Below are 115,343 nucleotides of genomic sequence, written 5' to 3'. Positions count from 1 at the left end.
TATTTTTTATCTATTTTAAGCTTTTACTTTTTTGATGTTTTCTATAAATTGATCAAATAAGTATTCTGCATCGTGTGGACCTGGACTTGCTTCCGGGTGATATTGTACCGAAAATACATTTTTAGACTTCATTCTAATACCTGCTACTGTATTATCATTTAAATGTACATGTGTAATTTCCACATCAGGATGCACTTCTGTTTCTTCTCTATTGATAGCGAAACCATGGTTTTGAGAAGTGATTTCTCCTTTTCCTGTCAATAAGTTTTTTACCGGATGGTTTATCCCTCTATGGCCATTGTGCATTTTATACGTAGAGATTCCGTTGGCTAATGCAATTACTTGATGTCCTAGACAGATTCCAAACAATGGTAAATCTTTTTCGATTATTTCCTTTGCTGTCTTTTGAGCTTCTTCTAAAGGTTCAGGGTCACCAGGGCCGTTAGAAATAAAATATCCATCTGGATTAAAATCGCTCATTTGCTCAAAACTTGCATTGTATGGATATACTTTAATGTATGCTCCTCTTTTTGCTAAATTTCGTAAGATATTTTTCTTAATACCTATATCTAGGGCTGATATTTTAATTGGAGCATTTTCATCACCTACAAAATAAGGTTCTTTAGTTGATACCTTAGAAGCTAATTCTAATCCTTCCATATTAGGAATCTCAGCTAGTTGCTTCTTTAATTCGTCTATTTTATCTACTTCAGTTGAAATAATAGCATTCATAGCTCCATTTTCTCTAATGTAAGATACTAACGCACGTGTATCAACATCTGAAATGGCTACTAAATTATGCTTTTCAAACCAGTCAAATAAATTTCCGTCAGAATCTACACGAGAGTGTGTAAAACTAAAGTTACGACAAATTAAACCTGAAATTTTTATTCCGTCTGATTCTACTTCTTCATTATTAACTCCATAATTACCAATATGAGCATTGGTTGCTACCATTAATTGTCCGAAGTAAGAAGGGTCTGTAAAAATTTCTTGGTATCCTGTCATACCGGTATTAAAACAAATTTCTCCTGTTGCGGTTCCCTCTATCCCAATAGATTTACCGTAGAAAATAGTTCCGTCTGCTAATAAAACTAATGCTTTTTTACGTGTTTGATATTTCATTTAGTGGTGTTGTGTAATTTGTTTGCAAAAATATATAAAAAAAGGATAAACAATACTTTGTTTACCCTTTTGTTATTTTATAATGAATTATAATAATTTAAAATTTTTTTTACGTCTTTCTCTTTTCTAAAAGAGAAATTATTTTTTTGAGCATAAGACTCTACATCTTTTTTTAGATTTTTATCTATATGCTTCAAGATCGACTTTTTCTTTATTTTTTTTAAGTTTAAAACTTTTCCTTTGATTTTATCTTTTATTAAGTATTCTTTTTTTATTTTAAAATGTGCTGGCCTTATAACTTTTCCATTTAACTTGTCTATAACTTCTTCTTTCTTATAAGAAAAAAAACGTAAGTTTAAGTTTAATCTTTTTCCTTTTACTAAAGTTTCATAAATATTATTATTATCTCTTATAAACTCTTTTCTACCTATTATCGCCTTATCTATAGTTGAGAAAACAAAAAGACTGTCATTATTAATTCTAGAAACGAAACAATTATCAATTAAATCAATATTAAAATTATTTATTACGTACTTTTTTTTATTTGCATCAAAAATTATAGCCTTATTAGAAAAATCTTTATAGTAATATTCCCTTTTGATTTTCTGTTTAGTTTCTGTCATTCTGTAAAACCCTGACGATGTTTTTGTAAAGCTTGATTTTGGACTACTATCAACAACCCTGAAAGAGGACTGTGAATACATTAAAGAACCTAACATAAAAAATAAAATCATAGCTAAAAATTGAATCTTTTTCATCTTTATATAAAAATTTAAGTTAATATCCCTCTAATCTATAACATTTTTATTTAAAAAAAGGGACAAACATTAAATGTTTATCCCTTTTATATAATTTATAAAAATTTTCATTTTTATTCTTCTTCTTGTGAAGTTTGAGTTTCAACAGCTGCAGCTTCAGTTTTCTTCGCTCCACCACGACGGCTACGACGAGTACTCTTTTTAGCTTTGTTTCCTTTTGGATTGTATAACTCGTTGTAATCAACTAATTCTACCATTGCCATAGGAGCGTTATCTCCTTGACGGTTTCCTAACTTGATAATACGAACATATCCTCCTGGTCTGTCTGCTACTTTTACAGAAATTTCTTTGAATAATTCTGTAACAGCTTCCTTACTACGTAAGTAACTAAATACTACACGACGGTTGTGAGTTGTATCGTCTTTAGATTTTGTAATTAAAGGCTCTACAAACTTACGTAAAGCTTTCGCTTTAGCTTCAGTAGTATTAATTCGCTTGTGCTCGATTAAAGAACAAGCCATGTTAGATAACATCGCTTTTCTATGCGCTGTTTTTCTTCCTAAATGATTAAATTTCTTTCCGTGTCTCATGACATTTGGTTTTAGCTCTCATCTTGCTACTACTCTATTTTAGAGGAGCAAACTATGAAAGGTTAATCTTTATCTAATTTGTATTTGCTTAAATCCATTCCGAAACTTAAACCTTTGTTAGCCACTAACTCATCTAATTCAGTTAATGATTTTTTACCAAAGTTTCTGAACTTCATTAAATCGCTTTTGTTGAATGATACTAAGTCTCCTAAAGTATCTACTTCTGCAGCTTTTAAACAGTTTAAAGCACGAACAGATAAATCCATATCAACTAATTTCGTCTTTAATAACTGACGCATGTGTAATGATTCTTCATCATATGTTTCAGTTTGTGCGATTTCATCAGCCTCTAAAGTGATACGCTCATCAGAGAATAACATAAAGTGGTGGATTAAAATCTTAGCTGCTTCAGTTAAGGCATCTTTAGGATTGATAGATCCATCAGTATCGATATCGAAAACTAATTTTTCGTAATCGGTCTTTTGCTCTACACGGAAATTTTCAACAGCATATTTTACATTCTTTATAGGAGTGTAAATAGAATCTGTAAAAATTGTTCCTAAAGGAGCACCAGCTCTTTTGTTTTCTTCTGCTGGTACAAAACCTCTACCTTTTTCAATGGTAATTTCAGCATTTAACGTTACCGATTTATCCATGTTACAAATTACTAAATCTGGATTTAGTACTTGGAAACCTGAAATGAACTTTTGTAAGTCACCAGCTGTTAATTGCTCTTGTCCTGATATTGCTATAGAAACTGTTTCTCTATCTGATTCTTCAATCTGCTTCTTAAAACGTACTTGTTTTAAGTTTAAGATAATCTCAGTTACATCTTCTACAACACCTTGAATTGTTGAAAACTCATGATCAACTCCGTCAATACGTAATGATGTAATGGCAAATCCTTCAAGAGAAGATAATAATACTCTTCTTAAAGCGTTACCAACTGTTAATCCAAAACCTGGTTCAAGAGGTCTGAACTCGAATCTTCCTGAAAAATCAGTAGATTCAATCATTATTACTTTATCAGGCTTTTGAAAATTTAAAATTGCCATATTTTTTTCTTCGTTTTAATTGTTATTCAGTTGCGCGGTTTATAAGTGTGAAGAAATACGAATAAACCCTTTGGCTGAATACCAATATTATTAATTTATTACTTAGAGTATAATTCTACGATTAACTGCTCTTTGATATTCTCAGGAATTTGTAATCTTTCTGGTACTTTTACAAATGTTCCAGATTTTTGATCAGCGTTCCAAGTTAACCATTCGTAAACATTGCTATTAGCAGCTAAAGCATTTTCAATAGCTTCTAACGACTTAGATTTTTCTCTTACTGCTACTACATCTCCCTCTTTTAATCTATAAGATGGAATGTTAACGATATCTCCGTTAACTGTAATGTGACGGTGAGATACTAACTGACGTGCAGCTCTACGTGAATTAGCAACACCTAAACGGTATACTACGTTATCTAAACGAGATTCACATAATTGTAATAAGATTTCACCTGTTACTCCTTGAGAAGCTGATGCTTTTTTGAAAAGGTTACGGAACTGACGCTCTAAAATACCATAAGTATATTTAGCTTTTTGCTTCTCCATTAACTGGATTGCATATTCAGATTTTTTACCTCTTCTTTTACCTACTCCATGTTGTCCTGGAGGGTAGTTTCTTTTTTCGAAGTTCTTGTCGTCTCCGAAAATTGCCTCGCCAAACTTACGAGCAATCTTAGTTTTTGGTCCTGTATATCTTGCCATTTCTAATAAAAATTAGTAGGGATTATGAATTAAGGCTTACTCCTTCGATAATCTTTAAATCCTACTGTGTTAAAATACTTGTTTTTTGCGCACGAAAGTACGCTAAATAAAGTATAAGTTGAATTAATTCAACTTATACTCTTCTTCTTTTAGGTGGACGACATCCGTTGTGAGGAATTGGAGTAACATCAATGATTTCTGTTACCTCGATACCTGAATTGTGGATAGATCTGATTGCAGATTCTCTACCGTTACCTGGTCCTTTAACGTACACTTTTACTTTACGTAAACCTGCTTCTTTAGCAACGTTTGCACAATCTTCTGCCGCTAACTGAGCTGCATAAGGAGTGTTCTTTTTAGAACCTCTGAAGCCCATTTTCCCTGCAGATGACCAAGAAATAACGTCACCTTTTTTGTTTGTTAAAGAAATAATAATATTGTTGAAAGATGCAGTTACGTGTGCTTCACCAACTGACTCTATTACAACTTTACGTTTTTTTGTTACTTTAGACTTTGCCATAATTCTTTACTATTAGTAAAAAATAATCAATGATTATTTTTTCTTGTTAGCTACAGTTTTTCTCTTACCTTTTCTTGTACGAGAGTTATTCTTTGTTCTTTGTCCACGTAATGGTAAACCAAGTCTGTGACGAATACCTCTTTGACATCCGATGTCCATTAAACGTTTAATGCTTAATTGAACTTCAGAACGTAACTCACCTTCAATAGTGTAAGTTCCAACTTGCTCACGAATTGCTGCAATTTGATCATCAGTCCAGTCTTGAACTTTGATACTTTCATCTATATTGGCAGCAGCTAAAACTTCTTTAGCTCTGCTTCTTCCTATACCAAAGATGTAAGTTAAAGCGATAACACCTCTTTTATTCTTTGGAATATCTATACCTGCGATTCTTGCCATAACTACCCTTGTCTTTGTTTAAATCTAGGATTCTTTTTGTTAATTACATATAATCTGCCTTTTCTGCGTACAATTTTGCAGTCGGCACTTCTTTTCTTTAATGATGCTCTTACTTTCATCAGTGTGTGTTTTTAATATCTGTAAGTAATTCTTGCCTTTGATAAATCATACGGACTCATTTCTAACTTTACCTTATCTCCTGGTAATAGTTTGATATAATGCATACGCATTTTTCCTGAAATGTGAGCCGTAACAATATGTCCGTTCTCTAATTCTACTCGAAACATTGCATTTGATAATGCTTCTGTAATGGTTCCGTCTTGTTGAATTGCTGGTTGTTTAGCCATATTATTTTAATGATTTTCTGTTACTGTTACCTGTTTTCATTAAACCATCATAACGACTGTTTAATAAATACGAGTTTATTTGCTGAATAGTGTCTATTGCAACTCCTACCATAATGATTAATGATGTTCCTCCATAAAACATTGCCCAGTTTTGTGTAACTCCAAACTTTACAATGATTGCAGGTAAAATAGATAAAGCTGCTAAGAAAATAGATCCTGGTAATGTAATTTTCGACAATACTGAATCTAAGAAATTAGCTGTTTCTTCACCTGGCTTATAACCTGGAACAAAACCATTACTTCTCTTTAAATCTTCCGCCATTTTATTTGTTGGAATAGTAATAGCTGTATAAAAGTAACTAAAGACAATAATTAATAAAGCAAATATAACGTTATACCATAAACCGTTAATATCAGTTAAACTGTTTAATGCTGGGTATTTTTGCCCTAATGCTATTGGTAAAAACATAATAGCTTGTGCAAAGATAATTGGCATTACTCCAGCTGCATTCAATTTTAAAGGAATGTACTGTCTTGCGCCATCAACATCTTTAATGTTTGTAACTGCTGTACGACGTGCGTATTGAACGGCTACTTTACGTACTGCTGTAACTAATAATACGGTTAACAAGATTACTACAAACCAAACTATTAATTCGATTAAAATCATCATAATTCCTCCAGCTCCTGCAGTTTGCTTTGAAACTAACTCTTGTATGAATGCTGCTGGGAAGTTTGCAATAATACCTACGGTAATTAATAATGAAATTCCATTACCAACTCCTTTATCAGTAATACGCTCTCCTAACCACATTGCAAAAATTGTTCCTGCACTTAAAAGAATGATTGATGATACCCAAAATGTTGCTCCTGTTACTAAGAATGCTTCTTGCGGTAAACCCATTTGATTTTGGATTACTCCAATATAGGTTGGCGCTTGAAACAATGTAATAGCAATTGTAAGCCATCTTGTTATTTGCGTAATCTTCTTACGTCCACTTTCTCCATCTTTTTGTAGTTTTTGTAAGTATGGTACTGCGATTCCCATTAACTGAACTACAATAGATGCAGAAATATAAGGCATTATACCAAGTGCCATTACTGACGCTCTAGCAAATGCCCCACCTGTAAATGCGTTTAATAAACCTAAAAGTCCACTGTCAGTGCTGTCTTTTAATGCTGCTAACTGAGTAGGATCAATTCCTGGTAATGGAACTGCTGCCATGAAACGGTAAACAGCGATTAAACCTAAGGTTAAAAGTAATTTCTCTTTTAACTCTTCAATCTTCCAAATGTCTTTTAAAGTATTTATAAAATTCATCATTTACAATTCTTATAATGTTACTGCTTCACCTCCTGCTGCTTCGATAGCTGCTTTAGCTGATGCTGTAAATTTATGTACAGTTATATTTAATTTAGCTTTTAACTCTCCACCACCTAATATTTTTACTAAGTCGTTTTTACGAGCTAATCTGTTTTCTACTAAAACATCTAAATTTACTGTATCTGTTATCTTTCCGTTATCTACTAATGATTGTAACTTGTCTAAATTTACACCAACATATTCTTTACGATTAATGTTAGTGAAACCAAATTTAGGCACACGTCTTTGAAGTGGCATTTGTCCTCCTTCAAATCCTATTTTACGAGAATAACCAGAACGAGATTTAGCTCCTTTATGTCCTCTTGTAGAGGTACCTCCGTGACCAGAACCTTCTCCACGAGCAATTCTTTTACCGCTTTTTGTAGATCCTGCTGCTGGTTTTAAGTTGTGTAAACTCATCTTTATATTGTCTTATTTAATTTCTTCAACAGAAACTAAGTGTGAAACTTTACTTACCATACCCAAAATTGTAGCTGATGCTTCATGTTCTACAGTTTGGTTCATTTTACGTAAACCTAACGCCTCTAACGTTCTTTTTTGATTTTTAAGGCGACCGATTTGACTTTTTACTTGTGTAACTCTAATTTTACTCATCGTCTTAAATTTTAACCGTTAAAAACTTTCTCTAAAGATATACCTCTTTGCTTAGCAATAGTAGCAGCGCTACGTAATTGTAATAAAGCATCAAAAGTTGCTTTTACTACGTTGTGAGGGTTTGATGATCCTTGAGACTTTGATAATACGTCTTTAATACCTACAGCTTCTAATACTAAACGTACAGCACCCCCAGCAATAACCCCGGTACCGTGTGAAGCAGGCTTGATGAATACTTTCGCTCCACCAAATTTACCTTTTTGTTCGTGTGGTAATGTTCCTTCTAAAATAGGGATACGTACTAAATTTTTCTTTGCATCTTCTACTGCTTTAGCAATTGCAGAAGAAACATCTTTAGATTTCCCTAATCCGTGACCTACAACACCGTTACCATCTCCTACTACTACGATTGCAGAGAATCCGAATGCTCTACCTCCTTTAGTTACTTTGGTAACACGTTGTACACCTACTAATTTATCTACAAGCTCTAATCCGCTTGGTTTTACTCTTTCTACGTTTTTATATCCTAACATAATATAATTTCTTAAAATTTTAAACCAGCTTCTCTTGCAGCGTCTGCTAATACTTTAACTCTTCCGTGGTATAAATATCCGTTACGGTCAAAAGCAACAGTATCAACACCAGCCTTTACAGCTTTTTCAGCAATAGCTTTGCCTACAGCTGTAGCCGCTTCTGCTTTAGAACTAGATGTAATTTCTTTATCTCTTGATGATGCAGATGCTAATGTAACACCAGCAACGTCATCGATTAACTGAGCATAGATTTCTTTATTACTTCTGAAAACTGATAATCTTGGTTTTTCAGCTGTTCCTGTAACAATCTTTCTAATTCTATGCTTAATTCGTTGTCTTCTTTCAAGCTTTGATAATGCCATAATAATTTCTCTTATTTATTATGCAGATTTACCTGCTTTTCTTCTTAATACTTCTCCTACAAACTTAATTCCTTTTCCTTTGTAAGGTTCTGGCTTACGGAATGAACGAATTTTTGCTGCAACTTGACCAACTAATTGCTTGTCATGTGAAGTTAATTTTACGATTGGATTCTTACCTTTTTCAGATACTGTTTCAACCTTAACTTCTGGAGCTAAATCTATTACAATATTGTGAGAGAAACCTAAGGCTAAATCTAACTTTTGTCCTTGGTTAGATGCTCTATAACCAACACCTACTAACTCTAACTCTTTAGTAAATCCTTTGCTTACACCTTCAACCATATTATTGATTAAAGCACGGTATAAACCATGTGCAGCTCTATGATCTTTACTTTCTGATGGTCTCTCTAAAGTGATAGTACCATCTTCAACTTTTACAGTAATTCCAGACTTAATTTCTTGAGTTAACTCTCCTAATTTACCTTTTACTGTAACCACATTTCCGTCTACTTTTACTTCAACACCTTGTGGCAATGCGATTGGATTCTTTCCTATTCTACTCATCTTACAAAATGTTTTTTAGTAAACGTAACATAATACTTCTCCACCAACGTTCTCTTGTCTTGCTTTTTTGTTTGTCATTACACCTTTTGATGTAGAAACAATAGCAATACCTAATCCGTTTAATACTCTTGGCATTTCTTTAGCGCCAACGTATCTACGTAAACCTGGTGTTGAAATTCTTTGAATCTTTCTGATTACTGATTCTTTCGTATCACGATCGTATTTTAAAGCTATCTTAATAGTCCCTTGAACTTTATCTTCATTGAACTGATAACTTAAAATGTAACCTTGATCGAACAAAATCTTCGTCATTTCCTTCTTCAACTTTGAAGCAGGAACTTCAACTACTCTGTGATTTGCTGCAATAGCATTTCTCACTCGAGTAAGAAAATCCGCGATTGGATCTGTATACATAGTTAATTAATTTTCGGTTTTGGTTTTTAGCATCTTTACAAATACTAAACCTGAAACCAGTTAATATTTATTTAATTGTTTTTTGAGTAAAATCTCGTAGGCATTATACTGTTTGATTAGTATTTACTTACAAGGCATAATTTACCCTATAAAAACAGTGTGCAAATATACATAAACTTTTTAAAAATCAAACCTTTTTAATCATTATCATTTTTAGTATCAAAATATTACGTTTTTATAAGTCTATTTTAAACTAAAGTGAAGTTTATATATTTAGCGGTTACAGCTTTATATTAAACACAAAAGGCGTATAACTTTTTATTGTTATACACCTTTTGTTTACATATTTAAAGAGCTGTTTACCAGCTTGCTTTTTTTACTCCTGGAATTAATCCTTGGTTAGCCATTTCACGGAAAGTAACACGTGAAATTCCGAACTGACGCATATATCCTTTAGGACGTCCAGTTAGTTTACAACGGTTGTGCATTCTAATTGGTGATGCGTTTTTTGGTAACTTTTGTAATGCTTCATAGTCTCCAGCTTCTTTTAAAGCTTTTCTCTTTTCTGCATACTTTGCAACCATTTTAGCTCTTTTGCGCTCACGCGCTTTCATTGATTCTTTAGCCATCTTATTAATTCTTTTTAAATGGTAATCCTAATTCTCCTAATAATGATTTAGCTTCTTTATCAGTGTTAGCAGATGTTACAAAAGTAATATCCATACCACTAATTTTTTTCACTTGATCAATATTAATCTCTGGGTAGATGATTTGTTCAGTAATACCTAAGTTGTAATTACCTCTACCATCAAAACCATTTGCTTTGATACCGTTAAAGTCTCTTACACGTGGTAAAGAAGCTGTAACTAATCTATCTAAAAATTCGTACATTTTGTCTCCTCTTAACGTAACCTTTGCACCAATTGGCATTCCTTTACGTAATTTGAAGTTTGCAACGTCTTTCTTAGAGATTGTAGATACTGCTTTTTGACCTGTAATAGTAGTTAACTCGTCAATAGCGTATTCTATTAATTTCTTATCTGCTATAGCTGCACCAACACCTTTACTTACAACGATTTTTTGTAATTTAGGTACTTGCATTACATTGCTATAACCAAATTCATCAGTAAGAGCTTTGATAACTCTGCTCTTGTACTCTTCTCTTAATCTTGGTACGTAACTCATTGTTATATTGCTTTATCTGATTTTTTTGATACTCTTACTTTCTTATCTCCTTCAACTTTATATCCTACTCTAACAGCTTCACCGTTTTCGGTTAATGCTACGTTTGATATATGTAATGGAGCTTCTTTCTTTACAATTCCTCCTTGTGGATTAGCAGCACTTGGCTTAGTGTGTTTAGACACCATATTTACACCTTCTACTACTACTCTATCCTTATCTTTAAGAATTTGTAAAACTTTTCCTTCAGATCCTTTGTGATCTCCTGCTATAACTTTAACAGTATCTCCTGATTTAATTTTAAATTTTTTCATTTTAAAATCTGATTTTATAACACCTCAGGTGCTAATGATACTATTTTCATAAATTGTTTCTCACGTAATTCACGAGCCACAGGTCCGAATACACGAGTTCCTCTCATTTCCTCAGTAGGATTTAAAAGTACACAAGCATTATCATCAAATCTGATATATGATCCGTCTTTACGTCTAACTTCTTTCTTAGTACGAACAACAACTGCACGAGATACTTGACCTTTTTTTACAGTTCCGTTTGGAGTTGCAGATTTTACCGATACTACGATTTTATCTCCAACGCTAGCGTAACGCTTTTTTGTTCCTCCTAAAACTCTAATCACTAAAACTTCTTTTGCTCCAGTGTTATCTGCGACTTTTAATCTTGATTCTGTCTGTAACATATTATTTAGCTCTTTCTAGGATTTCTACTAATCTCCAACGCTTAGATTTACTCATAGGACGTGTTTCCATGATCCTTACAGTATCACCTTCGTTGCAATCGTTATTCTCGTCATGTGCAACGTACTTCTTAGTCTTTAATACGAACTTTCCGTACATTGGGTGCTTTACTCTTTTTACCTCGTTTACAACGATAGACTTCTCCATCTTGTTACTAGATACTACACCGATTCTCTCTTTTCTAAGATTTCTTTTTTCCATCTTTAAAACTGACTAGAATTATTGTAATTCTCTTTTAGTTAACTCTGTAGCAATTCTTGCTACAGTTTTTCTTAAGCTACGTAACTCTAATGGGTTTTCCAATGGAGTTATGGCGTGAGCCATCTTAAGATCAGTATAATTTTTCTTCAACGCCCCTAGCTTTTCTTGTAAGTCAGCTGTTGATAATTCTTTAATTTCTGATTGTTTCATGATCTAATAGAATTAAGCGTTATAATCAAAATCTCTTGCTATTACAAACTTCGTTTTTACAGGAAGTTTTTGCGCTGCTAAACGTAAAGCTTCTTTTGCTACTTCCATTGGTACACCACCAATTTCAAACAAAATTCTACCTGGTTTTACAACTGCTACAAAGTGGTCTGGTGCTCCTTTACCTTTACCCATACGTACCTCTAACGGTTTCTTTGTTATTGGTTTGTCTGGGAAAATTTTAATCCAAAGTTGCCCCTCTCTTTTCATATAACGAGTTGCCGCAATACGAGCTGCCTCAATTTGACGAGAGGTAAGTAAGTTCTGGTCTAATGATTTGATACCAAACATTCCGTTAGAAAGTTGAGTACCTCTTCCAGAGTTACCTTTCATATTTCCTTTCGCCTTCTGTACCTTACGGTATTTTACTCTTTTTGGCTGTAACATTGTTAATTTCTTTTAAAAATTATTTTCTTCTGCGAGGTTGACGTTTACCACCACCTTTGTTTCCACTACCCTTTTGCTTAGATAGTCCAACTAATGGAGATAACTCACGTTTTCCATAAACCTCACCTTTCATAATCCATACTTTCACACCGATTCTTCCGTATGTAGTATGTGATTCAACAAGTGCATAATCGATATCTGCTCTGAAGGTAGAAAGAGGAATTCTTCCTTCTTTGTAATGCTCAGAACGTGCCATTTCAGCTCCGTTTAAACGACCTGATAATTGCACTTTAATTCCTTCTGCATTCATTCTCATTGCAGCAGCGATAGCCATTTTAGTAGCTCGCTTGTAAGAAATTCTGTTTTCAATTTGACGTGCAATACTAGCTGCAACTAATTTTGCATCTAATTCTGGACGTTTAATTTCGAAAATATTAATTTGAACTTCTTTACCAGTAATTTTCTTAAGCTCTTCTTTTAACTTGTCTACCTCTTGACCTCCTTTACCAATAATGATACCTGGACGTGCTGTAGTGATAGTAACGGTTACAAGCTTTAAAGTACGCTCAATAATAACTCTTGATACACTTGCTTTAGATAATCTAGCATATAAATACTTTCTTATCTTGTCATCTTCAGCAATCTTATCTCCGTAGTCATTTCCACCATACCAGTTAGATTCCCATCCTCTGATAATTCCTAAACGATTTCCTATTGGATTTGTCTTTTGTCCCATTTCTACTTTGATTAATTACTGTTATTTTTAGTTCCTAACTCTAAAGTTACGTGATTAGAACGCTTACGAATTCTGTGTGCACGACCTTGTGGAGCTGGTCTTAACCTTTTTAACATACCTGCGCTATCAACACAAATTGATTTTACGTATAATCCAGCATCTTCGATACTTGCATCTTCATTTTTAGCTTGCCAGTTAGCAATTGCTGATAATAATAACTTTTCTAAGTTACGTGATGCTTCTTTTGGACTGAACTTTAAGATTTGTAAAGCTTTTTCTACTTCAACTCCTCTTACTAAATCTGCTACCAAGCGCATTTTTCTTGGTGATGTAGGACAATTAGTTAACTTAGCGAAAGCTCTAGACTTTCTAGCTTCTTTTAACTGTGTTGCCATGTTATGTTTACGACTTCCCATAATTTCCTACTATTTTTTACCTTTATTTTTTGCACCAGCATGTCCTCTAAATGAGCGTGTTGGTGAAAATTCGCCTAATTTATGACCTACCATGTTTTCAGTAACGTAAACTGGTACAAACTGACGTCCGTTGTGAACTGCAATTGTTTGCCCTACGAAATCAGGAGTAATCATACTTGCTCTAGACCAAGTTTTGATAACTGACTTACTACCTGCTTCTACGTTAGCTAACACTTTTTTCTCTAACTTATAGTGAACGTAAGGTCCTTTTTTTAATGATCTTGCCATGGTTTATTATTTCTTTCTACGTTCTACGATATACTTATTACTAGCTTTGGTCTTTGATCTAGTCTTAAATCCTTTAGCAGGAATACCGTTTCTAGATCTTGGATGCCCTCCAGAAGAACGTCCTTCACCACCTCCCATTGGGTGATCAACTGGGTTCATTCTAACGGCATTTGTTCTTGGTCTTCTTCCTAACCATCTACTTCTACCTGCTTTACCTGAAACTAATAACTGGTGGTCTGAGTTAGACACTACTCCAATTGTAGCCATACAAGTTAATAAGATAAATCTTGTTTCTCCAGAAGGTAATTTAACTGTTGCATATTTACCTTCTTTTGCAACTAACTGAGCAAAAGCTCCAGCAGAACGAGCCATAACAGCTCCTTGACCTGGGTGTAATTCAATACAAGAAATTGTAGTACCTAATGGAATTTCACTTAAGTACATAGCATTTCCAACTTCTGGAGATGCTCCTTTTCCTGAAATGATTGTTTGACCTACTTTTAATCCGTTTTGTGCAATCACATAACGCTTTTCACCATCAGCATAACTAACTAAAGCAATAAATGCAGTACGGTTTGGATCGTACTCGATAGTTTTTACTGTTGCAGGAACACCTTGTTTATCTCTTTTAAAATCGATAATACGGTATTTTTGTTTATGACCTCCACCGATATTACGTGTAGTCATTCTACCCTGGTTGTTTCGACCTCCAGATCGTTTTTTCGGAGCTAATAAAGATTTCTCCGGCTTATCAGTAGTAATGGTGTCGAACCCATTTACAACTCTAAAACGCTGACCTGGTGTTATTGGTTTTAATTTTCTAACTGACATTCTGTCTTTTCTTAAAGATTGTTATAAAAATCAATAGTTTCTCCTTCAGCTAACTGAACGATTGCTTTCTTGTATCCACCTGTTAATCCAGTAACTAAACCTTTTTTAGTGTATTTAGTTTTTCTTTGTGCTGGATAATTCATTGTTTTTACAGATTCAATCGCTACACCATAAGCAGCTTCAACAGCTCCTTTGATTTCTAATTTGTTAGCTTTCTTATTTACAACAAATGTATAACGGTTGTTTAACTCGCTATCATTTGTAGCTTTTTCTGTAATAATAGGTTTAATTAAAATACTCATCTTGTTCCCTATTTACTTAAATTAGACTCAATTCCTTCTAGAGAGCTTTCAGAAATAACAACTTTATTAGCATTTAAAACGCTGTATGTGTTAATACCTGAAGCATCTACTACTTTAGAACCTTTTAAGTTACGAGATGATAAGTAAACGTTCTTACTTTCTTCACCTAATACGAATAAAGACTTTTTAGCGTCTAATTCTAAAGCTTTTAATACATTGATAAACTCTTTAGTTTTTGGAGCTTCAAAGTTGAAGTCTTCTACAACTACTAAATTGTTTTCTTTTGCTTGAATACTTAAAGCTGACTTACGTGCTAAACGCTTTAAGTTTTTATTTAACTTAAAAGAATAGTTTCTTGGTCTTGGACCAAACATACGTCCACCACCTCTAAAAACACCAGACTTGATACTACCCGCACGAGCTGTACCAGTTCCTTTTTGTTTTTTTATCTTTCTTGTACTACCAGCAATCTCAGCTCTTTCTTTCGATTTATGAGTACCTTGTCTTTGATTAGCCAAATACTGCTTTACATCTAAATAAATCGCGTGATCATTTGGCTCAATTCCGAATACCTCGCTAGAAAGTTCAACTTTTCTACCAGTATCTTTTCCTGTAATATCTAATACTGCTACTTTCATTATTTCTCGATAGTTACATAAGAGTTTTTGTGACCAGGAATAGCCCCTTTTACAACGATAAGATTCTTATCTGCAACCACTTTTAAAACTCTTAAATTTTGAACTTTTACTTTGTCTCCACCCATACGACCTGCCATACGCATTCCTTTGAATACTCTTGCAGGGTATGATGCTGCACCAATTGAACCTGGAGCTCTTAAACGGTTATGTTGACCGTGAGTTGCTTGTCCAACTCCGCCAAAACCATGACGTTTAACAACACCTTGAAAACCTTTACCTTTAGAAACTCCTGATACATCAACGAATTCTCCTTCAGCAAAGTGTTCAACAGTAATTGAGTCACCTAATTTGTACTCACCTTCGAATCCTTGGAACTCAACGACTTTTCTTTTAGCAGATGTACCAGCTTTTTTAAAGTGACCATCTAAAGCTTTATTAGAGCTTTTTGCTTTTTTGTCATCGAAACCAAGTTGTAACGCGTTATAGCCGTCAACCTCTTCGGTTCTGACTTGGGTAACAACGCAAGGACCTGCTTCGATTACTGTACAAGGAATATTCTTCCCGTTTTCATCGAATAAGCTGGTCATTCCTACTTTTCTTCCTATTAACCCAGACATATTTGTTAATTTTCAGACGATAGATTTAATTTATCCAGCGCGTCTATTAATAAAATAAATTTTTGAAACAAATGTTTCTTGTTTTCCTTCAAATTTCTCAAAAAAAAAGAGCGAAAAACATCTTCACTCTTTGAATTTGTTTTACCGTTTTTCCTTCGCGAAACCCTCAGGACATGTCATTTCTGAATACTTTCCAGAAATTTACACACTCCGAAAACTAAAATTTCGGTGTGCAAAAGTAAAAAAAACTTTCGGCTTAACAAAATTAAACCGAAAGTTATTGATTTACTTATACTTTGATCTCAACTTCAACTCCACTTGGTAACTCAAGTTTCATTAACGCATCAATAGTTTTTGAAGAAGAACTATAAATGTCTAATAATCTTTTGTAAGCAGATAATTGAAATTGCTCTCTAGATTTTTTGTTTACGTGTGGTGAACGTAATACTGTAAAAATCTTTTTATTTGTTGGTAAAGGAATTGGACCGTTTACTACAGCTCCAGTACTCTTTACTGTCTTTACGATTTTCTCAGCAGACTTGTCTACTAAATTATAATCGTAAGACTTTAACTTTATTCTAATTTTTTGACTCATCTTAATTAACCTTTAGCGTTTGCGATTACTTCTTCTGAAATGTTACTTGGAGTTTCTGCATAGTGGGAGAATTCCATTGTAGAAGTTGCTCTACCTGAAGATAATGTTCTTAAAGAAGTAACATATCCAAACATTTCTGATAAAGGAACGATTGCTCTAACTACTTTAGATCCTGCACGATCGCTCATATCGTTTACTTGTCCTCTTCTTCTGTTTAAGTCTCCAACGATATCTCCCATGTTCTCCTCTGGAGTTAACACTTCTAATTTCATCATTGGTTCCATGATTACAGCTCTTGCAGCTTTTGCAGCAGCTTTGTAACCTAACTTAGCCGCTAATTCGAATGATAATTGATCAGAATCTACAGGGTGGAAAGATCCATCCTTTAAAGTAATCTTCATCGAATCCATTTCGTAACCAGCTAAAGGACCATTTTTCATTGCTTCTTTGAATCCTTTTTCTACTGACGGTACAAATTCCTTAGGAACGTTACCACCTTTAATTATAGACTCAAATTGTAATCCTGTTACACCTTCATCAGCAGGCTCCATAGTAAATACAATATCAGCAAACTTACCACGTCCACCAGATTGCTTTTTATAAACCTCTCTGTGATCTGCAGTAGCTGTTAAAGCTTCTTTATACTCTACTTGTGGTTGTCCTTGATTTACTTCAACCTTAAACTCACGCTTTAAACGGTCTACAATAATATCTAAGTGTAACTCTCCCATTCCTGAAATAACAGTTTGCCCTGAAGCTTCATCTGTTTTTACAGTAAACGTTGGATCTTCTTCAGCTAATTTAGCTAAAGCCATACCTAACTTATCTACATCTGCCTTAGTTTTAGGCTCAACAGCGATACCAATTACTGGATCTGGGAAATCCATAGATTCTAAAACGATTGGGTGTTTTTCGTCAGATAACGTATCTCCTGTTTTAATATCTTTAAATCCTACTGCTGCTCCAATATCTCCAGCTTCGATAAAATCGATTGCATTTTGTTTATTAGAGTGCATTTGGTAAATACGTGAAATACGTTCTTTCTTACCTGAACGGTTATTTAACACATAAGAACCTGCATCTAAGTGACCAGAATACGCACGGAAGAATGCTAAACGACCTACGAAAGGATCAGTAGCAATTTTAAATGCTAAAGCTGAGAATGGTGCTTTTGCATCTGGCTTACGTGTTTCTTCTTCACCTGAATCTGGGTTAGTACCAATGATATTATCTCTATCTACAGGAGAAGGTAAGTAACGACATACAGCATCTAATAAGAACTGTACACCTTTATTTTTAAATGATGAACCACACACCATTGGAATGATAGACATATCCATTACAGCAGCTCTTAATGCAGCGTGCACTTCTTCTTCTGTAATTGAATCTTCATCTTCCATGTACTTCTCTAATAAGTTTTCGTCATAAGCAGCAACCTCTTCGATTAACTTACCACGTAACTCACGAGCCTCTTCTTTTAAATCTTCTGGAATATCTACAACATCGAAAGTTGACCCATAGTTATCATCATGCCATACAATAGCACGGTTTTTAACTAAATCAACAATACCTTTAAAGTCTGCTTCATCACCAATATTTAATACGATTGGCACTGCGTTAGACTTTAACATATCTTTTACTTGCTGACAAACTGCTAAGAAGTTTGCTCCTTGACGGTCCATTTTGTTAACGAAACCGATACGAGGTACTTTATAGTTATCAGCTAAACGCCAGTTAGTTTCAGACTGTGGTTCTACTCCATCAACTGCTGAGAATAAGAACACTAATCCATCTAATACACGTAATGAACGGTTTACCTCTACAGTAAAGTCAACGTGACCTGGAGTATCAATAATATTAAAATGGTATCCTTTTGTTTCAGGTAATGGCTTTGCATTTTCTAAAGGAAACTGCCAAGTACAAGTAGTTGCAGCAGAAGTAATTGTAATACCTCTCTCTGCCTCTTGCTCCATCCAGTCCATTGTAGAAGCTCCATCGTGCACTTCTCCAATTTTATGAGACACTCCTGTATAGAAAAGGATACGCTCAGTTGTTGTTGTTTTACCAGCATCAATATGAGCAGCAATACCTATATTTCTTGTATATTTTAAATCTCTTGCCATTTCTTATTAAAATCTAAAGTGTGAGAATGCTTTGTTTGCTTCAGCCATCTTATGAGTATCAACTCTTTTCTTAACAGCAGCACCTTCTTCTTTAGCAGCAGCTAAAATCTCAGCAGCTAAACGTTGTGCCATTGTTTTTTCATTACGCTTGCGCGCATAAGAGATCATCCATTTAATCGCCATAGACACCTTACGGTCTGGACGAATTTGCATTGGAATTTGGAAAGTTGCTCCACCAACACGGCGAGAACGAACTTCTACGTGAGGCATCACGTTAGATAAACCATCTTTCCACACTTCTAAAGCCGACTTTTCTTCGTCAGTTTTCTTTTCATTTACGATATCCATTGCATCGTAAAACACTTTGAACGCTACAGATTTCTTACCATCCCACATTAAGTTATTCACAAAACGTGTAACTAATTGATCATTGAATCTTGGATCCGGTAACAAAACTCTTTTTTTAGCTCTTCTTTTCCTCATGTCTTTACATTAAAAAAGTTACTAATTAATTTTTACTTTTTGTCTTTTGGGCGTTTTGCACCGTACTTAGATCTACGTTGGGTTCTACCCTCAACTCCTGCAGTATCTAATGCTCCACGTACCACGTGATATTTAACACCTGGTAAATCTTTTACCCTTCCACCTCTAACTAATACTATCGAGTGCTCTTGCAAGTTGTGCCCCTCACCTGGAATATACGCGTTGATTTCGTTACCATTTGTTAAACGAACCCTTGCTACCTTACGCATTGCTGAGTTAGGTTTCTTAGGTGTAGTGGTATACACACGCGTACAAACTCCACGTCTTTGTGGACATGCTTGTAAAGCAGCCGATTTACTCTTCTTAGTTATTTTGGCTCTTCCTTTACGAACTAATTGTTGAATAGTTGGCATACTAAATTATTACTTGTTTTTAATTTGTACTTAAATTACTCTAATTTTAAGAGTGTGCAAATGTACGATAATTTTCTATTTATTCAAATATCAAGTAGTTATTTTTAAATACACTACCAAAAACATAAAACTTCACCCCAGCACCACTCCTTGTCACCAAACGCAACTAAAACCACAAAAATCACCTTACTTTATGTTAAAAAAATAAATATTTTTTAAAATAAAAACCAAATAAATAAGCTATAACCCAAAAACAAACACTTAAACCTAAAATACTTTAATATTTTTAGAACATTTTAACAAATACCTTGTTTTTTTAAGTTTTATTTATGACTTTTGACTCAATTAATTCAAATAATTACATAATGAAAACAAAGTTTAATGGAATTTTAACGCTACTACTAGCGTTAATTGTGCAAATATCCTTTGCACAAGAAAAAACAATTTCAGGTACAGTTTCTGACGGAACAGGACCCTTACCTGGAGTTAACGTATTAATAAAAGGTACCACCACTGGTGTAGAAACTGACTTTGATGGGAAATTTTCTATCAGTGCAAAAACTGGAGACATTCTTGTTTTTAGTTTTGTTGGAATGAAGACAATAGAAAAAACGATTGGTACCACTAGCACTATGAATATTACCATGTCTAGCGACAATGTTCTTGATGAAGTTGTTGTTACTGCTTTAGGAATGAGCAAAGCAGAAAAAGCAATTGGTTATGCTGTCCAAGAAGTGGATGGTGAAAAATTAAGCCAAGCTAAAGAGACAAACATTGTTAACTCTTTACAAGGTAGAGTTGCAGGTGTTCAAATACAAGGTAGTCAATCTTCTTTAGGAGGTTCTTCAAGAATCACCATACGTGGTGCTAACTCTTTTTTAGGTAACAACCAACCTTTATTCGTAGTAGATGGTGTACCAATTGACAACTCTAATTTTTCTACACCTGAACAACAAAGAGGTTTTGGTGGTGGTTCTTATGACTATGGTAACTCAGCTTCTGATATAGACCCTGCCAATGTAGAAAGCATGTCTGTATTAAAAGGTGCTGCCGCTACTGCTATTTATGGTTCAAGAGGTGCTAACGGAGTTATTTTAATCACAACTAAAACAGGTAAAAACAAAAAAGGCTTAGGCGTTACATTTGACTCTGCTATTAGCTTTGATAAAGTAACTAATTTAATCCCTATTCAAAGAATGTATGGAGGAGGTTCTATTTATGCAGATTTTACCACAGATGAATTTGGTAACAACGTAGATAGAATTGGTCAAGATGGATTTAAAGTATTTAACCAAGATGGTCAAACGTATTTAGCACCTAATTACGCAAAAGATGGTTCTTGGGGACCTAAATTTAACCCTAATATCATGGTAAGGCATTGGGACTCTTGGGATCCAAACTCTCCAAACTACAAAGAAACTAGACCGTGGGTTGCTCCAAAGAATGACTACAGCGCCTTCTTTAATACTGGTTTTACAAAAACTAATAGTATTGCTTTAGCTGGAGGCGATGACAAAGGAACTTTTAGAATAGGTTATACAAATTTAGATCAAGAAGGCGTTATGCCAGGTGGTAGCCTTCAGAGAAACACTATCAACTTCAATGGAAGTTACAATTTATCAGACAAATTAAAAGCTGGCATTGTAGCTAACTATGTCCGTACAGACGTTGAAGGAAGAAACGTTACAGGATACTCTAACGGAAACCCTATGCAAGGCTTTACTCAGTGGTGGCAATCTCAATTAGACGTTAATAGATTAAAAAGAAACCAATTCAGATCTGACGGTACACAACATACTTGGAACCCAGGTGGTATTCTTACTGAAACAGGTAACGGAAATAGTATCCCTAATCTTGTTTCCTTTGATGCTTCCCCTAACTATTTTGATAACCCACATTGGACAAGATCTAACTTTTTCCAAGAAGACTCTAAAAACAGACTATACGGAAACGCAAACGTTTCTTACAAATTAACTGATGAATTAACTGTTTCATCACAGTTTGGAACAGACTGGTATCAAATTAGTGCTAGAGAAGGGATTCCTTTTAACTCAGTGGATGGTTCTAGGTACTCTGAGGTAGAAAGAAGATTTCAAGAAACCAACATGGACGTTAAGTTAAACTACAACACTGCATTTGGAGAGGATATTACCTTAAACGCACTTGTAGGTGCGAACAAAATGACAAGAACCTATAGAGAAACCTCTTTAAGTACATCTGGTGGTTTAGTTGTTGATAAGTTTTATAATATCGCTAATTCTAAAGACTCTCCAAACATTTCAACTTTTGAACAAAGCAAAGCCATTAATAGTATCTTTTTCACCTCTTCTCTTGGATGGAAAGATATGGTGTTTTTAGATTTAACAGCAAGAAATGACTGGTCTTCTACATTACCAGAAGATGATAATAGCTTTTTCTACCCTGGAGCTTCTTTAAGCTGGGCTATTAGTGAATTACCTGGATTGAAGGGAAACCCAACCCTAACTTTCGCCAAAGTTAGAGCCAGTATTGCACAGGCAGGAAATGATAGCGACCCTTATAGACTTTTAGATGTTTACAGCCCTGTTACTCCTAACTTGAACGGATTACCTTCATACGAAGTACCCAATTCTAAACAAAACCCAAACCTAAAAAATGAGTTAACAACTGAAATGGAATTTGGTTTTTTAGTTAAAATGTTCAATAATCGATTAAGTATTGATGCTGCTTATTACGATAGAACTACAGAAGATCAAATTTTCAACGTTCCAGTATCATCAACTACAGGATACCAATCTAGCTTATTAAATGCTGGAACAATGAAAAACTCAGGTGTTGAATTAATGATTAGCGGTACACCAATTCAAACTGCTGATTTCCGCTGGGATCTTGGTATCAACTTAACTAAACAAGAAAATGAAGTTGTAGAATTACTTAAAGACGAAAATGGAGAAACTATTGTAGAAAGTATAGGTTTAGGTGGTACGTGGTCTTCAGATTTAAGAGTACAAGAAGGACTTCCATATATGGCTCTATTTGGTCAAGATTTTATCTATGACGATAACGGTAATAAAGTTATAGATAGCCGACCAACTGTTGATGGAAAACCAAACGCTAATTACGGTATGTACCAATTTACTTCTGATAGAGTATATTTAGGTTCTGCTTTAGCTGATTGGACAGGAGGTTTTAACACATCATTTAGCTACAAAGGATTTACTCTTTCAGGACTTTTAGACTTTCAAATTGGAGGCGTATTACACTCTGACTCATTACAATGGTCACATTATTCAGGAATGCACCCTAATACAGTATCTTTTAACGGAGAATCTGACACCCGTGCTAATGGAATGGTTTTACCTGGCGTAAAACAAGACGGTACCCCTAACGACATCCGTGTAGCACCTCAAGCTTTCTATCAAACCCATTGGAATAAATCTGCTCTGTTTACTTACGATGCAAGCTTCCTTAAATTAAGGGAAATAAGATTATCTTATAACTTTCCTTCTAGATTTATTGACAATACACCATTTACAAGTTTAAGTTTAAGTGCTTATGGTAGAAACTTAGCTGTTTTATATTCTGAGGTTCCTCACTTAGATCCTCAAGTAGTTACTGGTTCAGGAAACAGACAAGGTTTAGAGAACGCACAGGTTCCCTCTACAAGATCATTTGGTTTTAACCTTTCTGCTAAATTTTAAAAGATAAAAAAAATGAAAAAAATAAAATATATATTATTATCACTCGCATCAACTTTATATGTTGGATGTAGTGATTTTGGAGATACCAACATAGACCCTAACAATGCTGTAAGTGTTGATCCATCATACCTTCTAACAGAATCTGAATTTAGGTTATACAGCACTGTACATGGTAGAACTTTAAATGCCGACTGGGGACAATTAATGGTTCAATACTGGGCACAGAACGAGTACACCTCAGATAGTAGGTATAGCGCAATAGACGTAACTTCTTTTGATGGTACTTTCTCAAGTATTTACACAAATGTAATTAAAGAATTGTACTCCGCTAAATCATTGGTAGACATGCAAAATGTAAGCGAAAATATAAAAAATAACCGTAAAAACATTTTAGATGTAATGAGCGCACAAGCATTTTCTGTACTTACAGACGGGTTTGGCGCTATACCTTACACAGAGGCAATTTCTGCAGTTAATTTACCAAAATACGATTCTCAACAAGATGTATATTTGGGCATTTTAGAAACATTAGATAATGCTGCAAGTACTTTTACTAATTCTTCTCCTTCTTTTAGTAGCGGTGATGTTATTTATAATGGAGATATTGATGCTTGGAAAAAACTAACAAGTTCTTTAATGCTAAGGTATGCTATTAGATTAGCCGATGTAGACCCTGCTAATGCTAGCACATATGTTAATAAAGCAATTAGTCATGGTGTTTTTACGAGTAATGCAGATAACGCTTTATTCAAGTTTGACTCAAACATTAATAGAGCAAATCCTTTACACATAGACATTAACCCTTTAGGAGGAAACAGGGACGATCACTGCGTATCAGAATTCTTAGTAACTACTTTAGAAAACATGAATGACCCTAGGCTAGATAAATATGCTGCTCCTTCTTCTAATGGTTCAATAGTTGGTATGCCTTATGGTTTAACAGATAACGATGCAACATCTCTAAAACCAACAACCTCAAGACCGGCTGCTAACCTTAGGGAAGCTGAAACCCCTTTTTACATAATTACTTATTCCGAAGTACAATTCCTTTTAGCTGAAGCTTATCAAAGAGGTTTTGCTAGCGGATCTGCAGCTGCAGCTTATGCTGAAGCGATTACTGCTTCTATGAATAGATGGGGAATTACTGATGCTTCAGCAATTTCAACATACATTTCTTCAAACCCTTATGACGCTGCTAATTGGAAACAGTCTATCGGTACACAAAAGTGGGTGGCTTTATACATGAATGGTGTTGAAGCCTGGAATGAATGGAGGAGATTAGATTACCCTATTTTAGCGGTACCTGCTGCTGCTGAAATCCCAACTATACCGGTAAAACTTCCTTATCCTTTATCTGAAACAACTACCAACTCAGCTAATTTGAGTAGTGTTACTTCAAATCCAGCAAGTATTACTACAAAAGTTTGGTGGGATGTAAACTAGTTTATTTCCTATAAACTGTTCTTATTTATTTATAACGCCTTGTCTTTACAGGGCGTTTTTTTATGTTAAAAAATTGTTTATTTAAGATATATTTATGATTTTAGCAGCTAATTAATTCAAATAATTACATAATGAGAACAAAGTTTAATGGAATTTTAACGCTTTTTCTAGCGTTAATTGTGCAAATATCCTTTGCGCAAGAGAGAACAATTTCAGGTACTGTTTCTGATGAGACTGGGCCACTACCTGGGGTTACGATTTTAAAAAAGGGTACTACTCAAGGTACCGAAACAGATTTTGATGGAAACTATACAATTCAAGCTAAAACAGGCGATGTTTTAGTATTCAGTTTTGTAGGAATGAAAACAGCAGAAAGAACTGTTGGAGCTTCTAATCAAATCTCTTTAATACTAGAAAGTGACAATTTACTAGAAGAAGTAGTAGTTGTAGGTTATGGTACAACTACAAAAAAGGCTTATGCTGGTACAGCCTCTGTTGTTAAAGCTGAAAATATTGAAGCTAAATCTTTTTCTAACGTTTCTCAGGCTTTAATTGGTGAGGTAGCTGGTGTAAATGTAATAAACACTTCTGGTCAGCCTGGTACAGTTGGTACAGTACGTATTCGTGGTTATGGTTCTGTAAATGGTAACCGTAGTCCGTTATATGTTGTAGATGGTGTTCCTTATGGTAATAGTTTAAACTCTATTAACCCTGCGGATATCGAAAGTACAACAATCTTAAAAGATGCAACTGCTACAGCTATTTATGGTTCTCGTGGAGCTAACGGTGTTGTTTTAATAACAACTAAAAAAGGGAAGAAAAACAACTCTTATATTGAAGTTGATGTTAAAACAGGTATAAACGACCAGTTAATTCCTAGGTACGATGTAGTTACTTCTCCTGAGGAATATATTGGTTATGTTTGGGAAGGTATCAAAAATAAAGCAGCTATTGACGGTAACGCTGACCCTGTTGGTTTTGCCAATAACAATCTTTTTACAGGTAATTATGTTGCCCCTGGATATAACATGTGGAATGTTACTAGTGGTGCTGATTTAATTGACCCTCAAACAAGTACTGTTCTACCAGGTGTAACTAGAAAGTATACTCCTCAGAGATATGCTGATTTGTCTTTTGATGCAGCTATTAGAACAGAAGCAAATGCTCGTTTTGGTGGTGGTAGTGAGAACACTACTTACTTTGCTTCTTTTGGTTATTTAGATGATAATGGGTATTCTATCAATACTGGTTTCCAGAGATACTCTACTCGTTTAAACCTTACTACCGATATCAAACCTTGGTTAAAAGTAAGCTCTAATATTGGTTATAACTTTTCTGAAAGATTAGCAAATGGACAAATTGAAGGTTCTGAAAATGTTTTTGAATTTGCTGATAAAATGGCGCCTATTTTTCCTGTATTTTTGAGAGATGACAATGGTCAATTAGTTCCTGATCCATTTTATGGAGGTTTCCAGTATGATTACGGTTCTCTTTCTGGTTTTAGAGATAGACCTAATGCTAATGGACTTAACCCTATTGGGTCGGCAAATTATGACACAAACAGAAGAAACGCTCATGCTATTGATGGTAACTTCTCGTTTAACTTTACGCTTACAGATTACTTAAAGGCAGAAGTTAGATATGGTGCTCAGTACACTACTAGACAAAACAAAAACTATACAAATAAGTTTTATGGAGGAGGTCAATCTACTGGAGGAGATTTATTCGTTACTGATGAAACATTCTTGACTCAAAACTTTTTACAATTACTAAGATTTAACCAAAATTGGAACGATCATACCCTAGAAGTTTTAGCTGCTCACGAATCTACTGAATACACTCAAACTCAAGCCACTCAATGGAAAGGTTTACAAGTTAGTCCATTTAACTTAGATTTAAACAATTTCCAAAGTGAATTAGCTTTACCTACAGGTTATAGAGAAGGATATACTATAGAATCTTATTTTGCTCAAGCTAACTATAACTATAAGCAAAAATACTATTTAACAGGTTCGGTAAGAACAGATGGTTCTTCTCGTTTCTTAAAAGATAAATGGGGAGTATTTGGTTCTGTTGGTGCTGCTTGGATTTTGAGTAACGAAGATTTCTTAAGTAACAATGACTTATTCCGTTTCTTAAAACTTAAAGCTTCTTATGGTGTTACTGGTGATCAGGCTGGTGTTGGCTACTACTCTGGTGCGGATGGATTTATCTTAGGTAACTTAGCTGGTCAAATCTCTGTATCACCTGATAGTAACGGTAATGCTGATTTAACTTGGGAAACTTCAAGACAATTCCAAGTAGGTACTGAATTTACTTTAGGTAATTTCTTAGATGGTACTGTTGACTACTATCAAAAGAATACAGATAACTTAATCTTTGATAGAAGAGTTGGACCTTCTCAAGGTATTGCTATCATTACCGTTAATGATGGAGAATTACAAAACTCAGGTTTAGAGTTTCAGTTAACAGGTCATTTAATTAAAAAAGAAAGATTTTCTTTAGATTTATCTGTAAATGGAGAACTAGCTAATAATGAAATTTCTGAAATGCCTATTGATCCTGCAACTGGTGAGCAAAAATATTTAGACAACTCTAATGGAAGTTATGGGTACTCTGTAGGTAGATCTATCTATGACTTTTATATGAGAGAATGGGCAGGTGTAGATCCTGCTGATGGAGCTCCAATGTGGTACCAATATTATGATGATAAAAATGATAACGGAGTTTTAGATTCTGGTGAAGCTGGATTTGCTATTCCAGATGAAAATGGTATGGATACAAACCAAACTGGTTCTATTGTAGAGTATGAAAGAAGAGTTTCTGATACGAACATTAAGAAAACTGTTACTAAAACTTATAGTGAAGCAACAAATGTATATGCCAACAAATCTTTAATCCCTGATATTAGAGGGGCTTTTAGACTTGCTGCAAGGTTAGGAGATTTTAATTTATCTTCTCAATTCACATATAGTTTAGGCGGTTATGCTTATGACGGTCAATATGCTGAATTAATGTCAGACCGTTTCGGTGCTGTAGGTAACAACTTCCATAAAGATATCGCTAATAGATGGAGAAATCCAGGTGATATTACAGACGTACCAAGGTTAGCTGATGGAGCAGATCAAACTGCTACTTCTGCTTCAACTAGATTCTTAACTAGCACTGATTACCTTGCTTTAAACAATATTAGTTTAGGATATACAATCCCAAATAAATTCATAGAAAAAGCAGGGGTGGATATGGTAAACATCTCTTTAACTGGAGATAATCTATTTATGACCACTGCTCGTAATGGTTTCTTACCTAATACAACAGAATCAGGAAATTCAGGAAGAAGATTATACGCACCAATGTCTACATTTACTTTAGGTGTTAGAGTTAAATTTTAAAAACAATATTTAAGATGAAAAATAATATAATTAAAATAGGTTTACTATCTTCCTTACTTTTCTTTGGGTACGGTTGTGGTGATGACTTTTTAGAAGATCCTATAAAAGAAGGAACAGAGACTTTATCTTCAGTTCAGTTAGCAGATGCTATTGCTGTTGACCCTGAAGTTACTGGAGCATTAATGACAGGAGTTTACTCTTTAACATTTCAAACAGAAACAGGTGGTACTACTGGTCACGACGACTTTGGTCAAAAAGCCTATGATATTTTTGGAGACATGTTATCTGGTGATTTAGCGCTTAGCCAAAGTGTATATGGATGGTATAGAGCTAGTATTACCGAATTTCAAGGACCAACTGACTTTACTTTTTTAGACAATTATCAAGTTTGGAGATATTATTATAGAATAATTAGAGCATGTAACCAAGTTATTGATGGCTTAGGAGGTATGGATGCTATTCCTGAAAGTGATGATAATAAATACATCATGGGACAGGCCAAGGCCCTAAGAGCTCATTCATATTTTTATTTAACACAGTTTTTTCAAAAAGAGTATAATCCTTCTGAATTAATCTTACCAATTTACAGAAGTGCTCAAGATCAAAACGGTGCTAAAGTAAGTGCTGAAGAGATTTATACACTGATAGAAAGTGACCTAACTGATGCAATATCTTTACTTGATGGTTTCTCTAGATTAAACAAAACGCAAATTAATAAAGATATAGCTCAAGCTATTTATGCTTATGTTTTAGCAGCTAAAGGAGACTATACAAATGCATATACTCATGCTGCTGCTGTAGTTAACGGAGGTGCCTACACATTAATGCAAGGAGGTGAACTAACTGGTGGATTTAACAACTTAGCTACATCTGGATGGATGTGGGGTGTTGACTTAAATACTGAGATTGGGTTAGGTTTAGTTTCTTGGTGGGGACAAATGGACTATTACAGTTACAGTTACCCTGCTTTTGGTGACTTTAAATCTATAGATCAATCTTTATTTGATGCTATACCTAGTGATGACGCTAGAAAAGGACAGTTCTTAGACAACAATACTGTTGGAGAACATTTAATGCCTTTATATAAGTTTTATGATGAAAACAGAGAAAGATACGGAGCTTCTCAAACTGTACAAGCTGATTACGTATACATGCGTGTAGCTGAAATGCATTTATTAGCTGCCGAATCTGCTGCTAAATCAGGAAATGAAGGTGCTGCAAAAACCTTATTAAAGAATTTTGTTGCAACCAGAGTACCTGATGCTTCTTATGTAGATGGTCTTAGCGGTCAAGCTTTACTAGATGAAATTTACTTACAAACTCGTATAGAATTATGGGGTGAAGGTAAAAGTTACTTAGCTATGAAGCGTAATAAAGCTACTATTACAAGAGGATCTAACCATCTTTCTTTTGTAGGTGAACCAATTCAGTATAATGATGAAAGATTAACTTTTGAAATTCCAGAATCTGAAATTCAAAATAATCCTTTTATTACTGATCAAAACCAGTAAATTTTTAATAAAACCACTAAGTCTATGTAGATTTAGTGGTTTTTTTTCTAAACCAATTAACTAAACTCAACAATTATGAAAAAAATAAAATTATTATTTATTGCCACAATTACTATTATCTCTTTAAATAGCTGTACTGATGAAGTAGAATCATTAGACACAAACTATATAACATTTAGTAAACCATCTTATTCTACCGGTGTTGATGTTGGCGCTACCACTAATTATGATGTAACTATTTACACCGCTAACACTACTGGGTCTGATAGAACTTTTACTGTTTCTGTTGATGAAGGTGCTACTAATGCTGATGCTGGATCTTATAGTGTTCCTACATCTGTAACTATTCCAGCTAATCAGAATGAAGGAGTTTTAACTGTTCAATTATCAGATGTTAATCTTGGAATAAGTGTTAATAAATTAGTTTTAAACTTTGGAACAGAAGAAGGATTATCAAATGGAGGATCTACAACTATTAATTATATTCAAAATTGTAATGAAGTATCTGGTACATTAGACATTGTTTTTGACGGGTATGGTAATGAAACTAGTTGGGAAATTCTAGATTCCTTAGGTGGTGTTGTAGCTTCTGCTGATTTGGGAACATATAGCGAAGGGCAAGCTTCTGCCTCTATACCTGTAACACTATGTGCTGGAAGAAGTTTTACCTTTGTTATTAATGATGACTATGGTGATGGTTTAAGCTATCCTGCAAATGGTACTTATACACTTACTATAGGAGGTGTTGTTAAGGCTTCTGGTGGAGGAGATTTTGGTTCTTCTGAATCTACAGATTTTGACACTAACTAATTTTTAATTTAGTTTTAAATAATACTAAAACCACCTCTTTTCGAGGTGGTTTTTTTATACCATAAAATCAACTACATTTGCAGCATGGAACAAAACACAAACATTTTTGGTATTAGAGCCATTATTGAAGCTATAGAAAGTGGAGCTTCTATTAATAAAGTATACCTTCAGAAAGGCTTGAGAGGAGACTTATTTTTTCAATTAGATAAGCTCTTGAAAAAAAATAAAATTTCAACCAGTGTAGTTCCTACAGAGAAATTAGATCGTTTATCTAAACACAACAACCATCAAGGTGCTGTTGCTAAGATTTCTCCTATTGACTTTTACGATTTAGAAAACTTAATAGAAGAGACATTAGAATCAGACAAGACTCCCCTATTCTTATTATTAGATCAAGTTTCAGATGTAAGAAACTTTGGAGCTATTATTAGAACTGCAGAATGTACTGGTGTTAATGGGATTATTATTCAAAAGAGTGGTAGTGCTCCTGTAAATGCTGAGACTATCAAAACTTCTGCTGGAGCTGCTTTTAAAGTACCTATTTGTAAAGTAGATCATATTAAAGACGCCATTTTTCAACTAAAAGCTGCTGACATTAAACTAGCTGCTGCAACTGAAAAAACCGAAGATTCGGTTTATGATGTTGATTTTAATCAGCCGATAGCTATCATAATGGGCTCTGAGCACAAAGGAGTAAGTAACTCTGTTTTAAAAATGGTTGACTATAAAGCTAAATTGCCATTACTAGGAGAAATAGAATCCCTTAATGTATCGGTTGCATGTGGCGCATTTTTATACGAAGCCGTAAGACAACGTTTATAATATTTTAAATCCTATCCTGCTTAGTGCAGGATTTTTTATTCCTCTTCTTTATAAATGTAACGGTATTTTATTTCCTTCAAATCTATTTCAGCTTCTTCTTCAATAATTGGCGGAACATAGTTCCCATCTTCATCAAACATATCATCAAATTCTGTTTTGGAGAATTCAAATCTTTCCTTAACTATTCCTTTATTTCTATATAACAAAGCTAATACTACTCCTGTGATTAATCCTGATAAATGACCTTCCCAAGACATACCCTCTTTAATAGGTAACACATACCAAACCATACTTCCATATAGAAAAATAGTAATAAATGAGACAGCTACTAATCTATAATTCTTTTTTATTATCCCACTAAAAAGCACAAAACTAAAAAGTAAATACACAATTCCGCTAGCTCCAATATGGTACGACTCTCTTGCAATTATCCAAGTTAATAATCCAGTTATAACACCTCCATACACCAAAACTTTTACTGCTACTTTTCTATAAAAATAAAAAAGACATGCTGAAAGCACAAATAACGGAACAGAGTTATTAAAAAGATGATTAGTATCACTATGAATAAAAGGAGAGCAGAAAACCCCCTTTAAGCCACTAAAATTTCTGGGAAACACTCCAAACTTGTTAAAATTCCATCCAAATTTTATTTCTAACCAGTATACAAACCATATTGTAAATACAAATAGAAGTGGAATAGTAAAGATTGTCGGAGAAAATTTTAGTTGTTGTTCAGTTTTCATAATGCTGAAAATAACAAAAATAAATCCAAAGTAGTATTTATGAACTTCTGTCATAAATCTTTGCTATTTTTACATTATGAATCAACCTTTGGCAGAAAGAATTCGTCCACAAAGTTTGGGTGACTATATTAGTCAACAACATTTGGTGGGTGAAAATGGTATTTTAACTAATCATATTAAACAAGGAATTATTCCCTCTTTAATTTTATGGGGACCTCCAGGAATTGGTAAAACTACTTTAGCAAATATTATTGCAAATGAATCTGGACGTCCTTTTTATACTCTAAGCGCTATTAGCTCAGGGGTAAAAGATGTTCGTGAAGTTATTGAGAAAGCTAAAAAAAGTGGAGGACTATTCACTCAGAAAAATCCAATTTTATTTATTGATGAAATTCACCGATTTAGTAAATCACAACAAGATTCTTTATTAGGTGCTGTTGAGAAAGGCTGGGTAACTTTAGTTGGTGCAACAACAGAAAATCCTAGTTTTGAAGTTATACCTGCCCTACTCTCTCGATGCCAAGTGTATATTTTAAATTCTTTTGATAAAAATGACTTGATTGCTCTTTTACATAGAGCGATGGAAAAAGATGAAATCATTTCTCAAAAAAAAATCAATTTAAAAGAAACCGACGCTCTGCTTCAGGTTTCTGGAGGTGATGCCAGAAAACTTTTGAATATTTTTGAGTTATTGGTCGCTGCTGATGATGAAATTGAGGTTACTAATGAATTAGTGTTATCTAAAATTCAAAAAAATACTGTTCGTTATGATAAGACTGGCGAACAACATTACGATATTGTTTCTGCCTTTATAAAATCTATAAGAGGTAGTGATCCTAACGCTGCTGTATACTGGTTAGCACGAATGATTGAAGGAGGTGAAGATGTGAAATTTATTGCTAGAAGAATGTTAATTGCTGCTTCTGAAGATATTGGTAATGCAAATCCTACGGCTTTGATTCTAGCTAATAATACGTTTCAAGCTGTTTCAGTTATTGGTTTTCCCGAATCTAGAATTATTTTAAGTCAATGTGCTGTTTATTTAGCCAATTCAGCAAAAAGTAATGCTTCTTATATGGCGATTGGAGAAGCTCAAAACTTGGTGAAAACTACAGGGGATTTGTCCGTTCCCCTTCACTTAAGAAATGCTCCTACTAAACTAATGAAAGATTTAGACTACGGAAAAGAGTATCAGTACTCGCACAACTATGCGGGAAATTTTGTGAACCAAGAATTTTTACCTGATGAAATAAAAAACACTAAATTGTACGAACCTGGAAATAACGCTCGTGAAAATCAATTTAGAGAATTGTTAAAACAACGTTGGAAAGACAAGTATAATTATTAAAAAAGAGAGTTTTACAAACTCTCTTTTTATACTTTTTTAAAATTTTATCTGATATTGTTTTTCAATTTTATCACCTTTATTATAAAATTCAACAAACCAAGAATTTCCGTTTTTGTATAAGATTCCGTTTTTATCTTTTATCACAAAAACATCTTTTACATTAGTTTTTAATACTTGAAAAACAACCTCTGGCTTCATGTTTACTAATTGAAATCCATTAGCTATGGGCTGTGCGAATAATTGTTCTTTAGCCTTAGCTGGCTTTTCAACAACCTCAGCTGGTGTGCTTTCAGCTGCCTTTGATATGACAGCTAAGGCTGGTACTTCTTTGTTTTTAGTTACAACATCTTCTTGTAACGGAACATATTTATACTTTAAAGCTTCAATCGATTTAAAAGCATTACGAATGGCTTCATGATACGCTTTTTTATATTCTTTTTCTTTACTTCTTCCTACTTGCGAAGTAAACACCACCTTATTATAACAGTCTCTTAATTCTACAATACTTTTTGTTGTAAACAATCCAGAATCATCTTTAACTACCCCTGTTAAAACCAAACATCTATTGTTTACAGTCTCTTCTGGTAATTTTTCATCCTCTAAAAAAGCGGTAAATCCGTATTTATTAAATAAGAATTTTGTTAGTGAACTTGTTTGATACTTATCTTTTTCTTTTACAAAACCAAACTTGCTAGGTACTATTACGTATTTATAATTATTGATTGACTTTTGTGCAAAACTTGCTGTTGTAATAAACAACGCTAATAAAAGTATTTTTTTCATTTTTATTGTTTTTATATAAGTTTAGCTTTAAACCTATAAATATTTTTTTAACTCTACCAAGGTACTTACTCGTTGTCCTTCGGTACCTTTATTTTCTTGTGAAAAATGAATAGCTCTCATACCTGAGTTTATCGCCCCTATTATATCTGCCTCATAACTATCTCCAATCATAACCGATTGATGTGCCTTTGCTCCTGCTTTACCTAATGCAAATTCAAAAACTTTTGGGTTTGGTTTTTTAACTCCAACACATTCTGAAGTTATTATTTCTCTAAAAAATGTATGAATTCCTGATTTTTCTAATTTCAAATTTTGTACTTCTTTAAAACCGTTTGTAATTATATGCAAATGATACTTTTTCTCTAAATATTGTAAAACCTCAATAGCATCATCAAACAGATAGTTGAAGTTAGGTAAATAACGAATGTAGTCTTCTGATATTAGATTAATTAATTTATCAGAAACTGTATACTCTAAGCTATCAAATGTTTCTTTTAACCTATGATATCTTAGTGCTGATTTTTCTACTCTATCTTCCCTATACAGTTTCCAGTATTTTAGATTCACAGGAATATACACTTTCAAAAAATCATGTATTGAAATATTAATTTTTTGTTCTTCAAAAATCTGTTGAAAAGTTAGTTTAGAATTTCTATCAAAATCCCATAACGTGTGATCTAAATCAAAAAACAAATGCTTTATTTCCATTTCTTCCCTAAACATTTCCTACTATTTTAAGCATTGAATTATATAGTCTATTCCATCCTCTCCATCTTAAATAGTTACTCAAACTTTCATTATGAAACACCGTTATTAAAGTACCATTTACTGCCTTTACTTCATTTTTTAAATCTCTAATTTTCCCTAAAGATTGCTTTGGCGTTAACTTCATATAATCGTTTAACGTTGTATCCATCAAAGCAAACGGGAATATTTTTAAGGGTGTTTGAATTTCAAAATCTAAATCGTAAAAGTAAAAAGGTGTGCAAGTACTTGCACGGAATCCCACATGCGTTGCATACCCCATAGAGTAATCCTCCTCTATTTCTAAATCTATTAACTGTTGATAGGTTTCAGGTAAAGACACTCGTAAATAATGTTGTCTTGATCGTTTAATTGGCATATTCGTTATTGCCTCTAAACGCTCTTTTTCTTTTTTTAACATTATAGCATCATTCATCGTGTAATATGACGGGTGTAACCCAACACGAGCATAATCAACCATATCCTTTATTAATAATTTGAATTTTCTTTTTGAAGCTGACACATTGGTATCAAATGTAGTATAATCTCCTATTAAAAAGAAAAATATGGTTCTTACATTATAGGTTTTCTTTAATTCAATAGCTTTTTCAAATGTATCAAAAGGATCTTTTTTAATATTAAAAAGTACAGCAAATCGATCCCAAATAGTAAAAACCTTGAACTGAGAAGCATCCTTTAGGAAACCTCCAATGGTTCTTATAAAACTTTTATGCTTATATGCATAAGCATTATCAACATCAATTGTAGATATATATTCAAATTTCCTTGTTGTATGTTCAAAATCAGGGAATTTTTGTTTCAAAGTCTCCAAAAATTTATAGCCCCAAATATCAACTAAGGGTTTCTCTAAAAACCCATTTTGATAAGCTATACTTTCACTTGCCGTAAAACGTCCATGTTTATCTTTTATATGTGGTAAATATTCTTCATACCTTGAAACTAAGAAGAAGCTAGCAGCAAAAATATCAAACGGAATTTCAGAAGCTTCAACAGCTGGAAAGAAACAAGGAACTTCATCCCATTTTTGAATTACTATCTCTACATCTTTAATTCCTTGCTGGAACAGCAACTCATTACTCTGAACAAAAAACTCCTTTCCTAAAGGAACATTTGTATATGAAAACTTAGGTCCATTATAAGCTACAAACTCTTCTACCTTACCTGTAAAATCAATTTTAACTTGTAAAATACGAGTAAAAATATGTTTAAAAATATAACGTACTCTTGGAGTAACTTTGTGAGTGTAAATAAGTATCATAAACATTAACTAGTAATCGTAAAACGATTATAAAATTCCTTCATCTGCAAAGCTAAAATAAGCTTTTTCAGTAACTATTAAGTGATCTAATAATTTAATATCTAAAGTAACACCTGCTTGTTTTATCTTCTCTGTTATATCAACATCTGATTTACTTGGTGATAATTTTTCTGAAGGATGATTGTGACAAACAATTATTCCAATTGCAGAAAGCTCTAAAGCTCTTTTATAAAGCAACCTAACATCTACCAATGTAGCTGTAAAACCACCTTTACTTAACTGATGTTTTGCTAATACTTTATTTGAATTATTGAGGTACAATACCCAAAATTCTTCATACTGCAAATCTCCTATAAGGGGTTGCATAATCTTTGCTACATCTTTAGAACTCTTGATTTTTGGCACGGTAGCTCTTTCTTCAAATTGCCTTCTTTTCCCAAATTCTAAGGCTGTTACTACCGATATTGCTTTCGCCTCCCCTATTCCCTTAAACTTCATCAATTCCTCTACCGATAACTTTGCTAATACATTTAGATCATTATTTACTGATAGTAATATCCTTTTAGCTAAAGCAACTGCACTTTCATCCCTGTTACCTGAACCTATTAAAATAGCGACTAGCTCAGCGTCTGATAATACTGTTTTTCCTTTAGACATTAGTTTTTCTCTTGGCCTATCATCTAATGCCCACGATTTAATAGAAATCTTATTCATATTTATTTTCTTTTTCACAGTCTTATAAAACTATTCATATATAAATTTAGTCTTTTAACTATGAGTCTTTAATTACTTTTTCTTATAGATTTATAAATATAATTCATTTTTTGCACAACCAAAAGAAGCACAGTATCTTTGCACTCTATCTTTTTTAATTTTTAATATGAAGATTATTATAGCCGGGGCTGGAGACGTTGGTTTTCATTTGGCTAAACTCCTTTCTTACGAAGCACAAGACACATATGTAGTCGATTTTGATGGTGAAAAATTAGAATATCTAAACAATCATTTAGATGTTATCACCAAAAAAGGAGACGCTACCTCTATAAAACTATTGAAAGAAATAGGTGTAAGCTCTGCCGATTTATTATTAGCAGTAACTGAAAGTCCTAATACAAACTTTACTATTTCTGTAATAGGTAAAGCATTAGGTGTAAAGAAAACAATTGCTAGAATTAGTAACCCTGAATTTTTAAACAATCCTTGTATTAATTTTAAAGATTATGGTGTAGATTTTATGATTTCTCCAGAAGAGTTAGCTGCTGAAGAAATTAAATCACTACTTAACCAATCTTCTTTTAACGATACAGTTGCCTTTGAAAATGGAGTTTTTAACATCATGGGAACAACTCTTGGGTATAAATCGCCTATTCTTGATCTAACAGTTAAGGAAACTAAAGAAAAGTTTTGTTTAGTAGACTTTATCACCATTGCTATAAAACGCGAAGGAACTTCTCAAACAATTATTCCTCGTGGAGATACTGAGTATAAAATAAACGATCAAGTATATTTCTCTGTTCCTAAATATAGTATTGATAAACTATATCCTATTATCGGAAAAGAATATATCGACATTACAAATGTGATGATTTTAGGAGGAAGCCGTGTTGGAAGAAAAACAGCGAGAAAACTTTGTAAAGATAATTTTAAAGTAAAGCTAATAGAAAAAGATAAAGATAAAGCTTTACAACTTGCTGAAGACCTACGTAATACATTAGTCATTTATGGTGATGGTAGAGATTTAGAATTATTAGAGGAAGAAAGTATTAGAGAAATGGATGCTTTTGTGGCAGTTACTGGAGACTCTGAAACTAATATCATGTCTTGTTTAGTAGCAAAATCTAAAGGTGTAAAAAAAACAGTAGCTTTAGTGGAGAATATGGATTATATTAATATTTCTCAGACTATTGGTATTGACACTTTAATTAATAAAAAGTTAATTGCTGCAAGTAATATTTTCCGTCATATTAGAAAAGGTGAAATAGTAGCTTTAGCCAACCTACATAATGTTGATGCTGAAGTTTTTGAATTTGAAGTACATCCTGGAGCTAAAGTAACTCAAAAAATAATTAGAGAATTACGTTTTCCTAGAGAAGCTATTATTGGTGGTGTAATTAGAAACGGAGAAGCCTTAATGTCTTTTGGTGATTTTCAAATGCAAAGTGGTGATAAAGCCATTGTTTTTTGTTTACCTGAAGCCATAAATATTGTAGAAGACCTATTCAAGTAATGGAAAGCCTTAACCTTAAATTAGTTTATCGTTTTTTAGGAGTTACTGCCATCCTGAACGGATTATTTATGTGGCTTGCTCTACCCTTAAGTTTTTATTATGATGAGTCAGCAAAGTTAGGAATATTAAATGCTGGTATTATTACCATTGCAATTGGATCTTTGCTGTTTTTTTTTAATAAACCTGATAATAAAAACATCCATAAAAAAGAAGGATACCTTATTGTTACTTTAGGATGGCTTACTCTATCATTTACAGGAATGCTTCCATATTTACTTACAGAAAGTATTCCAAGTGTTACCAATGCTTTTTTTGAAACAATTTCAGGGTACTCAACAACAGGATCATCTATTTTAACAGATATTGAATCTATGCCAAAAGGTATTTTATTTTGGCGTAGCTGTACACACTGGATTGGTGGTATGGGAATTATTGTACTTACCATAGCTATTTTACCTTTATTAGGTATTGGAGGTATGCAACTTTTTATGGCAGAAGCCCCAGGACCTTCTGCTGATAAACTACATCCAAGAATTACTGATACAGCAAAACGTTTATGGTTAATTTATGTATTATTAACTGCTATTGAGTTTTTATTACTAAAAGTAGCTGGAATGACTTGGTTTGATGCTATAAACCACGCTATGGCAACCGTTAGTACAGGTGGGTTTTCTACCAAAAATGCTAGTGTAGCTCATTGGAATGGAACTCCACTTATTCAATATATCATTATATTTTTCATGTTCATCGCAGGAACTAACTTTGTACTTACATACTTTGCTTTAAAAGGAAAAGTTAGAAAAGTTATCCAAAGTGAAGAATTTAAATACTATTTCTTCGGGATTATAGGAATTTCTACCATAGTAGCTTTAATGATTATCTTCTTTCAGGATTCAAACCTACAAACCAGTATAGAGCACCCTAAAGTATGGGGTGAAATAGAAAGCGCTATAAGACATTCTTTATTCTCTGTTATTTCTGTAGTAACCACAACTGGGTTTGTTACAGCAGACTTTACTATGTGGAGCTTTTTTGTTACAGCTATATTTTTCTCTTTATTTTTCTTAGGAGGATCGGCAGGATCTACATCTGGAGGAGTAAAAATTGTTCGTCACATTATTATGTTGAAGAATAGTTTTTTAGAGTTTAAAAAATCGTTACACCCAAATGCAATAATACCTGTTCGTTATGATGGTAAAGCTGTAAACCAGACCATTATATTTAACATACTTTCGTTTTTTGTACTCTACATGCTGATTTTTATAATTGGTACTGTTGTACTGGCCCTTTTAGGTTTAGACATAAAGTCTGCTTTAGGTGCATGTGCTTCTTCATTAGGAAACATTGGGCCTGCCATAGGTAGCGTTAGTCCTGTAGATAATTTTAATCATTTATCAGCAGGCGCAAAATGGTTTTGTTCTTTTTTAATGTTAATTGGTCGTCTAGAGCTATTTACTGTGTTAATTTTATTGACTCCTTTCTTCTGGAGAAAAAACTAACTTAGCTAACACACTTACCAATAAATAACATTTCTTCTTAAACGTATATACCTTAAAAATATACGTTCGCATATTAATCAAGCACGCTTAAACAATAGAATTAAAGCTTAGTTCTGTTTGTCTTTAAATTTGATTTTAGAAAACAAATATTCAACATTTAGTAATTTCACAAGCTTGCACCCAACACTGTAATTAACAAATAATTAAACAGTTACATGAAGCATATTGTTTTTTTTACTAAATTGTTGTTCTAAACATTAACTACTAAACTTTATTATTTATGGATCCATTTATCGGAGAAATTGTTATGTTCGGAGGAAACTTCGCTCCAAGAGGTTGGGCGTTTTGTGATGGTCAATTATTAGCAATATCTCAAAACACAGCTTTATTTTCAATTTTAGGCACCACTTACGGAGGTGACGGAAGAACAACTTTTGCTTTACCTGATTTAAGAGGTAGAGCCCCAATAGGACCTAGAAATGGTCCTGGCTTAAGTGATTATAGATTAGGGCAAAGAGGAGGTGTAGAAACGGTTACCTTAAACATTACTCAAATGCCAAGTCATAATCATGCAACTCAAAATAACACAGCAGCTGACCAACATATTCAATTAAGTGCTGATGCTGGTATTCGTAGTACTCCTCAAGCAGGAGATGTCCCTGCTGGCGCAAGTTTTGGATCTGGTATTGGTGCAACACCTGTAAATGCTTATGGGCCAGCTAACAATACTGTTAATGGGCAAACTATTAGTGCTAACGCTGGTTTAAATATACTTAACACAGGTGGAAACCTACCACATACTAATGTACAGCCTTATTTAGCTATTAATTATATTATTGCTTTGGTAGGTATTTTTCCTTCTAGAAATTAACTTATTTACTACAGTTCACTTATAAAATAAAACTCTAGTGGAAATCATTAGAGTTTTATCTATAAAATAGCTTTAATATTTATTAACCAATCATATACTAAATAAAATGAGACATTATTACTTCAAACTCTTTTTGAATGCAATTGTTTATTCTGTGCTATTGTTCGCAAACAACCAATTAAGAGCTCAAACTCCTAGTACTATGGAATTTGGTTCATCAACAGCAATTTTAGCTACTGGTACAGATCCTAGTGCAGATCAATCTGCTAGTTCTCTATTAAACAACTTTGATATATCTAGTACATCAAATGGAAATATTACTCTTGCCTTAGCTACAAGTGGAAATGGAGTCGGTACTAATGCAATTGGTGGAGCTACTGATGCTGTATTAGCTTGGGCCGGTAATGGTAGTTCAGCAGTGTCTTCAGCTACATTATCAACAGATAGTGGTGGTGAAGTAGGTATAACATCAATTCAATTTGCTTACGAGCAAGCTGTAGGCGGTACTATTATTGATTTTACATTCACTGGTAAAAAAAATGGTGTTGTAGTTGGTACGCTTAGTTTAGTATCACCTACTCATAATTCTGCTATAAGTATAGACTTTACATCCCCTACAACTGGTTCATTTTCTGATATTGACGAATTAATTATCACACCTGATACTGAAATTTTTGGAGGATTCTCTATAGATGAAATGATAGTTACGTCTGCTGTTTCAAATACAGCTCCAGTAATTGGAGGAACAACTGCTGGTCAAAGTGTGAATGATAATAGTACAATTTCTCCTTTTTCTAGTATTACAACCACAGATACTGATGGAGATAACTTATCAGCAACTATTACTTTAGATAATAATGCAAAAGGATTATTAACAGGTACGGGACTTTCTGGTAGTGGTCCTTATACTATAGCTACTACTACACCTACTGATTTACAGTCAAAACTAAGAGCTTTATCTTTCAACCCAACTGACAACAGAACAGCTACTTCAGAAACAACCACTTTTACAGTAGTTATTAATGATGGTACCACTGATGATACGGACAACACTACAACTGTAATTTCAAATGCAGTTGCACCTACTGTTTCTAGTGTGAGTGTACCTGCCAATGCTACTTATGTAACAGGGGAAAATTTAGATTTTACCGTAAACTTTGATGAAAATGTAACTGTAAATACTACAGGAGGAATACCACAAATAGCTATTACTATCGGAGCTACCACACGCCAAGCAACTTATATTAGTGGCAGCGGAACAAGTTCTTTAGTTTTTAGACACACAATTCTTACAGGAGATCTTGATACTGACGGTATTGCTGTTGGTTCGTTAGCTGCAAATGGAAGCACTTTAAAAGATGCTGGAGGAAAAGATGCAAACCTAACTTTAAATAGTGTAGGTTCTACAGCCGCTGTTTTAGTAGATGCTGCTGCTCCAACTGTAACAAGTGTTAGTGTTCCTGCAAACGGTAATTATCTTACAGGTCAAAACTTGGACTTTACTGTAAATTTTGATGAGAATATAACTGTAAATACTACAGGGGGAACTCCTCAAATAGCTATCACTATTGGAGCAACTACGCGTCAAGCAGTTTACCAAAGCGGAAGCGGAACTAGTGCCTTAGTTTTTAGATACACAGTACAATCAGGTGATTCAGATACTGATGGTATAGCTGTTGGTACATTAGCTGCAAATGGAGGAACGTTAAAAGATGCTGCTTCTAACGATGTTATTTTAACATTAAACAGTGTAGGTAGTACCACCAATGTTTTAGTGGGTATAGAAACCGTTACTTGGTCAGGATCTACTGATAACGATTGGAATACAGCATCAAACTGGAGTCCTAGTGTAGTTCCCCCAACCAATGCTAATGTTATTATACCTTCTAGTTTAACAAACTACCCAACGGCTTCATCAGCTGTTACTTTTAATTCATTAACAATTAATAACGGAGCTTCTTTTATACCACAAAGTACAGTTACTGGTACTGTAACTTATAAAAGAAGTTTACCAACTACAAACTGGTACTTAGTATCACCTCCTGTTGCTGGTGAAACTTTAGAAGATATTATTGCTAACCATACCTTAGCTTCCGGAACTGGTGGTAATTTAGGGTTAGCTCCTTATAGCAATATTACTGGGCCTGCATGGTTATACGTTCAAAGTGGTAATACAGGAACAGTAACTAATGGAACAGGTGTTTCTATTAAGTTAGCTACACCTGGAGATGTTTCAATCAGTGGAACAGCAAATACTTCTAATATTGCTAAAGCTATTTCTACAGGTAGTAGAACTAATTACAACCTTGTAGGGAATCCGTATACATCTTACATTAACTCTGCTAATTTTGCAGCTGCGAATACAGCTATACTTACAGAGGAAACTATTTGGCTATGGAATGGCTCACAATATATAACTAAGAATGCGATTGATGACATAGAAATTGCTCCAGGTCAAGGATTCTTTGTGGAAGCTGCAGCAAGTAACAATCTTATCTTTGCTTTCTCTAACCAAAGTCATCAAAATTCAGATACATTCATGAGGCAAGAGCCTATTCCTTCAATTGAATTATCTGTTAGTAATAACGATATCAAAAGATCTACAAAAGTTTTTTATGCTTCAGGAAAAACTACGGGATATGATAGAAGTTATGATTCAAAAATGTTTGGAGAAGATACTTCTGACTTAGCTGTTTTTACTGAGTTACTAACTAATAACCAAGGAAAACAATTAGCTATTCAAACCTTACCTAATAATGATTATGAGAACATGGTAATTCCTGTTGGTTTAAGAGCTTTAAGCGATGAAAAGGTAACTTTTTCAATCAATACTAAAAATATACCAGCGAATCTTAAAGTATATTTAGAAGATAGAATAAATAACATTTTTACTAATTTATCTGAGGAAAATTATACTACTACTCTTAACAAAGATTCAAATAGTATTGGACAGTTCTATTTACATACAAGTTCAGAAAAGCCAACATCAATTATTGAATCTTCTTTAGATAATGTTAGTATTTATAGTTCTTCTAAGGATGAAATAACCATTACTGGTTTACAAACAAAAGCGAATATAGCTGTTTATTCAATCTTGGGTAAAGAAATTATAAATCGAAACATAATTTCTAACGGAGTTAGTAAAGTAAGTATCCCTAACGTAGCTACCGGAGTATACATTGTAAAACTAAATTCTAATTTAGGAGAAATTTCTAAAAAAGTAATTTTAAAATAAGTAAGCTATCAAAATCGAGCAATCATGAAAAAAAACATAAAAAACACTGATAAAGGTTCTAAAGACATTACTCGTAAAGAAGCCATAAAAAAAATAGGGAGTTATGGTAAATATGCAGCTTTAACAGCATTAGGAACTTATATGATCTTAAATCCACAAAAAGCACAGGCACAGAGCCCTGAAGATCCAGGACTAGATTTTTAATATCAAAAAATTATTTCACTCTAAAACCTCGAGAATATCTCGAGGTTTTATTACTTTTATAAGTACATGACTAGTAAACAAATAGAGAATAAGCGAGTTATTTGGTTTCAAGACAATAATCAATATCTTGTTGTAGACCCCTTGATAGCAGAAACACTATCTCTTTTAGATAAAAAGATTGATAAACAAGAAATTATTAATCAAGTAATAAAGCAAGTTAACATACCTTACCAACAAGCAGTAGAACTTGTTACTGATATTGAATCTTTACTTATTTCTTCAGAAAATAAAAACGATAAAAAGCTAATACCTGTAACTAAGCCTAAGACTTTTGAAGTTGTAAAATACTATAGCATAAATAGTTTATATTTTAAAGTAAGCTATGCATCTAATACTGAAGCCTTTTTAATACACCCAAAATTTGCTCATTTAGAAATTCAGGAAACAGTCAAAACACACCATCATTTTGAAGTGTATAATGATTCTAAATCTATTTCTTTTTCTGTTGACGATAGCCTTATTGGTACATGGAGTTTAAAAGAAGTGCATTACTTTCAAGGAAAATTCTCAATGGAACTAGTGCAAAAAATACATCAAAAAAATGAAAATGAATGGATAGGAGTTTTTCATGCTTCCGCAGTTAGTAAGAACAATAATTCTATTTTATTTTTAGGTGATTCTGGAAATGGAAAGAGTACTTCATTAGCATTATTACAAGCCAATGGCTTTACTTGTTTAGCCGATGATTTTGTACCTGTTGATAATTCTTTAAATGTACATAGCTTTCCTTCTGCTATATCTATTAAAAAAAATAGTTTAGAAACGCTACTTCCAATTTATCCTGAATTAAAAACATCTGCTGAATATCATTTTAAAAAGCTAAATAAAATTGTTCGCTACTTACCTACAAATAACCATGATTACTCGCTAAAAACTCCTTGCAAAGCTCTAATTTTTATTAAATATCAAAAAGATAGTGACTTAATCATTAATAAAATTTCAAACATTACAGCTTTTGAACAATTGGTTCCTGATTCTTGGTTATCTCCATTACCTCAAAATGCTGAACTCTTTTTAGATTGGTTTGAAAAATTACCTTGCTACCAACTAACCTATTCTAATAATGAAAAAATGACTGAAACTGTAAAAAAAATATTTGCGGATGAATTATAAAGAAACATTATTATTTATTAGTAAGTGTTTAACTATAACCCATGAAGTAAAGAATCGAAATTTAGTTGAACAAAAAATAAAATCCGGTTTAGTCGATTGGGAAGCTGTAGTTAAAGTAAGTACAACCCACTATGTTTTCCCCGCATTATATTGCAACTTAAAACGTGTAAATTTTTTGCAATTCCTACCTACAGATTTAGTCGAGTATATGAAACATATTACTGACTTAAACAGAGAGCGTAATCAACAAATTATTGCAGAAGCCAAAGAAATTAACGAATTGCTACTCTCAAATAATATTATCCCTATTTTTTTAAAAGGAACAGGTAATTTATTAGAAGGCCTATATGAAGATATCGCTGAACGTATGGTAGGTGATATTGATTTTTTAGTCAATCCAGAAAAGTTTAAGCTTACTATTAATATTCTCAAAGAAAATGGGTATAAAGAGAAGACTTCTGATTATTTAGATAATACAGTTTTAAATAGGCATTACCCAAAAATAACCAAAAAAGAAAAAATTGCTGCCGTTGAAGTACATTATAAAATGATTACAAATGAAAAAGGATTCGACTATAATTTTGTTGAAAATAGCCTAAAAAAACTGACGAATAACATTAATATCCTTTCGTATGAAAATCAAGTTCTTTTAACTTGTTTTAACAAGCAAATTAACGAGAAAGCTCAATGGACTAAAACAATCTCTCTAAGAAACTCTTATGATCTTTATATGTTATCTAAAAGAGCTTCGATTAAGACAGTTTTAAACAAGTTTTATCATTCTGAATCTGACTATTTAAAAAACTTTCTTGCTATTACTAATTATATTTTTGGCTCTCCTGAATCACTCGAATATATAAAAACACATAAGACTGAAAGCTACATCAAAAAAGTACTTTTTTTCATTAACAACCCAAAAGAAAGTGCTGATAACAAAAAAAAATGGGACCTATATTTTTTATATAAACACCGCTTTTTTGTTATTTTAAAATCTTTTTATTTAAAAAAGTATAGAAAATATTTATTTGATAGATTTTTTAATCAACCAAAGCCTTAACCTCATCAAAATCTAACCCTCCGTAGTTACCAGAACTCATTAATAACAAAGCTGTATTTTCAAGGTTCTCATTGAATAAAAACTCTTTAAACTTTTCTGGATTTATGTAAATAATCAAATCGTTACGTCCAAACGCTTTAGATATTTGTTCTTCTGAAACTTCTTCCAACTGTTTAATTTTCACAGCGTGTGGAGAATAAAAAACTACTGCTTTATCTGCCTTATCTAAAGCACCTTTGTATTCTGATAAAAACTCAGCATTTAAGCTCGAATAAGTATGTAGCTCTAAACATGCTAATAAAGTTCTATTTGAATATTGATCTTTAACCGCAGCAGTAGTTGCTTCAACTTTAGATGGTGAATGTGCAAAATCTTTAAACACAACTGTTGAAGAGTTTTCAGCAATCTTTTCTAAACGCTTACTAGCGCCTTTAAAACTAGCTATTGCCTCATAAAACTCATCTTCATCAACTCCCATATGCTGACAAATCCATTTTGCCCCTGCAAGATTTTGTAAATTATGATTCCCGAAAATTTCTAATGGTAAATCACCTTCTTCTGTTTCCAAATAAGTAATTCCATTATCAATAAAACAATCAGGAGTATTATAAGGGTATTTTTTTATTGGGTGATTTGAACTTTCAACAACCTCTTTTAACACCTCGTCTTCCTCATTATACACCATAATTCCACCATTCGTCAAAGAATCAGTAAAAATTGAAAATTGTTCTACATAATTTTCAAACGTTGGAAACACATTGATATGATCCCAGGCAATTCCACTTAACAACGCTATATTCGGTTTGTACAGGTGAAACTTCGGACGCATATCTATAGGAGAACTCAAGTACTCATCTCCCTCCAAAACAATGAACTCATTTTCTTCGGTTAAATGCACCATAGTATCAAAACCTTCTAACTGTGCACCTACCATATAATCTACTTCTCTATCATGATAATTTAACACATGTAAAATCATAGAAGTTATCGTTGTTTTTCCATGAGAACCACCTATAACCACACGTGTTTTATCTTTAGATTGTTCATACAAAAACTCTGGATACGAATAAATTTTCACTCCAAGTTCTTGCGCCTTTAACAGCTCAGGATTATCTTTTTTTGCATGCATTCCTAAAATTACAGCATCTAAATCGGTAGTTATTTTTTCTGGAAACCATCCAAACACATCTGGCAACAAACCTTTATTTGCCAAACGAGTTTTTGACGGATCATGAATCGTATCGTCACTACCCGTAATTTGGTATCCTTTTTGTTGTAATGCGATTGCTAGGTTATGCATTGCGCTACCGCCGATAGCTATAAAGTGAATTTTCATAGTACTGTTATCTGTGATATAAGCGTCAAAAATACAAAACCAAGTGAGAATTTTAAGTATCTTTAAATCGAAACTCTTTAAATAGCTATGTTCACTCACTCAAATAGTACCTTTACAAACTTCAACTTGTAAAAAACCACTATTTTTTAGTGCTTTGTTCATATATGTATACTCACGACTAGTATCAAAAAAATATAAAAATTTAGATAGATGAAAAGAATAACCCCCGTTTTACTAATGATTTTATTTTCAACATTAGTACACGCCCAAGAAAACTATAACAACCTGTGGGAAAAAGTTCACAAGTTTGAGTCAGAAAACCTGCCTAAATCTGCTTTAAAAATAGTAAACACTATTTACGATAAGGCTGAAAAAAGCAACAATGCTCCTCAAATTATAAAATCATTGTTTTATAAAAGTAAATACGCTCTAACTTTAGAAGAAAACGCACAATTAAAGATTATTGATGAATTCAAACAACAAATTAATAAAAGTAATTTTCCAACAAAAAATGTGCTAGAAAATGTATTAGCTAACTTATACTGGCAATATTTTAATCAGAACAGATGGAAGTTTTACAATCGTACTCAAACTCAACAAAAAGTTGATGAAAATGATTTTAGAACATGGGATTTAAATACGCTATTTGCAGAAATTCATTGCCACTATCAAAACTCTTTAGAAAATGAATCTGAACTACAAAAAACAGCTATTCATACTTTTAAAGATATTATTCAAACAGAAAAGGATTCAAAAAAATACCGTCCTACCCTATTTGATTTTTTAGCTCATAATGCCTTAGGGTTTTATAAAACCACAGAAACTAATATTACAAAACCTACTTATCAATTTAAAATTGATGACGCTTTATACCTGAGTAGAGCTAACAAATTTTCTGGATTAAACCTTACCACGAAAGATAATTTATCACTACAGTTTAATGCATTGAAAATTTATCAAAAATTAATAAACTTTCATTTAAAAAACGACAACCTCAATGCCTTTGCTGATGTAGATATTCAACGATTACAGTTTGTTAAGCAGCATATAACTTTAAATAACAAACAAGAGTTATTGTTACAAACACTTAAAACATCAGTTAGTAATTATAAAAACAATGAAATTTCTGGATTATATAACTATGAAATAGCCAGAGTTTATAATCAACAAGCTGAATCTTATAAAGCTGAAAAAAATGAAGAGTTTCGTTTTAAAAACAGAGAGGCACTTGCTATTTGTAAAAAGGTTATTGAACAATTTCCTAAAAGCTTAGCTGCTGAAAAATCTGAGCATCTACAACAACAAATCAAAACTACATCGCTAAGTATTCTTTCTGAAAAGTTTGTTCCTATTCAATCTCACTCTAGGTTACTAATTACTTATAAGAATATTGATAAACTATACTTCTCTGCTTATAAAATTGACCAAAAACAATTAGAAGAGTTTCAAAAGATTTATAAGGAAGAAGAATGCTTTAACTTTATAAAAAAACTTACAAAAGCTACTTCATGGAACAGTAATTTACGAAATGAAAAAGATTACTTATTACACACAACTGAAGTAGTTCTTCCTAAATTAACTCAAGGAAATTATTTAATTGTAACACATCAAAATACTACTTTAAATTCTAAAGATTTATATGCTACTGCTCATTTACAAGCAACCAATTTAGTTTTAGTTGAAAATAGCAATAATGGTATAAAAACTTATCAAGTTGTTGATAGAAACAATGGAAAACCAATTAAAAATGCTGAGTTATTGTTACAAAACAAACAGCGTAGGTATGGAAAATCAATTCACAAAAAACTAACAACTGATAAAAACGGTTTTGCTTCTTTTAAAAGTGATGATAGTTATGGTAATGTGTATGTTACAGTTACATACAAAAACGATACTGCTATTTTTGGTAACTACTACCTAAATAAATATCAAAAACAAGTCTCTCCAACTGCAAATGATAGTTATACCTCTATAAAGCCCTTTATTTTTACAGATAGGAGCATTTATCGACCAGGACAAACTGTATACTTTAAAACTATTTTTATTAAAGAAACGGAAGACAAATCAACTCCATTCACCAATGAGTTTGTTCAAATAACATTAAATAATGTCAATGGAGAAGCAGTAAAAAAACTAGATCTAAAACTAAATGAATACGGATCGGCTTCAGGAGAAATTATATTACCTAGTACAGGGTTAACAGGCGAATATTGGTTTTCTATTGATAAGAGTGAAAAGCAAAAAAGTATCTTTTATGACACTATAGATTTTGATTTTGAACATGAAGACTACATTACTCGTATTTCAGTTGAGGAATATAAGCGTCCTAAGTTTGAAACAGAATTTAAACCTGTAACAAAAACCTATAAGTTACATGATAGCATTACAGTAAACGGGTTTGCAAAAGCTTTTACAGGATCAACTATCACAGATGCTAAAGTAGTATATCGCGTACATCGTAAAGTACAATATCCTATTTGGTGGTACTGGCGTAAACCTCAGTTTACTTCAGAAGCACAAGAAATTACACACGGTGAATTAACAACTGATGCACAAGGTAACTTTTCAATTACATTTAAGGCTTTACCTGATGAAAGTGTAAACAAAGAAAACTTACCTGTTTTTGAATATGAAATTACTGCAGATGTAACCGATATTAATGGAGAAACTCGCTCTGCAACCTCTATTGTAAAAGTTGGGTATCATGCATTACTTGCTACTATACAAGTTCCTTCTACAATACATAAATCAGACAAGGAAACAACAATTGAAATTTCAAGCAAAAACTTAAATAGTGAGTTTGTTCCTGCAGAAGGAAGTTTAAAAGTTTATAAACTTCAGGCACCTAAAAATCCGTTACGTAAAAGACCATGGGATACTCCAGATTATCAAGACATTTCAGAAAGTGAGTTTAGAAACCTATTTCCTCATGATGCTTACACTTCGGAAGAGCAAAGTCCTCTAAATTGGAAAAAAGGGAAACTAGTATTTGAGCAAGCTTTCAACACACAAAACTCGAAAGAAGTTACGCTTACCAACTATAAAAAATGGATTTCAGGAAAGTATATTCTTATTCTAGACACCAAAGATGAGTTTGGACAAAAAGTTACCGACAAAGCTCTTTTTACAGTAATTGATAACAAAGAAAAAAGTGTAACTGATAACCAATTATTCACGTACAACACAAACAAAACAACATACAAACCAAATGATATAGTAGCATTACAAATTGGTTCTGCCTCAAAAGATGCAACGGTTATAGTTCAAACAGAAAAAAACCACGCTATTGTAGAAACCAAACTTATTCATTTAAACAACAAACTTAAAACAATTGAAGTTCCTGTTACAAAACAAGATGTTGGTGGGTTTGTTATCAAATATTACTTTGTGAATTACAATAGTTTCGTAAGTGGAATGATTCCTATTTCTGTTCCAAATGAACAAGATAGCATTACTATAGAAACTAATACGTTTAGAGATAAATTACAACCTGGAACCCAAGAAACATGGAGTTTTACTATTAAAAATGATAAAAAAAACAAAGTCGCTGCAGAGGTGTTAGCGAGTATGTACGATGCTTCTTTAGATGAATTTAAGCCTCATAATTGGGAGTTTTCACCTATCTCAACTTCAACATATTACTCACAAAGCGGTTACGCTAACGCTTATCAAAGTTTTGGTAATGAACGTTTCAGAATTTTTAATAATAACTACCCTTCATCTTTTAAAACTCAACGATACGACCAATTAAACTGGTTTGGTTTTTACTTCGGAATGAATAGAAATATTCGTTTAAGAGGCTTAGCTATGAGTTCTAAAATGCAACCTTCACCTGAAAGAGAGATTGTTGAAGAAAAAGCTCTTTTAGATACTCAAGAAAACTTACTAGATGAAATGGTTGTGACCGCTCTAGGTGTAAAAGAGGAAAAGGGAAATAAAGTCTCTTTAGATGGAGTACAAATTCGTAAAAATCTACAAGAAACTGCCTTTTTCTATCCGCATTTACAAACTGATAAAGAAGGTAATATTACGTTTAGCTTTACCACTCCAGAAGCTTTAACACGCTGGAAATTGCAGTTACTAGCACATACAAAAGAATTACAGTCAGCTACCAAGACATTAACTACTGTAACTCAAAAAGAGTTGATGGTAATTCCTAATGCTCCAAGATTTTTAAGAGAAGGAGATCAAATTACATTAAATACCAAAATAGCTAACATCTCTGATAAAAACTTACAAGGGACAGCGTTACTTATATTAACTGACGCTATTACAGGAAAAGAAATCAACTTATTAAACAATTCTACGAAAAATCAATCTTTCAGTGTTAATTCTAATGGAAACACCAGTGTATCTTGGAACTTATCAATTCCTGACACCTATCAAGCAATTCAATATAAAGTAGTTGCAAAGGCTGGAGATTTTTCTGATGGAGAACAAAATGTATTGCCTGTTTTATCTAATAGAATGTTAGTTACTGAAACACTACCTATGTGGGTTCGTTCAAATGAAACCAAAACATTTACATTAGATAAACTAAAAAAGAATACTTCAAGTACCTTGAAAAACCATAAACTAACTCTTGAAGTAACTTCTAATCCTGCATGGTATGCTGTACAGGCTTTACCATATTTAATGGAATACCCGTACGAGTGTAGTGAACAAACTTTTGCACGTTACTATGCTAACACATTAGCTAGCCATATCGCAAATTCAAATCCAAGAATACAAGAGGTATTTAATGCATGGAAATCTTCAGATGCTTTATTAAGTAACCTAGAGAAAAATCAAGAATTGAAATCATTGATTATCCAAGAAACTCCTTGGTTACGTGATGCTCAATCTGAAACCGAGCAAAAGAAGCGTATTGCTTTGTTATTTGATTTAAACAAAATGAAAAACGAGCAACAAAACGCCATTAATAAACTATTACAAATGCAATTAAACAATGGAGGATTCCCTTGGTTTAAAGGGAATGATAATCCTAATGTTTATATCACGAATCATATTGTTACTGGTTTTGGACATTTACAAAAATTAGGTATTGATAATAAAGATGATTCTTTACAGAAAATGCTTCTAGATGCTATTCACTTTTTAGATACTGAAATTGAACATACCTACAAGAAATTATTAGAAAGTGCTGAACGTATTAAAGCTGAAAAAGGTCAAAAAAAATATACTGAGTACTTAAAGAAAAACCATCTAAACTATTTCATTATTCAGTATTTATACATGCGTTCTTTTTTTACTAATATTGAAATTAACGATACGGCAAAAACCGCTTTTGAATACTATAAAAGTCAAACAGCAACTTACTGGAAAGAGTTTAGTTTATACGGAAAAGGACAAATTTCTCTGCTACAGTTTAGAAATGGTAACACATTAATCGCTGATAAAATTTTAAAATCTTTAAGAGAGAACAGTATTACTTCTGATGAATTAGGAATGTATTGGAAAGAGAATCAACCAAGTTGGTATTGGCACCAAGCACCTATTGAAACCCAATCGTTATTAATTGAAGCTTTTTCAGAAATTGAAAATAACACAGAAACGGTTGATAACTTAAAAATATGGTTACTAAAAAACAAACAAACCAATCGTTGGAAAACCACCAAAGCAACTACTGAGGCTGTATATGCTTTATTATTACAAGGTAATGATTGGATCTCGGTAACTGATATGGTGGATGTGAAAATCGGAAAGCAAACTATCAATCCTTCTAAATTAGAAGATACAAAAATTGAAGCAAGTACTGGTTATTTTAAAACTTCATGGAATGGTTCTGAAATCACTCCTAATATGAGTACTGTTAGTATTTCTAAAAAAGGAAAAGGTATTGCTTGGGGTGGATTGTATTGGCAGTATTTTGAAAATTTAGATAAAATTACTTCTGCTAAAACTCCTTTACAATTAAATAAAAAACTATTTAAAAAAGTTAATACTAATACGGGTAAGCAACTCCAAGAAGTTACAGAAAATACACAGTTAAATGTTGGAGATTTAATTACTGTTAGAATTGAACTTCATTCAGATAGAAATATGGAGTTTGTTCATATGAAAGATATGAGAGCAAGCGGAGTTGAACCGATTAATGTATTATCACAATACAAGTGGCAAGATGGTTTAGGATACTACGAAAGCACAAAAGACGCTGCAACAAATTTCTTTTTTGAACGTTTACCTAAAGGAATATATGTATTTGAATATGATGTTCGTATAAATAATGCAGGAAACTTTAGCAATGGCATTACAACAATTCAAAGTATGTATGCCCCAGAGTTTACAAGTCATTCAAAAGGAGAAAGATTACTAATTAAATAAAATAACTATCTTAGCAACACATAACATTAAATTAAAAATTATGAAAAAAATCTTTTTATTTATCGGATTTTTAACCCTTTCGTTTTTTACAGCTAATGCCCAAGAAATTTCTGACAACGCAATTGGTCTTCGTTTAGGAGATAATGATGGTTTTGGAGCTGAAATTTCTTACCAACGTAGATTAAGCGATAACAATCGTTTAGAACTTGATTTAGGTTTAAGAAATGGTAGTGGCTATGATGGATTTAAAGCTACTGCTTTATACCAATGGGTATGGCAATTAGAAAACCGCTTTAACTGGTTCGCTGGTGCTGGTGGTGGTTTAGGTCACTGGAATGCAAAGAATGTAGATGTGTCAGAAACATACGTTTTTGTTTCTGGTGTAATTGGAATCGAATATAGTTTTGATATCCCTTTAATGATTTCTTTAGATTACAGACCTGACATAGGATTCGGTGATTACTATAAAGACTTTAACTCTGACTTCGGTTTAGGTATCCGTTACCAATTCTAAAAAGACAGTAATAAAATTTATAAAAAACCTCCAAGTTAACTTGGAGGTTTTTCTTTTTATGCCCTTATAATTTAAACGTTAAATATTTTTATAAAGTAATTTTTACTTTAATTCAAAAACACCAAAACATCATTAAAACCTTAACCAATTAACATATAATCAACTTTATAAATACATTTTAATAATTTTTTACTAACAAATTTGAAATCTGGTTGCTAGTTATCATAAATAATTTCGCCGTGGATAATTCACTAAAGATTTCAAAATGAAAAAAATAATTTTAATTACTTTATGCTTTGTTAGTATTTTAGGATACTCACAAAGTAAATCTGGATTAAAAGGAAGAGTTTTAGACGAAACAAATCAACCTTTACCTGGAGCTACGATTAGCATTCCTTCTTTACAAGTTGGATTTTCTACAGACTTTAATGGAAACTACGAACTTTTAAATTTACCAATAGGGAATTATGAAGTTCAAATATCTTTCCTAGGTTATCAAACCCTAACAGAAACTATTACACTTACAAACAGTATTCAATCTAAGAACTTTTCTCTAACACCTAAAATAGACAGGTTGGATGAAGTTGTTATTAAAGGAAGTATTGGTAAAGGACAAGCCAAAGCCTTAAATCAGCAAAAAAACAAAGAGAATATAACCAATATTATTTCTGCCGATCAAGTAGGGAAGTTTCCTGATGCTAATATTGGTGATGCCTTAAAGCGTGTTCCTGGTATTTCTATGCAAAATGATCAAGGAGAAGCTAGAGATATTGTTATTCGTGGATTAGCACCTCAATTAAACTCGGTAACTTTAAATGGTGACAGAATTCCGTCTGCTGAAGGAGATAACCGTAGAGTTCAAATGGATTTAATTCCTTCTGACATGATTCAAACCATTGAGGTTAACAAAGCTGTTACACCTGATATGGAAGGAGACGCTATTGGTGGTTCTGTTAATTTAGTTACACGCTCTGCTCCTACTACTTTTAGAGCTTTCGTTGCTGGTTCTTACGGACAAAATCCTGTAAGAAATACGCCTAACTATAATGTTTCTGCATTAGTTGCCAACAGAACTTTTAAAGACAAACTAGGGTATGTAATCAATGCTTCTTATAACTCTAACGATTATGGTTCAGATAATGTTGAGTTTGAATGGGAAAAAGAAAATAGTAAAACCTACATTGGTGAACACGATATTAGACGCTACGATGTAAAAAGAAATAGAATGAGTGTTTCCGCCAACTTAGACTGGACACCTGACAATAACAATACGCTTTTCTTTAAGTCAATGTACAACCAAAGAAACGATTATGAAAATCGTTATAGAGTACGTTTTAGAAAAATAGATGAACCTGATGCTACTGGATTATCAAAAGCTGAAGTACGTCGTCAAACTAAAGGAGGTATCAACAATGATACAAACGACAACACACGTTTAGAGCGTCAAAGTACTTACAATATATCTGTAGGTGGAGAACATATTATTTTTGGGAACATTAAGTTGAACTGGAAAACAGGAACTGCCAAGGCAAAAGAAGAACGTCCAGACGAACGTTATATAAGTTTTGAGAATGATGACATTGAAGTTATGCAAGACTTCTCTCGAACAAACTTCCCAGTATTGCGACCAACAAATAACGATTTTAACGATCCTTCAACTTTTGAATATAAAGAAGTAACGCAACAGCAAGGATTTACGCAAGAGCGTAAAATCAGTTCTAATTTTGATGTTTTAGTTCCAATTAATGCTACAGGGACTTATAAAAACTCATTAAAATTTGGATTTAAGCACAAATACAAAGAAAAAGTAAGAGACAATAGTTTTTATGAATATGATTTAGAAAATCAATTTCCAACCATGAATACCACCACTACTAAAGACTATACTATTAATGGTTATTTAGCTGGAGAGGATTATAAATCAGGGCTTTTTGTTTCAAAAGAATTTTTAGGAAGTTTAAACTTAACAGGAGGTGAACTTGTACTAGATGAATTTGTTCCTGAAAACTACAATGCAAACGAAAATATTTATGCTTTTTACGGAATGTTGCAACAAAACATTAATAATAACTTTTCTTTTATTGCTGGTGTAAGAGTTGAAAAAACAACAACTGACTATAATGGTTTTGCTATTGATGTTGAAACTGCTGAAGATTTAAGCGACGTAACTAAAACATCAGGAACTAGAAACTACACAAACTGGTTACCAAACTTACAAGCAAAATACAATATTGATAAAAATACTATTGTTAGAGCTGCTTGGACAAACACAATTGCAAGACCTAACTATTACGATTTAGTACCTTATAGAAACATTAATAGTGATGATATTGAAGCTGAGTATGGAAACCCTAATTTAGATCCTACTGAAGCGATGAACTTTGATTTAATGTTTGAACACTACTTTAGTAATGTAGGTATTATATCAGCAGGAGTTTTTTATAAAGATTTAGATCAATTTATTTACAATTCAGTTACTGAAGAACCGATTACCATTGGAGGTGTTACAGAAACCTATGATGTTACACGACCTTTCAACGGAGGTACTGCCGAAATTTATGGTTTTGAAGTTGCTTTACAACGTAAATTAAACTTCTTACCAGGTTTCTTAAGAAACTTAACAATATATGGTAACTATACCTACACTGATTCTAAAACAGATGGTATTGCTGATAGAGAAGATGGATTACCTTTAGCTGGTGCTGTTAAAAACATGTTTAACGGATCGTTGGCCTATGAAAGTTCTAAACTATCTATTAGAGCCTCACTAAACTTTGCTGATGATTATATTTTTGAATACGGAGACGATACCTTTACTGATGTATTTTATGACGAACAATTGTTTGTAGACCTAAATGCTTCTTACCGTATTACCAAAAACTTACAAATCTTTGCTGAAGCAAAAAACTTAACCAATCAAGAATTACGTTTTTACCAAGGTACAAAACACCAAACAATGCAGGCTGAGTTTTATAACTACAACTGGAATGCTGGTTTAAAATACAATTTTTAAAAATGAATAATTTATATAAAATAACACTTACTTGCCTTGTTTTAAGCGCTTGTAAAGTTGAAAAAATAGTACATCAAAACCCACAAGTTAAACCAGTAGTAGCTTTAGTTGCTAACGCTGAAACAGAACCTGTCACTTCTTTTGACGACGCCGCTGATGATCCGTGTGTGTGGATAAATCCTGTTGATGTAACAAAATCAACCATAATTGGTACAAACAAAAAAGAAGGTTTAGAGGTTTATAATTTAGACGGAAAACGTTTGTATTCTTATAAAATAGGACGTGTAAACAATGTTGATATTCGTGATGGATTCTTATTAAACGGAAAAGAAGTTTCAGTAGTTACTGCCAGTAATAGAACCTACAATACTATTTCTATATTGATTGTAAAACCAACAGGTGAATTAGAAGATGCTGCTGCACGAAAAATAACTTCTAACTTAAAAGAAGTATACGGTTTAGGGATGTACAAGAGCCCTAAAACTAACAAATTTTATGTTTTTATGGTTGGTAAAAAAGGGGGTGTTGAACAATGGGAATTGTTTGAAAACAACACTCAAATTGATGCCAAGTTAGTTCGTGAATTTTCATTAGGAAGTCAAGGAGAAGGTATTGTTGCCGACGATGTACATGCCAAAGTATATATTGGAGAAGAGAACAAAGCGCTTTGGAAGTACAATGCAGAACCTAATGCTGAAAACAACCGTGTAAAGGTTATCAGCACCAACGGTTTGAATATGAAAGATGATTTTGAAGGTGTTACCTTATACGATGCTGGAAACGGAAAAGGATATATTATTTTATCCTCACAAGGAAATAACAGTTATGCTGTTTTCGATAGAGTTAGCAATCAATTTCTAGGAAGTTTTTCTTTAAAAGATGGTGCTATTGACGGTACCTACGATACGGATGGAATTGATGTAACCTCTGTTAATTTTGGCGCAAAATACCCTAAAGGATTCTTTATCGCGCAAGATGGTGCTAATACCCAAGGTAAAGACAGTTTACATCAAAATTTTAAAATCATTGACTGGCAAAAAATTTCTAAAAGTCTACATTTAGATTAGTCAAATTAGTGTGTTTGTTGTGTAATTTGAAAAGCCTTTTGGTAAAACCAAGAGGCTTTTTTAATACTTATAAAAGTAGCTTAAAATATAGTCTTAAAAAAAGATCTTGATGTTTTGATGAAAAGACCTTGATGTTTTTGTAAAAACGTCAAGGTCTTTTTTATAAGTCTTCTTAGTGTTTTGTTTTTATAGGTTACTAAGTGCTAGAAAAGTAGCTGTTATTTTGGTATGAATTTTGTTATTTTCAAAACAATAATAACTTAAAAAATTAAAAATTATGGCTGTGAAATTCACTGTAGTAAAAAGAAGAAATCCAAGAGACCCTCAAGTACCTGAAAAGTTTTATGCAAATATTGTAGGGAATGGTAAAACCACGTTAAATGACTTAGCTAAATATGCTTCTGAAACCTCTACGGTTAGCAAGGGAGATATTCTTGCTGTGCTAGAAACAGTATTTACTAAAATAGCTAATGATGTAGCTGATGGTAAAATTGTATATGCAGGTGATTATTTTACCCTACAAGCAGGTGGTAGTAGTGAAGGTAGTGAAACTGCCGATAAGGTAACTGCTAGTAACATAAAAAGTGTACGCACTATTTTTAGACCTGGTAAACTCATTAAAAATGCTTTAAAGTTGGCTACTTTTGAAAAGAAGGCGTAAGCCGTAAAAAATCCCTATCATAAAAAATGATAGGGATTTTTTGTTTTTAATGATGAACAATTAATGTAGAATCCTTATATATTTTTATTTCAAATGAATTGTTTAGTGGAGAACCGTTCGTGTAATAACCAAATCTTTTAGATTGAATTAACTCACCCTTATTATAAACTTCTAAAAAATAGTTTCCATCACTTTCTATACTATTAAAAGTTATTTTCTTACTTACTTTTTGTCCTTGAGCTAATTTTGTTACTAAAGTTTGATTTTCTTTAGAAGAGCCTATTTTTATACTGTCTAATTCCACTATCGATTTATTAACTACAATAAGTTTTACATTATCATTGTAACAACCAACACAAAGTATAAGTACTAGTATTAAAATAGGAATTATTGTTTTTTTCATTATTTATCTTATTAAACTAATAATCTTCTAATTGGATGGTTTCACTAATTTCCCATTTATTATTATTTTTAATAAAATGAAAAACTCTTTCTCCTCCTCCTTTAACTCTATTAGTATTTGAAGAAACAAACTTAATTTTGTTAAAGACCAATACCTGATCTTCATTAACCTTGCAAGGCAATGAAAATTCATATATTATTTTTTCTTTATCCTTTTTTTCTTTTGTGGATTGATCTATTATGTTCTTATTTTCTGAGGAAATTTCTTTAGAAAAGAATTTATATACTTTACAAAAATCTAATTTTAAATGACTATTAGTGTTTTTTAACTTAAAACTATTCTCTTTTTCATAATCACTATTTATTAAATACTCAATCAAATACTTGTCAGTATCAACTTCTCTAACTTCATTGAGAATTATATCATAAAAGTATCCGTTTTCTATTTGTGAAGTTTCTTTTTTGTTTAGATTATCACAACCTGCACTATTAATTAATACAAGTACAAAAAGTATAAGTTTAATATTGCTTCCTATTATTTTATTCTTCTGCATCCAAAGTTATTTTACTCAATTTCCATTTCCCTTCTTTTTTGATTATATAACCTTCTATGTGAGCTCCTTCAAACTTATAATAGAAGGAAAATCTTACTGAATTATTACATTCTATCTCTAAAAAAGAAATTTTTAACATTTGTTTAATTAGCTCTGAATCATTTGTAAATTCTATCTTTTTTTTAGAATAGTAAACTTCTAAAGAATCATTCAGATATTTATTTTTCAAAACTTTAATACTTTTTTCTTCTTTTAAACTAGATAATAAATATCTTCCAACCTCTTTTGTATGTAAGATTGATAATAGAATTTCTTCTTTATCTTGAATAGTCAAGCAAGGCTTTTCTTTTTTTTCTTCACTTTTTCTCTCTCCTTTACATGATGTACATATGAAACAGATTAAAAAACTAGTCATAAATAATATTTTTTTCATTTTATTTTCTTTTTAATTCAAAAATTAAACTTGTAGGTGTAATAGAAGTGTTATATACTTTCATTTCAAAAATCTCCCCTTCCTCTCCTGCATAATCTTTCCCATCCACATTATCTCCTAAGTGAACGTATTCGTGCAAAACTGTAACACCAAGAAAAAACAAATAAGAATCTTCCAAACCTTGATCATTTATTCCATTTTCAAGCTCATTTACAAAATCTACGTCTAAATATAAAATATTAGGTGTACTTATGTCAAATGCTCCTGCTGTTAAGTTACTTGTATTAGAGGCAAGGTTATCTAGCTGCACAATCTTGATTGTTGGACCGTAACCCCATTGTAAATCTTTTTTTATTCTCTCTACTGTCAATCCTGTAATATCTTTTATAGTATTAACTATCAAAGGTATTTCGCCTACTTTTGGTAATTGATTTTTAAGATATTCTGTTAATTTAGGGTAAAGTATTTCATAATTACTATCTGGAGGGTATTTAAAAAAGGGAGATACTGTTAACAATGTATTTTTCTCTCCAGCTTTGATAACTTGTTCGGCAAATGTTTTGGCTTCTGAAGTCGTATTTTCAAATAAGAAAGTATCAATTTTAATAGCTTCTGTAAAATTAGTTTCTAACCATTGTAGCTCTGCTCTACTTAAGCTATGACCTAGCTCATAGTCTATTTCTAAAGCTAAAGCTTTTTCTTTGGTAATGTTAAAATCTGAGCCATCTTCGTTTATAGGTGACGTAGGTATAGGGTCGCTTGTAGAAGTACTTCCACCATCTCCTCCACCTCCCATACTTATGTTTGTCGTTCCACTCTCTGTGCAATTTTCATCCTCAACATAATTTATATATACTCTACCATCATTAGCAGTTAAGCAATCAGGACCTGCTACATGATTAAATCGCCAGCTACACCATGCTTGTTCTACCAATGGGCATCCGTTCATTTTTGAAAAAACATCTATATCATTAAAGCTTAAAAAAGAAACATTAACGTTTCCTTCAAAACTAAAAGAATTATGATCTTCAAATAATTCTATTCTCTTATTCAAGTTATATTTTAAAAGATATGCTTTAACCTCTTTGTTTTCCTTAAACTTAATAACTAGGTTTTCAAAATATTCTGGCGTAGGATAAGGTCTTTTAACCTGTAAGGTGTATGAAGTTACAGTATTCAACACAACTTCTTTTATAGTATTTGGTACTATTATAAAATCATACAAATTATTTGATTTGTCACTTTTAGAAAGCTCTTTTTTCTTAGACTCAATTGATTTAATTGCATTACTGAACTGGGTATTTGATTTTAAATCTTCAAGTGAATATTGTTTTATTGTAATATTACTTTCTTGTTTTTCAATTACCTCACTTTTTTCACAACTCCATAAAAGAAATGAAATACCGAATAAAAATAGACTTAATTTTACAATAGTTGCTTTATTGATTCTCTTTTTCATATTATATAGTTTTATAATTTATACAAAACTACTATTTTAAAACTACTAGTTGGTAAGTCAATGACTTACTAAAAGTAGGTCACTGACTTACTTTTTCAGTACGTCAATTGTACGGTTATCAGTATTTTAAAACAAAAAAGGAGGCTATTTCGGCGGATAATTATTGATTACTTTTCCAACTACTTTTTGAAAATGTAATTTCTTTTGTTCTGGAGTAGCTTTTTCTCTTACTTCACTAGTAGCAATTCCTTGCCATATTAACTGGTTGTCTTTACTTTCAACAAAATCAATGGTTAATTGCTGGTTTATTTTTCTACTTTCAATAGGGATACCTCCTGAAATTCCAAAACCAACATTTCTTCCCCCACTTCCTAAGCCAACACCTATCGTATTTCTATTAACTGATTCTCGTTCTTCAGCTAAAATATTGATATACATATCTGGGTTTTCAGTCAATTGCATTCCTTTAGCTTTTAAAGTAGCCGTTATTTCATAAGTAACCCTTTTTATATCCAACTCATTTAAACCTTTACCAGCATCTTCAAAAAAATTGAAGGTTTTATACTGACTGAAATCTGTTTGACTATCGTAGTCATATACTACTTTAGAAGAGGAGCACCCAATAATAACTAGCAGAAAAAAATATTTGTAATACTTCATATATAAATTCTTTACGGTGTATTTAATCAAAAACTATACCTTATAAAAATACAAAAAGCCTCGCGTAAACGAGACTTTTTTCTAAGGTTAGTTAGTTGATTTTTATTGAACCGCTTTTAAAGCATCAATATTTCCATATCCAAACTCTGAATGCTTGTTTGGATAAAAATCAGCAGACTCTTTCATTTTTTGTAAAACTTGTTCTCTTGACCAAGAAGGATTTTTTGCCCATACCAATGCAGCAATACCTGCTGTAGTAGCTGTTGCTACAGATGAACCTCCAACATAATTTGCTTGCCCATCATAATAACTTAATACAGGTATTTTATTATCTGTTCCGTTAGTACGTTGCATTTGTACAGTAAAATCAATTTGTGATCCTGTATGACATACATCACACTTGCTGTATTGTCCTTCTTTAACACCTGTTACCGCAACAGTTTCAGACATACTTGCTGGAAAAATTACTCCATACCAAGTAGTAAATGAAGTAGAAGTTCCTCCTGCTGCTAAAATCATCTTTCCTTTGCTATGTGCGTACTTTACTGCATCCGATACATTCCCAATACTAAACGGAGAACCTAACGACATAGAAATAACTTTTACATCACTTCTGTTTGCCAATGCTGTTAATGCTTCAACAACACCTCTTTTTTCATGGTAATCGTCAATTACCACATTTTCAACAGCTCTATACGTTACTAAGCTTGCATTATAAGCAACACCAACAGGTAAATTATCATTATTTCTAGGAGCTGTAGCTACTGCTGCCATTTTTGTTCCATGACCACACTTATCATTTACGCCATCATAATTATTAGACCAAGCCCACCAAGAATCTACAAAGGTTCCATATTTCTGAACTGTTCTTCCTGATGAATATCCATCATTAAAATATTGATTCATCCATTTTTGCTCTGGTGATAAACCAGAATCAACTACAGCTACAGTTACTCCTGAACCTGTACTGTAATTCCAAGCTTGTGAAATATTATGTGCATCGAAAGACCATGGTAACCTAGCACCTGGTGATACTGTACGATAATCACTCGTATTTAAAGTTGCTGTACCATACCCACATCCTGAAGAACCTGATGAATCTGATTTAGCTTGAGCATTTGACTCTAAAAAACTATATCCTCCTGGTTCTATATAACGAACTCTGTTGTCTTTTAATAAGACATTTATTGTTTCCTTGTTGGTAACTTTAATATCTAATACATTAATATTTTCGTTTACATATAGTTCCGTTTCTCCCTTTGCTGAAATAGGTTCAAAACTTCTTACTAAGGCTAGTAACTCATTTTTAATATTCGTACTTTCTTCACTCTTCGCATAGTTATTTTTTGAAGTACCGTAGCCTATAGTCAAGATATTTTCTCCATGATTCACTGCACTCCATATTGTATGAGCGTCTTGTGACATCCATTTAAAATCTCCTGTCTTTTGTAAAGATTCCTTGATTTTTGAATTGATTTCTTTTTTGGTAAGTAAATCTTGATCTTGTTTTATGTCTAATGTTTCATCATTGTTAGAACATGAGATCATAGTTAAAACAACCGTTAGGCTTAAAAGTGTTTTTTTCATTTTCTGAAGGGGTTAAAGATTAAATTTATTTTTTTTCGAATATACTAAAATTTTAATATATTTTTAACACTTAACGCAATTAAGGTTTATGATAATTAACATTATCTTAAAACCCACGTATAGAAAGCCAATAAAAAAAGGAGCCTATAGCTCCTTCTTTACTTTAAGTTTTCAATATGTTTACTCCATATTTACTCTAGTGGGGGTATCTTTTCCTTCAATAATACTTTGAGTACCTCTAGCAACTGCTTTAACAGTTTCTGTTAATACAGTCATATTTAAGGTTTCAGCCTCATCTGTTACTTTATGATAATCAGCATCAATATCAATTGGAGTGGTTGAAAATGTATGAGACGGCACACCTAAACGTGCTAAAGAAGCATTATCTGATCGTAAGAACAATTGAAATTTAGGGTATGGATCTGGAAATAACTTGTATCCTGATCCTTCTAAGTTCTTCTGAATTATTTTACCAAAATCCGATTTATCAAAACCTGTTAACCATGCAGTTTTTGGTCCTGTTTTTGGTTGTTTTCCAATTAGTTCTAAATTAATTCCAGCTACAAACTTATCGGCATCAATTCCTTTTCCGAAATATTCAGAACCTACTAATCCCATTTCTTCAGCAGTAAAACATACAAACAAAATACTACGCTCATTATTTTCTTTTTTAGCATAATACTCAGCTAAAGATAATACACCTGTTACCCCTGAAGCATCATCGTTTGCTCCATTAAAAATTCTATCCCCCTCTCCATCTTTCTTTACACCTAAATGATCATGATGTGCAGATACTATAACAAACTCATCTTTTTTAGATTTTCCTTCTAACAGGCCTATAATATTGCTCATTTTGATTCCTTTATACTCAAAGTTTTGGCGATATGTAGTTAATGTATCAAAAGTTTTTAAACCTATTCTTTTATATTCATTTTCTATATACTGGGTTGCTTTTTCCATCCCATCAGTCCCAGGTTTTCTACCTTCCATTTCATCTGAAGCAAGTGTATATAAGTGTTTTCTCACTACAATAGAATCAATTAACTCTTCTTTATTTTCTTTTTTCTGAGTTACCTCTACAGTATTCATAGCAACTTCGTTACTAGTCTTTTTAGTCTGCTTACACGATAATAAAACTGATACACTTACAAGTGCTAATGGGTATAAAACTTTTTTCATTCTTTATTTATTTAAAAGCCTAAATATAGCCAATTTAATTTCTTAATTTTGTTGAAAATTTTTAAGGATGGCTTTAACTGATATTCCAAACATAAAACATACTGATTCAAACAATTTTTTCTTACTTGCTGGTCCTTGTGCCATTGAAGGAGAAGATATGGCTATGCGAATCGCTGAAAGAGCAATTTCTATTACCGACAAGTTAGAAATCCCTTACGTATTTAAAGGAAGTTTTAAAAAAGCTAATCGTAGTAGAATTGATAGTTTTACAGGAATTGGTGACGAAAAAGCATTAAAAATTTTACGTAAAGTTTCTGAAACCTTTAATATTCCTACCGTAACCGACATTCATGAAGTTTCTGATGCAGAAAAAGCAGCTCAATATGTAGATGTATTACAGATACCTGCTTTCTTAGTTCGTCAAACCGATTTAGTTGTAGCTGCGGCGAAAACTGGTAAAGTTGTGAATTTAAAAAAAGGACAATTTATGAGTCCTGAAGCTATGCAACATGCCGTAAAAAAAGTACATGATGCTGGTAACCAAAAAGCATGGATAACTGATAGAGGAACCATGTTTGGATATCAAGATATGATTGTTGATTTCCGCGGAATTCCAACCATGCGTCAATATGCTCCTACTGTGTTAGATGTTACACATTCATTACAACAGCCTAATCAATCAAGTGGTGTTACTGGAGGACGTCCAGATATGATTGAAACAATTGCTCGTGCAGGTGTGGTTAACAATGTTGATGGTTTATTTATTGAAACTCATTTTGATCCTGCCAATGCAAAGAGTGATGGAGCCAACATGTTACACCTTGATTATTTAGAAGGTTTACTTACCAACTTAGTAACAATTAGAAAAACCATTAATAATTTATAGGCACAATTTTTGTTTTATAAAGTTGTTTTTAAACTCATATATGAAACAACTTCTTTTTTTATTCTTTCTAATAACTAACCTTGTTAGCGCGCAAAACTTTTCTTTAGTTGAAAAAAAAGTTAATGGTTACCCTAAATTTAATAAAGTAGAAAATTTAGCTCAACAGATAGCAAGCGACTTTAAAACTGAAGAACAGCTAGTACAAGCTGCTTTTTATTGGCTAGCTCATAATATTAGATATGATTTAGACGGGTATTACAATCCAAAGCAAAAAAGAATTTCTTTTAGATACAGAAACGAGCAAGAAAGATTAGAAAAATTACAGGCTATAAAAGATAACATTGTTAACGAAACACTTATAACTAAAAAGGCTATTTGCGAGGGCTATGCGCAAACTTTTGCAAAAATTTGCTCAATACTTCAGATTGAGAATGAAGTTATAAAAGGATATATCAGAAATTCCTCAAACGATATAGCTAATCCTAAAACCAACTCAAATCATGCTTGGAACGCTGTTAAGCTGAATGATATATGGATTTATATTGATGCTACATGGGCAGCTGGTGTTGTGAATAATAACAGATGGCAACCTTCATTTAATGCTTACTACTTCAATTTTCCAGAAGAAAAATACTTTAAAACACATTTTCCTGAAAAGAAACTTTGGCAATTAAGAGTTGGTAGAATGGATAAAAAAGATTTTTATAATCAACCAATTTATGATGCTGCCTTTTTAAAATCAGATTTAGAATTAATAACACCTTCTAAAGGGTTGTTAAAAAAAGATTCTATTATTGAATTAAAAATAAAAAATCTACGTCCTAATCAATCAGTTTCCTTTGGATATAGTGGATACCGATATGCAGTAAAACCACACAGTATATCTATCAAAAATAATGTTGCTACAATTACAACCTCTCCTCTTAAAAATAGCAAACGGCTATTTTTAATTATAGATAAAAAAGTTATGCTTGAGTTTTTGATTCAGTAATTATTTCCTCCAAAAACCTTTATGATTGTGTTTTGCTACTTCGCCTATAACTTGTAGTAGTATTTCTTCATTAATTTCTTCTATAGATGAATAACGGAGTGATTTAACCACTGCTCTTCCTTCCGAAACTAAAAAAGCATCATAATCTTGTAGAATACCTTTTGCCCAAAATCCAACGTCAACAAATCCTTTTTTATGGGATGCATTTATATAACATAATTGCTTACCATTAACATAATATACTGGTATTTTCCATTTGTATTTTAGTTCTAAATCCTGAAAATTACTTTCTATCAATACCTGTAAATGCAGTAAAATAGACTTGAATGGTTCTGGTTGTTTGAGTATATATTCTTCAGCTGGTTTCATTCTTTCAAAAATACATTAAAATTTTATTTGTCTGTTTCATAAAATTACTTTTACTTTGTTTTTCAAAGTTCTTTAAAAATGAGTTCAGAAGATTATTTAAAAGACATATCAGAAATTAAAAACTTAATGAATAAATCATCCAGATTTATATCATTAAGTGGTTTATCGGGTGTTTTAGCAGGAATATATGCACTAATTGGTGCAGCTTATGCATACTGGTTAGTTAGCAACAATTCTAATGGTTATTTGATGCTAGATGGAAAAATTTTCCAAATAGTCATCTTTGATTTATTGTTAGTTGGCTTTTTAAGTATTGCTACAGCTATCTTTTTAACCACAAGAAAAGCTAAAAAAAATGGAGAAAAAATTTGGGATGCCACCACAAGAAGGTTACTCTTAAATTTCCTTATTCCTCTAGTTTCTGGAGCGATTTATATCATTATCATACTAGGTCATCAAAAATATGGACAAACAGGTGCATTAATGTTACTTTTTTATGGTTTAGCGTTGATTAATGCTTCAAAATATACTGTTGGAGATATTAAGTATTTAGGCTATACTGAAGTTGTTTTAGGACTTATTGCTGCAATGTTACCCGGTTATGGTTTTTGGTTTTGGGTTATAGGGTTTGGAATTATGCATATAGTTTACGGTACACTTATGTATTTTAAACACGATAGAAAATAAGAACTATTTTCGTACTTTAAAATTTATCTTTTTTGAAAAACATTATTCTAAATATAAATAAAGCTTTTGATCATAGAATTAGACTGGGAATTATGTCTGTTCTTATGGTAAATGAATATGCTGAATTTACTACCCTAAAAGAATTATTAGGTGCTACAGATGGTAATTTGGCAAGCCATACCAAAGCCTTAGAAAAAGTTGAATTTATTAGGATAGAAAAACAATTTATTGGTAGAAAACCCAATACTAGATACTACGCTACAGAGCTTGGTAAACAAGAATTTAAAAAACATATTGACGCTTTAGAAAAACTGATTAAAAATAAATAACATTAATTTTTTTATTATTTAACTTTGAATTTCAAAGTTCTTTTAAAACAACAAACTATGGAAACATCAAACAAACAAAACGGAAGGTTCGGAAAGTGGGTAAAAACATCAATTACAGCTAGGATGTTAATGATTGGATTTTTAATTCTCATACTTTTAATCCCTTTATCCTTCATTAAAAGCTTAATTGTTGAGCGAATGAATCGACAGCAAGAAGTTGTACAAGAAATCAATCAAAAATGGGGTAAAGAGGTATTGTTATATGGTCCTATTTTAAAAGTTCCGTACAAAACATATAAAGAGAAATTTGTTAGAAATCAAAAAACAAAAGAAACTCAAACCGAGATTGAAGAAAAAATTAAATATGCTTACTTTTTTCCGAAGAAATTAAATATCAAATCTTCTATAAATCCTGAAGAGAAAAAACGTGGTATTTATAAAACAGCGGTGTATAATAGTAAGATAGATATCGATGGAAGTTTTACGAAGCCTGATTTTAGTGAAAAAGATATTAATGAAGAAGATATACTTTGGAACAAAGCTCGATTAATTATAAAAACTTCTAATTTAAAAGGAGTTAACAACTTAGTTGAAATAAAATTGCATAAAAACACCTATGCTTTTACTTCTAAATATGAAGGTGATGACAGTAATGAAAAAGCTTACTACAACTATTTAAACCTTCATAAATTAGAAAGTAAATTTTTAAATGAAGAAGACCTTCCTAAAAAATTAGATACAAACTTTAGTCTATCTCTAAGTATTAATGGAAGTAAACAAATTCGTTTTATTCCTATTGGAAAAGAAACATCCGTTCATATAAACTCTGACTGGAAAACTGCTAATTTTATTGGTGAATATCTTCCCTTTAACTCTGACAAAATCTCTGATAATGGTTTTGATGCGAAATGGAAAATACTAGATATTAACAGACCATTTTCTCAACAATCTTTTAATGGAATTCCAAACTTAAAAGAATATGCTTTTGGTGTAAACTTTATGATTCCTGTAGACGAATATCAAAAAAGTGAACGATCGGCTAAATATGGATTCTTGGTTATTGGACTTACCTTTTTAATCTTCTTTTTAATTCAAACAATGAGTAAAATATCCATTCATCCATTTCAATATTTAATGATTGGTGTTGCCTTAACTATGTTTTATACATTACTGATATCAATTTCTGAACATAGCAGCTTCTTAAAGGCATATTTAATTGCTTCTATAGCAGTAGTGCTATTGATTACGTTGTATTCTAAATCCATTTTAAAAAGTATTAGATTCCCATTATTTGTTGGAGCTTCTCTTACCACATTATACGCCTTTATTTTTGTAATTATTCAGCTAGAAAATTATGCTTTATTAGTAGGTAGTGTAGGGTTATTTATAATTCTAGCCTCAGTAATGTATGCCTCAAGAAAAATAGACTGGCAAAACGATTAATTAATACTATTAATAAGCAAACTATCATACTGTATGGTAGTTTGCTTTTACATAAACAACTATGAAATTTAATTTGAAAAACTTTCTTGTTTTTGCTTTTCTTTTACTACTAGAAATCGCAATAGCTCAAACTTCAGGGTTTATAAGACATACTTTTGGTGACTTCTTAGTAGTTATCTTACTCTTTTATTTAGTAAAAACTTTCTTTAACCTCTCTAATAAAACCGTAGCAGTTTCTGTCCTAATTTTTGCTTATATCGTAGAATTTTTACAATTAACTCCTCTTTTAGAATTTCTCGGTTTAGAAAATAATCGATTGGCAGTAATTATATTGGGTGCTACTTTTAGTGTTGTTGATTTAATAGCTTATACATTGGGGATTGGTACTATTCTACTTTTAGAAAAAATTTTAACTCATAAATTATCTTCTAATCTTTCGTAAGATGTCTTCTAGTCCGTTTAACTTTAATTCGTAAACTAGCTCTAGCATTGTGCCTAGTTTTCCTTGTGGAAATCCTTTATTTTTATACCAAACAATATAATATTCAGGAATTTCAATTAAATACGTTCCTTTATATTTACCAAAAGGCATTCTCATGTTTGCTGTATCAATTAAAAATTGCTTGTCTGGTATCATATTTAAATAAAAAATCCCGCCGAAGCGGGAGTTAAATTGTGTTATTCTTTTCCGTCTACGTAATCCTGCAAATATGCATAACGTTCGGTTAATTTACCAGTATTAGTTGTCATTTTTGATCGAGCTAAAATTCCATCTTTATCATTGTTATAAAATGCAGGAATTACATGCTCTAAAAACATTTCTCCAAAACCTTCACTAGCATCTTTTGGTAATTCACAAGGTAAATTATCTACAGCCATTACCGTGATAGCTTTTTCATCTTTATAATCAATTTCTGATTCTGTTTCTGGGTTGTAGCCATAAATAGGGTCAGCTATTGTAGAAGCTCTTAATGTTGATGCTACAGGTCCATCAATATCACATGAAATATCAGCTACATACTTTATTCTAAACTCAGGATGTTTAACATCTTCACGTGTAAATAAATACGGTGCTCCATCTCCATAAAAATGTCCCGCTATAAAGAAATCAGTTTGTTTCGCATACGCCATAAAATTACTTTCGTAACCAGTTGGGTCTTTATAAAACTCAAACTTATCTCCTACTTTACCATCTTTACGTTTTGCATATTCCATTACATCAGCTATACAATATACTGGCTCAGTAAACTCACTTGTTAAATACAAAGCATCACTTACTTGTTTAATTTTTAGATGGTCTAATATTTCTTGAGCTCCCTTGGCTACTTTTCCTGTTCCTGTTAGTAATATTTTAATGTTTGGTAAGCTTATTTTATCTAATTCAGCTTTTACCGCATCTAAATCGGCTAAGGTTTCTACTTTAGGTAAATTGAATAAACCTTCACGCAAGCCCAAGGCTCTGAAACCATTATATGCACCTACTAAACCTGCATAACGACCAAAACCAATTAAACGAGCTCCGTTTTCTTGTATAATGGTTTCATGGTCGAACATTTCAATATTTTTTTCTAACATAGCTTTTAACAACTTACGATTGTATGGTTGCTTTTTTATAGTATGGCTAAAGAAAAAGTATTTTTTATTTGGTATTAAATTGTCTACAGGAACTTCTTTTACTCCTAATAACACATCACAATCAGAAACATCATTTGTTACTTCAAAACCTGCTTTTGTGTAAGCCTCATCAGAAAAAACTCGGATACCTGAACTTTCTACCACTATCTCTGCTTGAGGAAACTGTTGTTTAAACTCTTGCAGTTTTTCTGGAGAAAATACGACTCTTCTATCAGGTGGGTTTTTACGCTCTTTTATAATTCCGAATTTCATAATTGATTTTGTATTAAAATTAAACAATTTTACATATAATGTTATAGTTTATAACAATTGCAGCGAAAATACTCGTTTTAAAATGATTGTACAAGTAGTATTTTTTTATATTTGCATTCTCTTTGTTTAAGCTGTATATCTTTATAGTACTGCCAAACTAAATTGCATAGAATTACAAAGATTATCTGGTATATTTTTTGCAGAGATATTTATAACATCTTTGACATATTGGGGACGACTGGTTTTGACAGCGAGATTAGTGAAAATGTAAGCATACCGAGGAGTGAAATGATAACTCGTTAAACTTATTTCAAACATTTAAACGGCGAAGATAACTACGCTTTAGCTGCATAATCTGAATTAACAGTAAGATTTGCCTCGGCGCACAAGGTGCGCAAGCTAAATGTCCACGAAAAGCCTTGGTTTACGGCGTTTCATTTTTGGGCATCGTAAAAGTAAACATAGAGAACTTAGAGCTTCGATAGGTTTTCGAAACTGAAGAAGATAAGTTAAGATTGGGCAGTTTTTGGTCAGGTCTTAATCGAAAATTAAACAAAAACTAAGTATGTAGAAAGCCTTTGAGCTACTTGTTTGGACCCGAGTTCGATTCTCGGCGTCTCCACAAAACAACCCTGCAAATACAATATTTGCAGGGTTTATTTTAAACTAATAACTATAACCTATATTATTTTGTTATTTTTATTGCTTAGCATAGTCTTTGTATAGTTTCAATGGACTATCCTCTGTTTCTCCTCCTTCTTTTACATATACCTTATTGTTTATTTGTGGAGGATACACATAAGTATATAATCCGCCCCATCCATCGTTTTCATAACAGAAAGTATTCCAGTTTTCACCATTTATTTCATTAGTTTGTAGTAAAAAAGCTCCAGTAGCTTCATTTTGTACTTGTTTTTTATGCTTTAACACAACTCCATCGTATTCATTAGGAATTCCCTTAAACCGAAGTAACACGTCATCTCCTATCTCAACCATTGTCAGTGTAAACATATCTCCTACATAATTCCTCACACTATCTGCCAGTAAAGACATCTCTGGAAGTTCTTCTTTTACTGTTTCTGGCTTCTCATTTTTAAAAGCTTCTATTTCTTTAATTAAAGCTTTTGCTTCGTCCTTTCTTGGAGTGTTATCATCTAAAGAAAGGTAATAGGCAATTTCGTGAAGTGCTTCATCGGCTAGAACTAATTTTCCTCCTCTATCATCACGTTGATTATAGTTATCTAATTTTTCCCGAACAGTATTCCACGTTTTTTCCGTTTTTTCTTCTAGTTCTTTATGTTCCCAAACTCCTTTTAAGGCTTGAATAACTAAATTATCTGGAAAAGATTTTAAAGCTTTTTTAATATTATCAATCACAGCATAAGCTGGTGCTTTAGTTGTATTGAAAAGCTCTACCAAAGCTTCTGAAACACTTCCTATTCCTATACCATATAAATTATTATAATCTCTTATAATTAATAACTGCCCTCTTTTTAATACTGGAAACTCCAGTTCATATACTTGCTCTGCTACCTTTGTTATTCTTGGCTCTATACGGTTTGTATAATCATGGTTAACTATATCAAGGTCTTGAGCAAAAAACGATGTATGCTCATAGTACCAATCTGGTCGAAATACAACAATTTTGAATTCTTTATCTGCTGGAGCATACTTTAGGCTTCCCAACTTATTAAATCCGAATTCCATTTTAATTGTATATGATTCTATAGTATAAAATAACCCTTCTACCAAAACATAGTATCCGTAAGCTGATAATTCATTACTCGAATGCGCCAATTGTGAAGCTTCAAGTGAACTTTTAGGTGTTTGTTCCATAATACATTTTTTTTAGATTTGAAAAGACAATATTAGAGGTACACCAACTAAAAAGCGCTCCATCCGAACGAATGAAACTCCTTTATTTCGTTTCAACCCTGTAATCGTTGCTATATTTTATTTGGTCTCTACTATAATAGTGAATAGCTATCCATTTATCTAGCCCTATGACTGAGTTAAAATCCATCATAATAACATTAACTGCTTTTGCTATAGCAATTAGCATAACTAACTTTTTAAAAAGAAAACGAGATAACTATTAACTTTATACAAACAAAAAGCGCAACCAATTTGGTTGCGCTTTTGTATTTTATATAGCTATACTACTATTCTTCTTTAAATAACTGCTCTTTATAAGCTGCTTTTTGAACTTGTGCTCTTCTTGTTACTGAAGGCTTAGTGTATTGCTTTCTTTCTCTTAACTCTTGTAAAACTTTTACGTTTCTAAATTTACGCTTGTAACGCTTTAAGGCTCTATCGATATTTTCACCTTCTTTTACAACTATTCTTAACATACTATAAGGTTTTATTGTTTGACATACTTTAAGTCATATAAATTACAGCACAATACTAAACATAGTATAAACTATGCTATGATTTATATGATATTTATTTTAGATTAAAAATTCTATTGAAAACGCTTTGTAAAGCAACTGAAGACTATGGAATCTGATGGTTACAGAAAATAGTATAAAGACTTGTAGATTTTCTCCTAAAAGGACAGAACATTAATACGGCGCAAAGGTATGTTTTATTTATCGGCTCTACAAGGATTTGAGACATTAAAAAAGGCGCTACTAAAATAGTAACGCCTTTTAATTAAATAGTTTCTCCTAGTTCTTTTAGCTTAGAAGTATTTTCTGCGAGCATTAACTCGTCTATAATTTTTTGAATATCTCCGTTTACAATGTTTGATAAATCGTATAAGGTTAATCCAATTCTGTGGTCTGTTACACGTCCTTGTGGATAGTTATACGTTCTAATCTTTGCAGAACGGTCTCCTGAGGTTACCATTGAACCACGTTTTGCTGCATCAGCTTCTTGTTTTTTAGCTAATTCTAAATCGTATAAACGAGAACGTAATACTTTAAATGCCTTCTCTTTGTTTTTATGCTGTGATTTTTGATCTTGACATTGTGCTACTAATCCTGTAGGAATATGCGTTAAACGTACTGCTGAATACGTAGTGTTTACTGACTGTCCCCCTGGTCCTGATGAACAGAAATAATCAATACGTACATCTTTTGGATTAATCTCTACATCAAATTCTTCTGCTTCTGGGAATACCATACAAGTTGCTGCTGATGTATGTACACGTCCTTGTGTTTCTGTTTGTGGTACACGCTGTACACGGTGTACACCCGCTTCAAACTTTAACGTTCCGTATACATCCTCTCCAGTTACTTCAAACTGAATTTCTTTAAATCCACCGTTAGTTCCTTCAGAAAAATCTACTGTGGATACTTTCCATCCTTTGCTTTCGCAATATTTGGTATACATGCGGTATAAGTCTCCTGCAAAAATACTTGCTTCATCCCCTCCTGTTCCTGCACGTAATTCAACAACCGCATTTTTAGCATCTTCAGGGTCTTTTGGAATTAGCAAAAACTTAATCTCTTCTTCCAATTCAGGAATACGAGTTTTTGCTTCGTCCATTTCCATTTTCGCCATTTCAACCATTTCTGCATCCGATCCGTCAGCAATGATTTCCTTAGCTTCTTCTATATTATTTAATAAAGTTTTGTACTCGTCTGCTTTTTTTACAACCTTTCCTAAATCTTTATATTCTTTGTTTAATTGTACATAACGTTTCTGATCAGAAATAACATCTGGTTGGATGATTAAGTCTGAAACCTCATCATAACGTTGTTTAACTATCTGTAATTTATCTAGCATAGTATCTTTTCTTGGGGTGCGAATTTACGATTTTTTATCGAATTTTATTCATATCTTTAGTTCATTAAGGCTTTTGTTATGCGAATTTTAATCTTATTTTTTACTTGTGCACTACTTTTTTCTTGTCTGCAAGAAAAGAAAATCACAAAACCTACTTGGTTGTTTGGTAAATGGGAACGTGTTTATAACGAAACTGATAAAAGGACTTTCGAGTTTTGGGAAAATGATTTTTCTGGAATTGGTTTTTCCTTACAAAAAAACGATACTGTATTTAAAGAGATTTTACACATTATTACTAAAAACGATTCATTGTTTTTACAAGTAACCGGTGTAAATGAAAATCCTACTTTATTTGCCTTTACACAACAAACAGATACTTCTTTTACTGCGGAAAACAAACTGAATGAATTCCCTTCTTCTATTCATTACTGGAAAGAGAACGGTCAACTAAAAGCTACCGTAGCTAACGATGAGTTTTCTATTGATTTTGTTTTTGATAAAATGAAATAAAAAAAATCCTCAGATTTTTCTGAGGATTCTATATTACTTTTATCTTGTTGAATTAATACTCAAAAGTTCCATATTCACTTTTGATTGTCAAGCGCTTTTTATCAGATTTTTCTACTCTACCAATCACCTTCGCATTCACATTAAATGACTTAGAAATTTCAATGATATTTTCCGCTACTTCTGGAGAAACGTATAATTCCATTCTGTGACCACAGTTGAAAACTTGATACATTTCTTTCCAATCGGTTTTTGATTGTTCTTGTATCAATTTGAATAATGGTGGAATTGGGAACATATTATCTTTTACAATATGTAAGTTATCTACAAAGTGTAAAATTTTTGTTTGTGCCCCTCCAGAACAGTGAATCATTCCGTGTACATCTTCAGAAGAATACTTTGATAAAATTTCTTTGATGATTGGCGCATACGTTCTTGTTGGAGACAACACTAACTTACCTGCATCAATTGGTGAATCTGCTACCTCATCTGTTAATTTTGTATTTCCTGAGTACACTAAATCTGACGGTACTGAAGCATCAAAACTTTCTGGGTATTTCTCTGCTAAATATTTATGGAACACATCATGACGTGCAGAAGTTAATCCATTACTTCCCATACCTCCATTATATTCTTTCTCGTAAGTAGCTTGTCCGAATGACTCTAAACCAACAATTACGTCTCCTTCTTTGATATTTGCATTATCAATTACATCAGCACGTTTCATACGGGCAGTTACTGTAGAATCAACAATTATTGTACGTACTAAATCTCCTACATCTGCAGTTTCTCCTCCTGTTGAATGAATGGTAACCCCAAATTCTTTCAACTCATTAATTAACTCTTCTGTTCCGTTAATAATTGCCGATAAAACTTCTCCTGGAATATTACTTTTATTACGTCCGATAGTAGAAGACAACATAATGTTATCTGTAGCACCTACACATAATAAATCATCAATATTCATGATTAAAGCATCTTGAGCAATACCTTTCCATACAGAAATATCTCCTGTCTCTTTCCAGTACATGTATGCTAAAGACGATTTTGTTCCTGCACCATCAGCATGCATGATTAAACAGTACTCTTCATCATTTGTTAAGTAATCTGGAACTATTTTACAAAAAGCTTTTGGAAACAATCCTTTATCAATATTCTTGATTGCGTTGTGTACATCCTCTTTAGATGCCGATACTCCGCGTTGTGCGTAGCGTTTAGATACTTCGTTACTCATGTGTTGTGTTGTTGTTGCCGCGAAATTACTTTAAAAACAGGAAACTATCAAAGTAATTATTGTTTTTTACTTCGTCTTTCATACAATACGGTATCTCTCCATATCCCATCTAATTCAGCTATTTTTTCTCGATAACCTATCTTTCGAAAACCATATTTAACATGTAGTTTAACACTTGCTTCATTTTCTGGAAATAAACTTGAATACAACGTCCAAACACCATTTTCTTCTGAAGATTTTACAACAGCATCCATCAATAAGCTTCCTACACCTTTTCCTAATACTCCTAACTTAACATAAACACTTACTTCTGCTACTCCTCTATATTCAAATCTTGTTGATACTGGGGCTATAGCACACCAACCTAATATTTTATTATCCTCAATAGCTATAAATCGAGTGTGTTGATGGTGTGAAGTATTCCATTCCTCCCAACTAGGAACTTTTGTTCTAAACGTAGCGTTTTTTGTAGCGATACCTTCTTTATAAATTTCAGCTACTTCTTTCCAATGATTTTGAGTAAGTTTAACTACCTCTATCATATTATTTACCTTAAAACTATTTAGTTCAATGTTTTTTTAAAGCATATACTTGATTCTACACCTTTATAAGGACCATAGTTCGATATAACACCATATTCATTTTTCTTATACAAATGTATCGCTGGTTGCATGGTTTTACTCGTTTCTAAAACAACAGAACTAAACCGCTCTTCTCTTGCCCACTCTTCCAGTTCTTTTAGAATCAAGGTTGCTATATTTCTCCCTCTGTATATTGGTTTAACGTACATACGTTTAACCTCAACAGTTGTGCCGTTAATTCGCTTAAAAGCACCACAACCTGCCGCTACCTTGTTTATGTAACACACCACTACATACTGTAGTTTATCTATAGTGTTAAACTCCTTAAAAAAAGCATCTTGGTCACCGTTAATTCCTGAGAGGTATTCGTCTAGTTCTTTTACTAGACGAATAAAAATCTCGTGAGTGGAATTTAATCTTTCTAAACTTATTTTATCATTCATTACCTAGTAAACAATAACTCTCTATACTTAGTTAAAGGCCAAAGGTTATCATCAACCATTAACTCTAACTTATCACAGTGATAACGAATTTCATCAAAATAAGGTTTTACTTTATTACAATATGCGTCAGCATTTTTCTGCCCTTCCAGTTTATTGGCTTTTTTACGTTCCTCAATCATATCTTCAACTTTTGAATTTATTTCAGCAATATGATTTGATATTTTTTGAATTAAATCAATTTGTTCGTTAGCATACTTCTCAAAATTATTTCCAAAAATTTCTTTCAACCCTCTTACGTTTTCTATTAAGGTGTTTTGGTATTGAATAGCAATTGGTATAATATGGTTTCTTGCAATATCACCCAACACCCTACTTTCTATTTGAATTTTCTTTGAATATTCTTCCAACTCAATTTCATGGCGTGCTTCTACCTCTACCTTATTCATTACGCCCATTTCTTCAAAAAGAGAAATTGCTTTTTTTGAAATCTTTGCTTTTAAAGCTTCTGGGGTTGTTTTATTATTTGATAAACCTCTTTTCTTTGCTTCTTTCTCCCAAGCTTCTCCATACCCATCTCCCTCAAATCGAATACTTTTTGATGCCTTAATATATTCTCTTAACACATTAAATATCGCCTCGTCTTTTTTAAGTTTTTTGCTATCAATTAATTTATCTACTTCTTCTTTAAATTCATTTAATTGTCTAGCTATAATGGTATTCAATACTGTCATAGGCCCTGCACAGTTAGACCATGAACCTACTGCACGTAACTCAAACTTGTTTCCTGTGAAGGCAAAAGGTGAAGTTCTATTTCTATCTGTATTATCTAATAAGATTTCTGGAATCTTACCTACAATATTTAATTTTAGATCTGTTTTTTCTTCAGGTGATAGTTTTCCTTTCGTTACATTTTCTAACTCATCTAATACTGATGATAATTGTGAACCTATGAAAACTGATATGATTGCTGGTGGCGCTTCATTTGCCCCTAAACGATGATCGTTACTTGCACTTGCTATAGACGCCCTTATTAATTCTTCATAATCATGAACCGCTTTAATGGTATTTACAAAAAAGGTTAAGAATTGTAAATTCTTCATTGGAGTTTTTCCCGGGCTTAATAAATTAACTCCTGTATTGGTAGATAAACTCCAGTTGTTATGCTTTCCTGAACCATTAATTCCTGCAAATGGCTTTTCGTGGAATAACACTTTAAACTTATGACGTTGCGATACTTTTTCCATCACATCCATTAATAATGAATTATGGTCTACCGCTAAATTGGCTTCTTCAAAAATTGGTGCTAATTCAAACTGATTCGGTGCTACTTCATTATGACGTGTTTTAACTGGCACTCCCAACAGCATACATTCATGCTCCAAATCACGCATAAAGTTCAATACTCTTGTAGGTATTGATCCAAAGTAATGATCATCTAATTGTTGGCCTTTTGCTGGAGCATGTCCTAACAATGCTCTTCCTGTCATCATAATATCAGGACGTGCCGCTGCTAATGCCGTATCAATTAAAAAATACTCTTGCTCCCAACCTAAGGTTGCATTTACTTTACTTACATTCTTATCAAAATACTTACAAACTGCTGTAGCTGCTGTATCAACCGCTTGTAATGCTCTTAGCAATGGTGCTTTATTATCTAACGCTTCACCTGTATATGCTACAAAAACTGTTGGAATACATAAGGTGGTACCATAAATAAACGCAGGTGATGTTGGATCCCATGCCGTATAACCACGTGCTTCAAAAGTATTTCGAATTCCGCCGTTAGGAAAACTCGACGCATCTGGCTCTTGTTGCACCAACTGACCTCCATCAAACTTCTCCATTGCTCCTCCTCCTTCAACAGTTTCAAAAAACGCATCGTGCTTTTCTGCTGTAGACCCCGTTAAAGGTTGAAACCAGTGTGTATAATGTGTTGCTCCTTTAGATAATGCCCAATCTTTCATGCTCACAGCAATCTGATCAGCAGTTTTTCTATCAATCTTAGTTCCAAATTCAATAGCATCCATTACACTTTGGTATGCCTCTTTGGTCATATATTGACGCATTGCTTGTTCATTAAACACATTTTTACCAAACAATTCTGAACGACGTTCTTTTTCTTCTACTACAACAGTTTCTCTATGTAAAACCTCTTGTAAAGCATTTAATCTTAAAGTTGACATATAATAAAGTATTAAATTAGATAATCAAAAATACATTTTTAAAACAAACACCCCTAAAAAAATAGGGGTTAAATTAATTTAAAGTTAATTTTAAACAAAAATACCCCGAAAAATTTTGACCTTTGATAAAAAATACTCAATTTTGCCCCATAATTAACTCGAAAACAACACAAAAACAAAAATCATGAGTAAATCAAAATTAGAATACATTTGGTTAGATGGTCATGAACCAACTCAAAACATGCGTAGTAAAACTAAAGTTGAAGAAAACTTTAGCGGTAAATTAGAAGATTGTGCTATTTGGTCTTTTGATGGAAGTTCAACAGAACAAGCTTCTGGAGGTGCTTCTGACTGTTTACTTAAGCCTGTTGCTATTTATCCTGACCCAACTAGAAAAAATGGATTCTTAGTAATGTCTGAAGTTTTAAATGCTGACGGTACTCCGCACGCATCTAATGCACGTGCTAAAATTGATGATAACGATAATGATTTTTGGTTTGGTTTTGAGCAAGAGTATTTCTTAATGGATACTAAAACTGATTTACCTTTAGGATTCCCACGTGGTGGATTTCCTGGACCTCAAGGAAAATACTACTGTTCTGTAGGTGGAAGATACACTTGGGGAAGAGACTTTGTTGAGGAGCATGCTGATTTATGTATTGAAGCTGGTTTAAACTTTGAAGGAATTAACCAAGAAGTTGCTCCAGGACAATGGGAATTCCAATTATTTGCTAAAGGTGCTAAAAAAGCTGGTGATGAAATTTGGGTTGCTCGTTATTTATTAGATCGTTTAACTGAAAAGTACGGTTACTATATTGAGTATCATCCAAAACCTATAAAAGGAGACTGGAATGGTTCTGGTATGCATGCTAACTTCTCTAACACTACATTAAGAACTTGTGGTTCTAAGGAAACTTACGAGAAAATTTGTGAAGCATTCAGACCTGTTACTGAAGAGCACATGGATGTATATGGAGCTAACAATGATGAGCGCTTAACTGGTTTACACGAAACTGCTCATGTATCAGACTTTAGTTATGGAGTTTCTGATAGAGGTGCTTCAATCCGTATTCCTATTATTACTGTAGAAAAAGGATGGAAAGGTTGGTTAGAAGACAGAAGACCTGCTTCAAACGCTGATCCTTACAAAGTAGCTGGTAGAATTATAGAGACTGTAAAAGGTACAGAAATATAGTTAACAAACACAACAACACAACTAAAAAAGCCGCTAATAGCGGCTTTTTTTTTGACTTATGACTAATTATTTTTATGAAATAGTTAAATATATAAAAGTCGCATACGTTCCTAGTAAAACGATTCCATCTCTCCATCCTAATCGCATACCTTTTGGAATAAACACCAAGGGTAGTATAGCAAACGAAACTCCTAACATCCAATAAATATCATTATTTATTAAACTATATGCATCTGGTTTCACTTCAACAGGAGTAATCATTGCTGTAATACCTAAAACTGCTAAAATATTAAACACATTAGAACCTACAAGGTTTCCTAATGAAATGGCTTTTTCTTTCTTTAACACCGCAATAATTGATGCTGCTAACTCAGGAACACTTGTTCCTACCGATACTACTGTTACTCCAATTATAGCGTCACTAACACCTAAATTCTTCGCTAAACTTACTGAGCCGTTAATTAATAATTCTGAACCTCCCCATAAACCAACTCCTCCAACTGCTAAGAATAGTGCTATTTTGTATAATGGTAGCTCTTCATCATCTTCAGGCATTTCATCAACCACAGCTTGTTTTTGAAAACGTAATAAATAGATTAAAAACACCACCAACATTCCAAATAATATAGCTCCTTCGTAAAACTGGATGGTTTTATCATTCACTATAAAAAAATACAACATTACAGAAGCAATCATCATTACTGGCCAATCAGTCTTGTAAAAACTTTTTTCTACATCAATTGACGATAGTATTACTGTTATTCCCAATACTAAACCTAGGTTCGCAATATTAGACCCAATTACATTTCCTACAGCTAGTCCTGTAGCTCCATCTAAAGCTGATTTTATACTTACTATTAATTCCGGTGCTGAAGTAGCAAAAGACACTACAGTCATACCTATTACAATTTTTGGTATATTTAGTTTTAGCGACAAACCTACCGCTGCTTTCAACAGCCAATTCCCTCCTAAAACCAACAATGTTAAACCAATAATAATGTATAGAATGCTCATAAAATATTTTTTGGGCGAAGATACTCTTTTGTAACGAAGTTTTGAAACATAAACAAATAGGTAAATACAACTTTTAAAACCAATACTTTTTTCCTTATGATTAACTTCAAAAAAAATCAAAAAGCCAAAAATCCTCTGTTTAAAAGATCCTTTTTCCTTTACTTTTCAATTTCATTTAAAAAAAGCCCTTTACTTTATTACTAAACAAAACAAAAAACATTTTTTTTATTTCATTCAATAACTTAAACATAAACAATAAGGTTATAAATTAAAACTAATAGTGTTTTTATAGATTTAAATATAAACTCAATCCAATTAAATTAGATTCAAAAGTTTGGCTGTAATATTTCCTTTCTCATATATTGAAAAAACAATTCCGGAATTCATCATTATTTACTAACTAAAAACACATAAATCAAACATGATTATACTTGCTTTAAAACTAATTCTAATAACCATTAAAATTGCTTATTTATTACTGGAATTGATCTTTTAAGAGGTTGGCTTGTTAAAACCTATACTTTTCATTTTAAGTCAAGTAAAGTTTATACTTTCTTATTATAACAAATTATTTTTCGTTATTTTTGATAGTAGAATCAACTACTAATGAAAAAAAGTTTTTTTAAGTTTTTAGCCAAACTAAACAAGGCTCTACTACCTTCCTTTACTAAAAAGGAATTGGATATATCGAAAGCATCAAAATTTCAATTGGCTATTATTGGATGGCGTGCTTATATTACAATAAATTCGTTGGATTAAAATTTACCATTATGAACAAGCATATTAAAGTTTTCTCAGGTTCTCAAATCTTTGTGAACAGATTAAGTCAGTTACTTAATGAAATTGAAGTTCCGTATTTAGTAAAAGATAATAAAGAAGCTGGAAGGGTTGCTGGTTTTGGAACTTTAGGTAACTCTATTGACGTATTTATCTATGAATCAGACCTTGAAAAAGCTCAACGCACTATTGACGATTTTAAACAAGAAATAGAAGCTGATAAATAATTAAAAAAGCTTGAAAAAAAATTATTTTTTTGCTTTAGTTTTTAAAAAACATTCTTATATTTGCACCCGCAAAAAGGCCTCGTAGCATAACTGAATAGTGCACTTGATTACGGCTCAAGAGGTTGCAGGTTTGAATCCTGCCGAGGTCACAAAAAACCCTGTTAGTTTTCTAACAGGGTTTTATTTTTGTCATAGGTTTTCTTTTTCTTGTTAGCCTTCTAATATTGTTTTGTCTTTTATACTCAATACATCTTCCTGTATTTCAATATTACTAAACTTTACATATTTGTAATCCTATTTAATAATAATGTTTTATTTATTACAAAATCTTGATGAGTAATTATTGAAATAAATATTATCTTATTCTTGTCTAAGATATAAAAATTATATCCTAAGCCTTTGTTATTTTGATTCTTAATTTCATCTACTTCAAACACACTAAATGGTAAAATAAAATCTGAATCTCTTTCATATTTAATTGTAGAACTATTAGAATCTATATACTTATGTCCTAACATATACCCTTCAAAATATAGATTCATATCATTCTCTTCAATAAAATTTGGATAATAGTATGTACTAGTTGAATATGAAACTAACAATTGATTTTTTTTGAACAACTCCACCTCATACTTATAAGTGGTTTCATCGCTTTCTTCACTTAGTTCTTTTTTGAATTTATATTTCTTTTCATCAAAATTACTTAAAAATGATTTTGTCAAGATATTATGTTCAAAAACTATTTTTGATTTATCAGATTCTAAAAACTCTACCTCCATATTAGCTTTAGAACAACCACAACACAACACTAAAACAAACAAGCTCTTTACAATTTTCATCAACACATTTTAACTTTACAAATATATCTTTTTGATTTAGAGGTATAAAAGATTTTATCACTTTAAGAAACAAAGCCTCATAAATAGAAATAATATTATCAAAATCACAAAAAACCCTGTTAGTTTTCTAACAGGGTTTTATTTTTAATAGCTTGAAGTTATATTTAACCTACTACATCTTCCAATACTTCTATATCAAAATTATAAGACCTCACTAATTTGATAATTCTAGCAACGTTAATTTTTTCGTTAGCAATTTCTATTCGAAGAATATTATCACAATCCTCCAGATCAAAATTAATTAGATAATCTGGAAACTTCTTTTGAAGTTCTCTTAAAAGATATTCTTCATCTTCAATTAATACTACCGACGTTTTAAAAACTTCTACCATTAAATAACAGCATTAAAATTAACTGTATTGCTCGTTATAATTAATCATCCAATGAACTCCAAACTTATCTACAAAGCTTCCATAATAATCTCCCCAAAACTGATCTTCCATGGGCATTTCAATTTTTCCTTCTACAGAAAGTCCATTAAATAAACGATCTGCTTCTTCACGACTATTGGGGTGAATTGAAATATAATTATTGTTCCCTTTGTTAAGCTTATGTCCCATTGATGGCACGGTATCTGACGCCATTAAAATAGTATCTTTTGATAATGGTAGCGAAATATGCATTGTACGGTTTCTCTCATTTTCTGGTAATTTTTCTACATCTGGAGCGTCACTCATTTTCATATTTGCAATGAATTCACCACCAAATACTGATTTGTAAAAATTGAATGCTTGTTCTGCATCCCCGTCAAAATTTAAATAAGGATTTACTTTCATTGTTCTTGTTTTTAAGGTTATGTTTATTCTAACTTTTATTTTCTGCTAAATCTTTTATTTTACTCATTGCCTTGGGCCATGTATTTAAAAAGAAGTCTTTATACTCTTCAACTACATCCATTTTAACTGTTAATTGCATTTTATTGTTCTTAACAGACTCTAACATATATGCCTCTGTAGCTCCAGCCCATTCTTTAGCTTCTTTACTTTCATGGTTCTCTATCTCATTTTCAATTATTCCCAAATGCTCAAAGAGCATATACTCATTAGGTATCTTCTTTTTTATTTTACTTACCATCCCTCTACCATCTGGTGTAAGAAATAATACTTTACTCCCTTCTTTCCAATCTGTTTTTGCATAAGATCCTTTTGAAAAAATTGCTGTCCACTGAGGATACGTTTCATCATCCCAAAGAACCTTCCATACCTTTTCATTGCTAGTATTTATAACTTTTGTAAATTTTTGCTGTTCCATTTTTAAAGTTTTTATTGTGGTATTTTTTCCATATCCATATATAACATACTCCAGCGATGTCCGTCTAAATCTGCAAACCCAAAGCCATACATCCAACCTTGAGACTCACTAGGCTCCGAAAATATTACACCCCCAGCTTTACTAACAGTTATAGCCATTTTATCTACTTCTTCTCTACTCTGTACATCAACATTGATAAGCATTTCTGTTCCTTTTTGAGTATTGCTAACTTCATTTTTTGTGAAGCCTTTAAATTCTTTTTCAGGAAAAAGCATGAGTACAAAATTGTTTTCTCCAATAAAGAAACTACCAATATGCTCTGTATTTTTATGCATTGGATTTTCCTCAAAACCAATTGTTTTAAAAAAAACTTTTGATTTTTTCATATTCTTTACAGGAAGGTTTAGCCAAATAGTTTTCATTTTCTTTTATTTTTTTGATTATTTATTCAAATTGCAAAACAGGTTAAATAAATGACCATCTAAATCTGCGAATACACAAACATAATAGCCGTTATCATCATAAAACTTTTTCTTGTCTTTTCTAGGATCAAAACGGACATATCCTCCTGCTTCAATTATTTTATCTATTAATACATTAATTTCCTCTTTACTTTTTGCTGAAAGTGTAAACATTATTTCATTACTGTTATTCAGATTTGCTATTTCTCCTTCAAAGCTTTCTTTTAACTTTCCCTTTTTAAAAAAATGGATTACAAACTTATCTTCACCAAATAAAAAACTTACTATTTCATCCGTTGGAACTCCATTAAGTTTAAAACCTAATGTTTGATAGAATTTTTGTGTACGTTCTATATCCTCTACTCCTAAATTTGCCCATATTTCCATAACCTAATTATTTGATAACCAAAGTTAAAGAGTCTAATCCATACTTCAAAGGTACATTTCCGACAATCCAAAGGGTTGATTGCGACAATTACTTATCTTATATTTGAAATGGTCTAACCTCTTGAAAAACAACTCATGAAACATATTTCTATTCTTGTACCAGAAGGAGACTCTAGTTTGAGTAACTTAGAGGCAACTTATAAGATGTTTACCATGGCTAATGACGCCTTATCAAAAGCAGGTAAACAACCAATGTTTACAACACATCTTGTTGGTACACATAAAAAAGCCAGATTAAGCAATGGACTATTTAGTATTATTCCTAACACCACAATTGTTGATGTACAAAAAACAGATTTGATTATCATTCCTGCTATTCACGGAGATTATAATCAAGTAATTTCTAAAAACAGAGCTTTTATTCCTTGGATAAAAAAACAATATGCTAATGGTGCTGAAGTAGCAAGTCTTTGTATAGGTGCTTTTTTATTAGCCAGCACAGGATTACTTAACGGTCAAGATTGTGCTACACATTGGTTGGCTGCTGATGAATTTAGAAAAATGTTTCCTGATGTTAATCTTGTTGACGATAGAATTATTACTGATGAAAATGGCTTATATACAAGTGATGGAGCTTATTCTTCTTTAAATTTAAACCTTTATTTGATAGAAAAGTTTGCAGGTCGTGAAATGGCTGTGCTTTCTTCTAAAATTTTTGAAATAGATATCAGTCGTAACAGTCAATCTCCTTTCATTATTTTTAAAGGTCAGAAATCTCATAACGATAAAGAAATTTTAAAAATTCAAGAATATATTGAACAAAATTATCAGCAGAAAATAACTGTTGATGAGCTTTCTGAAAAAATAGCTGTAAGCCGTAGAACTTTTGAAAGACGTTTTAAAAAGGCTACAGCCAACACCGTGATTGAATATGTACAACGTGTTAAAATAGAAGCTGCTAAAAAAGAATTTGAGAGAGGAAATAAAACAATTAATGAAATAATGTACGAAGTTGGTTATAATGACCCAAAAGGTTTTAGAGAGGTTTTTAAAAAGGTTACCAATATGACTCCTTCTGAATATGCTAACAAATATCGTAAGGCGGTTTATATTTAACTAATCCTTTTTCTGATTCTTAATACTGCTTAACCTTTCTTAAACTAGCTTAAGTTTTAACTTTACAAGGAGTAATACCTTTGGTTTATAAAATTTAAAATTATGAAACAAAGACTAAACATTCAAGAATTAGAACCCAATGCTTACAATGCTATCTTAGAAATTTACAAGTATCTTGAAACAACAACTCTTTCAAAAAAAAGTAAAAACCTTATAAAAATAAGAGCTTCACAAATTAACACATGCGCTTATTGTATAGAAATGCATACTACTGAGGCTCTAAAAAATGGAGAAGAACAAAACAGAATTTTTGCTTTGAGTGCATGGAAGGAATCTCCTTTATTTTCCGAAAAAGAAAAAGCATTGTTATCTGCTACTGATGAAATAACACTGATAAGTGATAATGGATTAACAGAAAGTACCTTTCAGAAACTTAAGGAGTACTTTACCGATAACGAAATAGCACAAATTATTATGCAAATAGGAGAAATTAATATTTGGAATCGTATTGCGGTTTCTACACAAATGTTTCACACTACTTCCAAGATTTATTAATATGTAATAATATTAATTTATCTAGTTTTCATCTAAGTTTCTATAAAGCTACCTAAATTTAGGTAGCTTTATTATCTTTCATTATGTCCTTTACCTTCAATCATTTTAGGTATCGATTTTTCTATTCTTGATAAGCGTGTTTTTGATTGTTTAGCTTGAGAAAAATACAATAAATAACTTCTTTGTCTTCCTGGTGTTAGTGCTTCGAAAACTTTTTTTACATCTGATTTTTCTTCCAAAACTTCTTTAAATTCACTTACCATTTCAAATTCTGAAGTTTTCTTAGTTTTTACTTTTAAGCCTGCTTTTTCAACTTCTATTGCTTCGAAAATATATCTTTTGATTGTTGGTGTAAAATCTAAAACCTCTTCAGGTTTAGTAAACCTAATTTGACGAGCAGATTGTACATTTTCTGTCTGTTGAATTAAAACCCTTTCTGTATCTTTTAACAAAGCTCCTTTATAGAAAAGTAATGCACAATAATCTTTAAAACCATGAATTAACACAATATTTTTTCCTTGAAAAGTATAACAAGGGTGCATCCATTTAAAGTCTTCCTCTAGACCACAATCCAAACAAATTTGTCGTAACAGTTTTGTTTCTTCTTTCCAATTTTTTATATTTTCTATATACTTATCTACTTTTTCCATTTCAAACTTACTTTATAATTCTTTTAATTTTTCTACTATCTGGTCTTAAATACCAAGATAAAGCGACAATCACTAATAATATTGAAGCAGGCATTGCTTCAATAAAATTTTGTCCTACCGAGATATGAGAAATTACAGCTCCTGACATAGCAAAGAAAAAGCCTGCATATGCCCATTCTTTTAACAAGGTTAATTTTGGAGCTAGAATAACAATCACTCCTAGTATTTTCCATACGCCTAAAATACTTAGTACATATAACGGATATCCTAATGCTTTAATGATGTCATTATATCCACCAATTTGCAACATCTGCTGAATACCTCCTGCAAGCATACCTATCGAGAGAAATATTGTCAGTATCCAATATATGGTAGTTTTTACTTTCATACTTTTAATAATTTAATTACAACTTCTTCTAATCGTTGATGTGCCCAGTTAATACCTTGTTTAAACGGAAGTTTTAGGTTTTCATCTCTATCTTTAACAGATTGATAAACTACTTTCTTAGTTAACTTACTACTATTGTTTGTTAACTTTTCAAACACCAACGTTTCTAATTGTACACCGAAAGTCATGCTTACCATTTCAAAAGTTCTAACAATTTTGTTCTGAGGAATAATTTCATGAATAACTCCTCTTAACAAATGTTTGTTCCCTACTGGATCTGTTGTTTCAAATTCATAACTTCCATTTGTTTTACTTTCAATTTTTAAAACCTTTGTTCCCATCCATTGCTCAATAATTTCAGGTTCAACATACGCCATAAACAAATGTTCTATAGGCAAATCAAACATTCGTGTTATTATAATATCTTGTTTTCCTGTTTCTGCCACAACTTTAGTTTTCTGTTCCATAGTTTATTTTTTAGGTTTATAATTCTTCATAACAGATTCTAATTTATTATAACGTTCATCCCAAAATTTCCTGAAAGGCTCTATAAAAGCCGCTATCTCTTTCATTCCTTCAGGGTTTAAATGATAGTATATCTCTCTACCCTTTTGTTCCTGTTTTAGAATATCACATTCTGATAGTATTTGTATGTGTTTAGAAATTGTTTGTCTAGAATATTCAAAATTATTGGCTATTGCAGATGGCGTCATTGCTTGAAGGGCTACTAAAGAAATAATAGCTCTACGAGTTGGGTCTGCAATGGCTTGAAAAACATCTCTTCTTAATTTCATTACGCAGTTATTTAACTGCTAAATTAAGTGAAGTTATTTGACTGCGCAAATTTAAAACAGAAAAAATGAAAAAATATACAACTGACAACCAACAATCTACAAACAAAAAAAGGATACTTTAAAGACTTAAACGCCCTTACTATATTTATTTCTATACTCAATAGGTGTTAATCCAGTAACTTTTTTAAAAACATTTCTAAAAGCTTTCGTATCTGAATATCCTACATCGTACATTACTTCTGTAATGTTTTTTCTAGTACTTTCAAAGTGCCTTTTAGCAGCTTCAACTTTTACACGCTGATGATATTGGATAATAGTATTATTAGTAGCTTGTTTAAAACGCCTTTCAAAACTTCTTCTACTAACAGCTACTAAACTTGCCATATCATCTACAGTAATTTTGTCTTTATAATTTGCTTCTATATATTCTTGTACTTTTATAACCTCTAAGTCATTATGATTTTTTTGTCCTGTGAACATTGTAAATGCTGATTGACTATCTCTATCAATATCTATCGCAAAATATTTAGATGCTAAAATTGCCGTGTCTCTATCTGTATATTTTTCTAAAAGATATAACAATAAATTCCAATATGAGTTTGCTCCTCCACTAGAATAAACTCCGTTTTCTTCTGTAATAACACTACCGTCTACTACCTCAACATTAGGATACGTTTCTTGAAACTCATTGTAAAAAGCCCAATGAGTAGAGCATTTTTTTCCATCTAAAATTCCTGTTGAAGCTAATAAAAATGCACCAACACATAAGGAAGCTACTTCAGTTCCTTTTTCGTAATGCTTTACAATCCAAGGAACAGCTTCTTTATTAAGTTCTACTGCAGTTTTCATATCTCCAAAAAGGGCTGGTATTATTATAAGATCTGTTTGAGTTACCTCTTCTAACAGCTTATTTGTATGCACAGAAAACATACCATCATTAAACCTTATCTCCTTTTTACTTCCTACAAGGTTTACCTTAAATAGAGGGTCTTGATTATTAGAAATTAAAAAATTATTAGCAGCCGAAAACATGTATTGAGGATCAGCAACAGACTCTATTACAGCTGACTCTGGGACAAGTATAGAAACGTTCTTCATTAAACAAATATAAGAAATTGACATAATTAGCCCTTAAAAACGCCGTTATACCACCCAAACAAAACTTTAAATTAACCTCATCTTTGTAGTATTAACATTAACACCTTAAAATCATGGAACAAATAACAGTTAAAACAACAATTAAAGGAACTCCTAACAAAGTATGGGATATATGGACAACTCCAAAGCATATAAAAACATGGAATACGGCATCTGAAGATTGGCATACAACTAAAGCTGAAAACGATTTAAAAGTTGGAGGAAAATTCTTATCAAGAATGGAAGCTAAAGATGGAAGTTTTAGTTTCGACTTTACTGGTACTTATGATGAAGTGACACCTCTTAAATGTATTGCTTATACCATGGGTGATGGTAGAAAGGCAAAAACAAACTTTACACCAAAAGAAGGTTATACTGAAGTTATAACAGTTTTTGATGCCGAAACTCAAAACTCTATTGAAATGCAAAAAGAGGGATGGCAAGCTATTTTAGATAATTTTAAAAAATACACTGAAGGTTTGTAAAAGATAATAATGAGTCAACTAATAACGTATCTTACATTTAACGGTAATTGTAGAGAAGCGATGCTTTTTTACCAAAATTGTTTGGGTGGCGAATTATATTTTCAAACCTTAGAAGACTCCCCTAAAACCAAGGGTCTTCCCAACAATTATAAAAAACACATTGTACAGGCTTTTCTAAAAAAAGAAAATATGTTATTAATGGGTACTGATTTGTTTGATGAAGATAAATTATTACAAGGAAACACTATTTCTATTCTTCTAAAAAGCAATGATGAAACTAAAACAAGGCAGTACTATTCAAGTTTTTCAAAAAAGAAAACAGTATCTCTTCCATTAAGAAGAAATTATTGGGGACATTTATTTGGAAGTATAACCGATAAATACGGAATACGCTGGCTGTTTAGTTGTGGTAATTAAAACAAGAAAAAAAGTGTAACGAAGTATATCGTTACACTTTTTTAAAAATTAGTGATTAGACGTTTCGTCTGCTTTTACATCACCTTTTAAACTCATTTCCATATTGTGATCGTATTGACAACATCCTGGTAAGTTTCCATAAGCTTCTTCACTACTAGCTACTTTATCAGTATCGTAACCAGATGCTGCAATTGCGTTATGAATAGCATCTAAATTAGTCTTAGAATCATCAAACGATACGTTGATTTGCTTTCTTAATTTATCCCATTCTGCCGATGCTACTCCATCAACACCATTTACTGCCTTTTCAATTGTGTTTTTACACATTCCACAGTTACCTCTTACTCCAAAAGTTGCGTCAGTCATTGCTACTTCTTTAGTAGTTTGCTCTGTTTGTACTTCTTTTGTTTCTGTTTCTTTTTTAGCTTCGTTTTTACAACTTACTAAACCAATAGTAGCCAACATAGCTACTCCTAAGATTGCTTTTTTCATTTTGAATTGATATTTAATTATTATTAATTGTTTCTTTTACTTCACCACATTTTAGCATCATATCGCCAAAATACGGATTTAACACTTGTTTTTCTTTACTTAACCAATAAGCTCCTTTATCACTATCTGCCATAGGACAGTACTGTTTATAAGCCACCTCATTAATCCCGAAAGATTGTACTGCCACAATAAAATGTTCTGACAATACTTTAAAATACTTTCGTTGTGTATCTACATCTGTTGTTTTTGCTATTTCTATGTTACTTGACTTTAATGCGGGAATTAATTGCATCCACTGTTTGTGAGCTTCTTCGTTAGTTAACAACTTCATATCAACTAACGTTAACTCTTTTTGTAAGTTTTCTGCACTTGTTTTGGCTGCATTTGCATCAGTTTTTACTAAAGCGTCTTTTAAGCCTATATATCCATCATAAGCTTTTTGTAATTGCTCTTTAAATGCTTTAGGAGTACTAAAAGATTCTATAATTTCTTTTGTATGATTCATCATTGACTTTTTTCCTTGCAATTGTGCTGAAGCGTCTATGGTAAATATTCCATTCGTAACAATTTCTTCTCCTGACTTTAACCCTTTTTCCACTTGATAGTTGTCTCCTGCTTTTCCACCTAATACTACTTCTCGCATTTCAAAAACTGGTTTACTTTCATCGGGTTTTACATATACAACTGAACGCTTTCCTGTCCATAATACTGCTGTTGCAGGAATACTTAATTGTTCCTTTGTCTGTTTCTCTGTAGCTTCCACTTTTCCTGTAACAAACATAGCCGGTTTAAACTTCCCTTTACTATTATTAAGAACAGCACGCATAGTTACCGTACGAGTTTCTTGATTTAACACGGGATCAATAAACGAAACTTTTGCTTTAAAAGTTTCATTAGGGTACGCATTGGTGGTTATTGATATGTCTTGACCTACTTTAAAATTACTGATTTGATTTTCATATACATCAAAGTTTGCCCATACTGAATTCAAATTAGCTATTTTTAACAATGCTTGTCCCTGACTTACATAATCTCCTTGTTCAACTAGTTTCTCTGATACTGTACCTGAAACCGTAGCATATACAGGAAAGTTTTCTTTTACTTTTCCTGTTTTTTCAATTTGATTAATTTGGTTTTCAGAAAGCTTCCATAATTTCAGTTTATTTCTAACTGCTTTATACAATGCTGGCTGATTTTCTTTTACTGACGCTGCTGTTAATAATTCTTGTTGTGCTTTTACCAGTTCTGGAGAGTATACAGTTGCCAACAACTGACCTTTTCTTATTTTTTCTCCTGTAAAATTCACATTTAAACGTTCTATCCTTCCTGCAAAGTAGCTTACCTGCACTGCATTTGATTTTTCGTTTTCTGCTATTTTTCCAGATAATGTAATTGTATTATCTGTACTTATAGCATTACCAATCACAGTCGTTTGTACATTAGCCAATGCCATTGCATTTTTAGTCAATTTAAACTGATTTGCAGCTAGTCCTTCAGCTCCTGCTTCCGCAGGGATTAAATCCATTCCACAAATAGGACAATCTCCTGGTTCTGGTTGCATAATTTGTGGATGCATAGAACATGTCCACATCTTACCTTTTTCTGCTGTAGTATGATCATGCGTCTCTTCATTGCTTGAAGAATCTCCAAAAAATAGCCACCCCATGAATAAGCCAGCAATTAAAATTACTATGTATATTATATATTTTTTCATTGTTATTTGTTTTTCTTTTTTACTAGTTTTCTAATAGAGGGAGATGTGATATACCATAATAAAAAACCACTTAATACTGTTATTAAACCTAATAATGAAAACACCCTCAAAACAGTGGTATTAAAATTATCTCTACTTTCATAGTCCATTGTATGAGTCATCCATAAAAAATCAAACCAACGCCAACTCTGGTGTCTTACCGTTTGAAATTTTCCGTCATTAACAGACACATAAGCTTTAATATCTCCTTTAGCTTTATATGTTATAACATAAGCCGGGAGTAGTTTTCCTCTATATTCATGATGCTCTCCTACGTCGTTTACCTGTTCTATTGAAGCTACTTCAAGGTTACTTTTCATATAGTTTTTAGCTATATGTAATGCTTCTTCTTTTGTAATACTTTCTTTTAAGTTTCCATTTAAAGCATTATATAAGCTCTTTTTATTCACCCAGTAATGCGGAACATTATTAACATCTCTTAACTCAATAGTTCTAATTCCTTCAGAAATATTAAGTTCTGACGGACTAATTAAGTTATTAAACGCTTTAGGTTTTAATTCAGCTTTTTTTAAATGATCGCCATGAATTTCATCAATATTTGTCCAACTAAAATACAATCCACTTATCGTCCACATTAAGAATTGAATTCCTAAAAATAATCCTAAGTATCTATGTATTTTTCTAATTTTTAATGATGTATGCCTATTTACCATCTTATTGTATTTATTGAATTAAATAATTAATAATGGTACTTTGTGTATAATAAGTTACTTCTGATACAATCATATTTGTTTGAAACTTCAATTGTAATTCTTGAATATCTAACACATCGTTAAAATCTATGGTTCCTGTCTCGTAACTTTTCACCAAAATTTGTTCGGCATTTTTTGCTTGCTCTAAATTTTTAAGTTGTGTTCGGTAACTAATTACGGATGCATTTCTATCCGAAACAGCTCTGTATAATACAGACTCTAACGTATTATATCGTTGTTCTTTTTGTGATAAAATTTCCTCTTGCTGTAACTTGTTTTGCTTACTGATAGATTTATTTTTCTTATTAAAAATAGGAATTGATAACGACACCATCGGCATTACAATATCTTTTCCATTATCTACCACGTTCATATCTGTACGTTTACCAACATTCACATAATCCAGCCCAAAACCAATCATTGGTTGTTTATCTTTTTGGTTTAAGAATTCAGACTTTTCTATAGAAGTATACAACTTATCAAACTTCACTAATTCTGGATGTAACTTTAAGGTACTTGGTTGTATTTTATCAGCTTCTTTAGGAATATTCAAACTATCAATTACTGAAATTAATGTATTAACATCTTGATTTAATAATTTATTAAATGCTTTCTGCATTCCTAAAAAAGTTTCTTGTAACACTTCTTTTTGTTGTGCTAACTCGTTTTGTCTTATCTGTAACCTCAACACATCTACTGCAGAAGCTTTTCCTACTTCAACAGAAGTTAACGCTAACTTTTCATACGTTTCAAGTAACGCAATATTTTCGTCTAATACTTTTTGTTTTGCTTTAACTTCATAAAGCTTGTAATACGACTGTGCTACTGATGTTGCTAGTTTACGTTTTACTACTACAATATCTTGATAAGCTGCATCTGCTAATGAAGACACATAGTTTTCTCGTGCTGTTATGGTTCCAAAAAATGGAATCATTTGTTTTACCGAAAGTTTAAATTGTTGTGGACCTGTACGCGTTTCTGGCTCGCTTACAAAATATCCTGCTCCAAACTCTGTATTAGGCAATGTATTTACCTCTTCTTTTTTCTCTGAAATACGCTTATACTTAATATCAAACTGTTGTACTTCTGGATTGTTTTCTAAGGCTATTTTAATATATTCCTGTAGGTCTTGCCCTTGTATTGTAAAAGTAAAAAACATAGAAGCCAGAAATAAGGTTACTTTTTTATTATTTATTTTAAAACTCATCTCTTTTCGTTTTTCTTTTTAATAAAAATTCTTCTCTCCAACTGTATAATACAGGTACTATAAAGTATGAAGTAACATCTATAATCATTCCTCCAAAAGCAGGAATTGCCATTGGAATCATAATGTCACTACCCCTTCCTGTTGAAGTTAATACTGGCAATAGGGCTAAAATAGTTGTTGCCGTTGTCATTAAGCATGCTCTAATACGCTTATTTCCTCCGTGCAATGCAGATGTTCGAATGGCTTCGATTGTTTTAGGTTTATCTCTATTAAATGTTTGTGTTAAGTAAGTAGCCATTACCACACCATCATCGGTTGCAATTCCGAACAATGCAATAAATCCTACCCAAACAGCAACACTCAAGTTAATTGGATGCATTTGAAATAGTTCTCGTAAGTTTTCTCCAAATACACTAAAATTCAGGAACCAATCTTGTCCGTATAACCACATCATAATAAATCCTCCTGCAAAAGCTACTGTAATTCCTGTAAACACCATTAACGAGGTAGCTACAGAACGGAACTGAAAATACAGTATTAAAAAAATTATCATCAATGCTAGTGGTACTACTACCGATAGCGTTTTTTCTGCTCTTAATTGATTCTCGTAAGTTCCTGTAAATTGATATGATATTCCTTTAGGAACAGTTAGCTCTCCTGAGTCTATTTTTTGTTGAATTGCTTTTTGAGCTGTTTCTACCACATTTACTTCTGCAAAACCATCTAACTTATCAAATAATACATACCCGATTAAAAAAGTATCTTCACTCTTAATCACCTGAGGTCCTTGCTCATAACGAATCGTTGCTAATTCACTCAACGGAATTGGAGCTCCTTTGGCTACTGGTACATAAATGTTTTCTAAATCCGTTGGACTAGAGCGTAATTCTCTTGGGTAACGAACTCGAATTCCATAACGCTCTCTTCCTTCTACCGTTTGCGATAATTGCATACCTCCTACTGCTACTTTTAATACATCTTGTACCGTTTGAATAGCTATTCCGTAACGTGCTAATTTTTCTCTGTTAATATCAATCAACAAATAAGGTTTACCTACAATTCTATCCGCAAAAACTGCCTCTTTTTTAACTCCCTCAATCTCTTTTAAAACTCCTTCAAGTTCTACTCCAAAAGCTTCAATTTGTTTTAAATCTTGTCCTTTCACTTTAATTCCCATAGGAGCACGCATTCCTGTTTGTAACATTACCAATCGAGTTTCGATAGGTTGTAGCTTAGGTGCAGATGTTACTCCAGGTAACTTAGTTACTTTTACTATTTCGTTCCAAATATCATTAGGAGACTTAATATTTGGTCTCCAATTACGATAAAACTCTCCGTCTTCATCTTCTATTAATTCATTTGAAGAAACTTCATAGAAAGTAATTTCTGAAGTCTTATCTGTCATATTTGGATTTGCAACCGCTTTGCCATTTTTCAACATAAATAACCCTTCTTCATTCACTCGATAACGTTGACGTTCTCCATCAGAATTTAACGCATACTCTGGCTTGTAGTTAATCACATTCTCATACATTGATAAAGGAGCTGGATCTAGTGCTGAATCAGTTCTTCCTGCTTTACCCACAACCGTTCCTATTTCTGGAATATTAGCAACTGCCATGTCCAGTTGTTGCAATACTCGCTTGTTTTCTTCTACCCCTGAATGTGGCATAGAGGTCGGCATCAATAAAAATGACCCTTCATTTAACGAAGGCATAAACTCTTTTCCTGTATTTTTAAAAATTAAGAATCCACAAGTTAATACTGTTAGCGGAATGGTTAAAAACATCAGTTTGTTATTCAATGCCCATTGTAATATCTGATTGTAATATTTTTGAAGTAAACTAAAAAAACCTAACAGGCCGAAACAAACAAGTGCTACAAATAAAAGATTGGTAACAATACTTTTATCAACTCCTAAAGGTCTCCAATATTCCGCCAACAAACCAACAATTGCTAATGCAGATATAATGATATTAATGGTGTTTACTGGCAGTGTAAAATTGTAATTAGAAAACGAAACATGAGTTGTTGTTTTCCCTGAATAATTACTCCAAAACTGTACAGCTCCAAAAGCTACCAATACAACTCCTAACCAATGTCCGTAAAAAATAGCTGTAATACCTAAAGCGATTAAAACTCCGTTTACAATATATTTAAAGTTTTTTGTCAGCTCTTTTTTCTTGAATAATACGGCTGCAAATGGTGGTATTAAAAACAGTGCTACCACAATCGCTGCTATTAAAGCAAAAGTTTTGGTGAATGCTAGTGGGCGAAATAGTTTTCCTTCTGCACCAATCATCGTAAATACAGGAATAAAACTAATAATAGTTGTCATTACTGCTGTTACAATTGCTCCTGAAACTTCAGCTGTCGCATTGTAAACCAATGTATTTATCGGTAATTTATTCTCATCTCTCTCTAAGTGACTTATAATATTTTCGGAGAGTATAACCCCGACATCTACCATTGTTCCAATAGCAATAGCAATTCCTGATAAGGCTACGATGTTTGCATCAACTCCAAAGGCTTTCATTGCTATGAAAACCATCAATACTGCCACGGGTAATAATCCTGAGATTAGTACAGAAGCTCGTAAATTAAAAACCATCACTACGATTACCAAAATCGTTATCAATATTTCTAGCGTAAGAGCTTCGTTCAACGTATCTAGAGTTTCATGAATTAACTCTGTACGATCGTAAAACGGAACAATGGTTAATTGAGAGGTTCTACCATCTTTTAACTCTTTACTTGGTAAACCTGCACTTAGTTCTTTAATCTTCTCCTTTACATTGGTAATTACTTCTAAGGGGTTTGCTCCATAACGAGCTACCACTACACCTCCTACTACCTCAGCTCCTTCTTTATCTAAGATACCTCTACGAGGTTCTGCTCCTAACGATACTTTTGCAATGTCTTTTACTCGTATTGAAGTATAATTTTTAGCAGTTACTACAGCATTTTCAATATCTGCTATTGACTTTACATATCCTAAACCACGAACTAGGTATTCTGCTTGATTTATTTCTATCGTTTGTGCTCCAATATCTTGATTACTTTGCTTTACTGCTGCTACAATTTGCTGTAAACTGATATTGTATTGACGCATTAACTCTGGTTTTACGTCTATTTGATATTCTTGAACATATCCACCTATAGAACTTACTTCAGACACGCCATTTGCAGACGAAAGTGCATATTTTACATAATAGTCTTGTACACTACGTAATTCATGTAAATCCCAACCTCCAGTGACATTCCCATCTTCATCACGTCCTTCAAGTGTATACCAAAAAATCTGCCCCAATCCAGTAGCATCTGGTCCTAATGAAGGACTTACTCCTTCTGGTAGTAAATTACTTGGTAATGAATTTAACTTTTCAAGAATTCGAGAACGACTCCAATAAAAATCTACTCCTTCTTCAAAAATGACATAAATACTTGAAAGTCCAAACATAGAAGAACTACGGATGGTTTTTACTCCTGAAATTCCTAATAAAGATGTTGTTAAAGGGTAGGTTATTTGGTCTTCTATATCTTGTGGTGATTGTCCATCCCACTTTGTGAAAACAATTTGTTGATTTTCTCCAATATCTGGAATTGCATCAACAGCTACAGGTTTGCTTGGTAAAAAACCCGTATCTAAATTAAATGGTGCATTTACAGTTCCCCATCCTACAAATAAAACGAGTAATATAACTGCTACCAGTTTGTTTTCTATTAAAAATTTGATGCTTTTATTTAGCATATAAAAATGATTTTAAACAATTAAACATTGATGTTAAAAACATCGAGTACGACAAATCATCCAATTGAAATTTTCAAAAGGACAAATAGTTATTGTTTAAAAATCATATTAAATATACTTCATCAAGTACATGAATATCCTTGATGACCAGTGGAGGTGTATAATCTTTAAAAGGAATTACTTTATTATGAATTCCTTCAAATAAATTAATATAGCTGTAGTAAAATGTAGCTATAAAAACTTGTTGGTCAAAAGACAGTTGGTCAAAAGAAGTAAGCTTTAAATTGTCTTGTCCTTCAACTACAGATGCAACATCTTGACAGCAATTTTTCTTAATTACTGAACATTCTTCAGGTTTTGATTCCTGCTTCATTTCCATTCCACAAGATTCAGCCTTTACAAAATAGCTTGTACCCACTAACATGTCTCCACAAAAGTGACTATTAACGGTAAATGACATTGTAGATAACAACACTACAAAAGACATTAAAATAGATGCTATTTTACCAAATGCTTTTTTCATTTTACGCCACAAAGATACAAAAATTTAATTTTCAAAAACTTAAACAATCCTTAAAACCATTTTTTGTATTTAAAATACCCTAACATTATCATTACAGTGAACAAAATTACTCCCCACATTACAAAGTACCCACTACGATACGTAAGCTCAGGAATATATTCAAAGTTTGTACCATAAATACCCGCTATAAAGGTAATGGGAATGAATACTACCGAAAATATCGTTAGTATTTTCATAATATCATTCAAACGATTGTTTACGTTTGTTGAGTATACTGTAAGTTGCTCACTCAACATACTCTTATAGTTTTCAACTGAATCATAACTTCGTTGAACCAAATCATTCAAATCATTAAAAAAAGGTTGTTCTTTTTTTGTTATTAATTCTGTTTTTAATGCTCTAAAACTATTTATTGCCTCACGAGCTGGTCGTATTGCTTTTCTAAAATAATTAAGTTCTATTTTGTATTTATTAATTTCTTGTAATGTATTTTTATTAGGTTGTAGTAAAATTTTATCTTCTAAGAATTCAACTTTCTCGCCAAAAGTTTCCATTAAAAAATTGTAGTTATCTACAATTACATCTAATAAACAATACTTTAAATATGTTACACTATAATTTCGTACTCTTCCTTTTTTATGACGTAACCTCTCTCTTACTGACTCAAAAATATCTCCTTGCTTTTCTTGAAAAGTAATCAGCACATTTTTTAATAAATACATAGATATTTGCTCTGCTTCTAATTGATGCTTTTCTTTATTTAAAAACAACATTTTAATACTTGTAAAAATGTAATGTTCCTCAATATCTACTCTAGGTCTCTGATCGGTATTTACAATATCTTCAAGAACAAGTGTATGAATATCAAACAATTCACCAACCTTCCCTACTAATTCAACATCATGTAAACCATCAATATTAAGCCAAAGTCTCTTGTATTTATTTATATAATTTTCAAGTTCATCTATAGTTTCTAGCTCTATTTCTTCAAGTTCATTTTCATCATATCCTATTAATCGTATCCTTGTATTCTCTTCTTTTTGATTTCCTACAAAAACTGGGCTTCCAGGAATTACATTTTTAGTGTTTTTTTGCTTGGTTATAAACCTTGTCATCTGTTTAATTATACGAGATTAAATAATTTGTAAAGTCTGGCTAAAATTATGAGTTCTGATTTATTTTTTCTCGCATAAGAGCTAGAAATCTCATGTGACGCTGCTAATAAATCGTGAATTACTTTTTTTGAGAATTCTTCTTTATTCACTAAGTAATACTCTTTAAAGCTTTCATAAGCTGTTTCTGATGTTGCTTTTTCTTTTATAAGTTCTCTTAACGTTTCATATATCAACTCGCTATCTGATTTATTTTCTGATGCAGACCAGTTTTTTTCTACTCTTTTAACAATACTCTTTTTTTCTTCTACAGTCATGTTTTTATCTGCCATAGAAACTGCATAAAATAAATTAGCTATACTTTTATAGAATCCTTCAGTAAATTTCATAATTAAGCTATTTCTGGTAATATCAATATAGGTATTTTACTGTTAAATGCTGATTTTTTTATTACATTTTCTTCCAACAAACGATTAAAAAAATTGTACTTATGGTTTATTAAAACCAACAACTCACTTTCTGTTTCTTCAATATGTTTTTCAACTGTTAACGTTTCAGAGCCTTCCCAATCAATTTTTTTATACGTAACATTTACATCTTGTAATAACTCTCTTAATTTTACCTTATTCCTTTGTTGATTCTCAGATAAAAAGTTCTCTTCAGATAAGCTTACAACTTCCAACATACATTTCTTAATTGTGCTTAAATTAATTAAAAACTGTAGCTCTTTTGCTGTAAACAATCTTTTATAATTTGTTGAAAACACAACTTGATGTAATGGTTTATACTTGTAATTCATAGGAACCACAAGTATTGGACATTTATTAACTACATTAATCATTTTCATGGTATTTGTACCAATAAATGTTTCTGCCAAACTTTTTGCACCTTTCGTACCCGCAATTACTACATCAATATTCTTTTCTTCAATTGTTTTAGTAACTGCCTTTGTTAATGAATTTGACTCTACAACATACTCGTAATTAAAACCAGTATTCTCTCTTCTTAAAACTTCAATTAAATACTTTAATTCATCTTCAATTTCATTATCCATTTCATTAAACCATTTTTCATTTTCTTCGTCGCTCAATAGTTCTGAAGGCTGACTTATATACACATCTAATAAATAAATGGTTACCTCAACACCTTTAAACAGTTGTTTTGTGTAATTTAAAGCATTAATAGCTGCTTCTGAAAAATTATAGGGTATTAAAACATTCTTCATAACGATATATAACTATGATTTTCAATCAAATATAATTTTTTATTTCGAGATTATATTTACAAAACCAGAAGTATATTTGTATAAAAAACACAATAATGAAAAATCGTTTTCTAGAATTATCTATCTACAACCCATTTTTACAATTCTTGCTTTTAACAGCTTCGTTATTTTTTTTAATTCATGTAACAAAAAAATTAACTAGATCTTATGTTGTAAAAAATGCTATTGAACCTCATAGAAGAAAGTTAATTTTAAACATAAGCTATTTTTTATACTATACTTTAGCCTTATTCATTTCATTAATTATTTTTGGTATTAACTTTAAAGAAGTAATTGTTTTTGCTTCGTCAATACTCGCAGTATTAGGAGTCGGTTTTTTTGCTCAATGGTCTATTTTATCAAACCTAACGGCTAGCATTATTCTGTTTTTTTATCACCCTATGCGTATAGGAGATACTATAAAAATTATAGACAAAGACTTCGATTTACAAGGTGTTGTAAAAAACATTACTGGATTTTACGTTTTACTGTATATGCCAGAAGAAAAAAGGGAAATTACTATACCTAATACGACTATTTTATACAAAGGGATAGAGCTAATAAAGAAACAAAAAACAAGCTAACCAACTAAACTTCAATTTATTAAAAAAAATAAAAAAAAGTTTGTTGTATTAAAAAATAGTTTACATTTACCACATCTTATTACATAAGTCAAAATGTTACGTTTTACTTATTTCGGCAATAACTTCTATGGGAAGATAGTGAGTTATTTAGTGTTTGAGAAACACAACCGAAACATTAAGGTTTCTTCCTACTTTCAATACTCTCTACCACTGAATTTTTATAAACAGTGCGGTGATTGCTTAGCTTTAAGAGTCTAACTATTCATTTTATTTTGGTTTAACATCTTGTTGTAAAACAGCAACAAAGCCTTGTTATACAATTTATTTAAAAAAGTTTTGGTGTATACCTCAACTGTTTTTTGAGTGATTTTCTGTACACAATATACAGATACAACTAAAATAATAATGAATACTAAATATAAAGACTTAATAGAACAAACGTTTGATTTTCCGCAAGCGGAATTTCATACTGAAAACAATAATTTATTTTTTCACAACATTGATATGATGGAATTAGTGAAGCAATACGGAGCACCGTTAAAATTCACTTATTTACCTAAAATATCAGAAAATATAAACAAAGCCAAAAACTGGTTTCATAAAGCTATTGAAAAGCACAATTATCAAGGCAGTTACAACTATAGTTATTGTACCAAAAGCTCACACTTTAAATATGTTTTAAATGAAGCTTTAAAAAATGATATACATATTGAAACATCGTCTGCTTTTGATATAGATATTGTAAAATCACTAAAAAAAGAAGGTAAGTTAAGTGATGATGCTTATGTATTGTGCAACGGTTTTAAACGCGATCAATACATTGCTAATATTGTTAGTTTAATTGATGGCGGACATACAAATTGCATACCAATAATAGACAATTATGAGGAGTTAAATTTATTACTAGACGAAACTAGAAGTAAGTTTAATGTAGGAATTCGTATAGCTTCTGAAGAAGAACCTAAGTTTGAGTTTTACACTAGCCGTTTAGGAATTGGTTATAAAAATATTGTATCCTTTTATGAACGTGAAATAGCTAATAATCCGCAAGTAGAGTTAAAGATGTTACACTTCTTTATCAATACAGGAATTAGAGATAATGCCTATTACTGGAACGAATTATTAAAGTGTTTACGAGTATATACAAAACTTAAAAAAGTATGTCCAAGTTTAGATAGTTTAAATATAGGTGGAGGGTTTCCTATTAAAAACTCATTAGCGTTTGATTACGATTATGAGTATATGGTAGACGAAATCATCAACCAAATAAATCTTGCTTGTAAAGAAGCTGGTGTAGAAGTTCCTAACATTTTTACTGAATTTGGAAGTTTTACTGTAGGAGAATCGGGAGGAGCTGTGTATGAAGTGTTATACCAAAAGAAACAAAATGATCGTGAAAAATGGAATATGATTAATTCATCTTTCATTACCACCTTACCTGATTCTTGGGCTATAAACAAACGCTTTATCATGCTTCCTCTTAACAAATGGAATCATAGATACGAACGTGTTTTATTAGGAGGTTTAACCTGCGATAGCGACGATTATTACAACTCAGAGCAGCATGTAAACGGAATTTATTTACCTGTATACGAAAAAGAGAGTCCTTTATACGTAGGCTTTTTCAATACAGGAGCATACCAAGAAACTATTGGTGGTTTTGGCGGATTACAACACTGTTTAATCCCAACTCCAAAACATATATTAATTGACATAAACAAAAATGGTGATTTAACCACCAAATTATTTAAAGAACAACAAAAAAGCGAAGAACTATTATCTATCTTAGGATACTAGTAAAAAAATATCAAAATGAAAAAAAGAAATTACGCAGGAATACCTGACCAATACGCAAAACTAGAAAATGCGAAAGTAGTACTTATACCTGTTCCTTATGATGGAACTAGTACTTGGCTAAAAGGAGCTGATAAAGGACCAGAAGCATTTTTAGATGCTTCTGAAAACATGGAGTTATACGATATAGAAACTGATAGTGAAGTATACAAAGAAGGTGTTTATTTAGCTGATGCTGTTACTGAAGACTCTTCTCCTGAAGCTATGGTAGAAGCTGTACATGCAACAACAAAAAAATTCATCAATAAAAATAAGTTTGTAACTCTTTTTGGAGGAGAACATTCAATTTCAATAGGAACAATCCGTGCTTTTAACGAATGTTTTAACAACCTTACTGTTTTACATATTGATGCACATGCCGATTTACGTAAAGAATATGAAGGTAGCTCTTGCAATCATGCTTGTGCTGTATACGAAGCGAGTCAAACGACTAACTTAGTACAAGTAGGTATTCGCAGTATGGACATATCAGAAAAGTCTTCTATGAATATGGATAAAGTCTTTTTTGCACACGATATGGCTGTAAATGAATACTGGATGGATGAAGTTATCGATCAATTAACAGGTAATGTTTTTATCACATTTGATTTAGATGCTATAGATCCTTCATTATTGCCAAGTACAGGAACACCTGAACCAGGAGGATTATTTTACTATGAAACTTTAGAGTTTTTAAAGAGAGTGTTTACCGAAAGAAATGTAGTTGGTTTTGATATTGTAGAATTATGCCCTAACGAAAATGAGAAATCTTCAGATTTTTTAGCAGCAAAATTATACTATAAAATGTTGAGCTATAAGTTTTCTTCTACCATGGAAGATGAAGAAGATTATGATGATGACGAAAACTCTGCATTTAACAAATTAGCAAAGTTTAAAAGCGACGACGACGATTATTAAAATGCACTTACAAACAATTGCATATCATCTTGAAAAACGAATAGCACTTAGTGCTATTCGCTCACAGTTTGAATCGTATGAATTAATAAAAAGAGAACATTCTTTTTTATTATATAAAATTACTGACAACTCATACATCTATGTAAAAGATTATGGAAGTGTTGTTTTCATGAACTGTACGGATAATTTAATTAGTCAAATTGTTAGTTTTTTAATCAATAAAGAAAATTCAAATGTCAACAACTTACCCTCAGAAAAATACAACATCACTTTTTCTGATACTATAGAAGTTGATTTTGGAACTATTCAAATTAAAAATTTAAACGATGACGTAGCACATATTATCATGCTCAACCTAGCACAATCTGTAGCATTGATGAATTATGTAAATAAAACATCTGATTTACACGACAAGACATTAGTGTATTCAAAGCAATTAGAAAAAACTGGAAGTTTTAAACTTTCTAAAATTCAAATGCGAAAATTTATTGGTAAAACCTTAAATTTAAAAAATAACATTGCTGAAAACTTATTTGTTTTTGACTCACCAGATGTTGCTTGGAATAACAAAGACTTGTCTGATTTAGACTATAAACTAAAAGATGAATTAGACATTTTAAAACGTCATCAAGGAATTGAAAATAGTTTAAACGTAATTAAAGAAAATTTAGATTTATTCAACGATATACTACAACATAAATACAGTAGCATGCTAGAATGGATTATCATTCTTCTAATTCTTTTTGAAGTAGTACAGGTAATTGTTGAAAAACTTATTTAACAAAATAAAAAAATGGACAAACCTATAACCAATTTTATAGAAAAATACTTTTTACACTTTAACGCAGCTGCTCTAGTAGATGCTGCAAAAGGGTATGAAGCACAACTAGAACAAGGCTCTAAAATGTTAGTGTCATTAGCAGGTGCTATGAGTACAGCTGAGTTGGGTAAAATTTTCGCTGAAATGATTCGTCAAGATAAAGTGCATATCATTTCTTGTACTGGTGCAAATCTTGAAGAAGATATTATGAACCTAGTTGCTCATTCACATTATAAAAGAGTACCAAACTATCGTGACTTAACACCCCAAGAAGAATGGGACTTATTATTAAAAGGGTTAAACCGTGTTACCGATACTTGCATTCCTGAAGAGGAAGCTTTTAGACGCCTACAAAAGCATATTTTCAAAATTTGGAAAGATGCAGAAGAAGCTGGTGAACGTTATCTTCCACATGAATTTATGTACAAGCTTTTATTATCAGGAGTTTTAGAAGAGTATTACGAAATCGACTTGAAAGACTCTTGGATGTATGCAGCTGCAGAAAAGAATTTACCAATTGTTGTTCCTGGATGGGAAGATAGTACTATGGGAAATATTTTTGCTTCTTATGTGGTAAAAGGAGAGCTAAAAGCTTCTACTATGAAATCTGGTATTGAATATATGACTTTTTTAGCTGACTGGTATGCTGAGAACTCAGAAAACGGAATTGGTTTTTTCCAAATTGGAGGTGGAATCGCTGGAGATTTCCCTATTTGTGTAGTACCAATGTTGTATCAAGATTTAGAGAGAGAAGACACTCCTTTCTGGAGTTATTTCTGTCAAATTTCAGATTCAACTACAAGCTACGGATCATATTCAGGAGCTGTTCCTAATGAAAAGATTACATGGGGTAAATTAGACATTGATACTCCAAAGTTTATTATAGAAAGTGATGCAACTATTGTTGCTCCATTAATATTTGCTTATTTATTAAAAATGTAACCTTATGAAAAGAGTTATTGTAGACTATGCTAAGTTAACTACTGATATTTTAGATCTATTAGTAGAGAGATATCCTGATGGATACGATCATTCGGACATTATTTCCTTTAAAAACAGTAAAGGGGAAACAGTAAAAGCTGTAGAAGTAAATACTGAAGACACTCTTTTTTTAGTAAAAATAAGTTCTCAGTTACAACAATCTATGGAAGATCATGAAACTGATGATGAAGATAATGATGATACTTTTGATGAAATTGAAATAACTGATGATTTCGATAATGAATAAATAGTAAATTGTATTTAAACCATGGCTTATTATAACTCACAACAAACAGTTACATTAGTCGGCGTTTATCAAGGATACACAAACGGCTATTATGTTTTTGAATTAGAAAACGGAGATATTATTGACTTTGAACAAATCAACAAAAAGAATCTTGAACATTTAGATTTAAAGTCTTCATCTCTAAAAAATAAAAGTTTTGAAATTACGTACAAAGAAATTTTTGATGATGTAGATGATGAAGATCTTGTAATTTTTAAGTTAGAAAACTTACAACCACTTTAAAAACAAATCCCATTCTCTTTAGAATGGGATTTAACTTTTTATAATATACTTAGTATTGATTTATACTGATCTAAATCTATCTTACCACTAAAAACCTTTGTGGTTTTAGAGATTATCTCTTCTGCTCTTTCTTGTGAAAAACCTAGCTGAATAGCATATCTCAAAATTAATTTTAACTCAGCCTCATCTATTTCATGATCTGAATAAATTATTTTGAATAAATCTAGTAAACGCTCCAACCTATCATCAGTTTTTGCTTGTGGCACTACTGGATATTTTTTTGAGTTTTCTACTATTTCTTTGTACTCTGCTTCCGTAATGTCTAATTTTCTAGCAAAACGATTTACTAATTTTTCTTCATCTTCATTTAAATCTCCATCAATAATAGCAAGATTTACAATAGCACTAAAGTGAGCTACATTATTTCTATGCTTACTTGATTCGTATAAATCTACAATACTCATAATTATTCTATTTTTTTTATTGATTGTAAAACAGGAGTTTCAATTTCATCGTCTGATACCTTATAATCATACGTAATTTCAAACTTCTGTTCTACAAATTTATCATCTTTTAAATTATAAATTTTTAATATTTTCTCTGATATAGTTTCAAAAGTAATTACATCTTCATCTCCCTCTTCGTCTTCAAACGAAAAAGTATAACCATACTCATCATAACCTTGAAAAATTGCTACAGTTTTTATAGGGTCTATAAGTTTATTTTGTTTAGTTGTAAAAGCCAAACTTGCCCCAATAAATAATATAAAAACTGTTTTTATAAATGTACTTTTCATTTTCTTTAAAAATTTTAATTAATAAACTTTCATCTTGGATATTAACCACAACAAGTCCAAGTTTCTTTTAGCAAAAACTAGCTTTTAGTTATGCTCGTGGCACTTAAAGAAAATGATGTTACATAGGCTTTTATTATTACTGTTTCATCTATATAAAGATACATTTTTTTTCATTCTTTTTTACAAAGTCTTAATTATTTTTAAGTTAAAAGAACACAATAAAAAAGACCTTAAACTTCCGCTTAAGGCCTTTTCGTCTAACCAAACTTAGTATAAAAACTAACTACTACTATTTTTAATCCTTTAAAAACTTCTCTTTGTAAGCTTTAAGCAGAAAAGAGAAGTTTTGTATTTAAAGGGTAATATTTTTAATGAATTTGTATTCTTTTCTTTTGCCTACACTATTATGACACCATTATTTTTAATTGGTCACCTAAAAGCATAAAAAAAACTCAAAAAAGTTTTTGAGTTTTTAATACAAGTATTTTCTAAGTACTATTCTGTGTTCTGGTATAGATTTATCGTAGTTTTCAACCAGCAATTCTAATATTTCTGGAGGTTCTTTTCCTATACCCTTTTTTGAGCTGTATTTTGATACGTACAAGTTATATTGTGAATCTTTCTTTTCAAAAATTAAAAAATGCTCTTTGTTCAGTTCCGAAAAGCTTATTTCATTTTCTTGAAACGTTCCTGAGCTATCTTTAAAAAATTCTGAAAATTCGTAATACCTAAAAATGTTCTCCATTCTTACACTATCTCTGCTGATAAACCTAACTCTAATAACTTAGAGCATCTTGGTTCTAAATCTTTATACTCTCCTGTCTTAACCGAGCATTTTCCTTTATAATGCACTAAAATAGTACATTGTTCTGCTTGCTCTAATGTATGATCACATACGGTTACAAGACTATCAATTACAAAATCAAAGGTATTTACATCATCGTTATGTAAAACAATTTCATGCTTTCTTGTTTCATTTAATAAAACATCAAGCTCTTCTTGAATTTTTTCTATCGTACTCATTTGTTTTATTTTTGATACTGCAAAGCTACCCAATTATTTCTTTTTATGGTATCTTTTAATGTTAAACTGTACTTAGACACCTCATTATCAATCACTGGAATATCTTCACTATAAAATCCGCTTAATAATAAAACTCCTTTTTCAGTTAAACAATTTGTATACGTTTGCATATCATTTAGTAAAATATTACGATTGATATTCGCTATTATAACATCATACTTTTTTCCTTCTAAAAGTGACGCATCTCCTTCATAAACTGAAATATGCTTACAGTTATTTCTTTCTACATTTTCTAATGAGTTTTCGTAACACCAAGCATCAATATCAATAGCATCAATAGGCTGTGCTCCTTTCATTTCAGCAAAAATTGCTAAAATCCCTGTTCCACATCCCATGTCTAAAACTTTTTTATCAGTTACATCTAAATTAATTAAATGTTGCACCATCATGTGTGTAGTTTCATGATGCCCTGTACCAAAACTCATTTTTGGTTCAATAACAATATCATATGGCAAATTCGGGTTTTCATGAAACGGAGCTCTTATGCTTACCAAGTCATCTACTTGAATAGGATTGAAGTTCTTTTCCCATTCCGCATTCCAATTAGTTTGTTCTATTTCTTTATGCTTGTATTGAATTGAAAATTCTTCTGAATTTAGAACAAAAACATCTTCTAAAATAGTTTCGCTCCAATCATCTTTTTGAATATACGCTACTACCCCATTTTCGTTTTCAACAAAACTTTCAAACCCTAAAGCTCCCAATTCAGCTATTAAAATTTCTGTAGTTGGTTCTTTTGGTGTTACTTCAAAAGTATATTCTATATAAATATTATCCATTAAATTGATTTAATTATTGCTGCAAAATCTTCAGCTTTTAATGCTGCTCCACCTATTAAACCTCCATCTACATCTGGCTTAGAAAAAATTTCTTTAGCATTAGCAGGCTTTACACTTCCTCCGTATAAAATTGAAATAGCATTGGCTGTTTCTGCTCCATACTTTTTTGCTAAAAGCTCTCTTACAAAAGCATGCATTTCTTGCGCTTGCTCAGGCGAAGCTGTTTCTCCTGTACCAATTGCCCAAACTGGTTCATACGCTAAAATAATATTTTTAAAATCAGCTTCTTTAAGATGAAACAACGCTTTTTTAAGTTGGTTTTCAACTACTTTAAAGTGATTTCCAGACTTTCTATCTTCTAACAATTCCCCAAAACAAAAAACAACTTCTAATTTGTTTTCTAAAGCAGCATCTACCTTTTGAGCTAATAACTCATCAGTTTCACCAAAATATTCTCTACGCTCAGAGTGTCCTAAAATTACTATGTTAACACCTAAATTCGTTAACATATCTGCAGAAACCTCTCCTGTATACGCTCCACTTTTAGATTGATGCATGTTTTGTGCGGCAACCTCTACAACCGAATCTTCAGTGTTTTTAACTGCTAATTGTAGGTTTACAAAACTAGGAGCAATTATTACTCTAGTACCTTCTTCTAAACCAGCTTGTACTTCTTTCTTTATTCCCTCGATTAATCCTTTTGCTTCATCAAGGTTTTTATTCATCTTCCAGTTACCTGCAACTATTTTTTGTCTCACGTGTATTATTTTTTCTGGTTATTGATTTTGTGTTTGCAAAATTACATTTTTTCTAGGCTTTGACGAATTAATTTATCGGTGGCTTTTGTTGCATCAAAAACAATTATTTTTCCATTTTCGTCTATAACTAAAAACCTTGGTATCCAACCTAAACCTAAAAACTTACCAAACTTGCCTTCCCATCCTGATTCTATAAAATAATGTTCTCCTTTTATATTTAGGCGTTCAATACCATTTTTCCAATCGGTCTTATTTCTATCTAAGGATAAAAAAATATATCTAGCTCCTCCGTAATCTTCTTGTACCTTCTGTACTTCAGGAATACTTTTTAAACAGTCTGGACACCAAGAAGCCCAAATATCTATTAATATCTTCTTCCCTTTGTGTTTTTCTAAGATTTTACTGAATGAAACCTCTTTTCCTTCTAAAGAAGTAAAAACATCCTCCAACGCTTCTGTAGAGAAACGATCTGGGCTTTCTTTTGAACAACCGAATAAGGTTAATCCAATAAAAGCTACTATTATTATTTTTTTCATGCTATTGTACTTTGTTTTGGAGCTTATCTGACACTTTAGATGATTTATACACGCTAATTTTACCTTCTTCATCAATTACTAAAAATCTCGGAATCGTTTTTAATTTTAAAAACTCGCCAAGCGCTCCTTTTCCTTTTTTTTGAATGTAATAGTGTTGACCTTTTACAGGAATGCTTTCTAAGCCTCTTTTCCAATCATGATATGAATGATCTACTGATAGAAAAATATACGCAAGTTCTGGATTTTTCTTCTGAAAGTTGATTACATCTTTAAAACTGCGTTGACTGTAAGGACAGTAAGTTGCAAATATTTGTGCAAATACCTTTTTACCTTTATTTTTCTCTAAAACTTCTTTGAATAAAATTGGTTTTCTATCTAAAGTCAGTAATTCTTCATTTAGAGGTTCTAACGTGAATTCTTTAGGTTGAAATACAGCACAACTTGATAAAAAAACTATGGTAATCAATAAAAAAAATGCTCTCATCTATTGTAATCTTATTCGAGGATCTAACCAACTATATAATATATCTACTAAAATATTTATAATTATAAATAGTGTAGCAACTACTAAAACAGCTCCCATAATTACTGGTAAATCAAGCGTGTTTAACGAGTTTACTATTTCTTTTCCTAATCCGTTCCAGTTAAAAATATACTCTACAAAAACTGCTCCGGCAAGCATCGAGGCAAACCACCCTGATATTGCTGTTATTACTGGATTTAATGAGTTTTTCAACGCATGTTTTTTTATTACTTGATACATCGTTAACCCTTTAGCTTTTGCTGTTCGAATATAATCTTGATTTAAGGTTTCTAACAATGAATTACGCTTTAACTGTATTACTACAGCAAGCGGGCGAATTCCCAACACTATTGCTGGTAATATTAAATTCTTCCATTGAATATGCATTCCTTCACCAAAATCATCAACTTCATATAAACTTCCCGTCATTTCTAGATGTGTATATTTATTTAACACAAACCCAAAAAACCAAGCAAACAATATAGCTGAGAAAAATGAAGGCACACTCATTCCTAAAGTACTGACGACAGCTATAAGTCTATCAAAAAAAGTGTCTTTAAATAAGGCAGAAAATATTCCTAATACAATCCCTAAAAACAGTGCTATTGTTATGGCTACAATAGCTAAAATTGCAGTATTTGGTAAGGTTTCTTTAATTACTTCAGAAACATTTTTACCATTTTTTTGGAAAGATTGACGCAAATACGGAGTTTTTATTACTACTTCAGTATTCCCTATAGAGAATAAGGATTGAGCATTGTATTTTCCTTCAGATAAAAAAGTATAATTCTCTTTGTTTTTACTGTGGAACGACAATGGTGATACATCATTTAAATAATACATGTACTGAGTAAAAACAGGTTTATCAAATCCATATTTCTTTCGTATATTTTGTAATTGCTCAGTATCTTCTCGTTGATCTAACATCATACGAGCGGGGTCACCCGGTAAGATATTGAACAGTAAAAAAATTACTGTTACCACTCCAAACAGTGTTAAGAATCCGTAAAAAATTTTGTTGATGATATATTGAAACATATGTAACAAAGATAACAGAAACTGCTAAATTTATGTACTTTTGCCTAACTTTTACAACAACACATGACAACACAACAACTTGTATCAGAAATCCGAAAAAAGAAATCATTTTTATGTATTGGATTAGATGTTGATTTAGACAAAATTCCAGCACATTTACTTCAAGAAGAAGATCCCATTTTTGCCTTTAACAAAGCTATTATTGATGCTACGCATCATCTTTGCGTAGCTTACAAACCAAACACTGCTTTTTATGAAGCATATGGTATTAAAGGATGGAAATCTCTTGAAAAAACGATTAATTACCTAAACGAAAAATATCCTGAAATTTTCACAATTGCTGATGCTAAACGTGGTGATATCGGTAACACTTCAACTATGTATGCAAAAGCTTTTTTTGAAGATTTAGCTTTTGATTCAGTAACTGTTGCCCCATATATGGGAAAAGATTCTGTTGAACCTTTTTTAGCTTTTAAAGATAAACACACCATTCTGTTGGCGTTAACTTCTAACCAAGGCGCTTTTGATTTTCAAACAAAAACAGTTGATGGTAAAGAGTTATATAAACAGGTCATTGAAACTTCTAAATCTTGGGAAAATTCTCAAAATCTGATGTATGTCGTGGGAGCTACCAAGGCTGAATATTTAGCTGACATCAGAAAGATTATTCCTGAAAGCTTTTTATTAGTTCCTGGTGTTGGTGCCCAAGGAGGAAATCTAGAAGAAGTT

Annotated in this window: 129 protein-coding genes, 1 tRNA gene and 1 other RNA gene (1 of these 131 only partly in view); 43 read left to right on the top strand and 88 right to left on the bottom strand. The window is 32.0% G+C overall.

Annotated elements, in window-relative coordinates:
- Positions 1-15: 15 nt before the first annotated feature.
- From carA to rpsL, 34 genes are all read right to left on the bottom strand, one after another.
- Positions 16-1,125, bottom strand: coding sequence for a glutamine-hydrolyzing carbamoyl-phosphate synthase small subunit (carA, locus tag VCM48_RS14450; protein WP_482270959.1), 1,110 nt, complete (start codon positions 1,123-1,125; stop codon positions 16-18).
- Positions 1,126-1,202: 77 nt separating this feature from the next.
- The gene (locus tag VCM48_RS14445; protein ID WP_482270958.1) at positions 1,203-1,883 is read right to left on the bottom strand and encodes a hypothetical protein; all 681 of its coding nucleotides are present in this window, start codon (positions 1,881-1,883) and stop codon (positions 1,203-1,205) included.
- A gap of 113 nt (positions 1,884-1,996) precedes the next feature.
- Positions 1,997-2,473, bottom strand: a complete 477-nt coding sequence (gene rplQ, locus VCM48_RS14440) for a 50S ribosomal protein L17 (RefSeq protein ID WP_047789815.1) — start codon at positions 2,471-2,473, stop codon at positions 1,997-1,999.
- Between the two features lie 62 nt (positions 2,474-2,535).
- On the bottom strand, positions 2,536-3,528 hold the full coding sequence (locus tag VCM48_RS14435; protein ID WP_099215313.1) for a DNA-directed RNA polymerase subunit alpha: 993 nt from the start codon (positions 3,526-3,528) through the stop codon (positions 2,536-2,538).
- 98 nt (positions 3,529-3,626) lie between these two features.
- Positions 3,627-4,232 (bottom strand): 30S ribosomal protein S4, encoded by a 606-nt coding sequence (gene rpsD, locus VCM48_RS14430; protein ID WP_099215312.1) that lies wholly within the window; start codon positions 4,230-4,232, stop codon positions 3,627-3,629.
- A 133-nt stretch (positions 4,233-4,365) separates the two neighbouring features.
- Positions 4,366-4,752 (bottom strand): 30S ribosomal protein S11, encoded by a 387-nt coding sequence (gene rpsK / locus VCM48_RS14425; RefSeq protein WP_047789818.1) that lies wholly within the window; start codon positions 4,750-4,752, stop codon positions 4,366-4,368.
- 33 nt (positions 4,753-4,785) lie between these two features.
- Entirely contained in the window at positions 4,786-5,151 is a 366-nt protein-coding gene (rpsM, locus tag VCM48_RS14420) for a 30S ribosomal protein S13 (protein ID WP_047789819.1), read from the bottom strand.
- A gap of 2 nt (positions 5,152-5,153) precedes the next feature.
- On the bottom strand, positions 5,154-5,270 hold the full coding sequence (gene ykgO / locus VCM48_RS14415; RefSeq protein ID WP_010181906.1) for a type B 50S ribosomal protein L36: 117 nt from the start codon (positions 5,268-5,270) through the stop codon (positions 5,154-5,156).
- A 12-nt stretch (positions 5,271-5,282) separates the two neighbouring features.
- The gene (gene infA / locus VCM48_RS14410) at positions 5,283-5,498 is read right to left on the bottom strand and encodes a translation initiation factor IF-1 (protein ID WP_024740627.1); all 216 of its coding nucleotides are present in this window, start codon (positions 5,496-5,498) and stop codon (positions 5,283-5,285) included.
- Between the two features lies 1 nt (position 5,499).
- Positions 5,500-6,819 (bottom strand): preprotein translocase subunit SecY, encoded by a 1,320-nt coding sequence (gene secY, locus VCM48_RS14405; RefSeq protein ID WP_274639426.1) that lies wholly within the window; start codon positions 6,817-6,819, stop codon positions 5,500-5,502.
- 12 nt (positions 6,820-6,831) lie between these two features.
- Positions 6,832-7,281, bottom strand: coding sequence for a 50S ribosomal protein L15 (gene rplO, locus VCM48_RS14400; protein ID WP_047789821.1), 450 nt, complete (start codon positions 7,279-7,281; stop codon positions 6,832-6,834).
- Positions 7,282-7,293: 12 nt separating this feature from the next.
- Positions 7,294-7,476: a 50S ribosomal protein L30 gene (rpmD, locus tag VCM48_RS14395; protein WP_047789822.1), complete on the bottom strand. Its 183-nt coding sequence runs from the start codon at positions 7,474-7,476 to the stop codon at positions 7,294-7,296.
- Positions 7,477-7,487: 11 nt separating this feature from the next.
- On the bottom strand, positions 7,488-8,012 hold the full coding sequence (rpsE, locus tag VCM48_RS14390; protein ID WP_099215310.1) for a 30S ribosomal protein S5: 525 nt from the start codon (positions 8,010-8,012) through the stop codon (positions 7,488-7,490).
- An 8-nt stretch (positions 8,013-8,020) separates the two neighbouring features.
- Positions 8,021-8,371, bottom strand: a complete 351-nt coding sequence (gene rplR, locus VCM48_RS14385; protein WP_047789824.1) for a 50S ribosomal protein L18 — start codon at positions 8,369-8,371, stop codon at positions 8,021-8,023.
- 18 nt (positions 8,372-8,389) lie between these two features.
- Complete coding sequence (rplF, locus tag VCM48_RS14380) at positions 8,390-8,935, bottom strand: 50S ribosomal protein L6 (protein ID WP_274639398.1); 546 nt, start codon at positions 8,933-8,935, stop codon at positions 8,390-8,392.
- A gap of 15 nt (positions 8,936-8,950) precedes the next feature.
- Entirely contained in the window at positions 8,951-9,349 is a 399-nt protein-coding gene (gene rpsH, locus VCM48_RS14375) for a 30S ribosomal protein S8 (protein ID WP_099215307.1), read from the bottom strand.
- A gap of 359 nt (positions 9,350-9,708) precedes the next feature.
- Complete coding sequence (gene rpsN / locus VCM48_RS14370; RefSeq protein ID WP_028890738.1) at positions 9,709-9,978, bottom strand: 30S ribosomal protein S14; 270 nt, start codon at positions 9,976-9,978, stop codon at positions 9,709-9,711.
- Positions 9,979-9,982: 4 nt separating this feature from the next.
- On the bottom strand, positions 9,983-10,534 hold the full coding sequence (gene rplE, locus VCM48_RS14365) for a 50S ribosomal protein L5 (RefSeq protein ID WP_274639397.1): 552 nt from the start codon (positions 10,532-10,534) through the stop codon (positions 9,983-9,985).
- Between the two features lie 2 nt (positions 10,535-10,536).
- Entirely contained in the window at positions 10,537-10,845 is a 309-nt protein-coding gene (gene rplX / locus VCM48_RS14360) for a 50S ribosomal protein L24 (RefSeq protein WP_125068409.1), read from the bottom strand.
- A gap of 14 nt (positions 10,846-10,859) precedes the next feature.
- The gene (rplN, locus tag VCM48_RS14355) at positions 10,860-11,228 is read right to left on the bottom strand and encodes a 50S ribosomal protein L14 (protein ID WP_099215305.1); all 369 of its coding nucleotides are present in this window, start codon (positions 11,226-11,228) and stop codon (positions 10,860-10,862) included.
- A 1-nt stretch (position 11,229) separates the two neighbouring features.
- Complete coding sequence (rpsQ, locus tag VCM48_RS14350; protein ID WP_099215304.1) at positions 11,230-11,487, bottom strand: 30S ribosomal protein S17; 258 nt, start codon at positions 11,485-11,487, stop codon at positions 11,230-11,232.
- An 18-nt stretch (positions 11,488-11,505) separates the two neighbouring features.
- Positions 11,506-11,697, bottom strand: a complete 192-nt coding sequence (gene rpmC, locus VCM48_RS14345) for a 50S ribosomal protein L29 (RefSeq protein ID WP_028890733.1) — start codon at positions 11,695-11,697, stop codon at positions 11,506-11,508.
- A 12-nt stretch (positions 11,698-11,709) separates the two neighbouring features.
- Positions 11,710-12,141: a 50S ribosomal protein L16 gene (gene rplP / locus VCM48_RS14340; RefSeq protein ID WP_047789830.1), complete on the bottom strand. Its 432-nt coding sequence runs from the start codon at positions 12,139-12,141 to the stop codon at positions 11,710-11,712.
- A gap of 19 nt (positions 12,142-12,160) precedes the next feature.
- Positions 12,161-12,877, bottom strand: coding sequence for a 30S ribosomal protein S3 (gene rpsC, locus VCM48_RS14335; protein WP_125068412.1), 717 nt, complete (start codon positions 12,875-12,877; stop codon positions 12,161-12,163).
- Positions 12,878-12,888: 11 nt separating this feature from the next.
- Positions 12,889-13,293: a 50S ribosomal protein L22 gene (rplV, locus tag VCM48_RS14330; RefSeq protein WP_028890730.1), complete on the bottom strand. Its 405-nt coding sequence runs from the start codon at positions 13,291-13,293 to the stop codon at positions 12,889-12,891.
- A 9-nt stretch (positions 13,294-13,302) separates the two neighbouring features.
- Positions 13,303-13,581, bottom strand: a complete 279-nt coding sequence (rpsS, locus tag VCM48_RS14325) for a 30S ribosomal protein S19 (protein WP_028890729.1) — start codon at positions 13,579-13,581, stop codon at positions 13,303-13,305.
- A 6-nt stretch (positions 13,582-13,587) separates the two neighbouring features.
- Complete coding sequence (gene rplB, locus VCM48_RS14320) at positions 13,588-14,412, bottom strand: 50S ribosomal protein L2 (protein WP_274639395.1); 825 nt, start codon at positions 14,410-14,412, stop codon at positions 13,588-13,590.
- Between the two features lie 11 nt (positions 14,413-14,423).
- Positions 14,424-14,714: a 50S ribosomal protein L23 gene (gene rplW / locus VCM48_RS14315; RefSeq protein ID WP_047789833.1), complete on the bottom strand. Its 291-nt coding sequence runs from the start codon at positions 14,712-14,714 to the stop codon at positions 14,424-14,426.
- 8 nt (positions 14,715-14,722) lie between these two features.
- Positions 14,723-15,352: a 50S ribosomal protein L4 gene (rplD, locus tag VCM48_RS14310; RefSeq protein ID WP_099215301.1), complete on the bottom strand. Its 630-nt coding sequence runs from the start codon at positions 15,350-15,352 to the stop codon at positions 14,723-14,725.
- The gene (rplC, locus tag VCM48_RS14305; RefSeq protein ID WP_047789835.1) at positions 15,352-15,969 is read right to left on the bottom strand and encodes a 50S ribosomal protein L3; all 618 of its coding nucleotides are present in this window, start codon (positions 15,967-15,969) and stop codon (positions 15,352-15,354) included. The genes rplD and rplC overlap by 1 nt, the downstream gene beginning before the upstream one ends.
- 289 nt (positions 15,970-16,258) lie before the next feature.
- A complete protein-coding gene (gene rpsJ / locus VCM48_RS14300; protein ID WP_024740605.1) occupies positions 16,259-16,564 on the bottom strand; it encodes a 30S ribosomal protein S10 in 306 nt (101 codons plus the stop codon).
- 5 nt (positions 16,565-16,569) lie between these two features.
- Positions 16,570-18,687 (bottom strand): elongation factor G, encoded by a 2,118-nt coding sequence (fusA, locus tag VCM48_RS14295; protein ID WP_274639393.1) that lies wholly within the window; start codon positions 18,685-18,687, stop codon positions 16,570-16,572.
- Positions 18,688-18,693: 6 nt separating this feature from the next.
- Complete coding sequence (gene rpsG, locus VCM48_RS14290) at positions 18,694-19,170, bottom strand: 30S ribosomal protein S7 (protein ID WP_028890723.1); 477 nt, start codon at positions 19,168-19,170, stop codon at positions 18,694-18,696.
- A gap of 32 nt (positions 19,171-19,202) precedes the next feature.
- Positions 19,203-19,583 (bottom strand): 30S ribosomal protein S12, encoded by a 381-nt coding sequence (gene rpsL / locus VCM48_RS14285; RefSeq protein ID WP_028890722.1) that lies wholly within the window; start codon positions 19,581-19,583, stop codon positions 19,203-19,205.
- A gap of 365 nt (positions 19,584-19,948) precedes the next feature.
- Here rpsL and VCM48_RS14280 point away from each other — a divergent pair, with 365 nt between their 5' ends.
- From VCM48_RS14280 to rlmB, 6 genes are all read left to right on the top strand, one after another.
- Entirely contained in the window at positions 19,949-23,263 is a 3,315-nt protein-coding gene (locus VCM48_RS14280) for a SusC/RagA family TonB-linked outer membrane protein (RefSeq protein ID WP_482270957.1), read from the top strand.
- A 12-nt stretch (positions 23,264-23,275) separates the two neighbouring features.
- Positions 23,276-24,706, top strand: a complete 1,431-nt coding sequence (locus VCM48_RS14275; protein ID WP_482270956.1) for a SusD/RagB family nutrient-binding outer membrane lipoprotein — start codon at positions 23,276-23,278, stop codon at positions 24,704-24,706.
- A gap of 131 nt (positions 24,707-24,837) precedes the next feature.
- The gene (locus VCM48_RS14270; protein WP_482270955.1) at positions 24,838-28,098 is read left to right on the top strand and encodes a SusC/RagA family TonB-linked outer membrane protein; all 3,261 of its coding nucleotides are present in this window, start codon (positions 24,838-24,840) and stop codon (positions 28,096-28,098) included.
- A gap of 14 nt (positions 28,099-28,112) precedes the next feature.
- Entirely contained in the window at positions 28,113-29,609 is a 1,497-nt protein-coding gene (locus tag VCM48_RS14265; protein WP_482270954.1) for a RagB/SusD family nutrient uptake outer membrane protein, read from the top strand.
- 75 nt (positions 29,610-29,684) lie between these two features.
- Positions 29,685-30,419, top strand: a complete 735-nt coding sequence (locus VCM48_RS14260) for a hypothetical protein (protein ID WP_482270953.1) — start codon at positions 29,685-29,687, stop codon at positions 30,417-30,419.
- A gap of 84 nt (positions 30,420-30,503) precedes the next feature.
- Positions 30,504-31,241: a 23S rRNA (guanosine(2251)-2'-O)-methyltransferase RlmB gene (rlmB, locus tag VCM48_RS14255; RefSeq protein WP_482270952.1), complete on the top strand. Its 738-nt coding sequence runs from the start codon at positions 30,504-30,506 to the stop codon at positions 31,239-31,241.
- 35 nt (positions 31,242-31,276) lie between these two features.
- Here the strand turns inward: rlmB and VCM48_RS14250 are convergent, their stop codons facing one another.
- Positions 31,277-32,041: a rhomboid family intramembrane serine protease gene (locus tag VCM48_RS14250; RefSeq protein WP_482270951.1), complete on the bottom strand. Its 765-nt coding sequence runs from the start codon at positions 32,039-32,041 to the stop codon at positions 31,277-31,279.
- A 22-nt stretch (positions 32,042-32,063) separates the two neighbouring features.
- Here VCM48_RS14250 and VCM48_RS14245 point away from each other — a divergent pair, with 22 nt between their 5' ends.
- Positions 32,064-33,335 carry a replication-associated recombination protein A gene (locus VCM48_RS14245; protein ID WP_482270950.1) on the top strand — a complete coding sequence of 424 codons (1,272 nt, stop codon included), beginning with the start codon at positions 32,064-32,066 and terminating at the stop codon, positions 33,333-33,335.
- A gap of 36 nt (positions 33,336-33,371) precedes the next feature.
- On the opposite strand, the gene VCM48_RS14240 is transcribed toward VCM48_RS14245, so the two are convergent.
- Genes VCM48_RS14240 through radC form a run of 4 tightly spaced genes read right to left on the bottom strand, consistent with a single transcriptional unit; the run spans position 33,372 to position 36,855 of the window.
- Complete coding sequence (locus VCM48_RS14240) at positions 33,372-34,118, bottom strand: hypothetical protein (RefSeq protein ID WP_482270949.1); 747 nt, start codon at positions 34,116-34,118, stop codon at positions 33,372-33,374.
- A 33-nt stretch (positions 34,119-34,151) separates the two neighbouring features.
- A complete protein-coding gene (locus VCM48_RS14235) occupies positions 34,152-34,841 on the bottom strand; it encodes a YjjG family noncanonical pyrimidine nucleotidase (RefSeq protein WP_274639384.1) in 690 nt (229 codons plus the stop codon).
- Positions 34,834-36,141 (bottom strand): polysaccharide deacetylase family protein, encoded by a 1,308-nt coding sequence (locus VCM48_RS14230; protein ID WP_482270948.1) that lies wholly within the window; start codon positions 36,139-36,141, stop codon positions 34,834-34,836. The genes VCM48_RS14235 and VCM48_RS14230 overlap by 8 nt, the downstream gene beginning before the upstream one ends.
- 27 nt (positions 36,142-36,168) lie before the next feature.
- Positions 36,169-36,855 (bottom strand): RadC family protein, encoded by a 687-nt coding sequence (radC, locus tag VCM48_RS14225; protein ID WP_274639382.1) that lies wholly within the window; start codon positions 36,853-36,855, stop codon positions 36,169-36,171.
- 166 nt (positions 36,856-37,021) lie between these two features.
- On the opposite strand from radC, the gene trkA reads away from it, so the two are divergent.
- From trkA to VCM48_RS14190, 7 genes are all read left to right on the top strand, one after another.
- Positions 37,022-38,368, top strand: a complete 1,347-nt coding sequence (gene trkA, locus VCM48_RS14220; protein WP_274639381.1) for a Trk system potassium transporter TrkA — start codon at positions 37,022-37,024, stop codon at positions 38,366-38,368.
- The gene (locus tag VCM48_RS14215) at positions 38,368-39,867 is read left to right on the top strand and encodes a TrkH family potassium uptake protein (RefSeq protein WP_482270947.1); all 1,500 of its coding nucleotides are present in this window, start codon (positions 38,368-38,370) and stop codon (positions 39,865-39,867) included. The genes trkA and VCM48_RS14215 overlap by 1 nt, the downstream gene beginning before the upstream one ends.
- 280 nt (positions 39,868-40,147) lie before the next feature.
- Positions 40,148-40,738, top strand: coding sequence for a phage tail protein (locus VCM48_RS14210; protein WP_274639379.1), 591 nt, complete (start codon positions 40,148-40,150; stop codon positions 40,736-40,738).
- 106 nt (positions 40,739-40,844) lie between these two features.
- Positions 40,845-43,973, top strand: coding sequence for a T9SS type A sorting domain-containing protein (locus VCM48_RS14205; protein WP_482270946.1), 3,129 nt, complete (start codon positions 40,845-40,847; stop codon positions 43,971-43,973).
- Positions 43,974-43,997: 24 nt separating this feature from the next.
- Entirely contained in the window at positions 43,998-44,177 is a 180-nt protein-coding gene (locus tag VCM48_RS14200) for a hypothetical protein (protein ID WP_482270945.1), read from the top strand.
- A gap of 66 nt (positions 44,178-44,243) precedes the next feature.
- Positions 44,244-45,350, top strand: a complete 1,107-nt coding sequence (locus VCM48_RS14195; RefSeq protein ID WP_482270944.1) for a hypothetical protein — start codon at positions 44,244-44,246, stop codon at positions 45,348-45,350.
- Complete coding sequence (locus VCM48_RS14190) at positions 45,340-46,407, top strand: nucleotidyltransferase domain-containing protein (RefSeq protein ID WP_482270943.1); 1,068 nt, start codon at positions 45,340-45,342, stop codon at positions 46,405-46,407. Before VCM48_RS14195 ends, VCM48_RS14190 begins: the two co-directional genes overlap by 11 nt.
- Here VCM48_RS14190 and VCM48_RS14185 read toward each other — a convergent pair.
- Entirely contained in the window at positions 46,388-47,743 is a 1,356-nt protein-coding gene (locus VCM48_RS14185; protein ID WP_482270942.1) for a UDP-N-acetylmuramate--L-alanine ligase, read from the bottom strand. The two genes, VCM48_RS14190 and VCM48_RS14185, sit on opposite strands and share 20 nt — an antisense overlap.
- Before the next feature lie 210 nt (positions 47,744-47,953).
- On the opposite strand from VCM48_RS14185, the gene VCM48_RS14180 reads away from it, so the two are divergent.
- From VCM48_RS14180 to VCM48_RS14160, 5 genes are all read left to right on the top strand, one after another.
- A complete protein-coding gene (locus VCM48_RS14180) occupies positions 47,954-54,067 on the top strand; it encodes an alpha-2-macroglobulin family protein (protein WP_482270941.1) in 6,114 nt (2,037 codons plus the stop codon).
- A 40-nt stretch (positions 54,068-54,107) separates the two neighbouring features.
- Positions 54,108-54,581, top strand: a complete 474-nt coding sequence (locus tag VCM48_RS14175; RefSeq protein WP_121145882.1) for a hypothetical protein — start codon at positions 54,108-54,110, stop codon at positions 54,579-54,581.
- A gap of 265 nt (positions 54,582-54,846) precedes the next feature.
- On the top strand, positions 54,847-57,594 hold the full coding sequence (locus VCM48_RS14170) for a TonB-dependent receptor (RefSeq protein WP_482270940.1): 2,748 nt from the start codon (positions 54,847-54,849) through the stop codon (positions 57,592-57,594).
- Between the two features lie 2 nt (positions 57,595-57,596).
- Positions 57,597-58,661, top strand: coding sequence for a phytase (locus tag VCM48_RS14165; protein ID WP_482270939.1), 1,065 nt, complete (start codon positions 57,597-57,599; stop codon positions 58,659-58,661).
- 277 nt (positions 58,662-58,938) lie between these two features.
- Positions 58,939-59,322, top strand: a complete 384-nt coding sequence (locus tag VCM48_RS14160) for an HU family DNA-binding protein (protein WP_415415629.1) — start codon at positions 58,939-58,941, stop codon at positions 59,320-59,322.
- Between the two features lie 46 nt (positions 59,323-59,368).
- On the opposite strand, the gene VCM48_RS14155 is transcribed toward VCM48_RS14160, so the two are convergent.
- From VCM48_RS14155 to VCM48_RS14125, 7 genes are all read right to left on the bottom strand, one after another.
- Complete coding sequence (locus tag VCM48_RS14155; RefSeq protein ID WP_482270938.1) at positions 59,369-59,725, bottom strand: hypothetical protein; 357 nt, start codon at positions 59,723-59,725, stop codon at positions 59,369-59,371.
- A 16-nt stretch (positions 59,726-59,741) separates the two neighbouring features.
- Positions 59,742-60,278, bottom strand: coding sequence for a hypothetical protein (locus VCM48_RS14150; RefSeq protein WP_482270937.1), 537 nt, complete (start codon positions 60,276-60,278; stop codon positions 59,742-59,744).
- Positions 60,265-60,711, bottom strand: coding sequence for a hypothetical protein (locus VCM48_RS14145; RefSeq protein WP_482270936.1), 447 nt, complete (start codon positions 60,709-60,711; stop codon positions 60,265-60,267). Before VCM48_RS14145 ends, VCM48_RS14150 begins: the two co-directional genes overlap by 14 nt.
- Before the next feature lies 1 nt (position 60,712).
- Complete coding sequence (locus VCM48_RS14140) at positions 60,713-62,170, bottom strand: hypothetical protein (protein ID WP_482270935.1); 1,458 nt, start codon at positions 62,168-62,170, stop codon at positions 60,713-60,715.
- A 144-nt stretch (positions 62,171-62,314) separates the two neighbouring features.
- On the bottom strand, positions 62,315-62,830 hold the full coding sequence (locus VCM48_RS14135) for a DUF4136 domain-containing protein (RefSeq protein WP_482270934.1): 516 nt from the start codon (positions 62,828-62,830) through the stop codon (positions 62,315-62,317).
- Between the two features lie 102 nt (positions 62,831-62,932).
- Positions 62,933-64,417 carry a S8 family peptidase gene (locus VCM48_RS14130; protein WP_482270933.1) on the bottom strand — a complete coding sequence of 495 codons (1,485 nt, stop codon included), beginning with the start codon at positions 64,415-64,417 and terminating at the stop codon, positions 62,933-62,935.
- A 180-nt stretch (positions 64,418-64,597) separates the two neighbouring features.
- Positions 64,598-65,596 carry a M28 family peptidase gene (locus VCM48_RS14125; protein WP_482270932.1) on the bottom strand — a complete coding sequence of 333 codons (999 nt, stop codon included), beginning with the start codon at positions 65,594-65,596 and terminating at the stop codon, positions 64,598-64,600.
- A 67-nt stretch (positions 65,597-65,663) separates the two neighbouring features.
- On the opposite strand from VCM48_RS14125, the gene kdsA reads away from it, so the two are divergent.
- Both kdsA and VCM48_RS14115 read left to right on the top strand, forming a co-directional pair.
- Positions 65,664-66,482, top strand: a complete 819-nt coding sequence (gene kdsA, locus VCM48_RS14120; protein WP_274639368.1) for a 3-deoxy-8-phosphooctulonate synthase — start codon at positions 65,664-65,666, stop codon at positions 66,480-66,482.
- Positions 66,483-66,522: 40 nt separating this feature from the next.
- Positions 66,523-67,473 carry a transglutaminase domain-containing protein gene (locus VCM48_RS14115; RefSeq protein ID WP_482270931.1) on the top strand — a complete coding sequence of 317 codons (951 nt, stop codon included), beginning with the start codon at positions 66,523-66,525 and terminating at the stop codon, positions 67,471-67,473.
- On the opposite strand, the gene VCM48_RS14110 is transcribed toward VCM48_RS14115, so the two are convergent.
- Entirely contained in the window at positions 67,474-67,842 is a 369-nt protein-coding gene (locus tag VCM48_RS14110) for a DUF1801 domain-containing protein (RefSeq protein WP_482270930.1), read from the bottom strand. It abuts the gene before it with no gap.
- A 78-nt stretch (positions 67,843-67,920) separates the two neighbouring features.
- Here VCM48_RS14110 and VCM48_RS14105 point away from each other — a divergent pair, with 78 nt between their 5' ends.
- From VCM48_RS14105 to VCM48_RS14090, 4 genes are all read left to right on the top strand, one after another.
- The gene (locus VCM48_RS14105; protein ID WP_274639365.1) at positions 67,921-68,529 is read left to right on the top strand and encodes a hypothetical protein; all 609 of its coding nucleotides are present in this window, start codon (positions 67,921-67,923) and stop codon (positions 68,527-68,529) included.
- A 32-nt stretch (positions 68,530-68,561) separates the two neighbouring features.
- Complete coding sequence (locus tag VCM48_RS14100; RefSeq protein WP_047789877.1) at positions 68,562-68,858, top strand: winged helix-turn-helix domain-containing protein; 297 nt, start codon at positions 68,562-68,564, stop codon at positions 68,856-68,858.
- A gap of 57 nt (positions 68,859-68,915) precedes the next feature.
- Positions 68,916-70,301 carry a cell envelope integrity protein CreD gene (creD, locus tag VCM48_RS14095; protein WP_482270929.1) on the top strand — a complete coding sequence of 462 codons (1,386 nt, stop codon included), beginning with the start codon at positions 68,916-68,918 and terminating at the stop codon, positions 70,299-70,301.
- A 61-nt stretch (positions 70,302-70,362) separates the two neighbouring features.
- On the top strand, positions 70,363-70,743 hold the full coding sequence (locus VCM48_RS14090) for a ribosomal maturation YjgA family protein (protein WP_482270928.1): 381 nt from the start codon (positions 70,363-70,365) through the stop codon (positions 70,741-70,743).
- Here VCM48_RS14090 and VCM48_RS14085 read toward each other — a convergent pair.
- Both VCM48_RS14085 and VCM48_RS14080 read right to left on the bottom strand, forming a co-directional pair.
- Entirely contained in the window at positions 70,723-70,938 is a 216-nt protein-coding gene (locus tag VCM48_RS14085; protein ID WP_133534902.1) for a DUF3820 family protein, read from the bottom strand. The genes VCM48_RS14090 and VCM48_RS14085 overlap by 21 nt on opposite strands.
- A 41-nt stretch (positions 70,939-70,979) precedes the next feature.
- Positions 70,980-72,188, bottom strand: coding sequence for an NAD(P)-dependent oxidoreductase (locus tag VCM48_RS14080; RefSeq protein ID WP_482270927.1), 1,209 nt, complete (start codon positions 72,186-72,188; stop codon positions 70,980-70,982).
- Positions 72,189-72,418: 230 nt separating this feature from the next.
- Between VCM48_RS14080 and ssrA the strand changes: the two genes are divergently transcribed.
- Positions 72,419-72,813: a transfer-messenger RNA gene (gene ssrA, locus VCM48_RS14075) on the top strand.
- Positions 72,814-72,887: 74 nt separating this feature from the next.
- Here ssrA and VCM48_RS14070 read toward each other — a convergent pair.
- The 4 genes from VCM48_RS14070 to prfA all read right to left on the bottom strand — a co-directional run bounded on the left by VCM48_RS14070 (position 72,888) and on the right by prfA (position 75,920).
- Positions 72,888-74,024 (bottom strand): hypothetical protein, encoded by a 1,137-nt coding sequence (locus tag VCM48_RS14070; protein ID WP_274639328.1) that lies wholly within the window; start codon positions 74,022-74,024, stop codon positions 72,888-72,890.
- Between the two features lie 82 nt (positions 74,025-74,106).
- Positions 74,107-74,250, bottom strand: a complete 144-nt coding sequence (locus tag VCM48_RS14065; RefSeq protein ID WP_482270926.1) for a hypothetical protein — start codon at positions 74,248-74,250, stop codon at positions 74,107-74,109.
- A 100-nt stretch (positions 74,251-74,350) separates the two neighbouring features.
- On the bottom strand, positions 74,351-74,539 hold the full coding sequence (gene rpsU, locus VCM48_RS14060) for a 30S ribosomal protein S21 (RefSeq protein ID WP_115900369.1): 189 nt from the start codon (positions 74,537-74,539) through the stop codon (positions 74,351-74,353).
- Positions 74,540-74,843: 304 nt separating this feature from the next.
- Entirely contained in the window at positions 74,844-75,920 is a 1,077-nt protein-coding gene (prfA, locus tag VCM48_RS14055; protein ID WP_274639327.1) for a peptide chain release factor 1, read from the bottom strand.
- Positions 75,921-75,998: 78 nt separating this feature from the next.
- Between prfA and VCM48_RS14050 the strand changes: the two genes are divergently transcribed.
- Positions 75,999-76,430, top strand: a complete 432-nt coding sequence (locus VCM48_RS14050; RefSeq protein WP_482270925.1) for a hypothetical protein — start codon at positions 75,999-76,001, stop codon at positions 76,428-76,430.
- Between the two features lie 52 nt (positions 76,431-76,482).
- Here VCM48_RS14050 and VCM48_RS14045 read toward each other — a convergent pair whose 3' ends face one another.
- From VCM48_RS14045 to VCM48_RS14030, 4 genes are read right to left on the bottom strand one after another with little or no spacing between them, the layout of a single operon-like run.
- The gene (locus VCM48_RS14045; RefSeq protein ID WP_482270924.1) at positions 76,483-77,661 is read right to left on the bottom strand and encodes an AIR synthase related protein; all 1,179 of its coding nucleotides are present in this window, start codon (positions 77,659-77,661) and stop codon (positions 76,483-76,485) included.
- 56 nt (positions 77,662-77,717) lie between these two features.
- Positions 77,718-78,203, bottom strand: coding sequence for a GNAT family N-acetyltransferase (locus VCM48_RS14040; protein WP_482270923.1), 486 nt, complete (start codon positions 78,201-78,203; stop codon positions 77,718-77,720).
- A 20-nt stretch (positions 78,204-78,223) separates the two neighbouring features.
- Positions 78,224-78,685: a GNAT family N-acetyltransferase gene (locus VCM48_RS14035; RefSeq protein WP_482270922.1), complete on the bottom strand. Its 462-nt coding sequence runs from the start codon at positions 78,683-78,685 to the stop codon at positions 78,224-78,226.
- Positions 78,685-80,868, bottom strand: coding sequence for a glutamine synthetase III family protein (locus VCM48_RS14030; RefSeq protein WP_482270921.1), 2,184 nt, complete (start codon positions 80,866-80,868; stop codon positions 78,685-78,687). Before VCM48_RS14030 ends, VCM48_RS14035 begins: the two co-directional genes overlap by 1 nt.
- A 184-nt stretch (positions 80,869-81,052) precedes the next feature.
- Here VCM48_RS14030 and VCM48_RS14025 point away from each other — a divergent pair, with 184 nt between their 5' ends.
- Positions 81,053-82,063, top strand: coding sequence for a glutamine synthetase beta-grasp domain-containing protein (locus tag VCM48_RS14025; RefSeq protein WP_482270920.1), 1,011 nt, complete (start codon positions 81,053-81,055; stop codon positions 82,061-82,063).
- Positions 82,064-82,135: 72 nt separating this feature from the next.
- Here the strand turns inward: VCM48_RS14025 and VCM48_RS14020 are convergent, their stop codons facing one another.
- Positions 82,136-83,077 (bottom strand): calcium/sodium antiporter, encoded by a 942-nt coding sequence (locus tag VCM48_RS14020; RefSeq protein WP_274639321.1) that lies wholly within the window; start codon positions 83,075-83,077, stop codon positions 82,136-82,138.
- A gap of 606 nt (positions 83,078-83,683) precedes the next feature.
- Between VCM48_RS14020 and VCM48_RS14015 the strand changes: the two genes are divergently transcribed.
- From VCM48_RS14015 to VCM48_RS14005, 3 genes are all read left to right on the top strand, one after another.
- On the top strand, positions 83,684-83,836 hold the full coding sequence (locus VCM48_RS14015) for an SsrA-binding protein (RefSeq protein ID WP_274639318.1): 153 nt from the start codon (positions 83,684-83,686) through the stop codon (positions 83,834-83,836).
- An 11-nt stretch (positions 83,837-83,847) separates the two neighbouring features.
- Positions 83,848-84,081 carry a putative signal transducing protein gene (locus VCM48_RS14010; RefSeq protein ID WP_274639317.1) on the top strand — a complete coding sequence of 78 codons (234 nt, stop codon included), beginning with the start codon at positions 83,848-83,850 and terminating at the stop codon, positions 84,079-84,081.
- A gap of 75 nt (positions 84,082-84,156) precedes the next feature.
- Positions 84,157-84,230 (top strand) — tRNA-Arg (locus VCM48_RS14005).
- A gap of 129 nt (positions 84,231-84,359) precedes the next feature.
- Here the strand turns inward: VCM48_RS14005 and VCM48_RS14000 are convergent.
- The 6 genes from VCM48_RS14000 to VCM48_RS13975 all read right to left on the bottom strand — a co-directional run bounded on the left by VCM48_RS14000 (position 84,360) and on the right by VCM48_RS13975 (position 87,079).
- Positions 84,360-84,920: a hypothetical protein gene (locus VCM48_RS14000; RefSeq protein WP_482270919.1), complete on the bottom strand. Its 561-nt coding sequence runs from the start codon at positions 84,918-84,920 to the stop codon at positions 84,360-84,362.
- Positions 84,921-85,084: 164 nt separating this feature from the next.
- A complete protein-coding gene (locus VCM48_RS13995) occupies positions 85,085-85,312 on the bottom strand; it encodes a hypothetical protein (RefSeq protein WP_482270918.1) in 228 nt (75 codons plus the stop codon).
- An 18-nt stretch (positions 85,313-85,330) separates the two neighbouring features.
- Positions 85,331-85,756, bottom strand: coding sequence for a VOC family protein (locus VCM48_RS13990; protein ID WP_440120968.1), 426 nt, complete (start codon positions 85,754-85,756; stop codon positions 85,331-85,333).
- A gap of 28 nt (positions 85,757-85,784) precedes the next feature.
- Entirely contained in the window at positions 85,785-86,231 is a 447-nt protein-coding gene (locus VCM48_RS13985; RefSeq protein ID WP_482270917.1) for an SRPBCC domain-containing protein, read from the bottom strand.
- An 11-nt stretch (positions 86,232-86,242) separates the two neighbouring features.
- Positions 86,243-86,653 carry a VOC family protein gene (locus tag VCM48_RS13980; protein ID WP_482270916.1) on the bottom strand — a complete coding sequence of 137 codons (411 nt, stop codon included), beginning with the start codon at positions 86,651-86,653 and terminating at the stop codon, positions 86,243-86,245.
- Positions 86,654-86,671: 18 nt separating this feature from the next.
- Positions 86,672-87,079 carry a VOC family protein gene (locus VCM48_RS13975; RefSeq protein ID WP_482270915.1) on the bottom strand — a complete coding sequence of 136 codons (408 nt, stop codon included), beginning with the start codon at positions 87,077-87,079 and terminating at the stop codon, positions 86,672-86,674.
- Positions 87,080-87,214: 135 nt separating this feature from the next.
- Between VCM48_RS13975 and VCM48_RS13970 the strand changes: the two genes are divergently transcribed.
- Together VCM48_RS13970 and VCM48_RS13965 are read left to right on the top strand one after the other, a co-directional pair.
- Positions 87,215-88,195, top strand: coding sequence for a GlxA family transcriptional regulator (locus VCM48_RS13970; protein WP_482270914.1), 981 nt, complete (start codon positions 87,215-87,217; stop codon positions 88,193-88,195).
- A 102-nt stretch (positions 88,196-88,297) separates the two neighbouring features.
- Positions 88,298-88,750, top strand: coding sequence for a carboxymuconolactone decarboxylase family protein (locus VCM48_RS13965; protein WP_482270913.1), 453 nt, complete (start codon positions 88,298-88,300; stop codon positions 88,748-88,750).
- Positions 88,751-88,821: 71 nt separating this feature from the next.
- Here the strand turns inward: VCM48_RS13965 and VCM48_RS13960 are convergent, their stop codons facing one another.
- From VCM48_RS13960 to VCM48_RS13940, 5 genes are all read right to left on the bottom strand, one after another.
- A complete protein-coding gene (locus tag VCM48_RS13960; protein ID WP_482270912.1) occupies positions 88,822-89,400 on the bottom strand; it encodes a YdeI/OmpD-associated family protein in 579 nt (192 codons plus the stop codon).
- A 7-nt stretch (positions 89,401-89,407) separates the two neighbouring features.
- Complete coding sequence (locus VCM48_RS13955; protein WP_274639308.1) at positions 89,408-89,788, bottom strand: DoxX family protein; 381 nt, start codon at positions 89,786-89,788, stop codon at positions 89,408-89,410.
- Positions 89,785-90,255, bottom strand: coding sequence for an SRPBCC domain-containing protein (locus tag VCM48_RS13950; protein WP_482270911.1), 471 nt, complete (start codon positions 90,253-90,255; stop codon positions 89,785-89,787). Before VCM48_RS13950 ends, VCM48_RS13955 begins: the two co-directional genes overlap by 4 nt.
- 3 nt (positions 90,256-90,258) lie before the next feature.
- Entirely contained in the window at positions 90,259-90,582 is a 324-nt protein-coding gene (locus tag VCM48_RS13945; protein WP_274639306.1) for an ArsR/SmtB family transcription factor, read from the bottom strand.
- Between the two features lie 126 nt (positions 90,583-90,708).
- Positions 90,709-91,680, bottom strand: a complete 972-nt coding sequence (locus tag VCM48_RS13940) for a GlxA family transcriptional regulator (protein WP_482270910.1) — start codon at positions 91,678-91,680, stop codon at positions 90,709-90,711.
- 113 nt (positions 91,681-91,793) lie between these two features.
- Here VCM48_RS13940 and VCM48_RS13935 point away from each other — a divergent pair, with 113 nt between their 5' ends.
- Together VCM48_RS13935 and VCM48_RS13930 are read left to right on the top strand one after the other, a co-directional pair.
- Positions 91,794-92,204: an SRPBCC family protein gene (locus tag VCM48_RS13935; RefSeq protein ID WP_482270909.1), complete on the top strand. Its 411-nt coding sequence runs from the start codon at positions 91,794-91,796 to the stop codon at positions 92,202-92,204.
- A 9-nt stretch (positions 92,205-92,213) separates the two neighbouring features.
- Positions 92,214-92,621 carry a VOC family protein gene (locus VCM48_RS13930; protein ID WP_482270908.1) on the top strand — a complete coding sequence of 136 codons (408 nt, stop codon included), beginning with the start codon at positions 92,214-92,216 and terminating at the stop codon, positions 92,619-92,621.
- 48 nt (positions 92,622-92,669) lie between these two features.
- Here the strand turns inward: VCM48_RS13930 and VCM48_RS13925 are convergent, their stop codons facing one another.
- The 9 genes from VCM48_RS13925 to VCM48_RS13885 form a co-directional block, all read right to left on the bottom strand.
- Positions 92,670-93,113, bottom strand: a complete 444-nt coding sequence (locus tag VCM48_RS13925) for a heavy-metal-associated domain-containing protein (RefSeq protein WP_099216040.1) — start codon at positions 93,111-93,113, stop codon at positions 92,670-92,672.
- Positions 93,114-93,126: 13 nt separating this feature from the next.
- Positions 93,127-94,827, bottom strand: a complete 1,701-nt coding sequence (locus VCM48_RS13920) for an efflux RND transporter periplasmic adaptor subunit (protein ID WP_482270907.1) — start codon at positions 94,825-94,827, stop codon at positions 93,127-93,129.
- 2 nt (positions 94,828-94,829) lie between these two features.
- Positions 94,830-95,540, bottom strand: coding sequence for a PepSY domain-containing protein (locus VCM48_RS13915; RefSeq protein ID WP_274639299.1), 711 nt, complete (start codon positions 95,538-95,540; stop codon positions 94,830-94,832).
- 10 nt (positions 95,541-95,550) lie between these two features.
- The gene (locus VCM48_RS13910; protein ID WP_482270906.1) at positions 95,551-96,786 is read right to left on the bottom strand and encodes a TolC family protein; all 1,236 of its coding nucleotides are present in this window, start codon (positions 96,784-96,786) and stop codon (positions 95,551-95,553) included.
- The gene (locus VCM48_RS13905; RefSeq protein ID WP_482270905.1) at positions 96,776-100,537 is read right to left on the bottom strand and encodes an efflux RND transporter permease subunit; all 3,762 of its coding nucleotides are present in this window, start codon (positions 100,535-100,537) and stop codon (positions 96,776-96,778) included. Before VCM48_RS13905 ends, VCM48_RS13910 begins: the two co-directional genes overlap by 11 nt.
- A gap of 103 nt (positions 100,538-100,640) precedes the next feature.
- Entirely contained in the window at positions 100,641-101,060 is a 420-nt protein-coding gene (locus tag VCM48_RS13900; RefSeq protein WP_482270904.1) for an HYC_CC_PP family protein, read from the bottom strand.
- A gap of 50 nt (positions 101,061-101,110) precedes the next feature.
- Complete coding sequence (gene corA, locus VCM48_RS13895) at positions 101,111-102,175, bottom strand: magnesium/cobalt transporter CorA (protein WP_274639296.1); 1,065 nt, start codon at positions 102,173-102,175, stop codon at positions 101,111-101,113.
- Positions 102,176-102,183: 8 nt separating this feature from the next.
- Positions 102,184-102,561 (bottom strand): hypothetical protein, encoded by a 378-nt coding sequence (locus VCM48_RS13890; RefSeq protein WP_482270903.1) that lies wholly within the window; start codon positions 102,559-102,561, stop codon positions 102,184-102,186.
- 2 nt (positions 102,562-102,563) lie between these two features.
- Positions 102,564-103,397: a universal stress protein gene (locus VCM48_RS13885; RefSeq protein WP_482270902.1), complete on the bottom strand. Its 834-nt coding sequence runs from the start codon at positions 103,395-103,397 to the stop codon at positions 102,564-102,566.
- Between the two features lie 95 nt (positions 103,398-103,492).
- On the opposite strand from VCM48_RS13885, the gene VCM48_RS13880 reads away from it, so the two are divergent.
- The 7 genes from VCM48_RS13880 to VCM48_RS13850 all read left to right on the top strand — a co-directional run bounded on the left by VCM48_RS13880 (position 103,493) and on the right by VCM48_RS13850 (position 109,101).
- On the top strand, positions 103,493-104,020 hold the full coding sequence (locus tag VCM48_RS13880; protein WP_274639293.1) for a mechanosensitive ion channel domain-containing protein: 528 nt from the start codon (positions 103,493-103,495) through the stop codon (positions 104,018-104,020).
- A gap of 405 nt (positions 104,021-104,425) precedes the next feature.
- Positions 104,426-105,817: an arginine decarboxylase gene (locus VCM48_RS13875; RefSeq protein WP_482270901.1), complete on the top strand. Its 1,392-nt coding sequence runs from the start codon at positions 104,426-104,428 to the stop codon at positions 105,815-105,817.
- A 15-nt stretch (positions 105,818-105,832) separates the two neighbouring features.
- Complete coding sequence (speB, locus tag VCM48_RS13870) at positions 105,833-106,771, top strand: agmatinase (RefSeq protein WP_482270900.1); 939 nt, start codon at positions 105,833-105,835, stop codon at positions 106,769-106,771.
- A gap of 1 nt (position 106,772) precedes the next feature.
- The gene (locus VCM48_RS13865) at positions 106,773-107,552 is read left to right on the top strand and encodes an RMD1 family protein (protein WP_274639291.1); all 780 of its coding nucleotides are present in this window, start codon (positions 106,773-106,775) and stop codon (positions 107,550-107,552) included.
- Between the two features lie 12 nt (positions 107,553-107,564).
- Positions 107,565-108,533 carry a deoxyhypusine synthase family protein gene (locus VCM48_RS13860; RefSeq protein ID WP_482270899.1) on the top strand — a complete coding sequence of 323 codons (969 nt, stop codon included), beginning with the start codon at positions 107,565-107,567 and terminating at the stop codon, positions 108,531-108,533.
- A gap of 4 nt (positions 108,534-108,537) precedes the next feature.
- Positions 108,538-108,819 (top strand): hypothetical protein, encoded by a 282-nt coding sequence (locus tag VCM48_RS13855; protein WP_274639289.1) that lies wholly within the window; start codon positions 108,538-108,540, stop codon positions 108,817-108,819.
- A 21-nt stretch (positions 108,820-108,840) separates the two neighbouring features.
- On the top strand, positions 108,841-109,101 hold the full coding sequence (locus VCM48_RS13850) for a hypothetical protein (protein ID WP_099216027.1): 261 nt from the start codon (positions 108,841-108,843) through the stop codon (positions 109,099-109,101).
- A gap of 38 nt (positions 109,102-109,139) precedes the next feature.
- Here VCM48_RS13850 and VCM48_RS13845 read toward each other — a convergent pair whose 3' ends face one another.
- The 9 genes from VCM48_RS13845 to VCM48_RS13805 form a co-directional block, all read right to left on the bottom strand.
- Positions 109,140-109,565 carry a tellurite resistance TerB family protein gene (locus tag VCM48_RS13845; RefSeq protein ID WP_121146030.1) on the bottom strand — a complete coding sequence of 142 codons (426 nt, stop codon included), beginning with the start codon at positions 109,563-109,565 and terminating at the stop codon, positions 109,140-109,142.
- 2 nt (positions 109,566-109,567) lie between these two features.
- On the bottom strand, positions 109,568-109,897 hold the full coding sequence (locus VCM48_RS13840; protein WP_274639287.1) for a hypothetical protein: 330 nt from the start codon (positions 109,895-109,897) through the stop codon (positions 109,568-109,570).
- 472 nt (positions 109,898-110,369) lie between these two features.
- The gene (locus VCM48_RS13835; RefSeq protein WP_099216024.1) at positions 110,370-110,642 is read right to left on the bottom strand and encodes a hypothetical protein; all 273 of its coding nucleotides are present in this window, start codon (positions 110,640-110,642) and stop codon (positions 110,370-110,372) included.
- A gap of 2 nt (positions 110,643-110,644) precedes the next feature.
- Positions 110,645-110,920, bottom strand: coding sequence for an ATP-dependent Clp protease adaptor ClpS (locus VCM48_RS13830; protein WP_121146033.1), 276 nt, complete (start codon positions 110,918-110,920; stop codon positions 110,645-110,647).
- A gap of 5 nt (positions 110,921-110,925) precedes the next feature.
- Positions 110,926-111,759 (bottom strand): 50S ribosomal protein L11 methyltransferase, encoded by an 834-nt coding sequence (prmA, locus tag VCM48_RS13825; RefSeq protein ID WP_482270898.1) that lies wholly within the window; start codon positions 111,757-111,759, stop codon positions 110,926-110,928.
- Positions 111,759-112,517 carry a triose-phosphate isomerase gene (gene tpiA / locus VCM48_RS13820; protein WP_482270897.1) on the bottom strand — a complete coding sequence of 253 codons (759 nt, stop codon included), beginning with the start codon at positions 112,515-112,517 and terminating at the stop codon, positions 111,759-111,761. Before tpiA ends, prmA begins: the two co-directional genes overlap by 1 nt.
- Positions 112,518-112,558: 41 nt before the next feature.
- The gene (locus tag VCM48_RS13815) at positions 112,559-113,053 is read right to left on the bottom strand and encodes a TlpA family protein disulfide reductase (RefSeq protein ID WP_482270896.1); all 495 of its coding nucleotides are present in this window, start codon (positions 113,051-113,053) and stop codon (positions 112,559-112,561) included.
- 1 nt (position 113,054) lies between these two features.
- The gene (locus VCM48_RS13810) at positions 113,055-113,537 is read right to left on the bottom strand and encodes a TlpA family protein disulfide reductase (protein WP_482270895.1); all 483 of its coding nucleotides are present in this window, start codon (positions 113,535-113,537) and stop codon (positions 113,055-113,057) included.
- Positions 113,538-114,614 carry an ABC transporter permease gene (locus VCM48_RS13805; RefSeq protein ID WP_482270894.1) on the bottom strand — a complete coding sequence of 359 codons (1,077 nt, stop codon included), beginning with the start codon at positions 114,612-114,614 and terminating at the stop codon, positions 113,538-113,540.
- Positions 114,615-114,677: 63 nt separating this feature from the next.
- Here VCM48_RS13805 and pyrF point away from each other — a divergent pair, with 63 nt between their 5' ends.
- A protein-coding gene (gene pyrF, locus VCM48_RS13800) for an orotidine-5'-phosphate decarboxylase (RefSeq protein WP_482270893.1) crosses the window boundary here: on the top strand, positions 114,678-115,343 show its 5' portion. The gene runs 147 nt beyond the window's last position; 666 of the gene's 813 nt are visible here — the first part of the coding sequence; its start codon is at positions 114,678-114,680; the stop codon falls past the right edge of the window.

This window comes from Tenacibaculum sp. DPLXC6, assembly GCF_056815515.1.
Note: the sequence above shows the minus strand (reverse complement) of the source record. Positions and strands in the feature narration are given on the sequence as shown.

Excerpts from the sequence above, each read along its gene's own strand:
- VCM48_RS14245 (WP_482270950.1), top strand. The coding sequence starts at position 32,064 with ATGAATCAACCTTTGGCAGAAAGAATTCGTCCACAAAGTTTGGGTGAC.
- rlmB (WP_482270952.1), top strand. The coding sequence starts at position 30,504 with ATGGAACAAAACACAAACATTTTTGGTATTAGAGCCATTATTGAAGCT.
- rplD (WP_099215301.1), bottom strand. The coding sequence starts at position 15,352 with ATGAAAGTAGCAGTATTAGATATTACAGGAAAAGATACTGGTAGAAAA.
- VCM48_RS13860 (WP_482270899.1), top strand. The coding sequence starts at position 107,565 with ATGGACAAACCTATAACCAATTTTATAGAAAAATACTTTTTACACTTT.
- VCM48_RS14215 (WP_482270947.1), top strand. The coding sequence starts at position 38,368 with ATGGAAAGCCTTAACCTTAAATTAGTTTATCGTTTTTTAGGAGTTACT.
- rpsJ (WP_024740605.1), bottom strand. The coding sequence starts at position 16,564 with ATGAGTCAAAAAATTAGAATAAAGTTAAAGTCTTACGATTATAATTTA.
- VCM48_RS14165 (WP_482270939.1), top strand. The coding sequence starts at position 57,597 with ATGAATAATTTATATAAAATAACACTTACTTGCCTTGTTTTAAGCGCT.
- VCM48_RS14445 (WP_482270958.1), bottom strand. The coding sequence starts at position 1,883 with ATGAAAAAGATTCAATTTTTAGCTATGATTTTATTTTTTATGTTAGGT.
- rpsH (WP_099215307.1), bottom strand. The coding sequence starts at position 9,349 with ATGTATACAGATCCAATCGCGGATTTTCTTACTCGAGTGAGAAATGCT.
- rpsG (WP_028890723.1), bottom strand. The coding sequence starts at position 19,170 with ATGAGGAAAAGAAGAGCTAAAAAAAGAGTTTTGTTACCGGATCCAAGA.
- VCM48_RS14065 (WP_482270926.1), bottom strand. The coding sequence starts at position 74,250 with ATGCTAATTGCTATAGCAAAAGCAGTTAATGTTATTATGATGGATTTT.
- radC (WP_274639382.1), bottom strand. The coding sequence starts at position 36,855 with ATGAATAAGATTTCTATTAAATCGTGGGCATTAGATGATAGGCCAAGA.
- VCM48_RS13925 (WP_099216040.1), bottom strand. The coding sequence starts at position 93,113 with ATGAAAAAAGCAATCTTAGGAGTAGCTATGTTGGCTACTATTGGTTTA.
- VCM48_RS14015 (WP_274639318.1), top strand. The coding sequence starts at position 83,684 with ATGAAAAAAAGTTTTTTTAAGTTTTTAGCCAAACTAAACAAGGCTCTA.
- VCM48_RS13885 (WP_482270902.1), bottom strand. The coding sequence starts at position 103,397 with ATGAAGAATGTTTTAATACCCTATAATTTTTCAGAAGCAGCTATTAAT.
- VCM48_RS13980 (WP_482270916.1), bottom strand. The coding sequence starts at position 86,653 with ATGAAAACTATTTGGCTAAACCTTCCTGTAAAGAATATGAAAAAATCA.
- VCM48_RS14020 (WP_274639321.1), bottom strand. The coding sequence starts at position 83,077 with ATGAGCATTCTATACATTATTATTGGTTTAACATTGTTGGTTTTAGGA.
- VCM48_RS14155 (WP_482270938.1), bottom strand. The coding sequence starts at position 59,725 with ATGAAAAAAACAATAATTCCTATTTTAATACTAGTACTTATACTTTGT.
- VCM48_RS13865 (WP_274639291.1), top strand. The coding sequence starts at position 106,773 with ATGCACTTACAAACAATTGCATATCATCTTGAAAAACGAATAGCACTT.
- VCM48_RS14210 (WP_274639379.1), top strand. The coding sequence starts at position 40,148 with ATGGATCCATTTATCGGAGAAATTGTTATGTTCGGAGGAAACTTCGCT.
- VCM48_RS14275 (WP_482270956.1), top strand. The coding sequence starts at position 23,276 with ATGAAAAAAATAAAATATATATTATTATCACTCGCATCAACTTTATAT.
- VCM48_RS14035 (WP_482270922.1), bottom strand. The coding sequence starts at position 78,685 with ATGAATGATAAAATAAGTTTAGAAAGATTAAATTCCACTCACGAGATT.
- VCM48_RS13910 (WP_482270906.1), bottom strand. The coding sequence starts at position 96,786 with ATGAGTTTTAAAATAAATAATAAAAAAGTAACCTTATTTCTGGCTTCT.
- VCM48_RS13875 (WP_482270901.1), top strand. The coding sequence starts at position 104,426 with ATGAATACTAAATATAAAGACTTAATAGAACAAACGTTTGATTTTCCG.
- VCM48_RS13950 (WP_482270911.1), bottom strand. The coding sequence starts at position 90,255 with ATGGAACAGAAAACTAAAGTTGTGGCAGAAACAGGAAAACAAGATATT.
- VCM48_RS13900 (WP_482270904.1), bottom strand. The coding sequence starts at position 101,060 with ATGAAAAAAGCATTTGGTAAAATAGCATCTATTTTAATGTCTTTTGTA.
- VCM48_RS14105 (WP_274639365.1), top strand. The coding sequence starts at position 67,921 with ATGAGTTCAGAAGATTATTTAAAAGACATATCAGAAATTAAAAACTTA.
- rpsC (WP_125068412.1), bottom strand. The coding sequence starts at position 12,877 with ATGGGACAAAAGACAAATCCAATAGGAAATCGTTTAGGAATTATCAGA.
- VCM48_RS14250 (WP_482270951.1), bottom strand. The coding sequence starts at position 32,041 with ATGACAGAAGTTCATAAATACTACTTTGGATTTATTTTTGTTATTTTC.
- ykgO (WP_010181906.1), bottom strand. The coding sequence starts at position 5,270 with ATGAAAGTAAGAGCATCATTAAAGAAAAGAAGTGCCGACTGCAAAATT.
- VCM48_RS13990 (WP_440120968.1), bottom strand. The coding sequence starts at position 85,756 with ATGAAAGTAAATCCTTATTTAAATTTTGACGGGGATGCAGAACAAGCA.
- corA (WP_274639296.1), bottom strand. The coding sequence starts at position 102,175 with ATGACAAGGTTTATAACCAAGCAAAAAAACACTAAAAATGTAATTCCT.
- VCM48_RS14235 (WP_274639384.1), bottom strand. The coding sequence starts at position 34,841 with ATGTTTAGGGAAGAAATGGAAATAAAGCATTTGTTTTTTGATTTAGAT.
- rplP (WP_047789830.1), bottom strand. The coding sequence starts at position 12,141 with ATGTTACAGCCAAAAAGAGTAAAATACCGTAAGGTACAGAAGGCGAAA.
- VCM48_RS13880 (WP_274639293.1), top strand. The coding sequence starts at position 103,493 with ATGAAAAATCGTTTTCTAGAATTATCTATCTACAACCCATTTTTACAA.
- VCM48_RS14265 (WP_482270954.1), top strand. The coding sequence starts at position 28,113 with ATGAAAAATAATATAATTAAAATAGGTTTACTATCTTCCTTACTTTTC.
- VCM48_RS13960 (WP_482270912.1), bottom strand. The coding sequence starts at position 89,400 with ATGGAAAAAGTAGATAAGTATATAGAAAATATAAAAAATTGGAAAGAA.
- VCM48_RS13805 (WP_482270894.1), bottom strand. The coding sequence starts at position 114,614 with ATGTTTCAATATATCATCAACAAAATTTTTTACGGATTCTTAACACTG.
- VCM48_RS13845 (WP_121146030.1), bottom strand. The coding sequence starts at position 109,565 with ATGAGTATTGTAGATTTATACGAATCAAGTAAGCATAGAAATAATGTA.
- VCM48_RS13835 (WP_099216024.1), bottom strand. The coding sequence starts at position 110,642 with ATGGAGAACATTTTTAGGTATTACGAATTTTCAGAATTTTTTAAAGAT.
- VCM48_RS14040 (WP_482270923.1), bottom strand. The coding sequence starts at position 78,203 with ATGATAGAGGTAGTTAAACTTACTCAAAATCATTGGAAAGAAGTAGCT.
- rplQ (WP_047789815.1), bottom strand. The coding sequence starts at position 2,473 with ATGAGACACGGAAAGAAATTTAATCATTTAGGAAGAAAAACAGCGCAT.
- VCM48_RS14150 (WP_482270937.1), bottom strand. The coding sequence starts at position 60,278 with ATGCAGAAGAATAAAATAATAGGAAGCAATATTAAACTTATACTTTTT.
- VCM48_RS14130 (WP_482270933.1), bottom strand. The coding sequence starts at position 64,417 with ATGAAAAAAACACTTTTAAGCCTAACGGTTGTTTTAACTATGATCTCA.
- VCM48_RS13930 (WP_482270908.1), top strand. The coding sequence starts at position 92,214 with ATGAGTCAACTAATAACGTATCTTACATTTAACGGTAATTGTAGAGAA.
- VCM48_RS14230 (WP_482270948.1), bottom strand. The coding sequence starts at position 36,141 with ATGATACTTATTTACACTCACAAAGTTACTCCAAGAGTACGTTATATT.
- VCM48_RS14030 (WP_482270921.1), bottom strand. The coding sequence starts at position 80,868 with ATGTCAACTTTAAGATTAAATGCTTTACAAGAGGTTTTACATAGAGAA.
- VCM48_RS14260 (WP_482270953.1), top strand. The coding sequence starts at position 29,685 with ATGAAAAAAATAAAATTATTATTTATTGCCACAATTACTATTATCTCT.
- VCM48_RS14205 (WP_482270946.1), top strand. The coding sequence starts at position 40,845 with ATGAGACATTATTACTTCAAACTCTTTTTGAATGCAATTGTTTATTCT.
- rpmC (WP_028890733.1), bottom strand. The coding sequence starts at position 11,697 with ATGAAACAATCAGAAATTAAAGAATTATCAACAGCTGACTTACAAGAA.
- trkA (WP_274639381.1), top strand. The coding sequence starts at position 37,022 with ATGAAGATTATTATAGCCGGGGCTGGAGACGTTGGTTTTCATTTGGCT.
- carA (WP_482270959.1), bottom strand. The coding sequence starts at position 1,125 with ATGAAATATCAAACACGTAAAAAAGCATTAGTTTTATTAGCAGACGGA.
- VCM48_RS14185 (WP_482270942.1), bottom strand. The coding sequence starts at position 47,743 with ATGAAAATTCACTTTATAGCTATCGGCGGTAGCGCAATGCATAACCTA.
- VCM48_RS13935 (WP_482270909.1), top strand. The coding sequence starts at position 91,794 with ATGGAACAAATAACAGTTAAAACAACAATTAAAGGAACTCCTAACAAA.
- VCM48_RS14135 (WP_482270934.1), bottom strand. The coding sequence starts at position 62,830 with ATGAAGTATTACAAATATTTTTTTCTGCTAGTTATTATTGGGTGCTCC.
- rplB (WP_274639395.1), bottom strand. The coding sequence starts at position 14,412 with ATGTCAGTTAGAAAATTAAAACCAATAACACCAGGTCAGCGTTTTAGA.
- VCM48_RS14280 (WP_482270957.1), top strand. The coding sequence starts at position 19,949 with ATGAAAACAAAGTTTAATGGAATTTTAACGCTACTACTAGCGTTAATT.
- VCM48_RS14080 (WP_482270927.1), bottom strand. The coding sequence starts at position 72,188 with ATGAAATTCGGAATTATAAAAGAGCGTAAAAACCCACCTGATAGAAGA.
- rplX (WP_125068409.1), bottom strand. The coding sequence starts at position 10,845 with ATGAAAAAATTTAAAATTAAATCAGGAGATACTGTTAAAGTTATAGCA.
- VCM48_RS14090 (WP_482270928.1), top strand. The coding sequence starts at position 70,363 with ATGAAATTTAATTTGAAAAACTTTCTTGTTTTTGCTTTTCTTTTACTA.
- VCM48_RS13945 (WP_274639306.1), bottom strand. The coding sequence starts at position 90,582 with ATGAAATTAAGAAGAGATGTTTTTCAAGCCATTGCAGACCCAACTCGT.
- VCM48_RS14180 (WP_482270941.1), top strand. The coding sequence starts at position 47,954 with ATGAAAAGAATAACCCCCGTTTTACTAATGATTTTATTTTCAACATTA.
- VCM48_RS14270 (WP_482270955.1), top strand. The coding sequence starts at position 24,838 with ATGAGAACAAAGTTTAATGGAATTTTAACGCTTTTTCTAGCGTTAATT.
- secY (WP_274639426.1), bottom strand. The coding sequence starts at position 6,819 with ATGAATTTTATAAATACTTTAAAAGACATTTGGAAGATTGAAGAGTTA.
- VCM48_RS14160 (WP_415415629.1), top strand. The coding sequence starts at position 58,939 with ATGGCTGTGAAATTCACTGTAGTAAAAAGAAGAAATCCAAGAGACCCT.
- VCM48_RS13940 (WP_482270910.1), bottom strand. The coding sequence starts at position 91,680 with ATGAAGAACGTTTCTATACTTGTCCCAGAGTCAGCTGTAATAGAGTCT.
- rpmD (WP_047789822.1), bottom strand. The coding sequence starts at position 7,476 with ATGAGTAAAATTAGAGTTACACAAGTAAAAAGTCAAATCGGTCGCCTT.
- VCM48_RS13920 (WP_482270907.1), bottom strand. The coding sequence starts at position 94,827 with ATGAAAAAATATATAATATACATAGTAATTTTAATTGCTGGCTTATTC.
- rpsM (WP_047789819.1), bottom strand. The coding sequence starts at position 5,151 with ATGGCAAGAATCGCAGGTATAGATATTCCAAAGAATAAAAGAGGTGTT.
- VCM48_RS14240 (WP_482270949.1), bottom strand. The coding sequence starts at position 34,118 with ATGAAAAAAATACTTTTATTAGCGTTGTTTATTACAACAGCAAGTTTT.
- rpsS (WP_028890729.1), bottom strand. The coding sequence starts at position 13,581 with ATGGCAAGATCATTAAAAAAAGGACCTTACGTTCACTATAAGTTAGAG.
- VCM48_RS13995 (WP_482270918.1), bottom strand. The coding sequence starts at position 85,312 with ATGGTAGAAGTTTTTAAAACGTCGGTAGTATTAATTGAAGATGAAGAA.
- fusA (WP_274639393.1), bottom strand. The coding sequence starts at position 18,687 with ATGGCAAGAGATTTAAAATATACAAGAAATATAGGTATTGCTGCTCAT.
- VCM48_RS13955 (WP_274639308.1), bottom strand. The coding sequence starts at position 89,788 with ATGAAAGTAAAAACTACCATATATTGGATACTGACAATATTTCTCTCG.
- VCM48_RS14070 (WP_274639328.1), bottom strand. The coding sequence starts at position 74,024 with ATGGAACAAACACCTAAAAGTTCACTTGAAGCTTCACAATTGGCGCAT.
- VCM48_RS13810 (WP_482270895.1), bottom strand. The coding sequence starts at position 113,537 with ATGAGAGCATTTTTTTTATTGATTACCATAGTTTTTTTATCAAGTTGT.
- infA (WP_024740627.1), bottom strand. The coding sequence starts at position 5,498 with ATGGCTAAACAACCAGCAATTCAACAAGACGGAACCATTACAGAAGCA.
- VCM48_RS14125 (WP_482270932.1), bottom strand. The coding sequence starts at position 65,596 with ATGAAAAAAGTTTTATACCCATTAGCACTTGTAAGTGTATCAGTTTTA.
- VCM48_RS13855 (WP_274639289.1), top strand. The coding sequence starts at position 108,538 with ATGAAAAGAGTTATTGTAGACTATGCTAAGTTAACTACTGATATTTTA.
- rplR (WP_047789824.1), bottom strand. The coding sequence starts at position 8,371 with ATGGCATTATCAAAGCTTGAAAGAAGACAACGAATTAAGCATAGAATT.
- prfA (WP_274639327.1), bottom strand. The coding sequence starts at position 75,920 with ATGCTAGATAAATTACAGATAGTTAAACAACGTTATGATGAGGTTTCA.
- VCM48_RS14200 (WP_482270945.1), top strand. The coding sequence starts at position 43,998 with ATGAAAAAAAACATAAAAAACACTGATAAAGGTTCTAAAGACATTACT.
- VCM48_RS13985 (WP_482270917.1), bottom strand. The coding sequence starts at position 86,231 with ATGGAACAGCAAAAATTTACAAAAGTTATAAATACTAGCAATGAAAAG.
- VCM48_RS13890 (WP_482270903.1), bottom strand. The coding sequence starts at position 102,561 with ATGAAATTTACTGAAGGATTCTATAAAAGTATAGCTAATTTATTTTAT.
- speB (WP_482270900.1), top strand. The coding sequence starts at position 105,833 with ATGAAAAAAAGAAATTACGCAGGAATACCTGACCAATACGCAAAACTA.
- rplW (WP_047789833.1), bottom strand. The coding sequence starts at position 14,714 with ATGAGTATTTTAATTAAACCTATTATTACAGAAAAAGCTACAAATGAT.
- VCM48_RS14145 (WP_482270936.1), bottom strand. The coding sequence starts at position 60,711 with ATGAAAAAAATATTATTTATGACTAGTTTTTTAATCTGTTTCATATGT.
- VCM48_RS13815 (WP_482270896.1), bottom strand. The coding sequence starts at position 113,053 with ATGAAAAAAATAATAATAGTAGCTTTTATTGGATTAACCTTATTCGGT.
- rplV (WP_028890730.1), bottom strand. The coding sequence starts at position 13,293 with ATGGGAAGTCGTAAACATAACATGGCAACACAGTTAAAAGAAGCTAGA.
- VCM48_RS14175 (WP_121145882.1), top strand. The coding sequence starts at position 54,108 with ATGAAAAAAATCTTTTTATTTATCGGATTTTTAACCCTTTCGTTTTTT.
- rpsQ (WP_099215304.1), bottom strand. The coding sequence starts at position 11,487 with ATGGAAAAAAGAAATCTTAGAAAAGAGAGAATCGGTGTAGTATCTAGT.
- VCM48_RS14010 (WP_274639317.1), top strand. The coding sequence starts at position 83,848 with ATGAACAAGCATATTAAAGTTTTCTCAGGTTCTCAAATCTTTGTGAAC.
- VCM48_RS14025 (WP_482270920.1), top strand. The coding sequence starts at position 81,053 with ATGAGTAAATCAAAATTAGAATACATTTGGTTAGATGGTCATGAACCA.
- VCM48_RS14190 (WP_482270943.1), top strand. The coding sequence starts at position 45,340 with ATGAATTATAAAGAAACATTATTATTTATTAGTAAGTGTTTAACTATA.
- rpsK (WP_047789818.1), bottom strand. The coding sequence starts at position 4,752 with ATGGCAAAGTCTAAAGTAACAAAAAAACGTAAAGTTGTAATAGAGTCA.
- VCM48_RS13965 (WP_482270913.1), top strand. The coding sequence starts at position 88,298 with ATGAAACAAAGACTAAACATTCAAGAATTAGAACCCAATGCTTACAAT.
- rplC (WP_047789835.1), bottom strand. The coding sequence starts at position 15,969 with ATGTCTGGGTTAATAGGAAGAAAAGTAGGAATGACCAGCTTATTCGAT.
- kdsA (WP_274639368.1), top strand. The coding sequence starts at position 65,664 with ATGGCTTTAACTGATATTCCAAACATAAAACATACTGATTCAAACAAT.
- VCM48_RS14115 (WP_482270931.1), top strand. The coding sequence starts at position 66,523 with ATGAAACAACTTCTTTTTTTATTCTTTCTAATAACTAACCTTGTTAGC.
- VCM48_RS13915 (WP_274639299.1), bottom strand. The coding sequence starts at position 95,540 with ATGGTAAATAGGCATACATCATTAAAAATTAGAAAAATACATAGATAC.
- VCM48_RS14050 (WP_482270925.1), top strand. The coding sequence starts at position 75,999 with ATGCGAATTTTAATCTTATTTTTTACTTGTGCACTACTTTTTTCTTGT.
- rpsD (WP_099215312.1), bottom strand. The coding sequence starts at position 4,232 with ATGGCAAGATATACAGGACCAAAAACTAAGATTGCTCGTAAGTTTGGC.
- VCM48_RS14140 (WP_482270935.1), bottom strand. The coding sequence starts at position 62,170 with ATGAAAAAGAGAATCAATAAAGCAACTATTGTAAAATTAAGTCTATTT.
- VCM48_RS13975 (WP_482270915.1), bottom strand. The coding sequence starts at position 87,079 with ATGGAAATATGGGCAAATTTAGGAGTAGAGGATATAGAACGTACACAA.
- VCM48_RS14170 (WP_482270940.1), top strand. The coding sequence starts at position 54,847 with ATGAAAAAAATAATTTTAATTACTTTATGCTTTGTTAGTATTTTAGGA.
- VCM48_RS13970 (WP_482270914.1), top strand. The coding sequence starts at position 87,215 with ATGAAACATATTTCTATTCTTGTACCAGAAGGAGACTCTAGTTTGAGT.
- rplE (WP_274639397.1), bottom strand. The coding sequence starts at position 10,534 with ATGAGTTACGTACCAAGATTAAGAGAAGAGTACAAGAGCAGAGTTATC.
- VCM48_RS14435 (WP_099215313.1), bottom strand. The coding sequence starts at position 3,528 with ATGGCAATTTTAAATTTTCAAAAGCCTGATAAAGTAATAATGATTGAA.
- VCM48_RS14045 (WP_482270924.1), bottom strand. The coding sequence starts at position 77,661 with ATGAGTAACGAAGTATCTAAACGCTACGCACAACGCGGAGTATCGGCA.
- VCM48_RS13905 (WP_482270905.1), bottom strand. The coding sequence starts at position 100,537 with ATGCTAAATAAAAGCATCAAATTTTTAATAGAAAACAAACTGGTAGCA.
- VCM48_RS13840 (WP_274639287.1), bottom strand. The coding sequence starts at position 109,897 with ATGAAAAGTACATTTATAAAAACAGTTTTTATATTATTTATTGGGGCA.
- VCM48_RS13830 (WP_121146033.1), bottom strand. The coding sequence starts at position 110,920 with ATGAGTACGATAGAAAAAATTCAAGAAGAGCTTGATGTTTTATTAAAT.
- rplF (WP_274639398.1), bottom strand. The coding sequence starts at position 8,935 with ATGAGTAGAATAGGAAAGAATCCAATCGCATTGCCACAAGGTGTTGAA.
- VCM48_RS14195 (WP_482270944.1), top strand. The coding sequence starts at position 44,244 with ATGACTAGTAAACAAATAGAGAATAAGCGAGTTATTTGGTTTCAAGAC.
- rpsU (WP_115900369.1), bottom strand. The coding sequence starts at position 74,539 with ATGTTAAGAATAGTTGTAAAAGAAGGTGAAAATATCGATAGAGCCTTA.
- rpsN (WP_028890738.1), bottom strand. The coding sequence starts at position 9,978 with ATGGCTAAAGAATCAATGAAAGCGCGTGAGCGCAAAAGAGCTAAAATG.
- rpsL (WP_028890722.1), bottom strand. The coding sequence starts at position 19,583 with ATGCCAACTATTCAACAATTAGTTCGTAAAGGAAGAGCCAAAATAACT.
- VCM48_RS14110 (WP_482270930.1), bottom strand. The coding sequence starts at position 67,842 with ATGAAACCAGCTGAAGAATATATACTCAAACAACCAGAACCATTCAAG.
- VCM48_RS13850 (WP_099216027.1), top strand. The coding sequence starts at position 108,841 with ATGGCTTATTATAACTCACAACAAACAGTTACATTAGTCGGCGTTTAT.
- rplO (WP_047789821.1), bottom strand. The coding sequence starts at position 7,281 with ATGAGTTTACACAACTTAAAACCAGCAGCAGGATCTACAAAAAGCGGT.
- VCM48_RS14085 (WP_133534902.1), bottom strand. The coding sequence starts at position 70,938 with ATGATACCAGACAAGCAATTTTTAATTGATACAGCAAACATGAGAATG.
- prmA (WP_482270898.1), bottom strand. The coding sequence starts at position 111,759 with ATGGATAATATTTATATAGAATATACTTTTGAAGTAACACCAAAAGAA.
- creD (WP_482270929.1), top strand. The coding sequence starts at position 68,916 with ATGGAAACATCAAACAAACAAAACGGAAGGTTCGGAAAGTGGGTAAAA.
- rplN (WP_099215305.1), bottom strand. The coding sequence starts at position 11,228 with ATGTTACAGACAGAATCAAGATTAAAAGTCGCAGATAACACTGGAGCA.
- VCM48_RS14000 (WP_482270919.1), bottom strand. The coding sequence starts at position 84,920 with ATGAAAATTGTAAAGAGCTTGTTTGTTTTAGTGTTGTGTTGTGGTTGT.